Origin of the sequence: Mycoplana dimorpha (assembly GCF_003046475.1) — a bacterium.
Taxonomy (GTDB): Bacteria; Pseudomonadota; Alphaproteobacteria; order Rhizobiales; family Rhizobiaceae; genus Mycoplana; species Mycoplana dimorpha.
Window position 1 is genome coordinate 54,917 of the sequence record NZ_PZZZ01000005.1, and the last position, 113,542, is coordinate 168,458.

General features: G+C 65.8%; 104 protein-coding genes (2 of these 104 cut by a window edge). 47 read left to right on the forward strand and 57 right to left on the reverse strand.

Annotated features, from left to right (window positions below):
- The 8 genes from ugpC to C7449_RS22350 form a co-directional block, all read right to left on the reverse strand.
- Positions 1-236: the 5' end (the start) of a sn-glycerol-3-phosphate ABC transporter ATP-binding protein UgpC gene (gene ugpC, locus C7449_RS13175; protein WP_108003276.1), read on the reverse strand. The gene continues 817 nt to the left of window position 1, outside the view; only the first 236 of its 1,053 coding nucleotides appear in the window; its start codon is at positions 234-236; the stop codon falls past the left edge of the window.
- The gene (ugpE, locus tag C7449_RS13180; RefSeq protein WP_108003639.1) at positions 236-1,084 is read right to left on the reverse strand and encodes a sn-glycerol-3-phosphate ABC transporter permease UgpE; all 849 of its coding nucleotides are present in this window, start codon (positions 1,082-1,084) and stop codon (positions 236-238) included. Before ugpE ends, ugpC begins: the two co-directional genes overlap by 1 nt.
- A 40-nt stretch (positions 1,085-1,124) precedes the next feature.
- Complete coding sequence (gene ugpA / locus C7449_RS13185; protein WP_108003277.1) at positions 1,125-2,009, reverse strand: sn-glycerol-3-phosphate ABC transporter permease UgpA; 885 nt, start codon at positions 2,007-2,009, stop codon at positions 1,125-1,127.
- Positions 2,010-2,207: 198 nt separating this feature from the next.
- Complete coding sequence (ugpB, locus tag C7449_RS13190) at positions 2,208-3,506, reverse strand: sn-glycerol-3-phosphate ABC transporter substrate-binding protein UgpB (RefSeq protein ID WP_108003278.1); 1,299 nt, start codon at positions 3,504-3,506, stop codon at positions 2,208-2,210.
- A 161-nt stretch (positions 3,507-3,667) separates the two neighbouring features.
- Positions 3,668-4,123 carry a DUF421 domain-containing protein gene (locus tag C7449_RS13195; protein WP_108003279.1) on the reverse strand — a complete coding sequence of 152 codons (456 nt, stop codon included), beginning with the start codon at positions 4,121-4,123 and terminating at the stop codon, positions 3,668-3,670.
- Between the two features lie 9 nt (positions 4,124-4,132).
- On the reverse strand, positions 4,133-4,633 hold the full coding sequence (locus tag C7449_RS13200; protein WP_108003280.1) for a Rieske (2Fe-2S) protein: 501 nt from the start codon (positions 4,631-4,633) through the stop codon (positions 4,133-4,135).
- 80 nt (positions 4,634-4,713) lie between these two features.
- The gene (gene katE, locus C7449_RS13205; RefSeq protein WP_108003281.1) at positions 4,714-6,825 is read right to left on the reverse strand and encodes a catalase; all 2,112 of its coding nucleotides are present in this window, start codon (positions 6,823-6,825) and stop codon (positions 4,714-4,716) included.
- Between the two features lie 157 nt (positions 6,826-6,982).
- On the reverse strand, positions 6,983-7,186 hold the full coding sequence (locus tag C7449_RS22350) for a DUF2934 domain-containing protein (RefSeq protein WP_108003282.1): 204 nt from the start codon (positions 7,184-7,186) through the stop codon (positions 6,983-6,985).
- Between the two features lie 261 nt (positions 7,187-7,447).
- Here C7449_RS22350 and C7449_RS13215 point away from each other — a divergent pair, with 261 nt between their 5' ends.
- Positions 7,448-7,663 (forward strand): hypothetical protein, encoded by a 216-nt coding sequence (locus C7449_RS13215; RefSeq protein WP_108003283.1) that lies wholly within the window; start codon positions 7,448-7,450, stop codon positions 7,661-7,663.
- Between the two features lie 9 nt (positions 7,664-7,672).
- Here the strand turns inward: C7449_RS13215 and C7449_RS13220 are convergent, their stop codons facing one another.
- From C7449_RS13220 to treZ, 4 genes are all read right to left on the reverse strand, one after another.
- The gene (locus C7449_RS13220; protein ID WP_108003284.1) at positions 7,673-8,269 is read right to left on the reverse strand and encodes a cysteine hydrolase family protein; all 597 of its coding nucleotides are present in this window, start codon (positions 8,267-8,269) and stop codon (positions 7,673-7,675) included.
- A gap of 84 nt (positions 8,270-8,353) precedes the next feature.
- Positions 8,354-8,572 carry a hypothetical protein gene (locus C7449_RS13225; RefSeq protein WP_108003285.1) on the reverse strand — a complete coding sequence of 73 codons (219 nt, stop codon included), beginning with the start codon at positions 8,570-8,572 and terminating at the stop codon, positions 8,354-8,356.
- Positions 8,573-8,649: 77 nt separating this feature from the next.
- Entirely contained in the window at positions 8,650-9,294 is a 645-nt protein-coding gene (locus C7449_RS13230) for a UdgX family uracil-DNA binding protein (RefSeq protein ID WP_108003286.1), read from the reverse strand.
- A 28-nt stretch (positions 9,295-9,322) separates the two neighbouring features.
- Positions 9,323-11,149, reverse strand: coding sequence for a malto-oligosyltrehalose trehalohydrolase (treZ, locus tag C7449_RS13235; RefSeq protein ID WP_108003287.1), 1,827 nt, complete (start codon positions 11,147-11,149; stop codon positions 9,323-9,325).
- A 229-nt stretch (positions 11,150-11,378) separates the two neighbouring features.
- Between treZ and glgX the strand changes: the two genes are divergently transcribed.
- Together glgX and C7449_RS13245 are read left to right on the forward strand one after the other, a co-directional pair.
- Positions 11,379-13,487 (forward strand): glycogen debranching protein GlgX, encoded by a 2,109-nt coding sequence (glgX, locus tag C7449_RS13240; protein ID WP_108003288.1) that lies wholly within the window; start codon positions 11,379-11,381, stop codon positions 13,485-13,487.
- The gene (locus tag C7449_RS13245) at positions 13,480-14,523 is read left to right on the forward strand and encodes a DNA topoisomerase IB (protein WP_170115885.1); all 1,044 of its coding nucleotides are present in this window, start codon (positions 13,480-13,482) and stop codon (positions 14,521-14,523) included. The genes glgX and C7449_RS13245 overlap by 8 nt, the downstream gene beginning before the upstream one ends.
- 139 nt (positions 14,524-14,662) lie before the next feature.
- On the opposite strand, the gene C7449_RS13250 is transcribed toward C7449_RS13245, so the two are convergent.
- Positions 14,663-15,370 carry a CBS domain-containing protein gene (locus C7449_RS13250; protein ID WP_108003290.1) on the reverse strand — a complete coding sequence of 236 codons (708 nt, stop codon included), beginning with the start codon at positions 15,368-15,370 and terminating at the stop codon, positions 14,663-14,665.
- 102 nt (positions 15,371-15,472) lie between these two features.
- Between C7449_RS13250 and C7449_RS13255 the strand changes: the two genes are divergently transcribed.
- Positions 15,473-16,255, forward strand: coding sequence for an SDR family oxidoreductase (locus C7449_RS13255; RefSeq protein ID WP_108003291.1), 783 nt, complete (start codon positions 15,473-15,475; stop codon positions 16,253-16,255).
- Positions 16,256-16,294: 39 nt separating this feature from the next.
- On the opposite strand, the gene C7449_RS13260 is transcribed toward C7449_RS13255, so the two are convergent.
- A complete protein-coding gene (locus C7449_RS13260) occupies positions 16,295-16,690 on the reverse strand; it encodes a hypothetical protein (RefSeq protein ID WP_108003292.1) in 396 nt (131 codons plus the stop codon).
- 326 nt (positions 16,691-17,016) lie between these two features.
- Here C7449_RS13260 and C7449_RS13265 point away from each other — a divergent pair, with 326 nt between their 5' ends.
- Positions 17,017-17,922, forward strand: a complete 906-nt coding sequence (locus C7449_RS13265; RefSeq protein WP_108003293.1) for a hypothetical protein — start codon at positions 17,017-17,019, stop codon at positions 17,920-17,922.
- Between the two features lie 86 nt (positions 17,923-18,008).
- On the opposite strand, the gene C7449_RS13270 is transcribed toward C7449_RS13265, so the two are convergent.
- Positions 18,009-18,245, reverse strand: coding sequence for a hypothetical protein (locus tag C7449_RS13270; RefSeq protein ID WP_108003294.1), 237 nt, complete (start codon positions 18,243-18,245; stop codon positions 18,009-18,011).
- 234 nt (positions 18,246-18,479) lie between these two features.
- Here C7449_RS13270 and C7449_RS13275 point away from each other — a divergent pair, with 234 nt between their 5' ends.
- A complete protein-coding gene (locus tag C7449_RS13275) occupies positions 18,480-18,791 on the forward strand; it encodes a DUF982 domain-containing protein (protein WP_374828200.1) in 312 nt (103 codons plus the stop codon).
- Positions 18,792-18,927: 136 nt separating this feature from the next.
- Here the strand turns inward: C7449_RS13275 and C7449_RS13280 are convergent, their stop codons facing one another.
- A complete protein-coding gene (locus C7449_RS13280; RefSeq protein ID WP_170115886.1) occupies positions 18,928-19,395 on the reverse strand; it encodes an NUDIX hydrolase in 468 nt (155 codons plus the stop codon).
- A 241-nt stretch (positions 19,396-19,636) separates the two neighbouring features.
- Here C7449_RS13280 and pcaD point away from each other — a divergent pair, with 241 nt between their 5' ends.
- The 8 genes from pcaD (at position 19,637) to C7449_RS13320 (ending at position 30,636) form a co-directional block, all read left to right on the forward strand.
- Entirely contained in the window at positions 19,637-20,449 is an 813-nt protein-coding gene (gene pcaD, locus C7449_RS13285) for a 3-oxoadipate enol-lactonase (RefSeq protein ID WP_108003296.1), read from the forward strand.
- Positions 20,450-20,695: 246 nt separating this feature from the next.
- On the forward strand, positions 20,696-22,459 hold the full coding sequence (locus tag C7449_RS13290) for an ABC transporter ATP-binding protein (RefSeq protein WP_108003297.1): 1,764 nt from the start codon (positions 20,696-20,698) through the stop codon (positions 22,457-22,459).
- A 186-nt stretch (positions 22,460-22,645) separates the two neighbouring features.
- Positions 22,646-23,314, forward strand: coding sequence for a CBS domain-containing protein (locus tag C7449_RS13295; protein ID WP_108003298.1), 669 nt, complete (start codon positions 22,646-22,648; stop codon positions 23,312-23,314).
- A gap of 55 nt (positions 23,315-23,369) precedes the next feature.
- Entirely contained in the window at positions 23,370-24,398 is a 1,029-nt protein-coding gene (gene adhP / locus C7449_RS13300; RefSeq protein ID WP_108003299.1) for an alcohol dehydrogenase AdhP, read from the forward strand.
- Between the two features lie 68 nt (positions 24,399-24,466).
- On the forward strand, positions 24,467-26,929 hold the full coding sequence (locus C7449_RS13305) for a phosphoketolase family protein (RefSeq protein WP_170115887.1): 2,463 nt from the start codon (positions 24,467-24,469) through the stop codon (positions 26,927-26,929).
- A 190-nt stretch (positions 26,930-27,119) separates the two neighbouring features.
- Positions 27,120-28,445 (forward strand): glucoamylase family protein, encoded by a 1,326-nt coding sequence (locus C7449_RS13310; protein WP_108003300.1) that lies wholly within the window; start codon positions 27,120-27,122, stop codon positions 28,443-28,445.
- 46 nt (positions 28,446-28,491) lie between these two features.
- Complete coding sequence (locus C7449_RS13315) at positions 28,492-29,454, forward strand: phosphate acetyltransferase (protein WP_108003301.1); 963 nt, start codon at positions 28,492-28,494, stop codon at positions 29,452-29,454.
- Between the two features lie 6 nt (positions 29,455-29,460).
- Positions 29,461-30,636, forward strand: coding sequence for an acetate/propionate family kinase (locus tag C7449_RS13320; RefSeq protein ID WP_108003302.1), 1,176 nt, complete (start codon positions 29,461-29,463; stop codon positions 30,634-30,636).
- A gap of 179 nt (positions 30,637-30,815) precedes the next feature.
- Here C7449_RS13320 and C7449_RS13325 read toward each other — a convergent pair whose 3' ends face one another.
- From C7449_RS13325 to C7449_RS13355, 7 genes are all read right to left on the reverse strand, one after another.
- Positions 30,816-31,175, reverse strand: coding sequence for a cupin domain-containing protein (locus C7449_RS13325; protein WP_108003303.1), 360 nt, complete (start codon positions 31,173-31,175; stop codon positions 30,816-30,818).
- Positions 31,176-31,203: 28 nt separating this feature from the next.
- On the reverse strand, positions 31,204-32,589 hold the full coding sequence (locus C7449_RS13330) for an NAD(P)/FAD-dependent oxidoreductase (RefSeq protein ID WP_108003304.1): 1,386 nt from the start codon (positions 32,587-32,589) through the stop codon (positions 31,204-31,206).
- Between the two features lie 26 nt (positions 32,590-32,615).
- Positions 32,616-33,731: an ABC transporter ATP-binding protein gene (locus C7449_RS13335; protein WP_108003305.1), complete on the reverse strand. Its 1,116-nt coding sequence runs from the start codon at positions 33,729-33,731 to the stop codon at positions 32,616-32,618.
- Positions 33,732-33,733: 2 nt separating this feature from the next.
- Positions 33,734-34,519: an ABC transporter permease gene (locus C7449_RS13340; protein WP_108003306.1), complete on the reverse strand. Its 786-nt coding sequence runs from the start codon at positions 34,517-34,519 to the stop codon at positions 33,734-33,736.
- Between the two features lie 4 nt (positions 34,520-34,523).
- Positions 34,524-35,423, reverse strand: coding sequence for an ABC transporter permease (locus C7449_RS13345; RefSeq protein ID WP_108003307.1), 900 nt, complete (start codon positions 35,421-35,423; stop codon positions 34,524-34,526).
- A 62-nt stretch (positions 35,424-35,485) separates the two neighbouring features.
- Positions 35,486-36,556 carry an extracellular solute-binding protein gene (locus C7449_RS13350; protein ID WP_108003308.1) on the reverse strand — a complete coding sequence of 357 codons (1,071 nt, stop codon included), beginning with the start codon at positions 36,554-36,556 and terminating at the stop codon, positions 35,486-35,488.
- A 44-nt stretch (positions 36,557-36,600) separates the two neighbouring features.
- A complete protein-coding gene (locus tag C7449_RS13355) occupies positions 36,601-37,215 on the reverse strand; it encodes a helix-turn-helix domain-containing protein (RefSeq protein ID WP_108003309.1) in 615 nt (204 codons plus the stop codon).
- Positions 37,216-37,912: 697 nt separating this feature from the next.
- On the opposite strand from C7449_RS13355, the gene C7449_RS13360 reads away from it, so the two are divergent.
- Positions 37,913-39,592 (forward strand): FMN-binding glutamate synthase family protein, encoded by a 1,680-nt coding sequence (locus C7449_RS13360; protein ID WP_108003310.1) that lies wholly within the window; start codon positions 37,913-37,915, stop codon positions 39,590-39,592.
- Positions 39,593-39,702: 110 nt separating this feature from the next.
- On the opposite strand, the gene C7449_RS13365 is transcribed toward C7449_RS13360, so the two are convergent.
- The 3 genes from C7449_RS13365 to hemN all read right to left on the reverse strand — a co-directional run bounded on the left by C7449_RS13365 (position 39,703) and on the right by hemN (position 43,320).
- Positions 39,703-40,494, reverse strand: coding sequence for a hypothetical protein (locus C7449_RS13365; protein WP_108003642.1), 792 nt, complete (start codon positions 40,492-40,494; stop codon positions 39,703-39,705).
- Between the two features lie 226 nt (positions 40,495-40,720).
- Positions 40,721-41,692 carry a formylglycine-generating enzyme family protein gene (locus C7449_RS13370; RefSeq protein WP_108003311.1) on the reverse strand — a complete coding sequence of 324 codons (972 nt, stop codon included), beginning with the start codon at positions 41,690-41,692 and terminating at the stop codon, positions 40,721-40,723.
- A gap of 275 nt (positions 41,693-41,967) precedes the next feature.
- The gene (gene hemN / locus C7449_RS13375) at positions 41,968-43,320 is read right to left on the reverse strand and encodes an oxygen-independent coproporphyrinogen III oxidase (protein WP_108003312.1); all 1,353 of its coding nucleotides are present in this window, start codon (positions 43,318-43,320) and stop codon (positions 41,968-41,970) included.
- Positions 43,321-43,520: 200 nt separating this feature from the next.
- On the opposite strand from hemN, the gene C7449_RS13380 reads away from it, so the two are divergent.
- The 15 genes from C7449_RS13380 (at position 43,521) to C7449_RS13450 (ending at position 57,643) form a co-directional block, all read left to right on the forward strand.
- Positions 43,521-43,964 carry a pseudoazurin gene (locus C7449_RS13380; protein WP_108003313.1) on the forward strand — a complete coding sequence of 148 codons (444 nt, stop codon included), beginning with the start codon at positions 43,521-43,523 and terminating at the stop codon, positions 43,962-43,964.
- A 261-nt stretch (positions 43,965-44,225) separates the two neighbouring features.
- The gene (fixL, locus tag C7449_RS13385; RefSeq protein WP_108003314.1) at positions 44,226-45,743 is read left to right on the forward strand and encodes a PAS domain S-box protein; all 1,518 of its coding nucleotides are present in this window, start codon (positions 44,226-44,228) and stop codon (positions 45,741-45,743) included.
- On the forward strand, positions 45,736-46,344 hold the full coding sequence (gene fixJ, locus C7449_RS13390) for a response regulator FixJ (protein WP_108003643.1): 609 nt from the start codon (positions 45,736-45,738) through the stop codon (positions 46,342-46,344). Before fixL ends, fixJ begins: the two co-directional genes overlap by 8 nt.
- Before the next feature lie 104 nt (positions 46,345-46,448).
- Positions 46,449-46,844: a transcriptional regulator gene (locus C7449_RS13395; protein ID WP_280952477.1), complete on the forward strand. Its 396-nt coding sequence runs from the start codon at positions 46,449-46,451 to the stop codon at positions 46,842-46,844.
- Positions 46,845-46,924: 80 nt separating this feature from the next.
- Positions 46,925-47,563 carry a helix-turn-helix domain-containing protein gene (locus C7449_RS13400; RefSeq protein WP_108003316.1) on the forward strand — a complete coding sequence of 213 codons (639 nt, stop codon included), beginning with the start codon at positions 46,925-46,927 and terminating at the stop codon, positions 47,561-47,563.
- 346 nt (positions 47,564-47,909) lie between these two features.
- Positions 47,910-48,365 carry a pyridoxamine 5'-phosphate oxidase family protein gene (locus C7449_RS13405; RefSeq protein WP_108003317.1) on the forward strand — a complete coding sequence of 152 codons (456 nt, stop codon included), beginning with the start codon at positions 47,910-47,912 and terminating at the stop codon, positions 48,363-48,365.
- A 332-nt stretch (positions 48,366-48,697) separates the two neighbouring features.
- Entirely contained in the window at positions 48,698-50,320 is a 1,623-nt protein-coding gene (gene ccoN, locus C7449_RS13410) for a cytochrome-c oxidase, cbb3-type subunit I (protein ID WP_108003318.1), read from the forward strand.
- 13 nt (positions 50,321-50,333) lie between these two features.
- The gene (gene ccoO, locus C7449_RS13415) at positions 50,334-51,065 is read left to right on the forward strand and encodes a cytochrome-c oxidase, cbb3-type subunit II (protein WP_108003319.1); all 732 of its coding nucleotides are present in this window, start codon (positions 50,334-50,336) and stop codon (positions 51,063-51,065) included.
- Positions 51,066-51,078: 13 nt separating this feature from the next.
- On the forward strand, positions 51,079-51,231 hold the full coding sequence (locus tag C7449_RS13420; RefSeq protein ID WP_108003320.1) for a cbb3-type cytochrome c oxidase subunit 3: 153 nt from the start codon (positions 51,079-51,081) through the stop codon (positions 51,229-51,231).
- Positions 51,232-51,234: 3 nt separating this feature from the next.
- The gene (ccoP, locus tag C7449_RS13425; RefSeq protein WP_108003321.1) at positions 51,235-52,104 is read left to right on the forward strand and encodes a cytochrome-c oxidase, cbb3-type subunit III; all 870 of its coding nucleotides are present in this window, start codon (positions 51,235-51,237) and stop codon (positions 52,102-52,104) included.
- Positions 52,105-52,319: 215 nt separating this feature from the next.
- On the forward strand, positions 52,320-53,894 hold the full coding sequence (gene ccoG / locus C7449_RS13430) for a cytochrome c oxidase accessory protein CcoG (protein WP_108003644.1): 1,575 nt from the start codon (positions 52,320-52,322) through the stop codon (positions 53,892-53,894).
- Positions 53,891-54,388, forward strand: coding sequence for a FixH family protein (locus C7449_RS13435; RefSeq protein WP_108003322.1), 498 nt, complete (start codon positions 53,891-53,893; stop codon positions 54,386-54,388). The genes ccoG and C7449_RS13435 overlap by 4 nt, the downstream gene beginning before the upstream one ends.
- Entirely contained in the window at positions 54,385-56,673 is a 2,289-nt protein-coding gene (locus tag C7449_RS13440; protein ID WP_108003323.1) for a cation-translocating P-type ATPase, read from the forward strand. The genes C7449_RS13435 and C7449_RS13440 overlap by 4 nt, the downstream gene beginning before the upstream one ends.
- On the forward strand, positions 56,670-56,834 hold the full coding sequence (ccoS, locus tag C7449_RS13445; RefSeq protein ID WP_108003324.1) for a cbb3-type cytochrome oxidase assembly protein CcoS: 165 nt from the start codon (positions 56,670-56,672) through the stop codon (positions 56,832-56,834). Before C7449_RS13440 ends, ccoS begins: the two co-directional genes overlap by 4 nt.
- 128 nt (positions 56,835-56,962) lie before the next feature.
- Positions 56,963-57,643, forward strand: a complete 681-nt coding sequence (locus tag C7449_RS13450; protein ID WP_108003325.1) for a Crp/Fnr family transcriptional regulator — start codon at positions 56,963-56,965, stop codon at positions 57,641-57,643.
- 118 nt (positions 57,644-57,761) lie between these two features.
- On the opposite strand, the gene C7449_RS13455 is transcribed toward C7449_RS13450, so the two are convergent.
- Complete coding sequence (locus C7449_RS13455) at positions 57,762-60,737, reverse strand: NAD(P)-dependent oxidoreductase (protein WP_108003326.1); 2,976 nt, start codon at positions 60,735-60,737, stop codon at positions 57,762-57,764.
- Positions 60,738-61,166: 429 nt separating this feature from the next.
- Here C7449_RS13455 and glgA point away from each other — a divergent pair, with 429 nt between their 5' ends.
- The 5 genes from glgA (at position 61,167) to C7449_RS13480 (ending at position 65,007) form a co-directional block, all read left to right on the forward strand.
- Positions 61,167-62,639: a glycogen synthase GlgA gene (glgA, locus tag C7449_RS13460; RefSeq protein WP_108003645.1), complete on the forward strand. Its 1,473-nt coding sequence runs from the start codon at positions 61,167-61,169 to the stop codon at positions 62,637-62,639.
- 116 nt (positions 62,640-62,755) lie between these two features.
- Complete coding sequence (locus tag C7449_RS13465; RefSeq protein ID WP_108003327.1) at positions 62,756-62,947, forward strand: DUF3008 family protein; 192 nt, start codon at positions 62,756-62,758, stop codon at positions 62,945-62,947.
- A 31-nt stretch (positions 62,948-62,978) separates the two neighbouring features.
- Positions 62,979-63,404, forward strand: a complete 426-nt coding sequence (locus C7449_RS13470; protein WP_108003328.1) for a CBS domain-containing protein — start codon at positions 62,979-62,981, stop codon at positions 63,402-63,404.
- Positions 63,405-63,422: 18 nt separating this feature from the next.
- Positions 63,423-63,944, forward strand: coding sequence for a hypothetical protein (locus C7449_RS13475; protein WP_146165083.1), 522 nt, complete (start codon positions 63,423-63,425; stop codon positions 63,942-63,944).
- A 103-nt stretch (positions 63,945-64,047) separates the two neighbouring features.
- Entirely contained in the window at positions 64,048-65,007 is a 960-nt protein-coding gene (locus tag C7449_RS13480) for an SDR family oxidoreductase (protein WP_108003330.1), read from the forward strand.
- Positions 65,008-65,067: 60 nt separating this feature from the next.
- On the opposite strand, the gene C7449_RS13485 is transcribed toward C7449_RS13480, so the two are convergent.
- The 18 genes from C7449_RS13485 to C7449_RS13570 all read right to left on the reverse strand — a co-directional run bounded on the left by C7449_RS13485 (position 65,068) and on the right by C7449_RS13570 (position 85,021).
- Positions 65,068-65,331 (reverse strand): hypothetical protein, encoded by a 264-nt coding sequence (locus tag C7449_RS13485; RefSeq protein ID WP_108003331.1) that lies wholly within the window; start codon positions 65,329-65,331, stop codon positions 65,068-65,070.
- Positions 65,332-65,516: 185 nt separating this feature from the next.
- The gene (locus tag C7449_RS13490; RefSeq protein WP_108003332.1) at positions 65,517-66,755 is read right to left on the reverse strand and encodes a saccharopine dehydrogenase family protein; all 1,239 of its coding nucleotides are present in this window, start codon (positions 66,753-66,755) and stop codon (positions 65,517-65,519) included.
- Between the two features lie 34 nt (positions 66,756-66,789).
- A complete protein-coding gene (nspC, locus tag C7449_RS13495; protein ID WP_108003646.1) occupies positions 66,790-67,884 on the reverse strand; it encodes a carboxynorspermidine decarboxylase in 1,095 nt (364 codons plus the stop codon).
- 361 nt (positions 67,885-68,245) lie between these two features.
- Entirely contained in the window at positions 68,246-68,653 is a 408-nt protein-coding gene (gene rnk, locus C7449_RS13500) for a nucleoside diphosphate kinase regulator (RefSeq protein WP_108003333.1), read from the reverse strand.
- A gap of 254 nt (positions 68,654-68,907) precedes the next feature.
- On the reverse strand, positions 68,908-70,176 hold the full coding sequence (locus C7449_RS13505) for a glycerate kinase type-2 family protein (RefSeq protein ID WP_108003334.1): 1,269 nt from the start codon (positions 70,174-70,176) through the stop codon (positions 68,908-68,910).
- A gap of 6 nt (positions 70,177-70,182) precedes the next feature.
- Positions 70,183-70,500: a Dabb family protein gene (locus C7449_RS13510; protein WP_108003335.1), complete on the reverse strand. Its 318-nt coding sequence runs from the start codon at positions 70,498-70,500 to the stop codon at positions 70,183-70,185.
- Between the two features lie 9 nt (positions 70,501-70,509).
- On the reverse strand, positions 70,510-72,165 hold the full coding sequence (locus C7449_RS13515; protein WP_108003336.1) for a GMC family oxidoreductase: 1,656 nt from the start codon (positions 72,163-72,165) through the stop codon (positions 70,510-70,512).
- 157 nt (positions 72,166-72,322) lie between these two features.
- On the reverse strand, positions 72,323-73,099 hold the full coding sequence (locus tag C7449_RS13520) for a 3-ketoacyl-ACP reductase (protein ID WP_108003337.1): 777 nt from the start codon (positions 73,097-73,099) through the stop codon (positions 72,323-72,325).
- On the reverse strand, positions 73,096-74,604 hold the full coding sequence (locus C7449_RS13525) for a GMC oxidoreductase (protein WP_108003338.1): 1,509 nt from the start codon (positions 74,602-74,604) through the stop codon (positions 73,096-73,098). The genes C7449_RS13520 and C7449_RS13525 overlap by 4 nt, the downstream gene beginning before the upstream one ends.
- 9 nt (positions 74,605-74,613) lie before the next feature.
- Positions 74,614-75,729 (reverse strand): ABC transporter ATP-binding protein, encoded by a 1,116-nt coding sequence (locus C7449_RS13530; protein ID WP_108003647.1) that lies wholly within the window; start codon positions 75,727-75,729, stop codon positions 74,614-74,616.
- A gap of 5 nt (positions 75,730-75,734) precedes the next feature.
- Complete coding sequence (locus C7449_RS13535; RefSeq protein WP_108003339.1) at positions 75,735-76,616, reverse strand: carbohydrate ABC transporter permease; 882 nt, start codon at positions 76,614-76,616, stop codon at positions 75,735-75,737.
- Positions 76,613-77,494, reverse strand: a complete 882-nt coding sequence (locus tag C7449_RS13540) for a carbohydrate ABC transporter permease (RefSeq protein ID WP_108003340.1) — start codon at positions 77,492-77,494, stop codon at positions 76,613-76,615. Before C7449_RS13540 ends, C7449_RS13535 begins: the two co-directional genes overlap by 4 nt.
- Before the next feature lie 173 nt (positions 77,495-77,667).
- The gene (locus tag C7449_RS13545; protein ID WP_245414394.1) at positions 77,668-78,882 is read right to left on the reverse strand and encodes an ABC transporter substrate-binding protein; all 1,215 of its coding nucleotides are present in this window, start codon (positions 78,880-78,882) and stop codon (positions 77,668-77,670) included.
- A gap of 192 nt (positions 78,883-79,074) precedes the next feature.
- Positions 79,075-80,583 (reverse strand): aldehyde dehydrogenase family protein, encoded by a 1,509-nt coding sequence (locus tag C7449_RS13550; protein ID WP_108003648.1) that lies wholly within the window; start codon positions 80,581-80,583, stop codon positions 79,075-79,077.
- On the reverse strand, positions 80,583-81,362 hold the full coding sequence (locus tag C7449_RS13555) for an enoyl-CoA hydratase/isomerase family protein (RefSeq protein WP_108003342.1): 780 nt from the start codon (positions 81,360-81,362) through the stop codon (positions 80,583-80,585). The genes C7449_RS13550 and C7449_RS13555 overlap by 1 nt, the downstream gene beginning before the upstream one ends.
- Complete coding sequence (locus tag C7449_RS13560; RefSeq protein ID WP_108003343.1) at positions 81,355-82,968, reverse strand: acyl CoA:acetate/3-ketoacid CoA transferase; 1,614 nt, start codon at positions 82,966-82,968, stop codon at positions 81,355-81,357. The genes C7449_RS13555 and C7449_RS13560 overlap by 8 nt, the downstream gene beginning before the upstream one ends.
- Positions 82,969-82,976: 8 nt before the next feature.
- On the reverse strand, positions 82,977-83,978 hold the full coding sequence (locus tag C7449_RS13565) for a Gfo/Idh/MocA family protein (RefSeq protein ID WP_108003344.1): 1,002 nt from the start codon (positions 83,976-83,978) through the stop codon (positions 82,977-82,979).
- A complete protein-coding gene (locus tag C7449_RS13570; protein ID WP_108003345.1) occupies positions 83,975-85,021 on the reverse strand; it encodes a LacI family DNA-binding transcriptional regulator in 1,047 nt (348 codons plus the stop codon). Before C7449_RS13570 ends, C7449_RS13565 begins: the two co-directional genes overlap by 4 nt.
- 495 nt (positions 85,022-85,516) lie before the next feature.
- Here C7449_RS13570 and C7449_RS13575 point away from each other — a divergent pair, with 495 nt between their 5' ends.
- From C7449_RS13575 to C7449_RS13585, 3 genes are all read left to right on the forward strand, one after another.
- Positions 85,517-86,683 (forward strand): dihydrodipicolinate synthase family protein, encoded by a 1,167-nt coding sequence (locus C7449_RS13575; RefSeq protein ID WP_108003346.1) that lies wholly within the window; start codon positions 85,517-85,519, stop codon positions 86,681-86,683.
- A 160-nt stretch (positions 86,684-86,843) separates the two neighbouring features.
- Positions 86,844-87,539, forward strand: a complete 696-nt coding sequence (gene ung, locus C7449_RS13580) for a uracil-DNA glycosylase (RefSeq protein WP_108003347.1) — start codon at positions 86,844-86,846, stop codon at positions 87,537-87,539.
- 96 nt (positions 87,540-87,635) lie between these two features.
- Positions 87,636-88,604, forward strand: coding sequence for a squalene cyclase (locus C7449_RS13585; RefSeq protein ID WP_108003348.1), 969 nt, complete (start codon positions 87,636-87,638; stop codon positions 88,602-88,604).
- Between the two features lie 30 nt (positions 88,605-88,634).
- Here the strand turns inward: C7449_RS13585 and C7449_RS13590 are convergent, their stop codons facing one another.
- From C7449_RS13590 to C7449_RS13615, 6 genes are all read right to left on the reverse strand, one after another.
- Positions 88,635-89,591: a nucleoside hydrolase gene (locus tag C7449_RS13590; RefSeq protein ID WP_108003349.1), complete on the reverse strand. Its 957-nt coding sequence runs from the start codon at positions 89,589-89,591 to the stop codon at positions 88,635-88,637.
- A gap of 28 nt (positions 89,592-89,619) precedes the next feature.
- Positions 89,620-90,858: an NAD(P)/FAD-dependent oxidoreductase gene (locus C7449_RS13595; RefSeq protein WP_108003350.1), complete on the reverse strand. Its 1,239-nt coding sequence runs from the start codon at positions 90,856-90,858 to the stop codon at positions 89,620-89,622.
- Positions 90,859-91,011: 153 nt separating this feature from the next.
- Positions 91,012-91,875, reverse strand: coding sequence for a metal ABC transporter permease (locus C7449_RS13600; protein WP_108003351.1), 864 nt, complete (start codon positions 91,873-91,875; stop codon positions 91,012-91,014).
- The gene (locus C7449_RS13605; RefSeq protein ID WP_108003649.1) at positions 91,872-92,699 is read right to left on the reverse strand and encodes a metal ABC transporter permease; all 828 of its coding nucleotides are present in this window, start codon (positions 92,697-92,699) and stop codon (positions 91,872-91,874) included. Before C7449_RS13605 ends, C7449_RS13600 begins: the two co-directional genes overlap by 4 nt.
- 32 nt (positions 92,700-92,731) lie before the next feature.
- Entirely contained in the window at positions 92,732-93,616 is an 885-nt protein-coding gene (locus C7449_RS13610) for a manganese/iron ABC transporter ATP-binding protein (protein ID WP_374828201.1), read from the reverse strand.
- Entirely contained in the window at positions 93,616-94,449 is an 834-nt protein-coding gene (locus C7449_RS13615; RefSeq protein ID WP_374828192.1) for a metal ABC transporter substrate-binding protein, read from the reverse strand. Before C7449_RS13615 ends, C7449_RS13610 begins: the two co-directional genes overlap by 1 nt.
- A 297-nt stretch (positions 94,450-94,746) precedes the next feature.
- Here C7449_RS13615 and C7449_RS13620 point away from each other — a divergent pair, with 297 nt between their 5' ends.
- Complete coding sequence (locus C7449_RS13620) at positions 94,747-95,445, forward strand: hypothetical protein (RefSeq protein WP_245414387.1); 699 nt, start codon at positions 94,747-94,749, stop codon at positions 95,443-95,445.
- Between the two features lie 329 nt (positions 95,446-95,774).
- Here the strand turns inward: C7449_RS13620 and lysS are convergent, their stop codons facing one another.
- The 5 genes from lysS to C7449_RS13645 form a co-directional block, all read right to left on the reverse strand.
- Positions 95,775-97,271 (reverse strand): lysine--tRNA ligase, encoded by a 1,497-nt coding sequence (lysS, locus tag C7449_RS13625; RefSeq protein ID WP_108003353.1) that lies wholly within the window; start codon positions 97,269-97,271, stop codon positions 95,775-95,777.
- Between the two features lie 159 nt (positions 97,272-97,430).
- Positions 97,431-98,894 carry a glutamate--tRNA ligase gene (gltX, locus tag C7449_RS13630; RefSeq protein WP_108003354.1) on the reverse strand — a complete coding sequence of 488 codons (1,464 nt, stop codon included), beginning with the start codon at positions 98,892-98,894 and terminating at the stop codon, positions 97,431-97,433.
- Positions 98,895-99,088: 194 nt separating this feature from the next.
- On the reverse strand, positions 99,089-100,861 hold the full coding sequence (locus tag C7449_RS13635) for an SLC13 family permease (RefSeq protein WP_108003355.1): 1,773 nt from the start codon (positions 100,859-100,861) through the stop codon (positions 99,089-99,091).
- 173 nt (positions 100,862-101,034) lie between these two features.
- Positions 101,035-101,793, reverse strand: a complete 759-nt coding sequence (locus C7449_RS13640) for a TerC family protein (RefSeq protein WP_108003356.1) — start codon at positions 101,791-101,793, stop codon at positions 101,035-101,037.
- Positions 101,794-101,919: 126 nt separating this feature from the next.
- Positions 101,920-102,597 (reverse strand): TetR/AcrR family transcriptional regulator, encoded by a 678-nt coding sequence (locus tag C7449_RS13645; RefSeq protein WP_108003357.1) that lies wholly within the window; start codon positions 102,595-102,597, stop codon positions 101,920-101,922.
- Positions 102,598-102,745: 148 nt separating this feature from the next.
- Here C7449_RS13645 and C7449_RS13650 point away from each other — a divergent pair, with 148 nt between their 5' ends.
- From C7449_RS13650 to dmeF, 8 genes are all read left to right on the forward strand, one after another.
- Positions 102,746-103,957, forward strand: coding sequence for an HlyD family secretion protein (locus C7449_RS13650; RefSeq protein WP_108003358.1), 1,212 nt, complete (start codon positions 102,746-102,748; stop codon positions 103,955-103,957).
- Positions 103,958-104,062: 105 nt separating this feature from the next.
- Positions 104,063-105,658, forward strand: a complete 1,596-nt coding sequence (locus tag C7449_RS13655) for a DHA2 family efflux MFS transporter permease subunit (protein WP_108003359.1) — start codon at positions 104,063-104,065, stop codon at positions 105,656-105,658.
- Between the two features lie 154 nt (positions 105,659-105,812).
- Positions 105,813-106,868, forward strand: coding sequence for a metallophosphoesterase (locus C7449_RS13660; protein WP_342588258.1), 1,056 nt, complete (start codon positions 105,813-105,815; stop codon positions 106,866-106,868).
- Between the two features lie 309 nt (positions 106,869-107,177).
- Entirely contained in the window at positions 107,178-108,245 is a 1,068-nt protein-coding gene (locus tag C7449_RS13665; protein WP_108003652.1) for a LacI family DNA-binding transcriptional regulator, read from the forward strand.
- A gap of 9 nt (positions 108,246-108,254) precedes the next feature.
- Positions 108,255-109,709 (forward strand): xylulokinase, encoded by a 1,455-nt coding sequence (xylB, locus tag C7449_RS13670; protein WP_108003360.1) that lies wholly within the window; start codon positions 108,255-108,257, stop codon positions 109,707-109,709.
- A 180-nt stretch (positions 109,710-109,889) separates the two neighbouring features.
- Positions 109,890-111,200 carry a xylose isomerase gene (gene xylA, locus C7449_RS13675; protein ID WP_108003361.1) on the forward strand — a complete coding sequence of 437 codons (1,311 nt, stop codon included), beginning with the start codon at positions 109,890-109,892 and terminating at the stop codon, positions 111,198-111,200.
- Between the two features lie 169 nt (positions 111,201-111,369).
- Positions 111,370-111,648 carry a metal/formaldehyde-sensitive transcriptional repressor gene (locus C7449_RS13680; protein WP_108003362.1) on the forward strand — a complete coding sequence of 93 codons (279 nt, stop codon included), beginning with the start codon at positions 111,370-111,372 and terminating at the stop codon, positions 111,646-111,648.
- The gene (gene dmeF, locus C7449_RS13685) at positions 111,645-112,676 is read left to right on the forward strand and encodes a CDF family Co(II)/Ni(II) efflux transporter DmeF (RefSeq protein ID WP_108003363.1); all 1,032 of its coding nucleotides are present in this window, start codon (positions 111,645-111,647) and stop codon (positions 112,674-112,676) included. The genes C7449_RS13680 and dmeF overlap by 4 nt, the downstream gene beginning before the upstream one ends.
- 53 nt (positions 112,677-112,729) lie before the next feature.
- Here the strand turns inward: dmeF and C7449_RS13690 are convergent, their stop codons facing one another.
- Positions 112,730-113,542, reverse strand: the final stretch of a protein-coding gene (locus C7449_RS13690) for an adenylate/guanylate cyclase domain-containing protein (protein ID WP_108003364.1). It continues 990 nt past the right edge of the window; only the last 813 of its 1,803 coding nucleotides appear in the window; its start codon lies off the right edge, out of view; its stop codon occupies positions 112,730-112,732.

The window sequence follows — 113,542 nt, forward strand, 5'->3', positions numbered from 1 at the left end:
GCGATGTCGCGCTCGGTCGGGCCGATGGCGTTGACCACCTTCCCGTCGATGGCGCAACTGCCGGCCGAGATGGTTTCCAGGCCCGCGATCATGCGCAGAAGCGTGGACTTGCCGCAGCCCGACGGGCCGACCAGCACGCAGAGCGCCTTGTCGGGAATGGCGATGGAGACGCCCTTCACGGCTTCGACGCCGCCGGGGTAGACCTTGCGGACGTCCTTGAGATCGACGGTTGCCATTATTTCTCCGTTTCGACGAGGCCGCGGACGAACCAGCGCTGCATCAGCACCACCACCAGGATGGGGGGCACGATCGCAAGCATGGAAGTGACCATCACCAGATGCCATTCGGTGTCGGCATCGGCAAACGAGATCATCTTCTTCAGCGCAATGACGATGGTGTTCATGTCGTTGCGGTTGGTGACGAGCAGCGGCCAGAGATATTGCGTCCAGCCATAGATGAACAGGATGACGAACAGGGCCGCGATGTTGGTGCGCGACAGCGGCAGCAGGATATCCTTGAAGAAACGCCAGGGGCCGGCGCCGTCCACGCGGGCCGCCTCGACCAGTTCGCCGGGGATGGTGAGGAAGAACTGGCGGAACAGCAGCGTCGCCGTGGCAGACGCGATCAGCGGCACGATCAGCCCGGTATAGGTGTCGATCAGGCCGAGATCGACCATCACCTTGTAGGTGGGCAGGATGCGCACCTCGACCGGCAGCATCAGCGTGATGAAGATCAGCCAGAAGAAGAACATCCGGCCGCGAAAGCGGAAGAAGACGATCGCGTAGGCGGACAGGATCGAGATGATGATCTTGCCGACGGCGATGCCGAGCGCGACGATGGTGGTGTTGAGGAGCAGCGTTCCGACCGGGACGCCGCCGATGCGGCCGACGCCGCCGAACAGCGCCTCCCAGTAGTTCTCGACGAAGCGGTCGCCGGGGAGAAGCGGTAGCGGCGGCCGCAGGATGGTCTGCAGCGAATGGGTCGAGGCGACGAAGGTGTAGTAGATCGGGAACGCCACGATCAGGATGCCGAGGATCAGGACGGCGTGCGCCAGCCAGATGCCGGCGGCCGACTGGCCGATCATCAGCTTGTCGTGGCCGCTTGCGGGCGGACGCGTCGACGGCTCAGCCATAATGCACCTTCCTCTCGACGTAGCGGAACTGGATCGCGGTGAGCGCGATGACGATGGCCATCAGGATCACCGACTGGGCGGCCGAATCGCCGAGGATGAGATTGACGAAGCCGTCGTTGTAGACCTTGTAGACCAGCGTCTCCGTGGCCTTGCCCGGCCCGCCGCCGGTGACGGCGTGGATGATGCCGAAGGTGTCGAAGAAGGCGTAGACGGTATTGACCACCAGCAGGAAGAAGGTGGTCGGCGCGAGCAGGGGGAACACGATCGTCCAGAACCGCTTATGCTCGCCGGCGCCATCGATCGCCGCAGCCTCGATCAGCGTCTTCGGGATCGCCTGCAGGCCGGCGACGAAGAACAGGAAATTGTAGCTGATCTGCTTCCAGGAGGCGGCGGCGACGACCAGGACCATGGCCTGGCTGCCGTTGAGCAGCGGGTCCCAGCTTATGCCGAGCCAGCGCAGGCCATAGGCGAGCGAGCCGATCGACGGGTTAAACAAAAACAGCCACAGCATGCCGGCAATGGCCGGCGCCACCGCATAGGGCCAGATCATCAGCGTGCGGTAGAGGCCGCGGCTGCGCACGACCTTGTCGGCCATGACGGCGAGCAGCAGCGCCACGCTCATGGCAACGGCCGCAGTGGCGACCGAAAAGACGATCGTGACGTGAACCGAATTGAGATAGTTCGGGTCCGACAGCACCTTCCTGAAATTGGCGAACCAGACGAATTTCGACGACAGCCCAAAGGGATCCTCCCTCAGCATCGACTGGTAGAGCGCCTGGCTGGCCGGCCAGTAGAAGAACACCAGCGTGATCGCCAGTTGCGGCGCGAGCAGGAGATAGGGAAGGATCTTGTTGGGGAAGACGACGCGTGGGGACAAATGAGAGCCTTCTTCGCGGCAGGAATCATCGGCTTGTCGGAGGACGCCCGCGTCGCAGCACGCCGCGTGCGCCACCTTCGCCGGGCCCGATGGACGGACTAAGGCCGGCGTCACGCCAGCCTAGCGATGCCTCGCTCCGTAGGGAGAGGCGGCGGGCGCGGCGAACCCGGGGAGGGAGCCGCGCCCACAGCGTTGGTATCAGTTGTCGAGCGCGTCCTGGATCGCCTTGTTGCCACGCTCCACGGCGTTGTCGAGCGCCTGCTGGGCGGTCTGCTGGCCGGCGAGCATCTTCTCGTATTCCTCGTTCATGATGTCGCGGACCTGCGGCAGGTTGGGCAGGCGCACGCCCTTGGAGTTCTCGGTGGGCGCCTTGCCAAGCATCTGCTTGATCGGAATCTCGCGCGCCGGGTTCTTGTCATAGAAGCCGTCCGCCTTGGTCTTCTCATAGGCGGCTAGCGTCACCGGAAGGTAGCCGGACACCTGATGCAGGCGGGCCTGGATATCGGTCTGCGACAGGAAGTTGAAGAAGGCGGCGACGCCCTTGTACTCCTCGTCGGACTTGCCGGCGAAGACCCAGAGCGAGGCGCCGCCCGGGATCGTGTTCTGCGGCTCGCTGTCATAGGGCAGCATGCCGGTGCCGTAGTTCATGCCCGACTTCACGACGTCGCCGAGGCCGCCCGACGATTCGGTGAAGATGCCGCATTCGCCGGCGAGGAAGATCTGCTTGGCCTCCGAGGTGCGGCCGCCGTACTTGAACGTGCCGTCCTTGGCGAGATCCGCCAGCGCCTGGAAGTGCTTGACGAACGGCTCGGCATTGATCTTGAGTTCGACGTTCGGGCCGGCGATGCCGTTCTCCTCGGTGCCCCACTGGTAGTTGTTCCAGGCGGCGAAGTTCTCGGTGTGGATCCAGGTCAGCCAGGTCGAGGTGAAGCCGCAGGGGGCGGCGCCGCTCGACTTGATCTTCTTCGCCGCATCCCAGACCTCGGACCAGGTCTTCGGCGGGTTGTCGGCGTCGAGGCCGGCCTTCTGGAAGATGTCCTTGTTGTAGTAGAGGATCGGCGAGGACGAGTTGTACGGGAACGACAGCATGGTGCCGTCGGGCTTGGAGTAGTAGGCGACGATGCCCGGCAGGTACTGGCTCTTGTCAAAGGCCTGGCCGCCCATCGACAGGATCTCGGCGACCGGCTTGATGGCGCCCTCGGCGGCCATCATCGTGCCCGTGCCCGCATCGAAGACCTGCATGATCGCCGGCGGCTGCTTGGCGCGGAAAGCGGCGATACCGGCATTCAGCGTCTCGGGATAGGTGCCCTTGAACACCGGAACGACCTTGTACTCGCTCTGGCTCTCGTTGAATTCCTTGGAAAGCTGCTCGACCACCTCGTTGTTGGCTCCGGTCATGGCGTGCCACCAGGAAATCTCGGTGACGGCAAAAGCGGAGGTGCTGGATAGCAACGTGAATGTGGCGGCAACTCCGGCCGCGAAGCCTACGGTCTTCATATATCGCTCCCGTTTTGGTTGGCGAAAGGTTTAGTTTCGCGCAGAGCAGTATTGTCGGATTGTGACAGCCATACAACAGTTTTATTACGGCATATGACGATCGCAGTGGATTCGCATGACTTCCGTCGGCGCTGCGACCGGCGTTCCTGATTGCGCGCTACCTAGCCGGCGGCGCTGCTATTCTTCACGATGCTAATATTGCCGTCGACTTCCAGTATCGCGAACTTGATGTCCTTGACGGTGTCGATGCCCTGCTGGCTTCGCGCGGCCTCCAGAACGTCTCTGCGTTCCAGCCGGCATCCGCGCATGGCTTCCTCTTCAAACTTCCCGTTGACGACCAGCACCGTCGCGACTCCGTCGATCAGCCTGGCAGAATACGGCCACCAGCGCTTGACGTATGAGAGGGCGATGTCGGCGGTGAACAGGGTGAGGATCAGCAGGACGGAAGCGGTGATGGAGAAATCCTCGCCCACCATGGCCTGCTGGGTCGTCTCGGAGATCACCAGGATGATGACGAGGTCGAACGGCGTCATCTGGGCCAAGGTTCGACGGCCGGACAGACGAACGATGACGAGCAGCGAGAAGTAGATTGCCAGACCCCGAATGACCGTTTCCATGCGTGCTCCTCACGGGAATAGAACGACGGTGCGTTCCAAGACATCCTCACCTATGCCGAGCAGGTACGAGCGGATGCCGGGCCGCTGCGTCTTCAGCCGGAACGCCACCGTGACCGCATGGGCCGGAGAGGCGGGGAACACATACAGGGTGCGCCCACCCCGGCTGAGGACACTGCCGGCGGCCGGATCCACGCTGTCGATGGCAAAGGTTTCGTGGAACCGCGCGTCGACCAGAAAGGTACGGTCGTCCGCAGACGGTGAAAACGTGACCTTCAATTCCTCGGGTGCAGGCCAGCGCGCCGTGACCGGGACGTCGACCGAGCCTCCGGGGAACGCCACCGTCTGGCGGGAAAAATATCCGCCGCTGCCGAACACCCCCAGCAGCGACAGGAACAGGAGAAGCGCAAAGATCAGCCAGGAAAGCCTCTGGACGGCCCATACCTTTCGTTGAAGCTTTCGATCGTCCTCGACGCCTTCCGGCAGAGCGACGGAATACTTCGTTCTTGTCATCTTTCCGGTTTTCCCCATGGGCAACAACACGCGCGGCCGCGACGGTCCGACCGTCGCGACCGCCGAGCCTGAGCGATCGTCTACTGCAATTTCGTGGACGGTTCCCTGGCCCAGACCCGAAGCTCGCCGAGCTTGCCGACGAAAGCCTGGACGGCCTCCTCGCCGCCGAGTTCGACCACGCCCTCATCCATGTCCTCGACGCCGGCCTTGGCGAACAAGGGCAAGGCGGCTGTGGCATAGCCGATGAACTTGCAGTGGGCGAAGGCGTCGGCGACGAAGTCCCGCGCCGTGGCCTCGGCCAACAGATCGGGGACGAAATCCGCGCCGGCGAGCACGGCGACCGCGTCATAGAGTACCGATGGCCCGCCATCGATCATCTGATGGGCCGCCAGCATGGTCCCGTCCGAGAGTGTCACGCCGCCCACCTTCGGAGCGATGTATTCCACCACGCCCTTCTCAGCCTCGACCGCCGACGTGAGCGCCTTCACCAGCGCTGCTTCGCTTCCATCGGTGACGAGCACGCCGAGCTTCCTGCCTTCGAAGCGCTTCGGCCCGTTTTCGATGATGCTGAGCGCCGGCGATGGTTCGAGATCCTGCCGCGGCGCGACGGCCGCGTCTGCAGGCTGCGGAAGCTCGCCAATCCCGAGGCCGCTCGCGACCTTGTTCGCAAGGCTCTCGTCGATGTTCAGCAGATGGGCGACCATCCGCTCGCGGATCGCCGGCGTCGCCACCTTGCTCAACTCGAAGGTCAGCGCCATGGCAATGTGGCGCCGTTCCGGAGGGGTTTGGCTGATGTAGAACTGCCGGGCCTGGCTATAATGGTCGGCGAAGCTTTCCGGACGCAGCCGCACCTTCTGCCCGGCCTCCTCTGATGGGAAATGGCGGTATCCCGACACCGGCGATTCACGCGGCCCTTCGCCCCAGGAATTCGGCTGGTAATTGGCCCGGCCGGTCGGGTTTCGCATCGCCATATGGCCGTCCTGCTGGAAGTTGTGGAACGGACACTTCGGCGCATTGATGGGCAGGTGGGTGAAGTTGGTGCTGCCCAGGCGCTTCAGTTGCGTGTCGAGGTAGGAAAAATTCCGGCCCTGCAGCAGCGGATCGTTGCTGAAGCCGATGCCTGGAGGGACGTTCTGCGTCATGAACGCCACCTGCTCGGTGTCGGCGAAGAAGTTGTCCGGCATGCGGTCGAGAACCAGCCGGCCGATGGGCTGGACCGGGATCACTTCTTCCGGAATGATCTTGGTCGGGTCGAGCACGTCGAAATCGAAGCTGTCGGCGAAGGTCTGGTCGAACAGTTGGACGCAAAGCTCCCACTCCGGAAAGTTGCCGGACTGGATTGCTTCCCAGAGGTCGCGGCGGTGGAAGTCGGGATCGGCCCCGTTGATCTTGACGGCCTCGTTCCAGACGACCGACTGCAGGCCGAGCTTCGGCTTCCAGTGGAACTTCACGAACGTCGACTCGTCGTTGGCATTGACGAAGCGGAACGTGTGGACGCCGAAACCCTCCATGAAACGGAACGACCGAGGGATGGCGCGGTCCGACATCACCCACATGATCATGTGCATGCTCTCGGGCGTCAGGCTGATGAAGTCCCAGAAATTGTCGTGCGCCGATTGCGCCTGCGGGAATTCACGGTCGGGCTCCGGCTTGACCGCGTGGATGACGTCCGGGAACTTGATAGCGTCCTGGATGAAGAACACCGGGATGTTGTTTCCGACCAGGTCCCAGTTGCCCTCCCTGGTGTAGAGCTTGACGGCGAAGCCGCGCACGTCGCGGGCAAGGTCGAACGATCCCTTGCTGCCGGCAACGGTCGAAAACCGGACGAACGCCGGCGTCTTTTCGCCGGCCCTCTGGAGAAAGTCGGCCCTGGTGTACTGCGAAAGGGACTCGTAGGTCTCGAAGAAGCCGTGGGCCCCGTATCCACGCGCGTGCACGACCCGCTCGGGAATGCGCTCGTGATCGAAGTGGAAGATCTTCTCGCGGAAGTGGAAGTCTTCGATCAGCGCCGGTCCGCGCGCGCCGACCCGCAGGGTGTTCTGGTCATCGTCGATCGGCGCGCCCTGGGCGGTCGTCAGGACGTCACGGCCCTCCTCGGCGAACTGGTGAAGCTCGCCGCCCTTGCCGCGGTGAAGCTTCTGGTCGTGGATCGTGGCAAGATCGTTCGCTGCCTTCGAGCTCTTGCGTGGCATGTCCACCTCCTCTGTCCGGAATGACCGATTAATCTCCGGGGCGGCGAGATGTTCCCGCCGGGGCAAACGATACCGGCGGAAAGTCGCTGGCGATCGCGATGCCTTGCGGATAGGCGCCGTACCCGGCGGGCGGCAGCCCGTGCGGTGCCGCTCGTCCCTATCGTCCCGCGGCAGGTCGTGTCGAAGCTGTTCGCGACCGGCTGGCGGGCGCCACCTTTGCGCGCTCCTCCGCTTCGAGCTCGTGCTCGGCCTGCTGCCAGTGGCGTTCCTGGCTTCCCTCCGGCCGGCCCTGGCTCTCCCACAGACCGTAAGCCCTGCGCCTGATTTCCTCGTCGCGGTCCGTCCCGTTCCGTGATGGCATGACACATCTCCCGCCCGAGCAGCCCCAAAGCCCCGCTGCGAACGACGCTGGCGGCCGGATGTTCCGCCGCGTACGAATTCCCGGAGGGCTGTCGGGGCGAGGCCACCGCCGGTTCGCTGCTGGGTCGGGAAATTCCGGGCCAGGTCCCTGGCTGCTTGGGCCGGCGGCTTGCGATGGAACAAGCCGGATTCCCGCCCGTTTGGTCGAACGAGGAGGCGCAGATGGTGCTGCGGCAGGACAGATGAACGGAAGGATGCGAGCATGACGAACACGCCCAAGCCCGGTGCACCCGGCACCACCGACCAGTCCCCGCGCTGGGAAGGACCGCCCGAAACGCGCCCGAGAGGCTATATGCCGGCCAAGGACGAGCCGGCGAAGGATCGCGACGCGCATGGTGAAAATCTTGCCGATCCCTCGCGCGAAAAGCTTTCGGATGCCGGCAAGACCAAGGACGACGGCAAGACCACGGACGAGTGAGGCAGTCGCTCAATCTACCTGGCGCGCGGCACGCGCCAGGAACTCGTCCGACGACATCAGTTGCAGTTGCGTCGAGAAGCGGCGCTCGAACAGCTCGAGCGCGGCGTCGTATGATTCATCGTCGCCGCTGCAGACGGCGTCGCGAAGGACGATGACGCGGTAGCCGAGATCGATCGCGCCCGTCACCGTCGCCAGAACGCAGACGTCCGTCTCCCCGCCGGTGACGGCAATGGTCGAGACCCCTTCGCTGCTAAGAACGGCATGCAGTCCGCCTGTGAGCCAGGGCGAATAGATGCGCTTGTCGAAAACCCGTGCCGGCGGCACCATCGCCGCCAGCTCCGCAACGAGGTGCAGGCGTTCGCGGGGAAGGTGCTCGCCCGTCATCATCCACCACTTGCGATAATAATCCTTCCAGGCGCCGACGGCCTGCTCGGCGCTGTCGGGCGGCAGGAAACGGGTGAAGATGGTTCGCTCGGGGCGAAAGTCGGCGACCGCGGCCACCTGCGGCAGCGCCCGTCGCATCCAGGGCACGTGCCAAGGCGTGTCCTCATGGAACAGACGCTGCATGTCGACGCAGATATGTATCCAGATCCCCAGTTCATCCATTACCGACTGCTCCCGCCGTCGACCTGTAGCTTGCCGGAACTGCGAACCGCACCGGGCGTTCCGTTGCGGCCGATGCGGCGGGCGTCAGCCGTGCGAAGTGAACGGATCGTCACGAGGCCTATTCCGCTCGTGCGCGCCATCGAAATACCCCCAGTTCGTTATGGCGAACCGCCTGGCAGCAGCCTCGGCGGCCTCGCGGGTCGGAAGGTCCCGCAACACCGTGCTGCGGCTCCCGTATTGCAGCAGCGCGGTCCGGCTGGCGGGGTCGTATTGCACGTTTAACTGATCGTGTGCGGCAGTCATCCCGGGTTCTCCGTGCTCCTTGCGCTGCAATCGCCACGGAGGCCGAAGGTTCCTCCGGCAGCCCGCATGCAGCGGTACTATGGCGCCGCCCCGAAGCGCCTGATCTGGGCGAGGTCGCGGACGAACCCGACGCGGTCGTTCCCGGCGCCGGGGCGATCGATCGTGCGGAGAAGGAACGACGGGTGGATGGTGACCAGGACGGGATAGGCGCCGGTCTCGATGATGCGCCCCCGGTCCTTCGTCACGCCCGCGCCGCGGCCGAGCAGCGAATAAAGCGCGGTCGCACCGAGCGCGACCACGAGCTGCGGCCTGAGCACGTCGAGCTCGGCGCCGAGCCACCACGCACAACGCTGGATCTCGCCGGCATTCGGCTTGGCATGGATGCGGCGCTTGCCGCGCGGCTCGAACTTGAAATGCTTGACGGCGTTCGTCACGTAGCACTGGCCGCGGTCCACGCCGGCCTCCTCGAGGCAGGCGTCGAGCAGGCGGCCGGCGGGGCCGACGAAGGGATGGCCGCTGAGATCCTCGCGGTCGCCGGGCTGTTCGCCGACGAGGACGATGCGCGCCGAGGGGTGGCCCTCGCCGAAGACCAGCTGGGTGGCGTGGCGGTAGAGATCGCAGCGCTGGCAGGCGACCGCCTGTTCGCGCAACGCCTCGATGGTGGCGCCCGGCGCGTGCTCGGGCGCCAGCGCCGGACCGGATCGTGCAGCAGTGGCAATCATGGGACTTTCCTCCGGTCCGCCTGCGGCGTCAGGGCTTTCTTTCTTCGCGCTGTCGCGAGAGCCGGCCAGGGTTCGGGAAGGTTCCTGCGCCCGCGTCGATCGTCACCAGGACGGCGAAGGGCGGCAGCGTCACCGTGGCCGGCAGGACACCGGCCGTGGCGAAGATCGTCTGTCCCGGCGCCGGCGGCGCTGGTTCTTCGGTATCGAGAAGGTTCGCCCGCAGGCGCAGGGCGGCCTCTCCCGCCGACCAGTCGATCGCGAGCACGCCCGGTGCGGTCTCCAGCGCCGTTGCGGCGATCGTCTCCGGCCGGCTGAGAAACGGGACGACGTGTTTGCGGCGCAGGGCGACGAGGTCTCGGACGAAGCCGGCATGCGCGCTGGCGGCGGGATCGGCTGCAAGCGGCCAGTCGAGTTTCGAGCGCTCGAAGGTCTCCAGGGCGCGCGGGTCGGGCAGGTCGAACCTGCTCACGTCGGCGGCGATCTTGCTGAAGTTCTGCGCCTCCTGCCATCGGCTCCGGCGCATCGCCTCCGGCTCGGCCGCGTCGTGATCCAGGAAGAAATGGAACGACCCGCCTTCACCGAACTCCTCGCCCATGAACAGCATCGGCACCTGCGGCGACAGCAACAGCATCGCCATCAGGGCAGCAAGCAGCCGGTCATCGGCGAGCGAAGCCAGCCGTTCGCCGAACGCCCGGTTGCCGACCTGGTCGTGGTTCTGCAGGAACGTAACCTGCAGCCGCGGCGGAACCGGTCCGGCATAGGAGATGTCGCCGGATGTGGACAGCCGGAGAATGCGGCCGGTGATCGCCTCGCGCAGCGATGCCCAGCGGTCCACGGCAAACGGCGCGTAGTGGCCGACCTGCTCGTCCGTCGCGATCACGTGCAGCACATGGTGCAGATCGTGGTTCCAGACTGCGGTGTAGGGGGGCCGTCCGGTCTCGTCGGGCTGCAGCAGTTCGAGATGGGCGGGGTCCTCGCAAATCAAGTGAACCTCCCGGTCGGGAAAGGCGGAACGGACCTCGCCGGCGAGTTCCTCAAGGATATGCCGGTCGCTGCTGTCCTCCATGTGCTCGGTCGCGTCGAGCCGCAGGCCGTCGAAATGGAAGTCGCCGATCCAGTAGAGCGCGTTGTCGATGAAGTAGCGCCGTACCGCCGGCTCGTCGAAGGCAATCGCCCCGCCCCAGGGGGTGTGTCGCTCGGGATGGAAGAACGACGGGGCGTAGCTGCCGAGATAATTGCCCTGTGGACCGAAGTGATTATAGACGACATCGAGCAGGACCATGATGCCGAGCGCATGGGCGGCGTCGACCAGGGCCTTGAGGTCGTCGGCGGTTCCGTAGGCATTGTGCGGCGCATAGTGCAGCACGCCGTCATAGCCCCAGCCGCGGCGGCCGGGAAACTGCGCGACCGGCATGAGCTCGATGGCCGTCACGCCCAGGCCGCTGAGGAACTCCAGCTTGTCGATGGCGGCGCGGAAGCTCCCCTCGGGCGTGAAGGTGCCGACATGCAACTCGTAGAGCACCGTTTCGCACCACGGCCGTCCCCGCCAGCCGCCGTCGTGCCACCGGTAGCGCTCCTGGTCGACGACGAGGGAAGGGCCGTCGACCTCGTTCAGCTGCGCGCAGGAGGCGGGATCGGGAACGAGCATGCCGTCGGCGAGCCGGAACAGGTAGGGCGTGCCATGGGGGACGTTGTCCACCGTGGTTTCGAACCAGCCGCCCGGGACCGCTTCCATCAAAAGTTCGCGACCGTTGAGCGCGAGCGCCACCGCGGACTGCGAAGGAGCCCACAGGCGGAACTGCACGCGGTCGTCGCCGAGGCAGTTCGCCCCCCAGTGTCTGTGCCGTGGCCGCATGGTCGCCTCTCGTCGGTGGTCCGGCAGAACCGCCGGCCGGCGCCAAGGTTCCCGCCGTCCAAACAGGCTCGCGTGGAACTTTCCGTTCAAGATTGCGTTGCTCGCGAACCGTCAGGACAGCCGTAAGCTCGTCAGTCGCGCGCCGCCGCATTCAGCCGCACCGCCGCCGGACAGCTCTCCTGTTCCTCCGGCAGCCGCGAAGGGCACTCAGATTGCCGAGGGAACGCCCATGACCTTCTCCTTCTCCGAACTCGATTTCCTCGTGCCGGAGCTCGGGGCCGAATACACCGGCGACGGGGTGCATTTCGCCGTGTTTTCCGCCCATGCCGAGCGGATCGAGCTCTGCCTCTTCTCGCCCGACGGCAAGGAGGAAACCGCCCGTCTGCCGCTGCCGAAGCGGGAGGGTGACGTCTGGTCGGGCTATGTCGCCGGCCTGCAGCCCGGAACGCTCTATGGCTATCGCGCCCACGGCCCTTACGACCCGGCCCGCGGCCACCGCTTCAATCACAACAAGCTGCTGCTCGATCCATACGCCAAGCAGATCGCCGGCGAACTCGTGTGGGACGACGCGCTCTACGGCTATACGATCGGTGCGGCGGACGAAGACCTCTCCTTCGACGAGCGCGACAGTGCCCCGTTCATGGTCAAGGGCGTGGTGCAGGACCCGGCTTTCGACTGGGACGGCGACCAGGCGATCCGCCGGCCGTGGACGGAAACGATCATCTACGAGGCGCATGTCCGCGGCATGACGATGCTGCATCCGCACGTCCCGGACGAGCTGCGCGGCACCTTTCTTGGCATGTGCAGCGATCCGATCATCGACCACCTGACGAAGCTCGGCGTCACCGCGGTGGAGGTATTGCCCGTCCAGTATTTTCTCGACGACCGGTACCTGGTGGAGAAAGGGCTCCGCAACTATTGGGGCTATCAGAGCCTCGGCTTCTTCGCGCCGCAGCGGCGCTACATGTCGGGCGAACGGATCACCGAGTTCAAGACGATGGTCAGGCGGTTCCATGCCGCCGGCATCGAGGTCATCATGGACGTGGTCTACAACCACACGGCCGAGGGCTCCGAACGCGGCCCGACGCTGAGCTTCCGAGGCCTCGACAATCTCAGCTACTACCGGCTTTCGCCCGACGATCCGCGCCACACCTACGACACGACCGGGACCGGCAACACCTTGAACGTCGCCCATTCGATGGTGCTGCGCATGGTGCTCGACAGCCTGCGCTACTGGGTCGGGGTGATGCATGTCGACGGCTTCCGCTTCGACCTGGCGAGCACGCTCGGCCGCACCCGGCATGTCGAGTTCGACCGCGATGGCGGGTTTTTCGACGCGATCCGGCAGGATCCTGTGCTGGGCGGCGTGAAGCTGATCGCCGAGCCCTGGGACGTCGGAGACGGCGGCTACCAGGTCGGCGGCTTTCCGCATCCGTTCCGCGAGTGGAACGACAAGTATCGCGACGACGTGCGCAGCTTCTGGAAGGGCGACGGCGGGCTGGTGCCCCGGCTCGCCGAGCGCCTGACCGGCTCGGGCCGGCAGTTCAACCATTCCGACCGCGGCGCCACCGCCTCGATCAACCTCTTGAGCGCCCATGACGGCTTCACGCTCGCCGACACGGTCTCCTATAGCGACAAGCACAACGAGGCGAATGGCGAGGACAATCGCGACGGCCATTCCGACAATCATTCCGACAACATGGGCTGGGAAGGAGACACGCAGGAACCTGAAATCGTCGCCGCCCGGATGCGCCGTCGCCGCAACATGATGGCCACCCTGCTTCTCAGCCAGGGCGTGCCGATGATCCTTGGCGGCGACGAGCTCGGCAACGGCCAGGCTGGCAACAACAACGCCTATTGCCAGGACAATGAGATCGGCTGGATCGACTGGCGCGGCGTGGACGAGCCGTTTGTCGAGTTTTGCCGCGCCATGGTGGCGCTGCGCAAGGCGCATCCCTGTCTTCGGCCGGAGCGCTTCCCCAACGGCGAGGGGCCGGACGACATTGCCTGGTTCAAGCCGGACGGCGCCGGGATGGACGAGGCGGCCTGGAACGATCCGGAACTGCGCGTCCTCGGCGTCTGCCTGACGCGGGTGACGGCGGGCGGGCCGCAGCAGGCGCCGACGACGGATCGCCTGCTGATGGTGTTCAACGCCGGCGGCGAGTGTGGCTTTGTGCTTCCGGCCATCGACGGGATCGCCCGATGGCGGCGCGTGCTCGACACCGGCGCCGATGAGGCCTTTGCGACGGCCGAGGCGGTGGAGGGCGGGATCACGGTGCCGCCGGCGAGCGTGCTCGCCTTCGTGCCGGCCGATGAACCGGGGGCGGAGCATGCTTGACGGTCCGCTGAAGCAGACCGGGCTCGTCTATGTCAGCGACAGCGAGCCCGGCATCCGGCGTCTGCCGCAGGGGCGCGGGTTCTGCTACCGGCTGCCCGGCGGCGAGCTTGTCACCGACCCGGCGGTCAAGGCCCGCATCGCCGCCCTCGGCCTGCCGCCGGCCTATCGTGACGTCTGGATCTGCATGGACGAAAACGGCCATCTGCAGGCGACCGGATACGATGCCCGCGGCCGCAAGCAGTACCGCTACCATCGCCAATGGCAGGCCCTGCGCAGCGCCGACAAGTTCGAACAGCTGATATCCTTCGGGCAGGCGTTGCCGGGGCTGCGCCGCACGGTGCGTCGTCACCTGGAAGGGCCGGTCAGCTGCGCCGATACGGTGCTGGCCGGCCTGGTGATGCTGCTCGACGAGGAGCACCTGCGCGTCGGCAATCGGACCTATGCCGCGGAAAACCGCACCTATGGGGCGACGACACTGCTGAAGCGCCATGTCCGGGTTCGCGATGACGGCATCGAGCTTCGCTTCACCGCCAAGGGCGGCAAGCGGGTGCGGCGCATCCTCAGAAATCCGCGCCTGCACCGGATACTGGAAGTGGTGGCCGACCTGCCGGGGCGGCAGCTGTTTGTCTGGCAGGGCGAGGACGGCGTTGTCCGTCCAATCGATTCTGGCCGGCTGAACGCCTACCTGAACCGATATGCGGGCGAGGGGGTATCGGCAAAGACGTTCCGCACCTGGGCTGGCAGCCTTGCCGCCTTCGCCGCGGCACGCGCGTCGATCGAAGATGGCGGACGCCCCACCGTGCGCGGCATGACCGAGGCGGCCGCGGAAGTCCTGCACAACACGCCGGCGATCTGCCGGTCCAGTTACGTCCATCCGGACGTCCTGTCCTTGTCCGACCGCCAGCTCGTCCTGCCGCGCAACGGCCTCGGCATGCCCAGCCGGACCCTCGCAGGCCTGCGCGCGGAGGAGAACCGGATGCTGGGCTTCCTGCTGTGGGCACGCCGGCGCAGGCGGCACGGGGCGCAGCGGGCCTAGGCACTGGATCTTCACACGGGGCCGATCTGTCCGGCCGGGTCGGATCGTCGCTCGAGCGGATGCGCGGACCGTTGGGCGTGGGGCCGGTTGAACCACTTGCCCGGTCGCCCGGTCTGTTGCGCAGGTCCATCAAAGCTGTTCAAGCATCCGCCGCTCCAGCGACGGTGTGCGTGTCGGTCCATGTCCGGGGCTGGAACCCCGCTTCGCTGGCCGCGTCGATGAAGGCGGCCTTGGCCAGTTGGGGATCATCATTTCCCCGCAGCACCTGCTCGCACATGGCGATGGCGTGCCGGCGGGATTGCCCGGATCGGGCGGACCAGTGGCTTCGCAGGCACAGCATGGCGTCGCGGGTGCTGATCACTCGCAGCACGCGGCCGGGGGCCTCGACGATCACCGCCTCGTCCCAGAGCCGATCCATCGTGAACAGGGGATCCATCTCGCATCCCGCTGCGCCTGTCCGCTCCACGTCCGAGCGCGTGATCACGCCGACGACGCGAAGGTCGCTGTCGACCACGACCAGGCGCCTGAGGTCGAGCTCGCACATCTTCTCGATGACGGTGTCGACGTCATCGTCCGGATGGCAGACCTCCGCCGACACCGTCATAAACTCGTAAAGCGCGGCCGAGCCCGACAGCCCGTCCGCAAACACCGAGAGGACGAGGTCGCGATCGGTGACGATGCCGACGACCCGGCCGGTGCCGGGCACCTCGACGGGCAGGATGCCGATGTTCATCGCGTTCATCAGGCGCGCGGCCGACTGGGCCGAATCGTTCGGCGAGATCGTCACCACCTGCCTCGTCATCGCATCACGCACGCGCACCGTTTTCTCGTCCGTTTCGCTGCCCATGAACTCCAACACTATCAACTTACCATGGCGTTAGGAGTTCCAGAAGATCGGGAGGGAACCCCAGGCGGTCCATGGCGTTTCAGTCCCGGCGGAGGCGAGGCGATGGACTTTTCCGGAAAAGTGGCGCTGGTGACGGGTGCAGGCTCGGGCATCGGTCGGGCGACGGCGATCGAACTCGCGCGGCAGGGCGCATCGGTCGGGGCGCTCAGCCGTGAAATCGACGAACTCGAAACGCTGCAAACCGAAATCCACAGCTTTGGCGGCAAGTGCCAGACGCTGGCGGCGGACATTTCGCACGAGGACGAGTTGCGCGACGCGGTCGACCGGCTGGTGTCGGCGAAAGGCCGGCTCGACGTCGTCATAGCCAATGCCGGCATCAACGGCGTCTGGGCGCCCATCGACGACCTGCAGCCGTCCGAATGGGATCAGACGATCGCCGTCAACCTGCGCGGGACGTACCTGACCCTGCACCTGTGCGTGCCGCATCTGAAGCGGGCGGGCGGCGGCGCGATCGTCGTCGTCGGCTCGATCAACGGAACCCGTACCTTCACCTCGGCCGGCGCGACGGCCTATGCCGCCACCAAGGCGGCCCAGCTGGCAATGGTGCAGCAGCTGGCGCTCGAACTCGGCAAGGCGCACATCCGGATCAACGCGGTCTGCCCCGGGGCGATCGAGACCAACATCGACGACAACACCGAGCGGCGGGACACGGACGAGGCGGAAATCCCCGTCATCTGGCCGGAGGGGGAAATTCCCGTGACCGACGGCCGGCCGGGCCTTCCGCGCGACGTCGCCGCGGCCATCCTCTTTCTGGCCTCGCCGGCGGCGCGGCACATCACCGGCACGCCGCTGTGGATCGATGGGGGGCAAGGTCTTCTGCGGTGAGTCTGCGATCTGCCGCGGCAACAAGAGGCGCACGCCTCGTCAGCGCTGGGTGCCGTTTGGAGTCGTGACCGGTGACTGGCCGCCGGTCCCCGTTTGATAGGTCGGATCGTGTTCCGTCGGAGCCTTGCCGGCCTTCTGTTCGGATGACGGGGCGGTCTCGGCCGTGCTGCCGTTCGATGGCTGCGTATTTGGTTGCGTCTTCGGCTGTGAGTTGTGCACGGCCGGTTCGCTGCGCGTCGCCTCGGCGGCGTCATCCTGTGCCTCCGCCCAATACTCCACAGCGCCCCAGCCGATCAGCGCCAGCAGCAGAGCGCCGCCGAGCACGAGTGCCACGGGGCGGCCGAACGAGCCTTGCCTGGCCTGCGTGGCGCTCAACTCCACGGGCGGCTCCTGCGGCTGCCTGCGCGGCTCGCGTCCGTCGGTCGAATTGCTCAAAGGTCCTGCCTCCTGGTGAATGTGCCAACCCTCGGGAAACCGCGGGGTGGACGGAAAGTTCCAAACCGTGGGGCGACATAGCGGCATCGACGATCCGGACGCCGCAACCGTCCAACCACGACAGGATGTAATGCAGTTCCGGAACAAACCTTCCGCTGCATTGTTGAAGCAGGGCGACCGTCCTTGCCGCGGCCGCCCAGAAAAAAGGGCAAGGTGAATGGAAGACGAATGGAGGTTAAAATGGGACGTGGCATTCTTCTTTGGCTTCTCGGCGTTCCGATCCCGATCATCATCCTTCTGCTGTTGTTCTGGCGATAGGAGCGGCCATGTCTATGGATATCGTGACAACTGCGCCGGCCAACGAATCGGCCCGCTCGGCGATCAGCTGGGCGGCGATCATCGCCGGGGCGCTCGCCGCCGCGGCGTTGACGCTGGTGCTGCTGCTGGTCGGATCGGGCCTCGGCCTGACGATGGTATCGCCCTGGGCGGGCCAGAACAGTTCGCTGACCACGATCGGCGCCTCGGCAGCCGCCTGGCTCGTCGTCGTCTCCTGGCTCTCCTCGCTGATCGGCGGCTATATCACCGGGCGGCTGCGGACCAAATGGGTGGGCATCCACACCGACGAGACCTTCTTTCGCGACACGGCGCACGGCTTCCTCTCCTGGAGCCTCGCAACGCTCTTCGTCGCCTGGCTGATGAGCTCGACGCTGGCGTCGATCCTTGGGGCTGGCACCCAGGCGGCGGCGGCTGCAGTCGGAGCGACCGGAGCGGCGGCCACGACGGCGGCCACCTCGGCGGCCACCGCCGGCGGCGGTCCGGATCTGTCGATACGCTACTTCACCGATACGCTGCTGCGGCCGGGTTCAACGCCCACGCCGCCGCCCAACAGCGGTGACAACGAGGCGGTGGCGGCGGAAGTCGGGCGCATCCTGCTGCAGAGTGCTGCCGCCGGCGAGGTCAGCGCGGATGACCGGGCCTACCTGAACCGCGTGGTCGCGGCGCGGACCGGCCTGTCCGAGGCCGACGCAACCGCCCGCGTCGACCAGGTGCTGACCCGGATGAACGAGGCCAAGGTCAAGACGCAGCAGGCAGCCGATACCGCCCGTAAGACGGCGGCGACGGCGGCCCTGCTCGGGGCGCTCGCCCTCGTCGTCGGCGCTTTCATCGCCAGCGCCGCGGCAGCCTTCGGCGGCCGGCTGCGCGACGACGAACAGACGGTGACGGTCAAGTGATCCGCCTGGCGGGCGTTTCGCCCGCCAGGCGCCCGGCGGCCCGTTGCGTGTACGAGGCAACCATGCAACGGGCCGCCCGGGACTGATCAGCGCTGCCGGGTCGGCTCGGTCTCGTCGAAATTGATGTCCCAGTCCTCCTCCGGCTGCGCTCCGGGGGGTCTTTTGTTTGCGGTCGCGTCGTCGCTGCCGGTGATCACCCGCGGCTTGGCGCTCGAGACGCCGTCGTTGGTCGCACCCTTCCGGGTCTTCCTGAACTGACCTTGTGCGTCCTTTTCCGCAGGCGGCTTTTGCCGCGGCGCCCGCGGATCCGATTTATCGTTCATTCCGGTTCTCCCGTCGGGTTGGGGCCGCCGACCACCGGCGCCTCTCGGCGGCTCAACCGGCGTTCGGCTGAAATGTTCCGGCATCCGGCGGTCGGACGCGTGGAACAAAGATCCGCGGATGGAAGTTCTATGGCCGCATACCCCCAACAGTCTGCTCGCAAATGGAGCCAGGCGCATCGTCGCCGGCGGGCTGAAGCGAGCGGCAAAGGAGAGCCAACCGTGTACACCCTGGAAATGCCCTGGTCAGTCCCCGTCAGTATCCGGCTGCAGAGTGGCGTCGAGCGCTCGTTCGCGAGCGTCTATGACGCACTGGACTTCCTGCAGAACGAATGGCCGACCCGCCACGGATACCGCTACGAGCGGGCGATCCAGCAATGCGGCGAAGCGCTGCGGCGGACCCTGCCTTCCGCGGTCGCCCGCGAGGCCTTCATCGCCGCCTGCCTCGAGGCCGGCATGTCGGCGGCAGGGCGGCCGCAGACCGCTGCGGTGAAGCAGATCGCCTCGGCTGCGCAAGTCAAGTTCCAGCCCACCGGGTTCGGGGCTTAGCCCTTCGGTTACCATTTGCCGGCCCCGGAAAACGTTGCGGGGCCGGCGCTGTCCGGACGCGGTCCTCGCGTCGCCACCGCCTCAAGTTCGGATTGTTCAGATGTCCACGGGATGGCTTGCTGCCAGTGGGCGCGAACTAGCTCTGCAGCCCGTCCTCACCAGCCTGGCGCAGCAGTGAAACGAGTTCCGGTTCGTCGACGAGCAGGGCGGCCTCGGCAGGGCGCAGCCATTTGCGCAATCGCGCGCGCCGCTCCTTCCAGCGGGACAGCGTCCGCCGGGTTTCGAGCAGATAGACCGTGACGCGGATCGGGAGGAAGCAGCGCTCCGTCCGCTTCCAGTAGAAGTAGCTGCCGACCGCCTTGCCGGCGATCGTACCCTCGACGCCCGCTTCTTCCTTCGCCTCGATGCGGGCCGCCTTGCGGTCGCTCTTGCCCTTCATGCTCCAGCCCTTGGGAAGGGTGAAGCGACGCGTCTGCCGCGTCGTGATGAGCATGATCTCGATATTGCCTTCCTTGTCGCGCCGGAAGGGCAGCGCGCCGACCTGGTTGAGCACGCTGCCGCCTTCGGCTTCCTGCTCCCTTCGACGATCTTTCCTTGCGCCCATGGCGGTGCTCCTGCCTAGGTCTGATGCCGGGCTGCGATGTGCGGCGATGACAGGTATAACGAAGATCCCGAAGGCAACGTTCCCGGCGACCTGTCCTGTCGTGCGCGTTCGCCAACCCCTTGGAGCCCGAAGCGGCCGCCGAGAGCATGTGGCAGAGGCGAGGCTCGGAGTGCTGGGATGGACTCATTCTACCTGACCGGCTCGAGGGATCAATTTGCTAAAAAGAGGGAAGGAGACGCCCGTGCAATTCGCAACCGTCAACAACGTGATCCTGCATCATCAGCTGATCGGCGGTCCGGCCGGGCGGCCGGTGATCGTCTTTGCCAACGCACTCGGCACCGATTTCCGCATCTGGCGCGATGTCGTGGTGCGGCTTGCCGGCGATTTCCCGATCGTCACCTATGACAAGCGCGGCCACGGCCTATCGGATCTCGGCCAGGTGCCCTATTCGATCGACGACCACGTGCTCGACCTTGCCGCGCTGCTCGACCGGCTCGACGTGAAGGGGGCGGTGATCTGCGGGCTTTCCGTCGGCGGCATGATTGCACAGGGCCTTGCCACAAAGCGCCCGGACCTCGTCAAAGCGCTGGTTCTCTGCGATACGGCGCACCGGATCGGAACCGCCGAGATGTGGGACGCCCGCATCGAAAGCGTCGAGACGAAGGGCATCGAGAGCCTTGCCGACGCCGTGCTGGAGCGCTGGTTCACGCCCGCCTTCCGGCGTCCGGAGAATGCCGCCTATCACGGCTACCGCAACATGCTGACGCGCCAGTCGGCGGTCGGCTACGCCGCCACCTGCGCGGCGCTGCGCGATGCCGACCTTACCGAAACGGCGAAGCGCATTTCCGTGCCGACCCTGTGCGTGGTCGGCGACCAGGATGGCTCGACGCCGCCGGATGTGGTGCTCTCGATGGCGAGACTCATTCCCGGCGCCCGCTACGAGGTGATCAAGGATGCCGGGCACATTCCTTCAATCGAGCAGCCGGAGATCATGACCGAGATGGTCCGGGCCTTCATCGCCACCCTGCCTGAGGTAGGCGATTCGCATCGGTGACGTCCATGCTTGTTCCGACCACGCAGGCATCGCGGCTGTGGGTCGGCGTGGTGGTGGCGGCGACGCGCGGGCAAATCGCCCTGGTTTCCCGCCCAGGCCCCGGGGGAACGGCACTCGCAGGCAAATCCACGCCGGGCCGCGCCACCGATACCGGCCTTGTGGTCCGGTCCGGGTCGGCTAAATTGCTTGCCGCTCTTGGCCGTTTCCGATAGAGACTGCCCGAAAATTGATCAGGGCCGTCCGAACTTGGCGAACAAAAAACCTACATCTGCTCTGTCGCGCAACGAAACATTCCAACTAACCAAGCGCCTGATCGTCGAGTACGGCCTCGAACATCGGAAAAAGTTCTTTCTCGCGATCTTTTGCATGGTGCTCGTCGGGCTGGCCACCAGTTCGGTCGCGTGGCTGAGCAAGTCGATGGTCAACAGCATCTTCGTGGACGGGGACCGCGCAGCCGTGTGGGCCGTCGGTGGCGCCATCATGCTGGCCTTCATCGTCAAGGGCATTGCCGGCTACGGCCAGACCGTCCTGATGGGCACGATCGGCTGCGCGTTGATCGCCAGGCTGCAGCAGGCCCAGTTTCACAAGCTGATACGGCTGCGTCTGATGGACTACACCGCGCATCCGGGCGGCGCGGTGTCCCGCGTCATTCACTCCGCCCGCAACGCCCGTAATGCCATCGTCCTTGTTACGACCAATCTCGCGCGCGACCTGATGACGGTGATCGCGCTGCTCGCCGTGATGATCGTCCAGGATCCGGTCATGAGCCTGTTCGCGTTCGCGATTGCGCCCGTCATCGTGTGGGGGGTGTCGCGAATCATCCGCGAAACGAAGAACCTGTCGCAGGCCGAAGCCGACATGGTTGCCGGGCTGAACGTCGTCGGCGTCGAAGCGCTTCAGGGTGTCCGCGTGGTCAAGGCCTTCAACCTTGAACCGGTAATGGACAAGCGCATCACCGGCGCGATCGTGAAGATGGAGCGGCGACAGGGCAAGCTCATCCGGGTTTCGTCCCTGACCAGCCCGCTGTTCGATATCCTGGCCGGCCTGACCATCGGTTTCTTCATCTTTTACGCCGGCTGGCAAACCATCAATAACGGCAAGACACCCGGCGAATTCATGGCCTTCATCACGGCCTTCCTGCTTGCCTATGACCCGGCCAAGCGGCTTGGAAACCTGAACGTGCAGCTTCAGCGGGAGCTTGTCGGGGTCAAGCGCGCCTTCAATCTGATCGATCATGGCAAACTGGAGGTCTCAGAGGGCACCGGGCAATTGGTGGCCAACGCCGGCGCGCTGGAGTTTCAGGACGTCAGCTTCTCCTACAAGGCCGGCGTCCCGACGATCAGCAACGTGTCATTCTCGGTGACGCCGGGCGAGCGCATTGCCATCGTCGGCCGATCCGGAGCTGGCAAGTCCACGATCATCAATCTGATCATGGGCATGTATCACCCCTCTCACGGCAGCATCCTGATCGATGGCACGGACATCAGCACCGTGACGCTGCAGTCGTTGCGCGATTCGGTTTCCTATGTGGCGCAGGACACGTTCCTCTTTTCAGGGTCGATCCGGGAAAACGTCGCCTTCGGGCAGGCGTCGGCGACCGAGGAGGACATATTGGCGGCGCTCGAAGCGGCCCAGGCGCTGGATTTCGTCCTCAAGCTGCCCCACGGGCTGGAGACCGACGTTGGCAACAACGGCGCCAATCTTTCCGGCGGCCAGCGCCAGCGGATCTCCATTGCCCGTGCTTTCCTGAAGAATGCCCCGATCCTGTTGCTGGACGAAGCGACTTCCGCCCTGGACGGCGATACCGAGAAGCAACTGCAGGCCGCGCTCGAGAAACTGAGCGCAAACAAGACGACGATAACGGTCGCTCACCGGCTCTCCACCATCCTCAGTGCCAAGAAGGTCATCGTCGTGGAAGCCGGGCGGATCGTGGCGGTCGGAACGCATGAGACGTTGCAGCGCGAAAGCGACGTCTACAGAAGCCTGTTTGCCGCACACGAAATCGTCTGAGCAAGGATAGCCCGGCACCGGCGGGTGAAGGGTCGCCACCCCGGCGAGCTTGTGATTGCGCCGATCGGCCGACCGCAGCGTTCCGCTTCGCTGGATGTCTCCGCAGGGGCGATGAGCGGTTGTCGAACCCGGCCGCTCGGGTTACTCTAGCGCCGCTCGTCACGGTATCAGGCCGGAGTAGCGCGCATGCACGTCAAGGACGTAATGACGACACGGGTCGTGCGCATATCGCCTGACAACAGCGTCAGACAGGCAGCCCGTATGATGTTCGACAATAATGTCAGCGGCGTTCCGGTCGTCGACGACCAGGGGCAGCTGGTCGGCATTATCAGCGAGGGCGACCTGATCCGGCGGACGGAACTGTGCAGCGGGACCCCGTCGCCAGCCGACACCGGGCTCGCTCCTGACGAAATCGCGGCAGCCTATGTGAAGCGGTGCTCCTGGCGGGTGGGCGACGCGATGACGCCCGACCCCGTCAGCATCGATGAGGATGCGTCGGTGACGCGGGCTGCGCGGATCATGCACGAGCGCGGCATCAAGCGCCTTCCCGTTTTGCGCAACGGCGAACTGGTCGGCATCATCAGTCGCTGGGATCTTCTCCAGGCCGTCCTCTCGGCACGACAGGACGACCTGCCGGCCGGCGACGACGCGATCCGCCGCAGCGTTCTTGCCCGGCTCGGCGACAACACCGGGCTGGAAGGCCTCAATGTCACGGCCACCGTCAGCGACGGGATCGTGCACCTTTGGGGAAATGTCGAGACGGCCGGTTGCCGGAGGGCCGCGCGCCTGCTGGCCGAGAACGTGCGCGGCGTCAGGGGCGTGGTCGAGCACTTCCCCGATCCCTATCCGCGATAGCCGCCCCATGGGGGCGCGACCGCATGAGGTCGCCGATCATGGGAGGAGGATCAAGATGGCACAGACGATGAAGGCGGCGGTCGTTCGACGGTTCCGCACGCCGCTCGTGATCGAGGAGATGCCGGTTCCGACCCCCGCGGCCGGCGAGATACTCGTAAAATATGAAGCGACCGGTGTGTGCCACACCGATCTGCACGCGGCAAACGGCGATTGGCCGGTAAAGCCGAGCCCGCCGTTCATCCCGGGCCACGAGGGCGTCGGGTTCGTCGCCGCCGTCGGCGCGGGCGTGAAGCGCGTCAAGGAAGGGGACCGGGTCGGCGTGCCATGGCTGCACACCGCCTGCGGCTACTGCCCTTACTGCCGCACCGGCTGGGAGACGCTGTGCGCGTCGCAATCCAATACCGGATATTCGGTGAACGGCACGTTCGCCGAATACGGCCTGGCCGATCCCGATTTCGTCGGCATGCTTCCCGACCAGCTGGAATTCGGACCTGCCGCTCCGGTTCTCTGCGCCGGCGTCACCGTGTACAAGGGCCTGAAGGAGACGGAAGTCCGCCCCGGCGAATGGGTTGCGATCTCGGGCGTCGGCGGGCTGGGGCACATGGCGGTGCAGTATGCCAAGGCCATGGGCATGAACGTCGTCGCCGCCGACATATTCGACGACAAGCTGGCGCTGGCAAAACAACTCGGCGCTGACGTCACGGTCAATGGCACGGCAGACGATGCCGTAGCCCAGGTCCAGAAGGCCACGAGCGGCGGCGTCCATGGCGCGCTGGTGACGGCGGTTTCTCCCGCAGCCATGGAGCAGGCCTACGGGTTCATGCGGTCGAAGGGCACGATGGTGCTTGTCGGCCTGCCTCCCGGAAGGATTGCCCTGCCGGTGTTCGAAACGGTCCTGAAACGCCTGACGGTGCGCGGGTCGATCGTGGGAACCCGCCAGGACCTCGAGGAATCCCTGCAGTTCGCTGCGGAAGGCAAGGTCGCCTCGCATTTTTCCTGGGAAGCCCTCGAGAGCATCAACGATATCTTCCGCCGCATGGAAGAGGGAAAGATCGACGGCCGCATCGTCATGCGGCTGCACTGATGCACGGCTGCCGAGCAGTTGGCGGCCTGGAGCGGATTTTAAAAATTCATCGTGTTCGGGAGGCTGAGATGGTTTCACTCAAGACGGCAGCAGTGGCCGGAGCGGTGGCGGACGAAGCGGGGGCGGCAACCGGGCCGTCGCCGGACGAGCTTCGGCTGCTGGACGCCTATTGGCGGGCCTCCAACTATCTCTCCGTCGGGCAGATCTACCTGCTCGACAACCCGCTCCTGCGCGAGCCGTTGAAGCGGGAGCACATCAAGCCGCGCCTGCTCGGCCACTGGGGAACGTCGCCGGGGCTCAACATGCTCTACGTCCACCTCAACCGGGTGATCAAGCGCGACGACCTGAACATGATCTACGTGATCGGCCCCGGCCACGGCGGGCCGTCATTGGTCGCCCATGCCTATCTGGAGGGCACCTACAGCGAGTTCTATCCGAACATCAGCCAGGACGCCGAGGGCATGCAGCGGCTGTTCAAGCAGTTCAGCTTTCCCGGCGGCATTCCAAGCCATGTCGCGCCGGAGACGCCCGGCAGCATCCACGAGGGCGGCGAGCTCGGATATGCGCTGAGCCACGCCTATGGCGCGGCGTTCGACAATCCGGACCTGATCGTCGCCTGCGTCGTCGGCGACGGCGAGGCGGAGACCGGGCCGCTTGCGACCGGCTGGCATGGCAACAAGTTCCTGAACCCGGCCCGCGACGGCTGCGTGCTGCCGATCCTGCACCTGAACGGCTACAAGATCGCCAACCCGTGCTACCTCGCCCGCATTCCGAGGGACGAGCTGCAGAAGTACCTCGAAGGCATGGGTTACAAGCCCTACTTCGTCGAAGGCCATGAGCCCGAAGAGGTGCACCGGGAACTGGCCGAGGCGCTGGACACCATCGTCGCCGAAATCAAGGACATCTGGGCCGAGGCCCGCCAGAACGGCAACCTCAAGCGCCCGGCATGGCCGATGATCGTCTTCCGCACGCCGAAGGGCTGGACATGCCCTGCGGAGATCGACGGCAAGAAATGCGAGGACTACTGGCGCTCCCACCAGGTGCCGATGGGCGACATGGACAAGCCCGAACACATCCACATCCTCGAACAGTGGATGAAGAGCTATCGCCCCGAGGAACTCTTCGACGAAAACGGCAGGCTCAGGCCGGAACTGGCGGCGCTGGCGCCGACCGGGCGCCGCCGCATGAGCGACAATCCCCATGCAAATGGCGGGGTGCTGCTGCGCGACCTCAAGATGCCGGACTTTCGCGACTACGGGGTGGAGGTCCCAAGCCCCGGCGCGACGACGGCGGAGTCTGCCCGGGTGATGGGAAAATTCCTGCGCGACGTGATGAAGGAAAACCTCGGCGACAAGAACTTCCGGCTGTTCAGCCCCGACGAGAACAACTCCAACCGCTGGCAGGACGTGCTCGAGGTGACGAACCGCTGCTACATGGCGGAGATCTATCCCGAGGACGATCACCTCTCGCCGGATGGCCGCATCATGGAGGTGCTCAGCGAGCATCAATGCCAGGGCTGGCTGGAGGGATACCTGCTGACCGGACGCCACGGCTTCTTCTCCTGCTACGAAGCCTTCATCCACATCATCGATTCGATGTTCAACCAGCACGCCAAGTGGCTGAAGGTGTGCAACGAGATCCACTGGCGCCGGCCGATCGCCTCGCTGAACTACTTCCTCAGCTCGCATGTCTGGCGGCAGGACCACAACGGCTTCAGCCACCAGGACCCAGGCTTCATCGACCACGTCGTCAACAAGAAGGCCGAGGTGGTTCGCGTCTACCTGCCGCCGGACGCAAACACGCTGCTGTCGGTCACCGACCACTGCCTGCGCAGCCGCAACTACGTCAACGTCGTCGTCGCCGGCAAGCAGCCGGCGCCGCAGTGGCTGACGATGTCCGAGGCTGTCCGGCACTGCGCCATGGGGCTCGGCATCTGGGAGTGGGCCAGCAGCGACCGGGGCAGCGAGCCGGATGTGGTGATGGCCTGCTGCGGCGACGTTCCCACGCTCGAGACGCTGGCGGCGGTGCAGCTTTTGCGCGAACACCTGCCGGACCTCAAGGTGCGGGTAATCAACGTGGTGAACCTGATGAAGCTGCAGCCGGCGAGCGAACACCCGCACGGCCTGTCGGACCGCGACTTCGATGCGCTGTTTACCCGGGACAAGCCGATCATCTTCGCCTTCCATGGCTATCCCTGGCTTATCCACCGGCTGACCTATCGCCGGACCAACCACAAGAACCTGCATGTCCGGGGCTACAAGGAGGAGGGCACGACCACGACGCCGTTCGACATGGTGGTGTTGAACGACCTAGACCGGTTCCACCTGGTCGGCGACGTCATCGATCGCCTGCCGCAGCTCGGAGCCCGCGCCGCCTACTTCAAGCAGGCGATCCAGGCCAAGCTGATCGAGCATCGCCAGTACATCGAGGAGCATGGCGACGACATGCCATCGATCAGCGGCTGGAAATGGGGCGTCAGGGGTACCGACGCAGGGAAGGGGGCGACGTCGACGGAAGGCGACAATGCCTAGGCGCTGAGCCCAAGCCTGCAAACCGTGTACGCACCGATCGAGGGATCCATCGGATGGTCCGAACGAATGGCAGAGTTGCAGGCGCCATGCACCGCGACGCCATTGCACCGACAGCGGCGCAACGGCGTTGCGGAACGCCGCTTGCGGGCGGCGCTCGCAACCAGGCTGTCAAACTGATGGTCGGCCGGCCATGACGGAACTGCTGTCGACGGACCCCGAACTGAAGCGGATGCCGACCGACCTGGATTTCGCCCGCCTCCAGTTCACGACGGTGCTGTACTACCTGAATTGCACCAATCCGGACAACGGGCTGGTTCGCGACAAGACCGATCCGGAGGCGCCCGCCAGCATCGCCGCGATCGGCATGGCTCTGGCGACGATCCCGGTGCTGGTGGAACGCGGCGTCATCATCCGCAAGTTCGCGGGGAAGATCGCACGTCGGCGGCTGGAGTCTCTGCTGGAGTACCCGCAGGGACCTGAACCGGACGCCTCCGGCTACAAGGGCTTCTTCTATCATTTCCTCGACATCGAAACCGGCCGCCGCGTCTGGGACTGCGAACTGTCGACGATCGACTCGGCGTTTCTTTTCGCCGGCGCGCTGACGGTTGCGGCCTACTTTGACGGCGATACCCTGGAAGAGGTCGAGATCCGCCGTCTCGCCAACGCCCTTTACGAACGGGCGGACTGGAACTGGGCCTGTGACTACGGGCCGACGCTGACCCATGGGTGGCGGCCGGAAAGCGGCTTCATCCCCTACCGCTGGCGGGGCTATGACGAGGGGCTGCTGCTCTACATCCTCGGCCTCGGATCGCCGACGCATCCGCTGCCGCCGGAGGCCTATGCCGCCTACACCGAGAGCTATGAATGGCGAAACCTCTACGGTCGCGAACTGCTCTACTCGGGCCCGCTGTTCACGCATCAGCTGTCGCACTTGTGGATCGACTTTCGCGGCATCCGCGACGCGTTCATGCGGGAACATGACAGCGACTATTTCCGCAACAGCCGGCACGCGACGTTCGTGCAGCAGGAATACGCGATCCGCAATCCGCTCAACTTCGTCGGCTACGGCGAACACTGCTGGGGGTTCACCGCCAGCGACGGGCCGGGCTGGACAACGCGACGCATCGGCGGCGTCGACCGGCAATTCTTCGACTACATCGCCCGCGGCGCCCCGTTCGGGCCCGACGACGGAACGGTCTCGCCCTGGGCGGTCATCGCCTCGCTGCCGTTCGCGCCGGAGATCGTCATCCCGACCGTCTGGAACTTCGCGCGCATGAAGCTCGGCATGACCCGGCTCTACGGCTTCAAGCCGTCGTTCAACCAGACCTACGCCGTGGAAGGCAATCCGACCGGCTGGTGGGTCAGTCCGTATCACTTCGGCATTGACCAGGGTCCGGTTGTGCTGATGATCGAAAACTACAGGAGCGGCCTGCTGTGGAACATTATGCGGCGCTGCAAGCCGATCGTCGTCGGTTTGACACGCGCCGGGTTCTCGGGTGGATGGCTGGGCGCATGACGGCGCCGCCGGTCAGGGCGCGCGGGCAGACGGGAAGGACTTGCGCATGACCGATTCAACGGGCGGGGCGACCGGCGCTCACGAGAAGTACGACCGGCTCATCGCCCGCGCCAAGCAGGTGCCCGCCGGCCGGACGATCGTCGTGCATCCCTGCGACGAGAGCTCGTTGCGCGGCGCGCTCGAGGCGGCCGAAGCGGGCCTGATCGTGCCGACGCTCGTCGGTCCGGCCCACAAGATCGAAGGCGTGGCGCGCAGACACGACCTCGACATCTCGGGCTGCGAGATCGTCGACGTGCCGCACAGCGACGCGGCCGCCGCCAGGGCGGTCGAGCTCATCCGCGAAGCGAAGGCAGACCTGTTGATGAAGGGCAGCCTCCACACCGACGAGCTGATGCACGCGGTCACGTCGTCGGCGACCGGATTGCGCACCGAACGACGCATCAGCCACGTGTTCATCATGGACGTCCCGACCTATCCGGAACCGCTGTTCATCACCGATGCCGCGATCAACATCGCACCGGACCTCGACACCAAGCGGGACATCATCCAGAACGCCATCGATCTCTTTACACAGGTCGGGCTCGGCACGCCGCGGGTGGCGATCCTCTCGGCCGTCGAAACCGTCAACTCGAAGATCCCTTCGACCATCGATGCCGCCGCCCTGTGCAAGATGGCCGAGCGCGGACAGATCACCGGAGGGCTCCTGGAGGGCCCGCTCGCCTTCGACATCGCCATCGATCCCGAGGCGGCCCGGATCAAGGGGATCACCTCGCCGGTTGCGGGCCGCGCACAAATCCTCGGGGTGCCCAACCTGGAGGCCGGCAACATGCTCGCCAAGAACCTGACCTTCCTGGCCAGGGCCGATGCGGCCGGCATCGTGCTCGGCGCCCGCGTCCCGATTATCCTGACGTCGCGGGCGGATTCGGTCCGCACCCGGCTTGCCTCCTGCGCGGTGGCCGTGCTCTTCGCCGACGCGCGCCGCCGTCTTTCAAGCATTCCAAAGGTGTGATTGCCGATGGATACCATCCTTGTCGTCAATGCAGGGTCGTCGAGCCTGAAATTCGAGGTCTTCTCCGTTACGGATGACCTGAACAGCCTGCTTGAAGGGCAGATGGAGGGCATCGGCTCGGCGCCGCACCTGCGCATCAAGGACCGTGACGGCCGGGTGCTTGCGGAACACACCCATGCGTCGGCGGACGTCCCCGACCTCCCCTCGGCCATTCTTCGGGTGGGAGCATGGCTGCGGGACCAGCACGAGGGCGACCTGGTCGCCGTCGGCCACCGCGTCGTCCATGGCGGTCCGGACTATGACCGGCCGGTGCTCGTCAATGAGCAGATCGTCAGCGACCTGGAGCGCTACGTGCCGCTCGCTCCGCTGCACCAGCCGCACAACCTGACGGCGATCCGGGCGGTCATCGACCGCCGCCCCGACCTTCCGCAGGTCGCCTGCTTCGACACGTCCTTCCACCGGAACCACAGCCCGGTGACAAGCCATTACGCGATACCCGAGCACTTCTTTGCCGAAGGCGTGCGCCGCTACGGGTTTCACGGTCTTTCCTATGAGTATGTGGCGGGCCGGCTCCGCGAGGTTGCGCCTTCAGTCGCCGGCGGAAAGCTGATCGTGGCGCATCTCGGCAACGGCGCCTCGCTGTGCGCGATCTCCGGCGGCAGGAGCATCGAGAGCACGTTCGGCTTTACCGCGCTCGACGGCATACCGATGGGCGCGCGGTGCGGGCAGATCGATCCCGGCGTCCTCCTTTACCTGCTGCAGCAGAAGGGAATGTCGGCGGATGAGGTGCAGGATCTGCTTTACAAGGAGTCCGGCCTGAAGGGTCTCTCCGGGGTGAGCAACGACGTCCGTGCGCTGCTTTCAAGCGAGGACCCGCGCGCCGCCTTCGCGCTGGAGCATTTCGTCCATCGCATCGGGCTGCATGCCGGGATGCTCGCGGCCGCACTGGGCGGTCTGGACGCGTTCGTGTTTACGGCCGGGATCGGCGAAAACTCGCCCGACATGCGGGCCCGTGTTGCCGCAAGGCTGGAGTGGCTGGGAGCGAGGATCGACCCGGTGCGCAATGCCGCCGGCGCGCTCGACGTGGCCGCATCGGACAGCGCGGTGCGGCTCTACGTGGTTCCGACCGACGAGGAGCTGATGATCGCGCGCCACACAATGGCGCTGCTGCGCGGCGGCTGAGCGCCTCTGGCGGTTCGAGCGAAAGCGGGCAGAGCCAGTGTCGGTGGAAAAAGGGCTGGTCGCCGGCAATGCCGACGACCAGTCTAACTCCTGGGCAATTCCAGGTATTTTGCGCTCGGGCGGGTCGCTGAAGGCTCCCTTGGTGGGGCAGCGCCGATGCGGCGAGCGTGGCGGTCGTCTTAGACGCCGGCCTCGACCATGGTGTAGATCTTGCGCGTCTTTTCGTGGATGGTCCATTCACCGCGCCAGCCGAGCGGCAGGACGAACATTTCGCCCGCGCCGATGTCGCGGCTCGTGCCGTCGCCGTTGTGCAGCGTCACGCGGCCGGTGAGGATATGGCAGATCTCCGACTGCTGACTGCGGTCGGCCGTGAAGCGGCCGGGCGTGCATTCCCAGACGCCGGTCTGCATCTTGCCGTCCGGGCTCTTCCACAACGAGACGGATGCCTCCTGCGGATCGCCGCCGATGGCGGTCGGCTTCGGTGCCGGGGCGCCGAGGTTCAAGCCGAGGAGGTCGCCGAAATTCTCAAAACTGATCATGGATATATCCTGTCATTCAAAGTTTGGCTCAGTGGCCGGTGATGCTGTCGGCAAGCGCCGCGAGCTTCGAGGTCTTGGGCAGGCCGGCGAACTCGCGTTCGTCGGCTATGCGATAGAGCTGGTACATGGAGTGCACGCCGAGCCAGCGGAACGGCTCCGGCTCCCATTTGCGCACCGTGCGGTTGACCCAGGGCAGGCCCGTCAGCTCCGTGTTGCGGTTGAGGACGAGGTCGGCCAGGGTGCGGCCGGCGAGGTTGGAGCTGGAAACACCGAGGCCGACATAGCCGCCGGCCCAGCCGATGCCGGTCGTGCGGTCGAAGCCGGCCGTCGTGCACCAGTCACGCGGAACGCCAAGCACGCCGCACCAGGCGTGGTCGATCCTGAGCGACTTCGTCTGCGGCAGCAGGCGGGTCAGGATGGCATGCAGCGCGTCGATGGTCGCCTGCTGCGTCTGGCCGTTGACGTCGGTCTTGGAGCCGAAGCGGTAGGGCACGCCACGCCCGCCCATGGTGATGCGGCCCTCGCGGGTGCGCTGGGCGTAGCAGTAGGCATGCGCTGCGTCGCCGAGCAGTTCGTGACCTTCCCAGCCGATCTCCTTCCACAGGGAATCCGGCACCGGCTCGGTGACGATCTGGGCGCTGTTGAGGGGCAGCCAGGTGCGCTCGTGGCCGGGCAGGCCGGCGGAAAAGCCCTCGGTGGCGCGGATGATCGCCGGCGCGCGCACCGTGCCGCGATCGGTCGTGACGCGGCCCTTCTCGAAGCTCGTCACCGACGTGCCCTCGAAGATCGAGACGCCGAGGCTCTCCACCACCTTGGCAAGGCCGCGCACCAGCTTGGCCGGCTGCACGCGCGCCATGTCGCGGATCACGAAGGCGCCCTGGATATTGGCGATGCGGATGCGCTTCGCCGCCGCTTCGGCCGAGAGCAGCTCGATCCGTTCTTCCGGCATCTGCCAGTCGCGGTAGAACTTGTATTCGGCGCGGGCGCGCTCGAGCTGCGGCGCGTTGGTGGCGACGGTGAGGTTGTCGGCGCGCAGGATGTCGGCATCGATGCCCTCGGCCTCGGTGACGCGGATCACCTCGTCCACCGTGCCGGCCATGGCGCGCTGCATGTCGATGACGGCGCCGCGGCTGGAGGTCTTGAGGTATTTCTCCCGCGACCAGCCGAAGCCGCCCGACAGCCAGCCGCCGTTGCGCCCGGAGGCGCCGAAGCCGGCGAACTCGCGCTCGACGATGACGATGTTGAGGCTGGGATTGGCCTTCTTCAGGTAGTAGGCGGTCCACAGGCCGGTGAAGCCGGCGCCGATGATGCAGACATCGGCGCCGCGGTCGCCGGGAAGGGCGGGGCGTTTTTGCGGTATGCCGCCGATGTCGGCATACCAGAAGGAGATGTTGCCGTTGGTCTTGACGTCCATGGGAGGTGCTTTCGGTTCGGTTCGGTTTACGTCAGTGTCACGTCGGCGCTGGCGTCGTCGGGAAGAAGGGTGAGATCGGCGGGCATGAAGGCGACATCGACGGCGTCGCCGATGGCGAAATCGGCCGCGCCGAGCGGGCTGCGCACGATGGCGATGGTGCTGTCCTTGAGCCGAACCTCGTATTTGGAGCCGGAACCAAGGTAGATCGCCTCGGCGACGGTGCCGGAGAGGCGGTTTTCGCCGCTGACGGGCTCGGCGCCGGGACGCTTCAGCGCCACCCGCTCGGGCCGCAGCAGGATGACCGGCCGGGCACCGCCGGCGAGCCGGCCATGCGCCACGACTTTTTCGTCGGCGATCGTCATCACCGTCTTGTCGCCGGAGACCTCGACCGCCCCGCGCAGCACCGTCGATTCGCCGATGAAGCGGCCGACGAACAGCGTTGCCGGATTGTCGTAGAGTTCGCGGCCGGTGCCGATCTGCTCGATGCGGCCGCCGTTGAAGACGGCGATCCGGTCGGAGAGCACCAGCGCCTCTTCCTGGTCATGGGTGACGTAGACGAAGGTGGTGCCGAGCTCGCGGTGGATGCGCTTGATCTCGAGCTGCAGCCATTCGCGCAGCTTCTTGTCGAGCGCGCCGAGCGGCTCGTCCATCAGGAGCAGCGGCGGGTCGAACACCAGGGCGCGGGCGAGCGCGACGCGCTGCTGCTGGCCGCCGGACAGCTCGTTCGGGTAGCGGTGGGCGAAGTCGGCCATCTTCACCATGTCGAGCGCCCGCTTGACCCTCTTCTCACGGTCATCGCCGTTGATGCCGCGCAGCGTCAGCGGATAGGCGACGTTCTTGCCGACGGTCATGTGCGGGAACAGCGCGTAGTGCTGGAAGACCACGCCGATGTTGCGCTTGTGCGAGGGCAGCCCGGTGACGCTCTTGCCGCCGATCTCGAGGGTGCCGGAGCTGATGTCGGTGAAGCCGGCGATCAGGTTCAGCGTCGTCGTCTTGCCGGAGCCGGAGGGGCCGAGCAGCGTCATGAACTCGCCGGGACGGATGCTCAGGTCGATGTCGTTCAGGGCCACGAAGGCGCCGTAGCGTTTGGAGGCCTTGCGGATTTCGATCGCCGCGCCGGCGGATCGTAGGGGTGCATTCATGGTCATGTCCTTCCGCGGCGCGTGCCGATGAGCAGGCCGGCAATGATGATGAGCGACGTCGCCAGGAACAGCAGCGTGCCGACGGCCGCGACGGTCGGGTCGGCGTCGCGGGTGATCGACGTGTAGATCTGCACCGGCAGGGTTTTCAGGTACGGGCTGGTGATGAACAGCGCGACGATGATCTCGTCGAACGAGGTGATGAAGGCAAACAGCGCGCCGGAGAGGACGCCCGGCAGGATCAGCGGCAGCGTCACGGTGCGAAACACCGTCAGCCGGCCGGCGCCGAGGCTCGCCGCGGCTGTCTCCAGGCGGCGGTCGAAGACCTCCAGGTTCGCCTGGACCGCGATCAGCACGAAGGGGATCGCCAGCATCGTGTGCGCCAGCACGAAGCCCGTGACCGTGCCGACCAGATGCGTATCGAGATAGACCGCATAGATGCCGATCGCCAGCACCACGCCCGGCACGACCATCGGCGTGATCAGGAGGGCACGAAGCAGGCCGCCGGTGCGAGCCGCGGCGCGGGTGACGCCGAAGGCGGCGAGCGTGCCGACTACCGTTGCCACCACCGCGACGATGAGGGCGATGATCAGCGAGTTGGTGAAGCTCGTCGTCCAGTCGGGATTGGTGAAGAAGTTATCGTACCACTGCCACGAGAAGCCGACCGGGGGGAAGGCCAGCGACTTGTTGCCGTTGAACGACATCGGGATCACCACCAGCGTCGGCGCGAGCAGCAGCAACGCGACGAGCAGGCAGAACAGACCGAGGAGAATGCGCGAGAAGGATGGCATCGGTTCAGGCCTCCCTGCGCGTGGCGCTGTGCTTCTGGCGCATCAGCGGGGCGGCGATGGCGAGCAGCACGAAGGTCGCGACCAGCAGCACCACGCCCATGGCGCCGCCGCGGCCCCAGTTAAGCAGGCTCAGCACCTGGTTCTGCACCAGCGACGACAGCAGGATGCTGCGCGGGCCGCCGAGCAGGGCCGGCGTGATGTAGAAGCCGAGCGACAGGATGAAGACGATGATGCAGCCGGCATAGACGCCGGGCAGCGACAGCGGCATGTAGATCTGCACGAAGGCGCGCCACGGCTTGGCGCCGAGGCTGCGGGCCGCCTGCAGCAGCCGGGTATCGATGCCCTTCATCACCGTATAGATCGGTAGGATCATGAACGGCAGCAGCACCTGGGTCATGCCGATGACGACGCCGGGAAGCGTGCGGATCAGCTTGACCGGCGGCAGGCCGACGCCGCGCAGGAACGAATTGATGACGCCGGAATCCTGCAGCAGTATCACCCAGGCCAGCGTCCGCACCACGCCGCTCAGCCAGAAGGGCACGAGCACGCAGAGGATCAGCGCCAGCCGCAGGTTCTTGCCGACGATGGTCATGGCATAGGCGTAGGGGTAGGCGCAGATCAGCGAGACGACCGTCACCCAGGCGGCGACGACGAAGGTGCGCTGCAGGACGGCCCGGTTCACCGCCGACTGGAAGAACCAGACGTAGTTGTCGAGGCCGGGCGCCGGGTCGGTGAAGCTGCGCAGCACGACGATTGCGAGCGGATAGGCGAGCGCGACGAGAAGCACCAGCACGGCGGGGACTGCGAGCCACACCGCACCGCGCAGGCGAAATCGTGAAAGGAAAGCGGGTTGTCCGGCGCCGGCAAGGCCGGTCGGCAAGCCCTGGTCGGGCGTGGCGGTCAAGGGGATCTCCAGTGCTTCAGGAGGCAAGTCCGGCCGGGGCCGGACTTGCAAGGATCAAGGGCTCAGTTGCCGGAGAGAAGGGCGGACCACTGCTCGGCGGCGAGGTCGAAGTTCTTCACCCAGAACGGAATGTTCTGCTGATAGCCCTGGGCGATGCGCTCCGGCGTGCTGGTCAGGAAGGAGGTGGTGACCTCGTCAACCTGCGGCTTGGCGTCGGTGTTGATCGGCGTGTAGGAGGTCTTCTCGGTGAGGATCTCCTGCGAGCGCTTGCCGAGATAGGCGTTGATCAGCGCGTAGGACGCATCGGTATCCTTGACGCCGACCGGAATGGTGATCTGGTCCATGACGACCAGCCAGTCCTGCCAGACCGGCGTGTACTGGGCGCCGTTCTTCACGGCGGTCATGGCGCGGCCGGTCCACATCATGATCATGTCAGCTTCGCCAGATTCGGCGAGCTGCTGGGATTCAGCGCCGGTCTTCCAGTAGATCGTGTCGGGACCGAGATCGCGCAGCTTCTGGATGGCCTTTTCGATGTCGTCCGTCGTCATCGCCTTCGGATCGCCGCCGGCCGCCTTGAACGCCTGCTCGAGCAGGCTGCCGGTCGGATCGCCGCTGCCGTCGATGGCACGCACGCCGGGGAACTTCTCGGTGTCGAAGAAGTCCTGCCAGTTCTTCGGCGGGTTGTCCTTGTAGGTGTCGTTCTTGTACATCAGCACGACGCCGTAGTTCATGGCCGGAACCGAGCACTCGCCGACCTGGCCGGGCGGGATCTTGGATACGTCCAGCTTGGAGAAGTCGAGCTTCTGGAACAGCGTGCCGCAATGGACGTAGGGCGGCAGGTCGGCGGTGTCGACGACGTCCCAGGTGACGTTGCCGGAGTCGACCTGTGCCTTCAGCTTGGCGATTTCGGTCGGGCCGTCATTGAGCAGCGTCGCGCCGGACTTCTCGACGAACTCCTGCAGTGCCGCGGCCTGGCCGTCCTGATAGATGCCGCCGTAGGAGACGAAGGTCAGGGTCTTGCCCTTCAGCGAGCCTTCCTTCACTTCGCCGGCGACCGGCTTGTCCTGTGCGAACGCCGGCAACGCCAGGGCGCACGTCATAGTCAGGGCGAAAGCCCTCGCAAGTTTCTTCATTCCAGATACTCCCAGTTACGCTCGCTTGTTGGCTGTTGCCGCGGCTACGAGCCGGGCCGCGGAAGGTATTGGTCGAGGTCTTCGGCGACGCTGGTCGGCGGCGCGATGATCCAGAGGACCTCGGCCGGTTCCGTGCCGATATTGACGGCCTTGTGCGGAATCGAACTTCGATATTCGATGCTGTCGCCGGCCGACAGCAGGTGTCGCTCGTCGCTCAGGGTGAGTTCCATCTCGCCCCGGACCACAAAGAAAAGCTCGTGCGAATCCCCATGGCTGTAGGGCTCGGCGCCGGTCGAGCCGCCGGGATCGAACTCGCCGATATAGACTTCCAGATCGCGGATGGGGCGGCGCGACAGAAGCATCTTGCGATAGCCCTCGGCGGGGGGAAGCGCCGGACGTTCGCGCTTGCGCAGGACACGGCCGACCGTGGAGACCTCGTCGTCGAACAGGTCCGTGAGGCTTATGCCAAGCGCAGCGACGATCCGCCTCAGCGTGCTGACGTTGACGCCGCTCAGACCCCGTTCAAGCTGGCTGAGAAAGCTCGCGGTGGTCCCCGTCGCTTCGCCGAGCGTGCGCAGCGACATGCGACGCGCCGTGCGGAAAGCCTTGACTTTCTCGCCGATGACGGCCTGATTAGAGACTATCGCTTTGCTGTCCATATCCTCACTCCCACTTAACAGCGTATTAAGTGAAGAGCGGCTTGGCAAGCCCGGAAACTCACCGACAACGCATTTTTGTGCGCGCCGCGGGCAGTTTCATCTGATTTGTGACTACATTATTGATTTCACAGGAGCTCGGCGCCGTGTCAGGCTGGCCAGCGGTGGTGAAAGGCGCAAATCGGCCGTCACATCTTCGGCTGGATGCACCAGTATCCCATCCCCTGCGAAGCGGGTCCGACGCCATGGCGGCGGGAGGACTCAGTGTTTCCAATCGTGTTTGTTTACCTGTGATCCAAACCGTATATAAGCCTGCCAGACGACGAGGAGAGCGGCATTGTGTGGTTCGGGGGAGCGTCGAACTCTTCCGAGACCAGACAGCGGGTTGTTCCATCGTCGGCGAACCGGCGTTGGACGCAATTCGAGCCGCATCACGTCTTTGGTGCGGGGCGGACAGCGGACTATGTCCGGCCCAATCGTCATGAAGGAAGAGGCATGCGATGAAAGGCCTGATCCCACCATGCGTGCCGTCGACTGCACAATGAAGATCCGAGTGATGGCTGACGCGACGGGCCTCGCCCTTGCCAATGTGGCGAAGGCGCCGGCTTCCTTCGGCAAAACTGCGTCAAGGCGGCGCCTTGATGTTTGTCCTTCCACTGTTGTCTGTCCCACAATCTAAGAAGACCGCGGCAATCAAGTCATGATCAAATATCAGCGCTATTGCGTTTTTCTTCTCGTAACGCTTGCCGCCGTCGCGGCTTCGATCGCGGCTGTGGTCCACAGCCCCTGGTGGCTGGTGGCGGCCGCGGTGTTCCTCCCGCTCACTCTGCTGGGCATCTTCGACCTGGTGCAGCGCAAGCACGCCATCCTGCGGAACTACCCGGTGATCGGCCATGTCCGCTTCCTCATGGAAAGCATCCGGCCCGAAATCCGGCAGTACATGATCGAGGGCGACCAGGACGAGGTTCCCTTCAGCCGCCAGGCACGCGGACTGGTCTATCAGCGCGCCAAGGGCGTCGAGGACAAGCGGCCCTTCGGCACGATCGAGAACGTCTATGGGGCCGGCTACGCATGGCTGACCCATTCCGCCAACCCGACGCATCTGACGGACTTCGACTTCCGGGTGCGGATCGGCGGCAGCGCCTGCCGGCAGCCCTATGACGCCAGCCTCTACAACATCTCGGCGATGAGCTTCGGCGCGCTTTCGGGCAATGCGATTTCGGCCCTGAACCGCGGCGCCAAGAAGGGCGGCTTCGCGCATGACACCGGCGAAGGCGGCATCAGCCGCTATCACCGGGAAGGCGGCGGCGATCTCATCTACCAGGTCGCCTCCGGATATTTCGGCTGCCGCAACGACGACGGCAGTTTCTCGGAAGAGAAGTTCGCCGAGATTTCAGCCGACCCGCAGATCAAGATGATCGAGATCAAGCTCAGCCAGGGCGCCAAGCCGGGCCACGGCGGCATGCTGCCGGCCTCGAAGATCTCGCCGGAGATCGCCGAGGCGCGCGGCATCCCGATGGGCGTCGACTGCATATCGCCGCCAGCCCACAGCACCTTTTCCACGCCGATCGGCCTGATGCAGTTCATCGCCAAGCTGCGGGAGCTTTCCGGCGGCAAACCCGTCGGTTTCAAGCTCTGCATCGGCCATCGGCGCGAGTTCCTCGGCATGGTCAAGGCGATGCTGGCAACCGGGATCAAGCCGGACTTCATCGTGATCGACGGCGCCGAAGGCGGAACGGGTGCTGCGCCGGTCGAGTTCGCCAACCGCGTCGGCATGCCGATGCTGGAAGGCCTGACCTTCGTGCACAACGCGCTGCGCGGCGCCGGGATTCGCAACGAGATCCGGCTGGGGGCGGCCGGCAAGATCGTCTCCGCCTTCGACATCGCCCGCGCGCTGGCGCTCGGGGCGGACTGGTGCAATTCGGGCCGCGGCTTCATGTTCGCGGTCGGCTGCATCCAGGCGCAGGCCTGCCACACCAATAAATGCCCGGTCGGCATCGCCACCCAGGATCCGGCTCGCCAGCGGGCCATCGACGTCGGCGACAAGAGCGACCGGGTGGCGCGGTTCCACCGCAACACGATGCGCGCCCTGAGCGAGATCGCCGGATCGGCCGGCCTCACCGATCCCAGGGATTTCATGCCCTACCACTTCATGTTCCGTCAGTCGGGCAACGACTTCCTCGACGGAAACGAGGCCTATCCGTACCTGCCGGAGGGCTTCCTCCTTTCCGGCGAGGAGATCCCCGAGCTCAGCGACTGGTACGATCGCTGGGATCGCGCCAGCGCGGAGACGTTCGCACCGCCGGAAATTCCCTTCGGTCCGTTCGCGTCGCGCCGTCGGCAGAATCCCGTCCTCAAGACCGTCCAGTCGGGCAGATGAGGGCGTGCCCATCAAGCAGTCCCGGGCGGTCGTGCGCATCGGGGCTGCCAAGCTCGTTGATCGCGGTCAGGGGCGCCGCGCGGTTCGGATGAGCGTGAAGCGGCCGCGTTCTAGAACTTGATGGCGAGGCCGAGGATCGGTCCCTGCTGGACGACGTCGAAGACGAAGTCATTCCTGCTGTAGTCCACGCCCAGGGCACGATAACCGGCGGTGACCGAAACGCTGTCGTTGAAGCGGTAGCCGGCCGCGGCGGCGACGTCCCAGTCGATGTCGGCACCGCCGGCGCCGACGAAACCCCACCCCGTCAGATAGATCTGGGGCGTGAGCGAATAGGTGCCACGAACGCCGGCCAAACCGTCCACCCACGTCGCGTTGTCCGTTCTGGATCGTCCATCGAAGAAGCCGCCGCTGACGGAAATCTCGTTCCTCACCGACCAGACACGCAAGCCGGCGGCGAGGTCGAGCCGGGCGGCGCTGTCTTCGTAGACCGCGTACCCGGCTCCCAGCAGTCCGGCGAACAGCTCGGACGAGAGTTCGATTCGATCGGCCAGAATGCCCCGGCGCGTCGCTCTCTCACCCGAAATCTTGGTGTACATCAGATCGGTGAATATGCTGTACCGGTCGTAGCGGGCCTCCCCCATCGCCATCGCTGCGAAGTCGAGGTGTTTGAGGATGTCGCTGAAGCTCGCATCGACATGAACCTGGGGCAGACGGGATACCTTGACGTCGCCCGACAGGTCGGCTGCCCAGAAATAGGGCGCGACGGTGAACGTCCAGCCGCTCTCGGTGGTGGCCTGTTGAACCTGCGGGGTCATTGGCGAGTAGATGTCTGCAGCCATGGCATGGCTGGCCAGAAGAAAGCTTCCGGCGGCCGCCAGAGTTCGAAGAAGGCAAGCTTGCATCATTTCCCCCATGTATTCGGTGCTGCGGCGAGTCGCGATCATCACCCGCCGGATCATCGTTGAAGGAAATGACTTCGCCAATAGGTTTTTTTACAGGGGCCGAATTAATGGCAGGATTGCAAATTCGGCGTACAGGCGGCCGCAGGTATCGAGAGTCCCGCCCCCGGTTGGCCAATATCCCCTTCCTGGCCCCGGTGTTTGCCCCTTGGGCCTGCCGGCGGCGAGGTCATGGCCGGCGGATGCAGCGAAAGCCGATATGGGTCGTTGCCGAATTCTCCTCCTGGGCGTGGCGCGCCGCCGGCCGGTAGCGGCGGCAGTAGCTGGGCGCGCAAAGGTGCGAGCCGCCCTTCACGACCCGTCTTGCGATCTTCAGGCCGGGCTGCGCCGGATCGCGGCTGGCCTCGGCGGAGCCGCCGCGCGGATTGACCGGAACGCAGCAGGTCTTTTCAGCCGGCGCCGGATGCTTCGACGCCCAGTAGTCGGTCGTCCATTCCCAGACATTGCCGATCATGTCGTAGAGGCCGTAGCCGTTCGGCGGGAAACTGCCGACCGGCGAAGTCCGTTCGAAGCCGTCGGGCTTGAGATTTTCGGTCGGGAACGTGCCGTGCCAGGTATTGGCCATGAAGCGGCCGTTCGGGATGAGTTCGTCCCCCCAGGCGAACTCCTTGCCCTCGAGGCCGCCCTTGGCGGCGAATTCCCACTCCGCCTCGGTCGGCAACTCCTTGCCCGCCCAGGCCGCGTAGGCCATGGCATCCGCGTAGGCGATCTGCACGACCGGGTGGTCGAGCTTGCCACGCAGATTGCTGAGGCCGCCATAGGGCCTGCGCCAATTGGCCCCGAACTTGAATTTCCACCATTGCGACGGATCGCGGCCGGAGACCCGCTTCGGCGGGTCGAAGATCGGCGAGCCGGGCCTGAGCATCTCGGGCGCAGCACCGGGGTAATCCGCCGGGTCGGACGGTTTCTCCGCCAGCGTCACGTATCCGGTGGCCTCGACGAATTCGGCGAACTGCCGGTTGGTGACCGGCGTCACGTCGATCCAGAAGTCGTCGACCTTCACCGGGTGAGCGGGGGCCTCTTCCGGATAATGGCGATCCGAGCCCATCATGAAGCTGCCGCCTTCGATCCAGATCTGATCACCGGGGGCAGTCGGCACCGGCGGCCGGCCCGTCGCCGGTCGGTTGGACGGGATGTTCATGCGTCACCTCACCCTGGCTTCTCAATCCTGCGGGTCGTGGCACGGCATCTTGCAGTTCCTGCCGACGGGCCCTGGAGGTCCGACGGCTTGCGGGCGGCATGATAACATGGCTCGCACCACCGAGATCAAGCCGGGCCTGCGTACGCTCAAAGTCGAGGAACTGCGGGTCGAACGCAGGTGCCGACCTGTCGCAGGGATTGCAAAGCAGCACTTAGCAGGGGACCGAGAGCGGGACGGCCCGGTGGGCTTGCATGGCGGGACCCGTCTGTGAAGCGTCAGGCGGCCTTGCTGTGCGCCCGCCCGGCCTGGTCGATATAGGCGTCGAAGGCGGCGGCGGCCGCGCGGATGAGGAAGCGTCCGCCTTCGCGCAGCCGGATGACGCCATGCTGATCGTCGAGGATGCCGTCGCCTGCGAGCATTTCAAGCGGAGTGTTGTCGCGCAGCAGCATTTGCGGATCGAATCCGTGGGCAGCGGCGATCGCCGGGACGTCGACAGCGAAGTCGCACATCAGCCGTTCGATGATGCTGGCGCGCAGCCGGTCCTCGGCCGTCAGCCGATAGCCCTTCACCGTAGCCAGCCGGCCCGAGGCGATCCGCTTCGCGTAGAGGCTGGGCGGCACCTCGTTCTGCACATAGCCGTTCTCCATCCGCCCGATCGCCGAGGCGCCGAGGCCGACGAGGGTTTCGCAGGCATCGGTGGTGTAGCCCTGGAAATTGCGGTGCAGGCGGCCCTCCGACTGGGCGATCGCCAGGGAATCGTCCGGACGGGCGAAATGATCGAGGCCGATGCGGCGGTAGCCGGCGGCGACGAGCGTCTCGGCGATCGCCTCGGCCTGGGCGACGCGGCCTTCCGCATCGGCGAGCGTAGTCTCGTCGATCAGCTTCTGGTGCTTCTTGAAGGTCGGGACATGCGCGTAGCCGAACACCGCGAAACGCTCCGGCGCCATGCGGACGGCCGCTTCCGCAGTCGCGATGCAGGAATCGACCGTCTGGTGCGGCAGGCCGTAGATCAGGTCGAAATTGATGCTTTCGACGCCGGCGCCGCGCAGGCGCATCACGGCATCCATGGTCTGCTCCTCGCTCTGGATCCGGTTGATCGCCTTCTGCACGACGGGATCGAAGCTCTGGACGCCAAGGCTGGCGCGCCGCACACCGGCTTCGCCGAGCGCGCTCGCCATTTCCGGCGCGAGGGTTGTCGGGTCGATCTCCACCGCGATCTCGGCGGTGCCGGCGAAAGCGAAGCGCTCGCGCAGCAGCCCGACCAGCGCCAGAAATTGCTCCGGCTGCATGATCGTCGGTGTGCCGCCGCCGAAATGCACATGGTCGATAGTGAGCGGCGCTGTCGTCCTGGCCGCGACGAGGCGGATCTCCTGGCGAAGCGTGTCGAGGTAGTCGAGGATCGGCTGGTCGCGCCGGGTGATCGTCGTATGGCAGCCGCAATACCAGCACATCGCGCGGCAGAAGGGGATGTGCAGGTAGAGCGAGGCCGGCTTCTCCGGCGCGGCGGCGGCGAGCCAGTCGCCATAGACGTCGGCGTCGACGGCAGGCGAGAAGCGGGGCGCGGTCGGATAGCTCGTATAGCGCGGCAGGCGTGCGTCACCATATTTTGCGACAATAGCCGGTTGCATGAAAGCGTCCTTCTGATGGAACAGGATGGGACATCCTTAGAGAGGCGCCGCGCCTTTATCTTTGAGCAATGTCAAGGAATGGACGTCAGAAAGCGCCCTGTCGCGGGTGTTTGACCGGTATCAACGATTGTTGTCTGCTTTTGTCCTATTTACCGGGCGCAAGAACCGAACCGGGTTCTGAAACGATGGAGAATTCAAAAGTGCGTACACTCGCAAAGGGCGTTGCAGCCGCCGCAATTCTTGCCGCCTTCACCGGTAGCGCATTTTCAGCCGATTTCGAGGTGAAGATGCTGAACAAGGGTGCCGAAGGCGCGATGGTGTTCGAGCCCGCCTTCGTCAAGGTCAATCCGGGCGATACCGTCACCTTCGTTCCGACCGACAAGGGCCACAATGTCGAGACGATCAAGGACATGATCCCCGACGGTGCGACGCCCTTCAAGAGCAAGATGAACGAGGAGTTCAAGGTGACGTTCGACGTCCCCGGCGTCTACGCCGTCAAGTGCGCTCCGCATGTCGGCATGGGGATGGTCGGCGCGGTCGTCGTGGGCGATCCGTCCGCCAATATCGACAAGGTGAAGGAGGTCAAGCTGCCGAAGAAGGCCAAGGAGCGCCTCGACGCCGCCCTTGCCGCCGCGCTCCAGTAGCGACAAACCGCCGCTGCAGCGAAGAAGGCCAGGCCCGGTGCGCCGTAATCAGCGCGCCGGGCTTCGCCGTTTTGCGGCGCAAATCCCGGGAAAACCCGTCAAACACCGCGCTGGTCGCCATTTGGCCGTTCGCCGTCCGGGGAGCGACGTTTTCGCATTTGGCCGGGTCCGCCGAAATGGTCTATGGAGATCATGAGGTACCCGGTTGCCGTGTACCAGCACCTTATCGGCAAGAGCTTCACTCCTGTGGCAGTTAACGGAATGCATTCGCAAGGCAGTCGTGAGAGGGCCCCGGTCGGACACTGGCTTGTCCAGTGGAGAGACCATGGCATCATTGGTTACGGGCTCGCGGCGGCCGCCGTCGCAGGCGTTGCGCTGATCCAGTTGGCGCTCTCGACTGCTTCGGCAGAGAGCGTCATGCTGCTGTCGTTCGTCCCGGCAATTCTCGTCGCTGCACTGTTCGGCGGCGCTCCTGCAGTCGTCTTCGCCGCCGGCCTGTCCGTTGTTGCCGCGCTGATCTTGCCGCGCATCGGCAACGGTTTCGATCCCGGAATGGTCGAGCTGGCGGTGTTTGGCTGTGCGGTGGTGCTGATTGCCGTTCTCGCCGAAGTGCTCCGGCGCGCGAGACGGGCGCTGGCGCAGAGCAAAGCCATCGCCCTGACGCGCGAAGCGCACCTGCGTTCCATTCTGGACACGGTGCCGGATGCGACGGTGGTCAGCGCCGCGGACGGGACGATCATCTCGTTCAATGCCGCCGCCGTCCGGCAGTTCGGCTACGCCGAGGAGGAAGTGATCGGCGAGAACCTGCGCATCCTGATGCCGGAACCCTACCGCGGCGAACACGACGGCTACATGCAGCGCTACCAGAAGACCGGCGAACGGCGCATCATCGGCATCGACCGGGTGGTGGTCGGGCGCAGAAAGGATGGCTCGACCTTCCCGATGAAGCTCGCCGTGGGGGAGATGAAATCCGGCGGAGAACGGTTCTTCACCGGCTTCATCAGGGACCTGACGGAGCGCGAGGAATCGGCCGCAAGGCTGGAGCAGATCCAGGCCGAACTGGCACGGCTGGCCCGCCTCGACGAACTGGGCGAAATGGCCTCGACGCTCGCGCATGAACTGAACCAGCCGCTCTCGGCGATCGCCAACTATGCGCATGGCTGCACGCGGCTGCTGCGTGACATGGACGACACCGTTGCCACGCGAATGCGCGGCGCCCTTGAGGAGGTGGCGAGCCAATCGCTGCGCGCCGGCCAGATCATCCGCCATCTGCGGGAGTTCGTCACCAAGGGCGAGACGGAAAAGACGCCCCAGAACATCCGCAACCTCGTTGAGGAGGCAGGCGCGCTGGCGCTGGTCGGGTCCCGGGAGATCGGCGTCCGCACGGTATTCGAATACGTGCCCGGCGCCGAGACGGTGATGGTCGACCGCATCCAGGTGCAGCAGGTGCTCATCAACCTCATGCGCAACGCGGTCGAGGCGATGCGCCAGGTCGAGCGACGGGAGCTGACGGTGCGGACGATGCCGGTCGAGGCGGACCAGATCGCTGTCGTCGTGGAGGACACCGGCTGTGGTATTCCCGAGGAAATCGTCGGCCGGCTTTTCAAGCCTTTCGTCACGACCAAGGCCAATGGAATGGGGGTCGGCCTCTCCATTTCGAAGCGGATCGTCGAGGCGCATGGCGGCGAGATGACGGTCTCGAAGAATGCGGCGGGGGGAGCCACCTTCCGGTTCACGCTCCCTGCCCATACGGAACAACGGAGCAATGTGGATGACTGACTACACCGTTCATATCGTCGACGACGAAGAACCGGTCCGCAAATCGCTTGCCTTCATGCTGACGATGAACGGCTATGCCGTGAAGGTTCACCAGTCGGCGGCGGCGTTCCTCTCGTTCGCCCCCGACGTCCAGAGCGGCATCCTCATCACCGACCTGAGAATGCCGGAGATGACCGGTGTCGACCTGATCCGCCGGCTCAGGGACCAGAACCTGCGGATTCCGGCCATCGTGATCACCGGGCATGGCGACGTGCCGATGGCGGTCGAGGCGATGAAGGCCGGCGCCGTCGACTTCATCGAAAAGCCGTTCGGGGACGCGGTCATCATGGAAGCCATCGAACGGGCGGCAGGGCATCTGGGCGAGAACAACGCCGAACAGGGCGCCGACGTCGAAGCCCGTCTGAAGACCCTCAGCGAGCGAGAGCGCCAGGTGCTCTCCGCAGTGGTCGCCGGCCTGCCCAACAAGTCGATCGCCTATGATCTGGACATCAGCCCCCGCACGGTCGAGGTGCATCGCGCCAACGTAATGGCCAAGATGCAGGCAAAGAGCCTGCCGCATCTCGTCCGCATGGCTCTCGCGGCCGGGCTCGGATCCTCATAATTTTTCGGGGTTGATCTCGCGCAATGCGTCGCAGTGTCGCAAGCGATTAGCTGGCGGCGGACCGGCGGGGAGTTGCCTGCCGGATTGCGCGGGAATTCGAGTTGTTGGCTGCCGAAAACATCGTCGTCGTTGCACCGGATCAGGGGCTGCGCCAGTCGCTGGCATTCGCACTCGAAGTGGAAGGCTATTCGACCGAAGCGTATGACGCCTTGTGGAAGGCGGAACCGGCCTCCCGCAAGTCGCTCTGCACCATCGTCGACGACGAGATACTGGAAACCGAGGCGCAGCTGGCAAAAGTCCTGCACGGTTCGGGGTGCCGGGTCGTTCTCCTCGTCAACGGGGTGACCGCGCGCGCGGCGGCCGAGGACGACGCGATCGTCCTCACCAAGCCGATCAGCGGCGCCGATCTCGTCCACGTGATCGACGGCCTGGCCGAGACGGCAAGGGTACTGGAGGTGGGCGGAGCGGTGCGGCAACCCTCGCGTCCCGGGCCTACGTAGTTTCCCTTAGTGAGATAACCGGATTTTGCGACCGGGCGTTGATTGGCAATGTCTCCCAGGATGATCAGGGGATTAAAGACATGTTCGCCGCAACCAGACCCGCCGACCGCAGCCTCGCAGAGCTCGACACCGTAGCCGACATTCGGATTCCGGGACCGCACCTTGTTGCAACCTACAAGGCCGGCAAGGAGATCTATGCCGAAGGCGACAACGTCGACAAATGCTACCAGGTCGTCGTCGGAGCCGTCCGCGTGTGCCGCCTGCTCGCCGACGGGCGGCGGCAGGTCGTGTCCTTCCATCTCGCCGGCGAAATGTTCGGTTTCGAGGCCGGCAACAAGCATCGCTTCTTCGCCGAGGCCATTACCGAGACGCGACTGGGTGTTTTCGGGCGGCGCCCGATGCAGGAGCATTCACGCGAACTGCTCGACCTTGCGCTCCTCGGCATGGCGCGGGCCCAGGAGCACCTGCTGGTGATCGGCCGGCAGTGCGCGGTGGAACGCATGGCCGCCTTCCTGATGGATCTCTCCGGCCGGCTGGGAGGACTGCGGCAGGTGAAGCTGCCGATGTCCCGGCAGGACATTGCCGATTATCTGGGGCTGACCATCGAGACGGTGTCGCGGGTGATGACCAAGCTCAGGGAACGCAGCGTCATCGCCTTGCATGACGCAAGGACGATCGAAATCAGGAAGCCCGACGCGCTCCGCCAGCTGTGCAACTAAGGTAGCAATCGGCGTCTGACGGCGCCGTTGCCCTGGTTTGAGCCGCCCGGTTTCCTACGCGAGGCGTGGCGAAGAACGCTAGCGGCAGCGGGTTGGCAGGCCGGCCGGCTTGCACCCGATGCTGCTGATCGAACTCTGGCCGGTGCCTTTCGGCACTCCGGCCAAAAAGTCCATTCAAGCGCCCAGTTCACATTTCGCGGACCGAAAGGCGACGCACCCTCAGTGCAATCCGGTTGCCGAGATTGGTCTGCGGGTTCATCCTTGCATAGCGCCTCGCAGCCCGGTGTATTCGGTCCGCGCGACCGGCGGCGGCATTGGTCCGGGGCGCCTTGAAGGAGACGGCGCCATGTACGTCAGGGAGATGTCCTATCCGGAATGCCATAGCCTCGTCGCCGGCGGCGACCTGGCGCGGCTGGCCTGCTGCAAGGACGGCCAGCCCTACATCGTTCCCATCACCTATGCGCTTGAGGGCCAGTGCGTCTACTGCTTCTCGATGCCGGGCCAGAAGGTCGAGTGGATGCGGGACAATCCGAAGGTCTGCCTTCAGGTCGACACGTTCTACAGCGGACGGCAGTGGAAAAGCGTGGTGGTGAGCGGCCGGTTCCGCGAACTTTCGCACGAGCAGACCCCGCGCAGCGAATGGATCCACGCCTGGTCGCTTCTCGAAAGGAAGACCAACTGGTGGGAGCCGGGCGGGCTGAAGCCCGAACCGCAGGAGATCTCGCCGGAATCCCCGCACATCTTCTTCTGCGTCGACGTCGAGGGAATGACCGGGCGGGCCGCGTTCGACGAAAAATCGTAGATGCGCGTTGCCGCGCGGCATGCGTGTCGATGCGAGGTGGTCCGCCTTGCGGTCATGCGGACAGCCTCCAGGTCCCAGAACCTGGCTCTGCAGCGGCATTGTGGAGATCGTCACGCCGCGCCGCTTTCCCTGAATCTCCATCACGCGCTCCGGCGCTCCCATCCCGCTTGCCTTCATCCGCCTTGATGAAGGTGCGGCGGAACTGCCGCAGGCGGTCTTGATCTGGATCAAGGTGCCCGGAACCCGGCTCTGACAATCGTCGGTAGATTGCGCAAGCCCCGCGTGCGGCGGCGTTGCTGGTCAGCGGTTTGAGAAGAGTTGGGGACCCAACCATGAAATATACACTCGAGATGGTCGTGCTCGCCGTCGGCGCCTTTCTGGCGCTGGTCGGGGCCGGCTTTGCCCAGGATCGCGCCTTTGGCGCACATATGTGGGTCCTGTTCTTCGTGCTGCTCGGCAGCACCCTGGTGTTGATGCGCCGCATCAACTTCCAACCGGTGGCCGCCGGATCCGCCGCGCCGCAGTCGGAATATTTCGACGAGGTGGTGCGGTACGGCGTCATCGCGACGATGTTCTGGGGCGTGGTCGGGTTCCTGGTCGGCGTCTTCGTGGCGCTGCAACTGGCCTTTCCCGATCTCAACTTCGAGCCCTGGTTCAATTTCGGCCGGGTCCGGCCGCTGCACACCTCCGCCGTCATCTTCGCCTTCGGCGGCAACGCGCTGATCGCCACCTCCTTCTATGTCGTCCAGCGCACCAGCCGGGCACGGCTTTTCGGCGGCGACAGGCTCGGCTGGTTCGTCTTCTGGGGCTACCAGCTCTTCATCGTGCTTGCGGCCACCGGCTATCTGCTCGGCATCACCCAGAGCCGTGAATATGCGGAGCCGGAATGGTACGTCGACCTGTGGCTGACGATCGTCTGGGTGGCCTATCTGGTCGCCTTTCTCGGCACCATCATGGTCCGCAAGGAACCGCACATCTACGTGGCGAACTGGTTCTACCTGGCCTTCATCATCACGATCGCGATGCTGCACGTCGTCAACAACCTCGCGGTCCCGGTCTCGTTCCTTGGATCGAAGAGCTATTCGGCGTTCTCGGGCGTCCAGGACGCGCTGACGCAATGGTGGTACGGCCACAACGCCGTCGGCTTCCTGCTCACCGCCGGCTTCCTGGGCATGATGTACTACTTCATCCCCAAGCAGGCGAACCGTCCCGTCTATTCCTACCGGCTGTCGATCATCCACTTCTGGGCGCTGATCTTCATGTACATCTGGGCCGGTCCCCACCACCTGCACTACACGGCGCTGCCCGACTGGGCGCAGACGCTCGGCATGGTCTTCTCCATCATGCTCCTGATGCCCTCGTGGGGCGGCATGATCAACGGCCTGATGACGCTGTCGGGCGCCTGGGACAAGATCCGTACCGATCCGATCGTGCGCATGATGGTGATGGCCGTCGCCTTCTACGGCATGGCGACCTTCGAGGGGCCGATGATGTCGATCAAGACGGTCAACTCGCTCAGCCACTACACCGACTGGACCATCGGCCACGTGCATTCCGGCGCGCTCGGCTGGAACGGCATGATCACCTTCGGCGCCATCTACCACCTCGTGCCGAAGCTGTGGAACCGCGAGCGGCTCTATAGCGTGCGCATGGTCAACTGGCACTTCTGGCTCGCCACCCTCGGCATCGTCATCTACGCCGCCGTCATGTGGGTCGCCGGGATCCAGCAGGGCCTGATGTGGCGCGAATACGACGACCAGGGCTTCCTCGTCTATTCCTTCGCCGAAACGGTTGCGGCCATGTTCCCCTACTACGTCATGCGTGCCATCGGCGGCAGCCTGTTTTTGGCCGGCGGCGTGCTCATGGCCTTCAACGTAACGATGACGATCCTCGGACGCGTCCGCGACGAAGCCCCGATCCTCGGTGCTGCGCCGCTGCCGGCGGCCGCAGAATAGGAGGGCATAGACAATGTCCATTCTCGACAAACACGTGCTCATCGAGCGCAACGCCACGCTCCTGCTGCTCGGCTCGCTCTTCGTCGTTTCCATCGGCGGTATCGTGGAAATCGTGCCGCTCTTCTATCTCGAGAACACCATCGAGAAGGTGGAAGGGATGCGCCCGTACTCGCCGCTGGAGCTCGCCGGCCGTGACATCTACGTCCGCGAGGGCTGCTACACCTGCCACAGCCAGATGATCCGGCCGTTCCGCGACGAGGTGGAACGTTACGGGCACTACTCGCTGGCGGCCGAATCCATGTACGACCACCCGTTCCAGTGGGGCTCGAAGCGAACCGGGCCGGATCTCGCCCGTGTCGGCGACCGCTATTCGAACGAGTGGCACGTGCAGCACCTGATCGAGCCGCGCTCCGTCGTGCCGGAGTCGGTGATGCCGAGCTACGCTTTCCTCAAGGAGACGCCGCTCGAGGTGAAGAACGTCGCGATGAACCTCAAGGCCAACAAGGCCGTCGGCGTGCCCTACACCGACGAGATGATCGACAACGCCGCCGCCGACATCAAGGCGCAGGCTGATCCGAATGCCGACACGTCCGGCGTCCTGGCGCGCTATCCCAAGGCCAAGGTCGGCGATTTCGACGGCGACCCGCAGAAGCTGACGGAGATGGACGCGCTCGTCGCCTATCTCCAGATGCTCGGCACGCTCGTCGACTTCTCCACCTATGACAACACCTCCGGCTACCGGTGAGAAGGAGGCATCGATGGAAACCTACACGGCCCTGCGCCAATTCGCCGACAGCTGGGCGCTCCTCGGAATGGTGCTGTTCTTCGTCGGCGTCATCGCCTTCACCCTGCGTCCCGGCGGCAAGAACGCCGCCCAAAACGCCGCCTCGATCCCGCTGAAGGAGGACTGACCCATGGCGGACAAAAACAAGCATGTCGACGAGATCAGCGGCGTCGAAACCACCGGACACGAGTGGGACGGCATCCGCGAGCTCAACAACCCGATGCCGCGCTGGTGGGTCTATACCTTCTACGCGACGATCATCTGGGCGATCGGCTATGCGATCGCCTACCCGTCGATCCCGCTCGTGCGGGAAGCGACCAAGGGCGTGCTTGGGTTCTCCAGCCGCGCCGAGGTCGCCGTCGAACTGGCGAACGCCAAGGCAGCCCAGGCCGGCCAGCTCGAGAAGATCGCCTCGAGCTCGCTGCAGGAGATCATCGCAGATCCGCAGCTGCAGCAATTCGCCGTCGCCGCCGGTGAATCGGCCTTCAAGGTCAACTGTGCGCAGTGCCACGGCTCGGGCGCCGCCGGCTCGAAGGGCTTCCCGAACCTCAACGACGACGACTGGATCTGGGGCGGCAGTCCCGACGAGATCTATCAGACGATCGCGCACGGCATCCGCTATGCCGGCGATGACGAAACGCGCGTTTCGGAAATGCCGGCCTTCGGCGACATGCTGACGACCGACGAGATGCGCCAGACGGCAGCATATGTCGTCAGCCTGACCGGGACACCGTCGGCACCGGAGCTCGTCGACAAGGGCAAGCAGCTGTTTGCGGACAATTGCGCCTCCTGTCACGGCGTGGACGCCAAGGGCAACCGCGAGATGGGCGCACCGAACCTTGCCGATGCTATCTGGCTGACGGGTGAGGGCGAGCAGGCGGTGATCAACCAGATGAAGGCTCCCAAGCATGGCGTCATGCCGGCCTGGCTGCCGCGTCTCGGCGACGAGACCGTCAAGCAGCTCACGGTCTTCGTCCACTCGCTCGGGGGCGGCGAGTAGTCGCACCCGTGGTCACCAAGTCGATGCGTCGTCCGGAAATCTGCGGACGACGGCCCGGGAACGCCGCCTTTCCAACGTTTTTGCGGGAAGGCGGCGTCTTGCTGTTCAGGTCCCGGCACAAGCGCCCCGCGGCGCAGACTTGACGCAGATCAAGGTGCGCGGGGGGCGGGTCGGGCAAACCTCGCGGCATACGCGAATGATCCCGGAAGGCCATGATGCTTGACCAGTCCCAGACCAAAGCTGCCGCCGAACGGCTCGATGTCGAACCGGTCAATGCCGCGCGCATGCGCAAGCCGCTCTACGAAAAGCGCCGGAAGATCTTTCCGAAGCGGGCTGAAGGGCGCTTCCGCCAGTTCAAATGGCTGGTGATGCTGGTAACGCTCGGCATCTACTATTTCACGCCGTGGATCCGCTGGGATCGCGGGCCGCATGCGCCGGATCAGGCGGTGCTGCTCGATCTCGCCTCGCGCCGCTTCTACTTCTTCTTCATCGAGATCTGGCCGCAGGAATTCTTCTTCGTCGCCGGCCTGCTGGTCATGGCCGGCTTCGGCCTGTTCCTGGTCACCGCGGCGGTCGGGCGCGCCTGGTGCGGCTATGCCTGTCCGCAGACGGTCTGGGTCGACCTGTTCCTGGTGGTGGAGCGCTTCATCGAAGGTGACCGCAACGCGCGCATACGTCTCGATGCCGGTCCCTGTACCCTCGAAAAGATCACCAAGCGGGTTGCCAAGCACACGATCTGGCTCGCGATCGCCGTTGCGACCGGCGGAGCGTGGATCTTCTACTTCGCCGACGCGCCCGGGCTTCTGAAGAACCTGGTGACACTCGAGGCGCCGGCCGTCGCCTACACCACCGTCGCCATCCTGACGGCGACCACCTATGTGCTGGGCGGGCTGATGCGCGAGCAGGTGTGCACCTACATGTGTCCCTGGCCGCGCATCCAGGCGGCCATGCTGGACGAGAACTCGCTCGTCGTCACGTACAACGACTGGCGCGGCGAGCCGCGCTCGCGGCACGCCAAGAAGGCGGCGGCGGCGGGCGAGGTCGTCGGCGATTGCGTCGATTGCAACGCCTGCGTGGCGGTCTGCCCGATGGGCATCGACATCCGCGACGGCCAGCAGCTCGAGTGCATTACCTGTGCGCTCTGCATCGATGCCTGCGACGGGGTGATGGACAAGCTCGGCCGCGAGCGCGGGCTGATCTCCTATGCGACGCTCAGCGACTATGCCGAGAATATGGCGCTCGCAACCGACAGCGGCGCCAAGCGGATCGATCCGCGAAAGGTCCGCAACGCCGACGGCGGGTTTGCCGACCGGGTGCGGCATTTCGACTGGCGCATCATCTTCAGGCCCCGCATCCTCCTCTATTTCGGCGTCTGGTCGCTGGTCGGCCTGGCGCTGCTCTATGCCCTGCTCACCCGTGAGCGGCTCGACCTTAACGTGCTGCACGACCGCAACCCGCAGTTCGTGATCGAATCGGACGGTTCGGTGCGCAACGGATATATGGTCAAGGTGCTCAACATGATCCCCCAGCAGCGCACCATCCTCCTGACGATCGAAGGCATGCCTTCCGCCGTCATGCGCGTCTCCGGACACGATCCCGAACAGGGCCGCAGCTTTGCGGTCTCCGTCGAGCCGGACAGGGTCACCTCGCTCAAGGTGTTCGTCACCCTGCCGAAGGGCAGGCTGGCTGAGGCCGAGCACGGCTTCACGCTGGTCGCCGAGGATCTGTCCGGCGAGGAGCGGGATGTTTATGAAGCCAGTTTCAACCTGCCCGGAGGATCAACCAGATGAGCAGCCTCGCCACCAAACGTTCGCGCAGGTTCACCGGCTGGCACATGATGGCCGTGCTGTTGCTGTTCTTCGGCACGATCTTCACGGCCAACGCGCTGATGGCATGGAACGCCAGCCGCAGCTGGAGCGGCCTGGTCGTGCAGAACACCTATATCGCCAGCCAGGAATTCAACACGAAGGTCGCCGAAGCCGAGCGTCTGGCCGCGAGCGGCATCGAGGGCAGGATCGAGACGGCGTCCGGCCAGTTCCGTTATGTGCTGGTGCAGGACGGCAAGCCGCTGCCCACCGCCGACCGCGTGCTTGCCTCGTTCAAGCGGCCGGTCGAGGAGCATGAGGACTTCGAGATCGAGCTCGACCGGAAGGCCGACGGCGTCTTCGTCGCGGGCCGCAGCCTGAAGAAGGGCCAGTGGATCGCCGATCTCAGGGTTCTGGCCGGCGGGGAGACCATCTATCGCCAGGCCGTCCGGTTCATCGCTACGGGAGATGGAAAATGAGTTGCTGTGCCGTGGGCGCAGAGGCGGCGCCGAATCTCGCCACCGGCGGTAGCGCGCTGCCCTCCGCCGAGGAGCTCTGGCTGGTCAGCCGTTCGCTCGGCGACGGGTCGCGGCAGACCGAGCTCAGCGTTCCCGGCGTGCATTGCGGCGCCTGCATCACGACCATCGAGGACGCGCTGCGCGCCCGGCCGGAGGTCGAGCGGGCGCGCGTCAACCTGTCCTCGCGGCGGGTGACGGTGGTCTGGAAGGAGAACACAGACGGCAGGCGCACCGATCCGGGCACCTTCGCCCAGGCCATCCGCGACCGCGGCTACGACATCCATCTCTTTACCGCCGGCGAAGATGAAGACGACAACACCCTCAAGCAGCTGATCCTGGCCGTGGCCGTCTCCGGATTTGCCGCCACCAACATCATGCTGCTGTCGGTGTCGGTCTGGTCGGGGGCGGATGCGGCGACGCGCGACCTCTTCCACTGGATCTCGGCACTGATCGCCGCCCCGGCGCTGGTCTATGCCGGACGTTTCTTCTACCAGTCCGCCTGGAACGCGCTTCGTCATGGCCGCACCAACATGGACGTGCCGATCGCGCTGGCGATCACGCTCTCCTACGCCATGTCGCTCTACGAGACGATCGGGCACGGCGAGCATGCCTGGTTCGATGCCACGGTGACCTTGCTCTTCTTCCTGCTGATCGGGCGCACGCTCGATCACATGATGCGCGGAAGGGCGCGCTCGGCGATCAGCGGCCTTGCCCGCCTGTCGCCGCGCGGCGCCACCGTCGTCAATCCCGACGGATCGCGCGAGTACCGGGCCGTCGAGGCGATCCGGCCCGGCGAACGGCTGCTGATCGCGGCCGGCGAACGGATTCCGGTCGACGCGCGCGTGCTTGCCGGCACGAGCGACCTCGACCGCTCCGTCGTCAACGGCGAAAGCGAGCCGGCTCCGATCGGTGTCGGCGACGTCGTGCAGGCGGGAACGCTGAACCTGACTGGCCCGCTGACGCTGGAGGCGACCGCCGCGGCGCGCGATTCCTTCCTTGCGGAAATCATGGGCCTGATGGAGGCGGCCGAAGGCGGCCGGGCCCGCTACAGGCGCCTTGCCGACCGCGCCGCCCGCTACTACTCGCCGGCGGTCCACCTGCTGGCGCTGTTCACCTTCGCCGGCTGGATGATCGTCGGGGGCTCTGCCCACCAGGCGATGCTTGCCGCCGTCGCGGTGCTCATCATCACCTGCCCGTGCGCGCTTGGCCTTGCCGTGCCGGTCGTGCAGGTCGTAGCCGCCGGGCGGCTCTTCCAGAACGGCGTGATGGTCAAGGACGGATCGGCGATGGAGCGGCTTGCCGAGATCGACACGGTGCTGCTGGACAAGACCGGCACGCTGACGATCGGCCGGCCGCGGCTTGTCAACCGGGACGAGATCGCGCCGGGGACGATGGCGATCGCCGCAGCGCTGGCCGGCAATTCGCGCCACCCGATCTCTATGGCGCTCTACGAGGCGGCGGGGGAGGCGGTTGCGCCACTCGCCGGCGAGATCCGCGAGATTCCGGGCGCCGGCGTCGAGGCGATGACCGAAGCGGGAACCTACCGGCTCGGCAACCGCGCCTTCGCCGGCGGCAAGCCGGAAGCGGCCGGTGCGCAATCGGAAACCATCCTGTCGCTCGATGGCCGGGAGCTGGCCTGCTTCCGCTTCGACGACCAGCTGAGGCCGGCGGCCCGCGAGAGCATCGAAGCGCTCGGCCGGCTCGGCCTTGCGACCGGCATCCTCTCGGGTGACCGCGCCCCCGTGGTCGCCGCCCTCGCCGACAGGCTCGGTATTGCCAGCTGGCGGGCCGGCCTTTCGCCGCGCGACAAGGTGGAGGCGTGCAGCGCCGCCGCCGAGGGCAGCCACCGGGTGCTGATGGTCGGCGACGGCATCAACGACGCGCCGGCCCTGCGTGCCGCGCATGTTTCGATGGCGCCGGCGACGGCCGCCGACGTCGGGCGGCAGGCTGCCGATTTCGTCTTCATGCATCAGGAGCTCTCCGCCGTGCCATTCGCGATCGAGACGTCGCGGCGCGCTGGCCGGCTGATCCGCCAGAACTTCGGGCTGGCTATCGGCTACAACATCATCGCCGTGCCGATCGCCATGCTCGGCTACGCGACACCGTTGGTCGCCGCCATCGCCATGTCGACGTCGTCGCTGGTGGTCGTCGCCAACGCCCTGCGGCTGAGGGGATCGGCCGTCGCGGCCTCACGCCGGCCGAGCGGCGCCGCGCCGGCATTGCGCTCGAGTGGAGCAACCGCATGACCATGCTCGTCTATCTCATCCCGATCGCCCTCTTTCTCGGAGGGCTCGGGCTCGTCGCCTTTCTCTGGGCTCTGAAGAGCGGTCAGTACGAAGACCTCAACGGCGCCGCCTGGCGGGTGCTCGACGACGGCGACGACAGGCCGGACACGAGCAGGCGGTGACGACCGACGTCGTTCGCCGGCAGGACATCCCGCATCGAGCGTGACTGCAGGTGCTTTTTGACCAGGGTCAAACAGCTTGCCGCGACGAGCGGCTACAATGATTGCAATCCTTTTTTGGCGTGTGCGTTATGAAGACATTGCGATTGACTTCAAATGACAGGGCGATCCTGCTGAAATCCTCCTTCCTGGGCCGGCTGCCGCGTTCGACGAGCGAAGCCGTCATCGAGGACGCGACGGTTTCCACCCACGAGGAGGACGACGTGCTGTTTCGCCAGGGCGACGGCATCGATGAAGTCTTCGTCGTACTGTCCGGTCTGGTCCGCCTCTATCGGGTCGGCAAGGACGGGCGCGAAGCCGATCTCGCGGTGCTCCAGGCCGGCGAGGTGTTCGCCGAAAGCGCGATCTTCCTGGGCCACCACGCAACGGCGAGCGCACGGGCCGCCGAAGCATCGATCATCGCACGGCTGGACGGCCGCAGGCTCCGCCAGCTGGCCGTGTCCAACCCGGATGTGGCGCAGGCGTTCATCGAACTCCTCTGTCATCGCAGCAAGATGGTGGAAGACCTTCTCGCGCAGGATCGTTTGCACACCGCGCCGGAACGGGTCGCCAACTACATCCTCAGCAATTGCCCGAGCGGATCGACCAGCTTCTCCTTCCGGCTTCCGTTCCAGAAGAACGTGCTGGCGGGCAAGCTCGGACTTGCGCCGGAAGCGCTGTCGCGGGCCTTTTCGAAGCTGCGCCAGTCCGGCGTCGTCGTGCGCGGCCGCATGATCGAGATCCGCGACCGCCACGCGCTCGAGCGATTCTGAGCGGCCGCTCGAGCCGGCCGGACGAGCTGGCGGCAAACCGCCGATCACGGCCAGCCCACGACTGGGGGTGGGCAAGCCGTTGCGGCATTGCGCCGGCTGGCCTGCTCCGCCGCCGCCCTTACTCCGCCGCCGCCCCGTACAGGCCCAGCTGCTCCAGCAGCGCCCGCTGCCGGTCGGCGCTTTCGACCAGCAGGCCGGTGTAGCGCGTCACGATCCGGTCGCGATGGCCGGGATCGGAGATGGCGGAAAGCGCGCCAAGGATCGCCGCGACCTTTTCCGAGGTCTGTCGCAGTTCGGCCAGGAGTGCCGCCTGGTTGCCGGCCTCCGCGACCGCCTGCTTCGTCACCTGGCCGATGCCGGCGGGGGTGCGGCTGCCGGCATCCACGTAGCCCTCCGGCAGGTCGCCCTTCAGATTGGTGACCGACTTGAAGCGGATGACGTCGAAGATCTGGTCGACCGCCTGCTTCGCCCCGCTCACCCGCGAGGGATGGTCGGTGTCGGCGGCGGCATGCGGCAGCAGTTCCAGCCTACCCTTGTGGCGCGCCTCGAGCGGCAGGTAGGGCAGCATCGGGCCGCTGAGCTTGCCGGTCGCCACGTCCTTGAAGAGGTCGGCGTCGATCGCCGCGTGCGCGATCTTGCCGGACGTCAGCGCCGCGTCGAGGGCTGCGGCATCGACGACCTCGCCGCGGTCGTAGTTGACCAGCACCGCGCCGTCGTTCATCGCGCCGAGCACCTTCGCGTCGACGGTGCCGGCGTTGGAGTAGATGCCGGTCGTCGCATCGAGGCGGCCGAGGCCGATGTGGACCGAGAGCACGTCGGCGCCGGTCGCCGCGGCAACCGGGCTTGCGGCATATTCGAAACCTTCCGCCTCGATCCAGCGCTTGTGACGCTCTCGGGCGTAGATCGCCACCTTCATGCCGAAGGCCTTGGCGAGCCTGGCGACCTCGCGGCCGATATTGCCGTAGCCGAGGACGGCGATCTTCCTGCCCTCGAGCTTGGAGGTCGGAAAGTCCTTCAGCTGGCGGCCGGTGTCGAAGTCGCCGCCGGCCACCATCTGGTGCAGCCTGTCGACCGGCAGGTCGGGCAGGACCCGCAGGATCGCCTTCATCGCCATCTGGGCGGTGGCCCGGCTGTTGATGCCGGGCGTGTTCATCAGCGGCGCCTCGCCGCCTTCGCCGTTGCCGCCGCCCCAGGAGGCCGAGCCCATGTTGCCGGTGCCGGCGCCGATGCGAACGCCGCCGAGCGGGAAGACGGAGGCCTTCGGAATGAACGTCGCCGCCGCAATCAGCGCGTCATACTGGCCCTTGTCGGTCTGCGGCAGGATCTCCGCCTCGGTGCTGAGCTCCGGCTGGTAGAAGAAGTGGATACGGCCCTTCTCCAGCGCCGAACGGTCGCCGAGCGGGCCGAGATGGAAGACGCCGCCCTTCTCCTCGACATAGGCCTTGACCTCGCTGTGATCCGGCTTTCCGTCGGGGCCGAAGCGCAGGCCGACGAGATCGGCGATCAGCACCGTATAGGCGCGCGCCGGATCGTCCTTGCGGATGGGGCCGGCGCTGCTGGCGGGGGCCTCGAAGGTGGCGCCGTGCTTCGCCAGTTCCTCTTCGAGAACGACGATTTTGGCGCGAAGATAGGCGTATTGCAGGTTCTCCAGCAGCGCCACCACGTCCTCAGGCTCGCGGATGCCGCCGACCCAGGCGCGGTAGTCGCCGGGCGTGCCCGGGAAGGCGTTGACGTAGCGGGCCGCGTCGAGGCCGGGCTCGTATTCGCCGTTCGGATGGGTGATGCCTTCATAGCCGAGCAGCTGCTTGGAGCGAGCGATGATGCGGGCGTGGATATCCGGATCGGTGATGCCGTCGTCCTCGACCTTCAGCAGCGTGACTGCCGCGCCCCGCCGCTCGGCATCGGAAACGGTCAGCGACAGCAACGGATGGGTGGCGACCCAATCGTCGATCACCCTGCGGTTCTCGGCCGAACGGCGGTTGAGCCCGACGACGGAGCCGACGCGGGCCTCCGACTGCAGCAGGTTGAACGTCGTCTCGGCGAAGGCGAGCGCGCTGTAGGTGTTGATGACGCCGCCGAGCATGCGGTCTTCGGCCGCGTCGTAGAACGGCCCTGCGTCGACAGAGCGTTTGGCCGACAGCGGCTGCTTCGGATCGACGGGCGGCGCGATCTTCAGCTGGCGCGGGATGGCCCAGGCGGGATCCTGCTGGTTCTTTTCGATCAAGGCCAGGGCGTGCGGCGTGAACGAGGCGACGAAATAGCCGGAGATGCCGCCGATCGCCTTCTGGAAGGGCATGAACAGGCAGCACTTCGCCATCACGGCGCGGACCAGTTCCGGTTCCCACGGCATGGCGCCGAGCATCGAGGTGGCGTCGAACACCGCATGGCGGTTGGCGGGGTCGCCGTCGAGCCATTCCAGAAGTTCGCGGATCTCGCCGCTGGTATAGGCGTTGGCGCCGGTCGTCTCGTGGCCGACGCCGACGAAGATCGAAATGCCCAGCGCCGACAGCTCGGCAGCCGTCGGGATCACCCCTTCGGCGGCGGCGAAATGGATGCGGCTCTCGCAGCCTTTTTCGGCAAAGCGCTGCATCTCGATCAGCTGGGTGGCCCAGGACTGGCGGAAGAAGCCGGCGGCGCGGGCCGGGTCGGACTCGGGGCGCGGCGTGTCGACATAGACGTGCTGGCCGGCGTCGTTGGCGTTCATCAGGTGCTGGACGCAGACGGTGTAGCCGCTGTGGCCGCCGCCGAGGCCGACGGCCATCCGGTTCGTCTTCGGGAACTCGAAGTAGCGATGGATCGCCCGCATCATGTCGGTGAGAATCTTGTCGGCCGGGTAGCCGCGGTGCATGCTGCGGGAGATCTCGGCGGTGGTGAAGCCGCCGATGTCGTTGCCCCGGTCGTCGAACTTCCGATAGGTCTTCTCGATCCACGCGTCGAAGGCGAGGCGCCGCAGCCGGCTGTCCACCTCGTCGGTGGCCGCGTCGGTTATCGGACCGACGCCGAAGAACGGGTTGGACGGCAGCCTCGGCGGGCCCGACCGCGTCAGCTCCAGTGCTTTCAGTCGCTGTTCCTGCATGTGCGCGATGTTCGTCATGATCGACCTGCCTCTGTCGGGACCCTACGGACATAGTGACGCGATCATGCGGGAAGAAAGACATCATAAGCGTCGAACAGCACACGGAATGCGCCATCTGCTTCCATGCGGCGCGTCAGGCGGTTTCGGATCGCACCGAGAACCTGGCCCCACCCAAGTCGACAGAGGAACAAGGGGCGGGCGCGATGGCCGGTGTCTGGCACGGGCGGGACCTGTCCGGCAGCAGCCTCTGCGGCAGGCACGCGCCTTGCGTCCGACCTTGAAACGCCCGCATTGCGAGACCGTCGGCGTCTCCGCCGCCACCGCCTGTCAAGGGAAATATATCGTTTGCGGCGATGCCGGCTCCCCGAACAACGGTCGGCAAGGGCTGGTTTGAATGATACCATACACCATCCACCCATCGCCGCCGGAATGGGAGACCGCGTTGCCGTGAAGGTCCTGTCCGTCGCCTCGGAATTCTATCCGCTCATCAAGACAGGGGGCCTTGCCGACGTCACGGGCTCGCTTCCGAAGGCGCTCACAGCTCACGGGATCGAGACGCGGACCCTGCTGCCAGGCTACCCGGCCGTCATCAGCGCGATCGGCAAGCGTCGCCGCGCCGCCGAGCTCGACCTGCTCGGCCACAGCGCAAGCCTCATATCGACGCAGGTAGATGCCAACGCGCTCTACGTCCTCGAGCTGCCGGAGCTCTACGATCGGCCGGGCGGACCCTATCTGGACGAGACCGGCGCAGATTTTCCGGACAACAGCGCCCGGTTCGCGGTGCTTTCGCTGGCCGGGGCGAGAATCGTCGGCGGCGCCGTGCCGGGCTGGCGGCCCGACCTCGTCCATACCCACGACTGGCAGAGCGCGCTCACCTCCGTCTATATGCGTCACGGCATGGACAGCGCGGTGCCGTCGGTGCTGACGATCCATAACCTCGCCTTCCAGGGCCAGTTTCCCCTCCAGGGGCTGCCCGAACTCGGGCTGCCTCCCGAGGCCTACACGATCGACTGCCTCGAATACTACGGTGACGTCAGTTTCCTGAAGGGCGGCATCCAGACGGCCGATATGCTCACCACCGTCAGCCCCACATATGCGCGGGAAATCTTGTCCGAGGGGCTGGGAATGGGGATGGAGGGCGTGTTGCGGGCGCGGCGGCGGTCGTTGCGTGGCATTGTCAACGGGATCGACACCGACGTCTGGAGCCCGGAGCAGGACCCCCACCTGATCTGCGGCTTCTGTCCCGAGACGCTCGCCCGGCGCGGCCTCAACCGCAGGTACCTCACCAACCGGCTCGGCCTGCCCGATGGCGACGGACCGATCTTCTCGGTGGTCAGCCGGCTGACGTGGCAGAAGGGCATCGACCTGGTCATCGCTTGCGTTCCGCATATCGTCGACGGGGAAGGGCGGCTGATCGTCTGCGGACAGGGCGACCACGATTACGAGGAGCGGCTGCACGAGATGGCGCGGCTCTATCCAAACCACGTCGCCGTCTCGATCGGCTACGACGAGGCACTTGCGCACCGCATTCACGGCGGCACGGATTTCATCGTGCAGCCGTCCCGCTTCGAGCCCTGCGGACTGACGCAACTCTACGCGCTGCGCTACGGCGCCGTTCCGATCGTGGCGCGCACCGGCGGCCTGTCGGAGACCATCATCGACGCCAACGATGCGGCTATGGCCGCCGGGGCCGCGACCGGCATCCAGTTCCACCCGACGACGGCCGATGAACTTTGCCACGCGATCGACCGGGCGATGGCATTGTTCCGGCAACCGGATCGGATGACCCGATTGCAGGTGCAGGGCATGAAGACCAACTTCTCCTGGGAGACCAGCGCGCTGCAATATGCCTCCCTTTACGAGGAACTGACCGGGAGCCTCTGTCCGGCCCGCCCCTGGCACGGCCAGAAGGCGGGCTGAACCGCGGCGCCTGCCGGACTGTCCGTCCGGGGCGGGATCACGTCCTCGGCAACGCCCAAAGCCGGAACTTTACCTGACCATGGCTGTTAACGGCCCATGGAACAGGAGGTAGAACCATGCCGGCAAAATCGAAGGCACAGCAGATGGCCGCAGGTGCTGCGCTCGCAGCCAAGCGTGGCGAGAAGAAGAAGGGCGAATTGAAGGGCGCCTCGAAGGAAATGGAGAAATCCATGAGCGAGAAGGAGCTCGAGAAGATGGCGTCCACGAGCCAGAAGGGCAAGCCGGACCACGTCAAGTCGAAGCATTGACCCAGGCGCACACCACAGCAGGAGCATCGCCATGAAGGTTTCCGAGATCATGTCGCGCGATGTCCGCATCGCAAGTCCGGACCAGAGCATCGCCGACGTCGCCAGAAGCATGAGCGATGCGGAGATCGGCTTCATGCCGGTGGGCGAACACGGCCGCCTGGTCGGCACGATCACCGACCGCGACCTGGTTGTGCGGGCGCTCGCCGACGGGCTGGGCGGCGACACGGCCGTCCGACAGATCATGTCGCAGGACGTCAAGTATTGCTTCGAGGACGAGGAGGTCGAGGCGGTGGCTCGCAACATGGGCCAGCTGCAGGTTCGCCGGCTTCCCGTCGTCAACCGCGACAAGCGCCTGACCGGCGTCGTCTCGATCGGCGACGCCGCAGTTGCCGAAGCGGGTTCGGCCGGTGCGGCCCTGAACAAGGTTGCCCGTCCCGGCGGCCAGCACGCGCAATAAGGGCCGGCTGAAACGGCAATGGAACGTTCCGCCGCCGGAGCGGTTTGGTTTTCTCCGGCATGCAGCGCACGAAGGCTGCACAATGTGGAGGCCACGATGGAATATCAAACGGCGGAACAACTGCGTTCGGTCGCAGGAATCGGGTCCTTTCCAAGCCAGGCCCTGTCACGAACCGACCGGCTGCGGATTTGGGCCGAGGCACTGGAGCGCACACCGGAGCATCGGGTCGCGACGTTGCCGCAAACGGAGTATCGACCGTTCGACGTGCGCAACAGCATGCGGGCGGATGAATCCGCGCTCTCAGTGGCCTTCAGCGACCCGCTCCTCAAGGCCGCCGGCTTGACCGGCGATACCTACGGGGAGGCAAAACGCTTCTTCGAACTGACCGACGGTCAATTGCACGATATCGTCTGCGGCTGCCATGTCGGATCGTCGGCGAGCGCCGATTATACCGCCGCCCGCATCCGCGAGATGATCGCCCCGCGAAGGCCGGGCATCATCGCAACCGTGCTGCGCTGGCTGACGGGACAGCTGTCCTGATCGCGGCGCCCACACCGGAGAGTAGTGCCTTGCGTGCCGCCGGTGCGGCCGGCGGCGAGCCACGCAACCCATCTACGAGGAGCAGACAACGAGGAGACGAGCCATGCCGGATCGATCGACCGCCGACAAGCAGCGGCATATCCAGGAGCAGGTCGGCCAGTCCGATCGCAGCCAGAAGGACAGCGGCAAAGCCGCTGCGATGCAGGCAGGGGCACGCAAGTACCCCGAGCCGCCATTCCCGCCGCAGCATCAGCCCAAGCCCGGCCACGAGGGCGCGCTGACACCGGAGACGATGTATGACGCGCCCTATTATATCGGCTCGCGCAAGCTGGAGGGCAAGGCGGCGCTGATCACCGGCGGCGATTCCGGCATCGGGCGGTCGGTGGCGGTGCTGTTTGCCCGCGAGGGCGCCGACGTGGCCATCACCCATCTCGCCGAGGAGGAGGACGCCAAGACCACGGCGGCCGCCGTCGAGAAGGAGGGGCGGAAATGCCTGGTGCTCAAGGGCGACGTCAAGGATGCCGCCTTCTGCCAGTCGGCGGTGGAACAGGCGGTAAAGGCCTTCGGCCGCCTCGATGTTCTCGTCAACAACGCCGCGTTCCAGGTACACAGCAAGGACATCGAGGACCTCACCGAAGAGCATTTCGACGAGACCGTGAAGACGAACCTCTACGGCTATTTCCACATGGCCAAGGCGGCGGTGCCACACCTGAAGAGCGGCTCGGCGATCATCAACACCGGCTCGGTGACCGGGCTCGAGGGCAGCAAGGCGCTGCTCGACTACTCGATGACCAAGGGCGGCATCCACGCCTTCACCCGCTCGCTGGCCTCGCAACTGGTGCCGAAGGGCATCCGCGTCAACGCCGTGGCGCCCGGCCCGGTCTGGACGCCGCTCAATCCCTCCGACAAGGAGGCCGAGGACGTCAGCAAGTTCGGTTCGCAGACGCCGATGAAGCGCCCGGCGCAGCCGGAGGAAATCGCGCCGGCCTACGTCTTCCTCGCCTCGCCGCACTGCTCGAGCTACATCACCGGCGAAATCCTGCCGATCATCGGCGGATACTGAGCGTCATCCAAATCCGCGCGCTTGTGGTTGCAGCGCGCGGGAGCCTCCCGGGACAAGTTCTCAGGACGAGGAGCGGGCGCGTTCCAGTGCCGCCGAGAGGATGGATTTCATCTCGTCGTCCGTCTTGGTCTGGATCATGAAGGCCAGCGACGGATCGACGCCGGGGTCTTCCTCCTGATCCTGGACCGCCTCGATCTCTTCCAGAAGCTGTTCGAGTTGCGCCCGACCACGCTGCTCGCCGGCGATGATCGCCAGCACGCTGGTCATGAGACGGCGTAGCGCGTTCAGACGGGCGACGACTTCAAGCCTGTCCTGCTCGTTCATGGCCGGCAGATCCTCCAGGGATGAGTTGGCTGGCCGCTATGGACACCGCGCGTTCTGCGGCAGCGGGTGTGCAGCGAACAGCAAGGGGCGCCGAATGTTCCAGGAGTGCCTGCCTGCGGCCGCATGCAAAAGACCCGCGGGGGTGCCGCGGGTCTTCGATGTCACAAGGGATGTCTTGAAATCGCTCAGGCGAACAGGGCGCGTTCCTGGCCGTTCTCGCGGATCCAGGTCGACAGGCCGATGCGGCCGAGGGTTTCCAGGAACGGCTTGGGCGGCAGTTCCTCGACGTTGGCCATCTGCTTGACGTCCCATTCGCCGTTCGCGACCATCATGGCGGCAGCGACCGCCGGGACGCCGGCGGTGTAGGAGATGCCCTGCGAGCCGACCTCCTCATAGGCCTCCTTGTGGTCGGCGACGTTGTAGATGAAGACCTCGTGCTCCTTGCCGTCCTTGATGCCCTTGACGAAGTCGCCGATGCAGGTCTTGCCTTCGTAGTTCGGGGCCAGCGAGGCGGGATCGGGCAGGCAGGCCTTGACGACCTTCAGAGGCACCACTTCCAGCCCCTCGGCCGTCTTGACCGGCTTTTCGGAAAGCAGGCCGATGTTCTTCAGAACGGTGAAGACGTTGATGTAGTGATCGCCAAATCCCATCCAGAAGCGCACGTCGGCGCCCTCCATGTTCTTCGCCAGCGAGTGCACCTCGTCGTGGCCGCAGAGATAGGCCTTGCGCTTGCCGACCACCGGCAGGTCGTATTCCTTGCCGATCTCGAACATCTGGTTGGTCTGCCACTGGCCCTTCTGCCAGGAATAGACGACGCCGGTGAATTCGCGGAAGTTGATCTCCGGGTCGAAGTTCGTGGCGAAGTACTTGCCGTGGCTACCGGCGTTGATGTCGACGATGTCGATCTCGGTGACCTTGTCGAGGTACTCGTCCTTGGCGAGCCGCGCATACGCGTTGACCACACCCGGGTCGAAACCGGCGCCGAGAATGGCGGTGATGCCCTTCTCCTTGCACTCGTCGGCGTGCTTCCACTCGTAGTTGGCGTACCACGGCGGCGTCTCGCAGATCTTGCCGGGTTCTTCGTGGATCGCCGTGTCGATATAGGCGACGCCGGTGTCCATGCAGGCGCGCAGCACCGACATGTTGAGGAAGGCGGTGCCGACGTTGATGACGATCTGCACGCCGGTCTTCTCGATCAGCGCCTTGGTCGCCTCGATGTCGAGGGCGTCGAGCGCGTGGGCCTCGAAAACGCCCGGCTGCTTCAACGCCTTCTTTTCATGCACGGATTCGATGATCGCGTCGCACTTCGATTTCGTGCGCGAGGCGATATGAAGGTCTCCCAATACATCGTTGTTCTGGGCGCACTTGTGCGCCACGACCTGTGCCACGCCACCGGCGCCGATGATGAGAACGTTCTTCTTCATTTCGGGGGATATCTCCTTCTACCCGTGCTGAGCCTCAGGAGAGGCTCTGTTCGTAGTCCGCGTAGGTGAATTCGCGGACAGTCCTGATGGAGCCATCGAGTTCCCTGATGGCGATTGCCGGCATTTTCACGCCATTGAACCAGTTCTTCTTGACCATTGTGTATCCGGCCGCGTCCTGGATCGAAATCCGGTCGCCGACCTTCAGCTCGTGCTCGAAATCGAACTCGCCGAAGATGTCGCCGGCCAGGCACGACTTGCCGCACACCATATAGCGATGCGGGCCCTTGTTGGGCGCGAGCTTGGCGCTCTCGCGGTAGATCAAAAGGTCGAGCATGTGGGCTTCGATCGAGCTGTCGACGATGGCGAGGTTCTTGCCGTTGTAGAGCGTGTCGAGGACGCTGACCTCGAGCGTCGTCGATTTGGTGATCGAGGCCTCGCCGGGCTCGAGATAGACCTGCACGCCGTACTCGCCGGAAAACCGCTTCAGCCGCTCGGCGAAGCGGTCGATCGGGTAGTCTTCGCCGGTGAAGTGGATGCCGCCGCCGAGGCTGACCCATTCGGCCTTTCTCAGGAGCGGGGCGAAACGCTCCTCGATCGTGCCGAGCATGCGGTCGAACAGGTCGAAGTCGGCGTTCTCGCAGTTGTTGTGGATCATGAAGCCGGAAATCCGGTCCATGACCTTCTCGACGCGAGCGACATCCCATTCGCCAAGCCGCGAGAAGGGCCGGGCCGGGTCGGCGAGGTCGAAGCTCGAGGAACTGACCTGCGGGTTGAGCCGCAGGCCGCGGACGATGCCGGAGGCCTTCTCGGAGAAGCGGTCGAGCTGGCCGATCGAGTTGAAGATGATCTTGTCGGCGTGGGAGACGACCTCGTCGATCTCGTAGTCCGCATAGGCGACCGAATAGGCATGGGTCTCCTTGCCGAACCGCTCGTGGCCGAGCCGCACCTCGTTCAGCGACGACGAGGTGGTGCCGTCCATGTACTCGCGCATCAGGTCGAAGATCGACCAGGTCGCGAAGCATTTCAACGCCAGCAGCGCCTTGGCACCGGACTTCTCCCGCACATGCGCGATCTTCTCCATGTTCTGGAGCAGTTTCGACTTGTCGATCAGGTAATAGGGCGTCTGCATGGACATTCGGGTCTTTCGTCTAATGGAAGGCCGCATCCGGAGACTGCGGCAGCGCCGACGGTCTCCAATTCTGTCGGACGGACGTTCAACCGCCGCGTCTCGGTTATCCGCTCGTTTCCAGTCCGGAAGAAATCCGCCGCCCCACGGGCATTTTGCGGCGGCAAGTGGTCGTTCTCGGTGCCAGCCCCGGCACCTGCGGCAGGGACTTCAACCCGGCCGTGCGCAAAGCGCGCGACGACCGGGCAGATGCGGCGCTTTGAGCCGCAGCACATCCTGCCCGAAAAGAGACGACAACATCAGCATGGTGCCTATCTAACCATGCGCACCCCAAAGTCAAGGCACGGCGCCGGTGGCCGCAAGCTCAGGCCTCTGCGAGATGGTCCTTGACCGCGGTGACCTTCAACTGATGGCTCTGGCCGCCCCTGGCGCGCCAGTCGATCGACTGTCCCGGCGACAGTCCGAGAAGGGCCACGCCGATCGGCGTCAGGATCGACACCTTGCCCTGCTCGATATCGGCGTCGGCGGGGTAGACGAGCGTCACGGTCCTGGCCTGGCCGTCATCCGTCTCGTAGGTCACCGTCGAGCCCATCTGCACGACGTTCGAGGCGACCTGGTCGTCGAGTACGACCGAAGCGCGCTCCAGTTCGTTGAGCAGCTCGTCCGCCACCTCGTAGTTCCGGTCAAGCGATGCCTGCGCCAGATCGTTCAGCCGGGCGTAGTCGGACTCCCGGACGGTGATCATCGGTTTGTTCTTGGGGTTGGAGCTCATGATTAAATACCTCTCTGTCGCCGCCGGGATGCACCCGTGCGCTGCGAAATGCTGTTGTGTCGATTTGGTGTCGCGCGCCTTGGAAAGCAATCAGCAAGGTCCCCGAAATCCGGGGCGCGACTGCGACCGGACTCGGGCTAATGTCCTGCGATGGGACAAACTTGGTTTCGGCAACCGGTCTGAACAGCGTACGAAGTCATGCGATATGATCGCTGTCCGGATCGCCGGTGTCAACGGGGGCGATTGGTCGCGCGTCAGCGGATCAGGATGGCACGGAAATCGTTGACGTTCGTGCCGGTTGGCCCGGTCGTGAAGATGTCGCCGATCGCGTCGAAGGCGCTGTAGGCGTCGTGGCCGAGCAGGCGTGCGCGCGGATTTTCGCCGGCGGCGCGCATGCGCGCGACCGAATCGCCGTCCGCGAACGCTCCGGCGTTGTGCTCCGAGCCATCCCGGCCATCGGTGTCGGCGGCAAGCGCATGGATGTCGGCGAGCCCGTCGATGGCGATGGCGAAGGACAGCAGGAACTCGCTGTTGCGGCCGCCTCTGCCATGGCTTCCCTCGCCGATCGTTACCGTCGTCTCGCCGCCGGACAGGATGAGGACCGGCGTGGGGAAGGGACGGTTGCGGCTGCGCACCTCGCGGGCGATCGCCGCATGCATCAGGCCGATGTCGCGCGCTTCGCCCTCGATGCAATCGGAGAGGATGACGGTCTCGATCCCCGCGGCGCGGGCGCGGTCGGCCGCCGCTTCCAGCGAGACGCGGGCAGACGCGATGACGTGATGCTCATGATTGCCGAAGGCCGGGTCGGCCGGGCCGGCGGCGGCCGCGGCGTCCGATGCCAGGTGCGCCATCACGCATTCGGGCAGGGACATGCGGTATTGGCGGACGATCTCCAGTGCATCCTCGGGCGTCGAACCGTCCGGCACGGTCGGGCCGGAGGCAACATGGGCCGGGTTGTCGCCGGGGATGTCGGAAACGATCAGGCTGACCACCCTGGCCGGCGCGGCGGCATGCGCCAGGCGGCCGCCCTTGATGCGGGAAACGTGCTTGCGCACCACGTTCATCGCCGAGATCGGCGCGCCGGAGGCGAGCAGCGCCCGGTTGACGGCGATCTCGTCCTCGAGCGTCAGGTTGCCCGCCGGCGCCGGCAGCAGCGAGGAGCCGCCGCCGGAGACCAGCGCGATGACGAGATCGTCCGAAGTGAGGCCCTGCACCGCCTGCAGCAGTCTTTGCGAGGCCGCGAGCCCCGCCGCGTCCGGCACCGGATGGGCGGCCTGCAGGACCTCGATCTGCCGGCAGGCAGCGACAGGACCATGCTGGGCGACGACGGCACCCTCGAGCGGCCCGTCCCACAGGCTCTCCAGCGCCGCTGCCATCTGGCTTGCCGCCTTGCCGGCGCCGACGACGACGGTGCGGCCCTTCGGCTTCTCGGGAAGGTGCGCGCGGATTGCGATGAGCGGGTCGGCAGCCTTGACGGCTTCGTCAAACAAGGAGGCCAGGAAGGCGCGGGGATCGTCGATCATGCGCGATCAATCCTCGGTTTCGAGGTCATAGACGAGGATGCCCTTGGCACCGTCGAGCGCGGCGGCGACGATCTTTACTCCGGTCTTGCGGTGTTCCTCGTCGGCGAGATAGGCGTCGCGGGCGAAGCTGTCGTCGAAATCGACGATGAAGCCGTCGGAAAAGCCCTTGTCCATCCCCGCTTCCGGGCTGACGTTCGTCCCCGCGTGCACGGCCAGCAGGCCGGGCAGCCGGCCCTTCAGCGCCGCGATCTCGTCGAAGATCTCCGCCTTCTGGGCCTTTGAAATAGTGGGCTTGAAGCGGATGAAGACGCAGTGCCGGATCAAGGCGGGCTCCTATCGGACCTCGGCACGGGCGCGCGGCCGCGTGTCGTTTCGTTCATGGGCGAAAATCTGCGGCGAAAGCGGCGGAAAGTCACGGATTAAGTCAGCCGCCTTTTCGCCGACCATGATCGTCGGTGCATTGGTGTTGCAGGATGGCACCCGCGGCATCACGGAGGAGTCGCAGACCCGCAGGCCCTCCAGCCCCCGCACCTTCAGGTCGAGACCGACGACCGCATCGTGGCCGGTGCCCATCTTGCAGGTGCCGACGGGATGGTGGTCGGTCTTGGCGTTGGCGCAGCCATAGTCGAACAGGTCCTCGTCGGTGAGGCATTTCGGGCCGGGCAGCCGCTCGGCGAGCACAAAGGGCTTCAGCGCCGCCTGCTGCATGATCTCGCGGGCGATCTTCAGCCCCTCGATCGACATCTTCCGGTCGTGCGGGTCGGCCCAGTAGTTCGGGTCTATCAGCGGCGCGGCCGACGGGTCGGCCGAGGACAGCCGGACGGTGCCGCGCGAGCGGGGGTGCAGATAGGCCGAGTTCAGCGTGACGCCGGCGTTCTTCAGCTTTTCCACACCGGCCTCGATTCCGGAGCCGAGGCCGAGATGGAATTGGATGTCGGGCGAGCGGGCATTGGGATCGGCATACCAGAAACCGCCGGTCTCAAAAAGCGACGAGGCGACCGGGCCGGAGCGGAACAGCACGTATTGCAGCCCGGCCCACAGCGTGCGGTGGGGCTTGGCGACGTTGTCGTAGGTGTGGTCGCCGGTGCATTCGGCGATGACGAACAGGTCGAGGTGGTCCTGCAGGTTGGAGCCGACGCCGGGCAGGTCGTGCTTGACGTCGACATCGACCGCTTTCAGGTGGTCGGCCGGGCCGATGCCGGATTGCAGGAGCAGCTTCGGCGAGCCGATCGCGCCGGAGGTGACGAGCACCTCGCGCTCCGCCCGGATCGTCTCGATGCCGCGCGCGGTGACGACCTCGACGCCGACGGCGCGGGTGCCCTCCAGCACGATGCGGGCGACGCGGGCGCCGGTGCGGATCGTCAGGTTCTTGCGGTTCTTGATCGGCGAGAGGTAGGCGAGCGAGGCCGAGGAACGCCGGCGGTTGCGCTGGGTCAGCTGGTAGAAGCCGACGCCGGCCTGCTGGCGGCCGTTGAAATCGTGGTTGTAGGGAATGCCGAGCTCCTGGCCGGCGCGGATGTAGGCGTCGCAGATCGGCAGGCCGGAGACCGGCATCGAGACGCCGAGCGGGCCGCCATAGGAATGGTAGTCGTCGGCAAAACGCTGGTTGTCCTCGGCGCGCTTGAAATAGGGCAGCACCGAGCGGTAGTCCCAGCCCTCGCAGCCGTCCTCGCTCGCCCACAGGTCATAGTCGGCGGCGTTGCCGCGGGTATAGAGCTGGGCGTTGATCGAGGAGCCGCCGCCGATCACCTTGGCCTGGGTATAGCGCAGCACGCGGCCCTTCATGTGCTTCTGCGGCACGGTCTCCCAGCCCCAGCTGGCGACGCCCTTGGTCATCTTGGCAAAGCCCGCCGGCATGTGGAACAGCGGGTTCCAGTCGCCGCCGCCGGCCTCCAGCAGCAGCACCCGTACGTCCTTATCCTCGCTGAGGCGGTTGGCGAGCACGCAGCCGGCCGGTCCGGCGCCGGTGATGATGTAGTCGTAAGCCATGCACGTTTTCCTCAAATTCTTGCCAGCGTCCCGGTGCGGCACCACCCAGACCTCCCGATTGTGGGAAGGTCGAGCGGAGCGACGGGAGGGGTTCGTTTGCGGTGACTGTGCTCCCCTCCCCAATCCCTTCCCACCAGGGGAGGGGCTTCATGCAGCCTCACAGCCGCCCGATCGACAGTCCTCCGTCCAGGTCGATCACCGAGCCGGTGGCGAAGGCGAAGCGGCCGGAGGCGAGGGCTGAGACGGCAGCGCCGATGTCGTCCGGCTCGCCCCAGCGCTTCATCGGCACCAGACCGCCGTCGATCAGCGCGTCGTATTTCGCCGAGACGCCCGCGGTCATGTCCGAGCGGATGATGCCGGGGCGAATCTCGAACACTGATATTCCGGTCTCGGCCAGCCGCAGCGCCAGGCCCTTGCTGAACGCCGCGAGCCCCGCCTTGGTCATGCAGTAGTCGAGCCGTTCCGGGGAGCTCAGGGTTACCGAGACGGAGGTGATGTTGACGATCGCGCGCGGCCCGGCAGTGGGCGCGGCCAGCATGGCGCGCACCACGGCCTGGGTGAAGAACACGGTGCCGCGCAGGTTGGTGGCGACGATCGTGTCGAAGTTTTCCGGCTCAAGATCAAGGAAGTCGCCGCGCACCACCGAGGCGATGCCGGCATTGTTGACGAGGCAATCGATGCGGCCGAAGGCGTCGAGAACCGCCTCGACCGTTGCGGCATGACCCGACACTTCGGCAAGGTCTGCCTTGAAATAGGCCGCCTTGGCGCCGGTTTGGGCCAGGTCGGCGAGCATCCGGTCGGTGCTGGCGTCCGTTTCGCCGATGCCGGTGATGGCGATGTCGAAGCCGTCGGCGGCAAGGGCGCGCGCGATGCCGAGGCCGATGCCGCGGCGGCCGCCGGTGACGATGGCGAGCGGTCGAGACGGGCCGGTCATGCGGCAAACTCCCTTGTCCGGATGTGGTCTGCAACGCGCAGCGCCTGGGCGGCCACGGTCAGCGCCGGGTTGACGGCGGCCGAGGTCGGCAGGAACGCGGCGTCGACGACGAAGAGGTTCGGGTGATCGTACGAGCGGCAATAGACGTCGAGTGGCGCCGTCGCCGGGTCGTTGCCAATGCGGATGGTGCCGCACTGGTGCGAAGGCGTGCGCTTGTCGAAGGCGCGCGACAGCACGATCGGGAAGCCGGCCTTCCTCAGCACGGCCTTCAGCTTCGCCACCAGTTCCAGATGGGCGTCCCAGTTGGTGCGGGTCCATTTCAGCACGATCCGGTCGCCGTCGACGGTGATGCGGCTTTCCGGATGCGGCAGGTCCTCGCTCATCGCGTAGAAGTCGATCGCGTGTTGAGAGACGCGATCGAGCAGCCATTCGGGCACCTGAGGCATGTTCGCCTTGAGGATTTTTCCCGAGATGCGTCCGAGCAGCTGGACGTTGCCGAGCGGCGGCCCGCCGGCGCCGTCCGAGAGGTAGAAATCGTTGAAACCGAAAGTCTTCTGGTAGACCGAATCGTTGCGATAGCGCGGCGAGATGGCGATCACCGCGCTGGAATTGTGGTTCATGAAGTTGCGGCCGACCTGGTCGGAGGAATTGGCGAGCCCGCGCGGGAAGGCCTCGCTCGCCGAGCGCAGCAGCAGGGCGGCGGACTGAACGGCGCCGGCGGCAAGGATGACAAGCTTCGGCGAGACGCTGTGTTCTTCGCCGTCTCGCATGTAGCGCACCGTCGTGATCGCCCGGCCGTGCGGGGCGGTGTAGAGGCGCGTGACGCGGCTGCCGGTCTGGAGCCTGACGTTCGGATGCTTCAGCGCCTCGACAAGGGCGGCGGTCTCGGCGTCCATCTTGCCGTCGTCGCTGTTGGGATGGGCGTCCCACGGCGTCTTCGCCTTCTTCAGCCAGCGCTCGATGTCGACGCCGAGCGGCAGGGCATAGGGGTGCATGCCGGCGGATTTCAGCCGCTTGCGCACCGTCGCGATCGCCGGCTCGTCGGGCACGGGCGGGAAGGGGTAGGGGGCGGAATGCGCAGGTTCGGTCGGGTCTTCGCCAAGCGTGCCGCGCACCTGGTAGAGCCGCTCGGCCTGCGTGTACCACGGCTCCAGTTCCTCGTAAGGAAAAGGCCAGGCCGGCGAGAGGCCGTCGCGGTGGCGCATCTCCAGAAAATCCTCGCGGCGGTAGCGCACCAGCACCGCCCCATAGAATTTCGAGTTGCCGCCGACATTGTAGTAGTTGCCGGGGTTGAAACCCTCGCCGCCGGCCTCGTACCAGGTCTCCTTCGGGCGGAAGTGGCCGCGCTGGAAGATCGCGCGCTGGTCGCGGTTTTCCGGCCGGTCCTCGATCCGCTCGCCGGCCTCGAGGATGAGGATGCCGGCTCCGGTCGGGGCCAGGCCGGCGGCGATCGTGGCGCCGCCGATGCCGGAGCCGATGATGACGATGTCGGGCTGCGTGGTCATGCTGTCGTCTCAGGCAATGCGGCGCTGGCTGTCGGGGTCGAAGAACACGGCCTTGTCGAGATTGAAGGCGAGCCGGGCCTTCTGCCCGGCGGCGATGCGCGCATCGGCGCGCAGGCGCGCGACGATCTCCTTGCCGCCGAGGTGTGTCACGGCGAAGGTGTCGGCGCCGGCGGGCTCGACCACCTCGATCAGGCAATCGCCCTGCGCGATCGTGCGGGCGTTGTGGTCGGCGCCTTCGGGATCGGTGAGCGCCTCGGGGCGGATGCCGAAGATCACCTCCCTGCCGCGATAGGCGCCGAGCCCCTGCGGCGCGTTGTCGACGACGAGCCTGAGCGGCTCGGCTTCGGGGCGGGCGAGCGAGACGGCAAGCGCGCCGCCGTCGCCCTCGATCCTCGCCTTCAAAAGGTTCATCGCCGGCGAGCCCATGAAATCGGCGACGAACATGTTGGCCGGGTTGTTGTAGATCTCCGACGGCGTGCCGAACTGCTGCAGCACGCCATCCTTCAGCACGGCGATCTTCGTTGCCAGCGTCATCGCCTCGATCTGGTCATGGGTGACGTAGACGATCGTCGTCTTCATGCGCTGGTGCAGACGCTTGATCTCGGTGCGCATGTCGACGCGCAGCTTGGCGTCGAGGTTCGACAGCGGCTCGTCGAACAGGAACAGCTTCGGATCGCGCACCAATGCCCGGCCCATGGCGACGCGCTGGCGCTGGCCGCCGGAAAGCTGGCCCGGCTTGCGGTCGAGCAGGTGGCCGATCTGCAGCATGTCGGCGACCTGCTTGATCGCCTTGTCGCGCTCGACCTTCGGCACGCCGCGGATTTCCATGCCGAAGGCGATGTTGCCGGCGACCGTCATGTTCGGGTAGAGCGCGTAGGACTGGAACACCATGGCAATGTCGCGCTTGGAGGGGTGCAAGCCCGCCACCGAGCGGCCGTCGATGGCGATGTCGCCGGAGGTGATCGGCTCGAGCCCGGCGATGGTGTTGAGCAGCGTGGACTTGCCGCAGCCGGACGGGCCGACCAGCACCAGGAACCCGCCCTGCTCGATCTCGAGATTGATGTCCTTCAGGATTTCCAGCGAGCCGAACGACTTGCGAAGGTTGGCGATCTTCAGAAACGACATTGCGGTCATCCTTTCACGGCGCCGGACATCAGGCCGCGGACGAAGTAGCGGCCGGAGACGATGTAGACGATGAGGGTGGGGAGGGCTGCGAGGATCGCGCCCGCGAAGTGGACGTTGTATTCCTTCACGCCGGTCGACGACGAGACGAGGTTGTTGAGCGCCACCGTCATCGGCGTCGAGTAGGGGCCGGAGAAGGAGGCGCCGAACAGGAAGTCGTTCCAGATGTTGGTGAACTGCCAGATAACCGAGACGACGATGATCGGCCCGGAGGACGGCAGCAGGATGCGGCGGAAGATCTGGAAGAAGCTTGCGCCGTCGATCTGGGCGGCGCGCACCAGTTCGGTCGGAAACGCCTCGTAGTAGTTGCGGAAATAGAGCGTCGTGAAGCCGATGCCGTAGACGACGTGCACCAGGATCAGCCCCCAGATCGTGCCGGCCAGGCCGAACAGGCCGAGGATGCGGGCCATCGGGATCAGCACGATCTGGAACGGGATGAAGCAGGACAGAAGCAGCATGCCGAAGAAGATATTGGAGCCGCGGAACTGCCACTTCGTCAGCACGTAGCCGTTCAGCGCCCCGACAATGGTGGAGATCGCCACCGCGGGGACCACCATCAGGATCGAGTTGATGAAGAACGGGCGCAGGCCGGTCGGCTGCACGCCGATCTGCGCGGTCGACCAGGCCGACAGCCAGGGTTCGATCGTCCAGGTCTGCGGCAGGTTCAGCATGCCGCCCTGGCGGATTTCCTCGAGCGGCTTCAGCGAGTTGACCACCATCACGTAAAGCGGCAGCAGGTAGTAGAAGGCAAAGACCAGCAGCGCAGCATAGAGCAACGCGCGCGTCAGGCGGCCATGGCTGATGACGTTGTCGGAGCTTGCAGCACTCATCGGCCTTTGCCTCCCCGGATTTCGGCATAGAGATAGGGAACGATGATCGAAAAGATCATGATCAGCATGATGATCGCCGACGAGGCGCCGATCCCCATCTGGTTGCGGGTGAAGGTGTAGGAATACATGAAGGTCGCCGGCAGTTCGGTCGCCTGTCCCGGGCCGCCGCCGGTCAGGGCGATGATCAGGTCGTAGGCCTTGATCGCCAGGTGCGCGAGCACGACAAAGGCGGACAGGAAGACCGGGCGCATCAGCGGGATGATGATGCGGCGATAGACGGTCATCGTCGTGGCGCCGTCGATCTGGGCGGCCTTGATGATCTCGTTGTCGACGCCACGGAGCCCCGCCAGGAACATCGCCATGACGAAGCCGGAGGATTGCCAGACGGCGGCGATGACGACGCAGTAGATCGCGTAGTTGCGGTCCTTGATCCAGTTGAAGGAAAAACTCTCCCAGCCCCAGAGATGCATGGTGTTCTCGAGGCCAATGCCGGGATCGAGGAACCATTTCCAGGCGGTGCCGGTGACGATGAAGGAGAGCGCCATCGGGTAGAGATAGATCGGCCGCAGCACGCCTTCGATGCGGATGCGCTGGTCGAGCAGGATCGCCAGACCCAGGCCGAGCACGCTGCAGATGACGATGTAGAGCGAGGCGAAGATCGCGAGGTTGGAGATCGCCCGCCACCAGTGCGGCAACGACCAGAGCCGGACGTAGTTCTGCAGGCCCACGAAATTGTAGGACGGCAGCATCTTGCTGTCGGTCAGCGACAGGAGGCCCGTATAGGCGATGAAGCCGTAGACGAACACCAGGACTATGAGGAAGCTGGGGGCGAGCACGAGCTTCGGCAGAAGCTCCTGCAGCCGGGCGCGGCTATCCATGGTCGTTACCACCGTGTTTGTGCGGTTTGCGGTTCAGAGGCGGACGCCCCTCACCCTGACCCTCTCCCCGCAAGCGGGGAAAGGGGACCGGGCAGTGCGGCCGGATCTCCTGCTCCCCGGTTGAGGGGAGAGGCGCCGGCAGGCGGATGAGGGGCTGGCCCCTCAATCCCCGCTTACTTCGCGCCTTCGACGGCTGCGACCAGTTCCTTCGTGGCTTCCTCGGAGGAGAGCTCGCCGTTGAACTGGCGCGTCACGACGTCGTAGATCGCGTTCTTGACGGCGGCCGGGTTGGCGTGGCCATGCGCCATCGAGCCGTAGAGCGTGCCGTTGGCGTTGGCTTCGGCGAGGTCCTTGATGCCCTTCTTGCCGCAATCGTCGAAGGCGGTGTCCGGCACGTCGGTGCGGGCCGGGACCGAGCCCTTGACGACGTTGAACGCCGACTGGAAGGCCGGGCTCTCGATCGCGGACGCCATCTCGAGCTGGGCGGGGACCTTGTCCTCGGAGACCTTGAACATCGCGAACTGGTCGGAGTTGAAGGTGACCGAGCCTTGCGTGCCGGGGAAGCGCATGCAGACGAAGTCGGTACCCGGCTTCTTGCCGGCCTTCAGGAACTCGCCCTTCGCCCAGTCGCCCATGAACTGCAGGCCGGCCTTGTCCTCGATGACCATGGCCGAGGCCAGGTTCCAGTCGCGGCCGGAGAAGTTGTCGTCGACGTAGGAGCGCAGCTTCGTCATGCGGTCGAAGGCTTCCTTCATCTGGTCACCGCCGAGCGCTTCGGAATCGAGATCGATGAAGGCCTTCTTGTAGAAGTCGTTGCCGAGCGAGAGCACGACGGCGTCGAAGATCGTCGCATCCTGCCAGGGCTGGCCGCCATGGGCGATCGGGGTGATGCCCTGGGCCTTGAAGTTGTCGAGCAGCGCGACGAGCTCGTCCCAGTTCTGCGGCTCCTTGCCGCCGGCCTTGTCGAGAGCGGCCTTGTTGATCCACACCCAGTTGGTGGAGTGGACGTTGACGGGGGCGGCGATCCAGTGGCCGTCATACTTGGAGAACTGCTGCAGCGCGCCGGGGATGACCTTGTCCCAGCCCTCCTTGGCGGCGACCTCGTCGAGGTTGCCGAGCGCGCCTTCCTTGGCCCAGTCGAGGATGTCGAAGCCGAGCATCTGCACGGCGGTCGGTGCGTTGCCGGCGGTAACGCGGGCGCGCAGCACGGTCATGGCCTCGGTGCCGCCGCCGCCTGCGACCGGCATGTCGGTCCAGCTGATGCCCTTGGACTCGAGGTCCTTCTTGAGCACGTCGAGCGCCGCAGCCTCGCCGCCGGACGTCCACCAGTGCAGCACTTCGACGTTCTCCGCAGCGCGCGCCGAAACGCCGCCGCCGAGCGTCATCATCACCGCGGCAATCGCGGTCGTCGTTACAAACTTGCGCATCGTTTTCCTCCCGTTTGCAAGTTGCTCCCGCGGGGCTTCTTGCTCCCGCGGTCTCCAGCCTCCGCCGCCCTGGGCAGCGTCGGGTTGATTTAGATGGGAGCGCTGTCGTTACGTCAAGCGGCTCCCACCGGTATTCTAAATCGATTGAAGCTCTTACCTCGGCATCCACCAGTTGGTGCGGGCGCCGATGTGCATGTTGAGCGTCTTGGTCTCGGTGTAGTCCTCCACCGCATGCCGTCCGAGCTCGCGTCCGAGGCCCGACTGCTTGTAGCCGCCGAAGGGCAGTTCGGAGGCGCCGTCCATGAAGGTGTTCATCCAGATGGTGCCGGCGCGCACCCGACGGCCGATCGTCAGGCAGGTGTCGAAATCGCGGCTCCAGACGCCGGCCGAAAGGCCGTAGTCGATGGAATTGGCGATGCGGATCGCTTCCTCGGTCGTCTCGAAGGTCAGGACGGAGAGAACCGGGCCGAACACTTCCTCGCGCGCCACGGCCATGTCCGGCTTGACGCCGGAGAGGATCGTCGGCGCCATGAACTGGCCGAGGCCGAGATCAAGGGCTTCGCCGCCAAGCGCAATGCCAGCGCCGGATTCCCGGGCGCCGGATACGTAGCCGGCGATCTTTTCCAGGTGCTGCGGGGTGATTATCGCGCCGACCTGCGTCGTCGGGTCGAGCGGGTCGCCGACCTTCACCTTCTTCGACAGCTCGGCGATGCGGGCGGTCACCTCGTCGGCGATGTCGCGGTGCAGGATCAGCCGCGAGCCGGCGTTGCAGCATTCGCCGGCGTTGAAGTAGGCGCCGAACACGGCGGCGTCGACGAATTCGTCGAGGTTGGCGTCGGGGAAGACGATCTGCGGATTCTTGCCGCCGAGCTCCAGCGAGACCTTCTTCAGCGTCTGCGCGGCGTTCGCCATCGTCAGGCGGCCGACGCCGGTCGAGCCGGTGAAGGAGACCATGTCGACGCCCGGATGCGTCGCCATCATGCTGCCGACCTCGGGGCCGGTGCCGGTGACGATGTTGACGACGCCCGCGGGTACGCCGGCCTCAAGGAGGATCTCGCCGAGCACCAGCGTCGAGCCGGAGGTCAGTTCCGACGGCTTGACGACGGTCGTGCAGCCGGCGGCGAGCGCAAAGGGCAGCTTCTGGCTGACGATCAGGAAGGGGAAGTTCCACGGCGTGATGATCGAGACGACGCCGATCGCCTCGCGCAGCACGACGCCGAGCGTGCCCTGGCCAAGCGTGTTGTAGCTTTCGCCGTGCAGGTCGCGGGCAAGGGCCGCGGCATAGCGCCAGATGTCGACGGCGCCGCCGAGTTCGGCCTTGGCCTGGCTGATCGGTTTGCCGGATTCGATGGCGTCGAGATAGGCGAGTTCATCGGCGCGCGCGGCGATCAGGTCGGCGGCCTTGAGCAGGAGGTTGGAGCGTTCCGCGCCGGTCATGTTCGGCCAGCGACCGTCGTCGAAGGCGCGGCGGGCGGCGGCGATGGCGCGTTCGGCATCGCGCCTGGTGCCGGCCTGGTAGCGGCTGACGGTGACGCCGTGGCCGGGGGCGACGCGCTCCAGCGTGCTGCCGCCTTCGCTCTCGACCCAGCTGCCATCGACCAGCATGCGGAAGTCGCGCGTCTTGTAGTCCGTAAGTGCCCTGGGCTGCACCGTGACCGTCATCACCATTCTCCCTTGAATTCGGCGGGGCGTTTTCCGGTGAAGGCGGCGACGCCTTCCTTCAGGTCCCCGGTCTTGGCGACGAGGATGGAGCCGAGGGCTTCCACCGCGCTGCCGTTGTCCTCGCCGTTGGCGACGGCGATCATCAGTTTCGAGATTTCGGTCGCGGCCGGACCGCGCGCGGCGATGCGGGCGGCGTAGTCCTGCGCCGCCTGAACCGACGTGCCGGTCTCCACGATCTGGTCGACGACGCCGAGGCTCGCTGCCTCCGCGGCCGTCAGCACCTCGCCGCCGAGCAGCATGCGGCGCACGGCCTGCGCGCCAAAACGTTTCACCAGCCGCTGCGTGCCGGACCAGCCGGGCACCATGCCCAGCCCCGCTTCCGGCAGGCCGATCTTTACCTGGCTTTCGGCGATGCGGATGTCGGCGGCGGCGGCAAGCTCCAGCCCGCCGCCGAGTGCATGGCCGTTGATCGCGGCGACCAGCGGCATGCGGAGCGTCGCCAGCCGTTCGAAGACGCGGTGGCCGAAGCGGACCCAGGCGTGGCCGAACTCGTTCGGCTCCATGCCGGCCCAGGCGCGGATATCGCCGCCGGCGGAGAAGGCCTTGCCCTCGCCGGTGAGGATGGCGACGCGGACGGCGGTATTCGCCTCGATCGCGTCGCAGGCGGCGGCCAGTTCCTTCAGCATGTCGATGTCGAAGGCGTTCAGCTTTTCCGGCCGCGCCACGGTCAGCGTGGCGATCGGGCCGTCGATCGTGATGCGGATGCGCTCGTCAGCCACGTTCGCCTCCTGCAATCCGTCGCGTGGCCCTGGCCGGCAGTTGCAGCCCCAGCGGCGCCTCGTGGAACAGGGCGGCATCCATCGTCTTCAGTTCGTCGGAAACGATCAGCGGGAATTCCGACTGGTCGAGGATATGGGTCTGGAGGTCGACGCCGGGGGCGATCTCGGTCAGCACGATGCCCCTGGGCGTCAGCTTCATCACGCAGCGCTCGGTGACATAGGTGATGTCCTGGCCCTGCTCGATGGCGCGGCGGCCGGAGAAGGTGACGTGCTCGACCTCGTTCACCAGCTTCTTCAGCTTGCCCTCCTTCTCGATAACGAGCTTGCTGTCCGCGATGCCGAGCTTGGCACCCGCATTGAACATGCCGGAGAAGACGATCTTTTTCGCCCTCGCCGTGATGTCGACGAAGCCGCCGGCGCCGGCCGTCACATGCGGGCGGAACGACAGCTTGGAGACGTTGACGGAACCGTCGCGGCCGATCTCGAGGAAGGAGAGCAGCGAGGCGTCGAAGCCGGCGCCCTGGAAATAGGTGAACTGGTAGGGCGACGGCATGAAGGCGTCGGCATTCGAGGCGCAGCCGAAGGCGAAATCCAAGAGCGGCACGCCGCCGACGGCACCCTGTTCGATCACCCAGGTGACGGCGCCATGCAGGCCTTCTTCGAGCAGGATGCGCGGCACGTTGGCCGAAATGCCGAAGCCGAGATTGACGCAGCTTCCGGCCTCGAGTTCCTGCGCGACGCGGCGTGCGATGACCTTCTGGATATTGAACTCAGGGACGCGGAACGTATCGAGCGGACGGATGATCTCGCCGGAGATCGCCGGGTCGTAGAGGGTCTGGGTCGTCTGCTTCTGGTCGGGGTCGACAATCACGTAGTCGACCAGCATGCCCGGCACGCGCACGTCGTGGGGGCGCAGCGAGCCGGCCTTGGTGATGCGCTTGACCTGGGCGATGACGATGCCGCCGTTGTTGCGGGCGGCGAGCGCCTGGTCGAGGCCGCCGAGATAGGCGCCCTCGTGCTCATAGGTGAGGTTGCCGCGCTCGTCGGCGGTGGTGGCGCGGATGATCGCCACCTGCGGCCGGATCGCCGGGAAGTAGAGCCACTCCTCGCCCTCGAACTCGATCTTCTTGACGACCGGCTCGGCGGCGGCCTTGTCGTTCATCGCGCAGCCTTGCCGGGCCGGATCGACAAAGGTGTCGAGGCCGACCTTGGTGAGGACGCCGGGGCGCTTGGCGGCCGCCTCGCGATGCATGTCGAACAGGATGCCGGAGGGGATGTTGTAGGCCGGGATCTCGTTGCCGGTGATCATCTGCCAGATCAGCGGCGGCTCGGCGGAGGAGGGGCCGGACGGATAGGAGCCGCCGATGATCTTTGCCAGCAACCCCTTCCGGGCAATGTAATCGACGCCCTTGATGCCGCTCATGTCGCCGGCAGCGATCGGGTGCAGGGTGGTGATGTTCTTCGGGTGTCCCGTCGTCTCGAAGCGCTCGCCGATCGCCTTCAGCATCAGGTCCGGGCAGCCGAGGCCGGACGACGACGAGACCGAGACGATGGCGCCGTCGGGGATCAGGTTGGCCGCTTCGGCCGCGGAAATGTGCTTCCTCATCATATTGCTCAAAGTCCGGGTTCGATTTTGACGGTCCTGCCAGTCTGCGCCGCCTCGACGACGGCAAGGCCGGTCGCCAGCGACCAGATCCCGTCCTCGCCGGTGGCGGACGGCCTGCCCTTGCCGGCGATGGCCGCATGGAAGGCAGAAAGCGCCGTCTCGTAGAGATTGCGATGGTCGAGCGGCAGGTCGTGCTCGCCTTCGGCATCGCGCAGCGTCACGGTGCCGACCGCGCGCTGGGTCATGACGTTGCGGCCGATCAGCGAACCCTCGGTGCCGTGCACCTCGAGGCCGGTCTCGGCAAATCTGGTGGTGAAGCCGTCATGGAACTGGGCGATGACGCCGGACTTGAAGCGCAGCACGCCCATCACCGCGTCCTCCAGCCCCGCCTTGCCCATGCCGCCCATCTGCGAGAAGGCGATCGCCTCGACCGGGTCGTCGCCGAGGATGAAGCGCAGCGTGTCGGTGTCGTGCACGGTGATGTCGAGGATGACGCCGCCGCCGGCGTCCGGCCGCTCCAGACGCCAGCCCTGCAGGTGCGGCGGCAGGTAGACGGCGTGGAAGACGCGAGCCGAGAGCGGCTTGCCGATGCGGCCCGCCGCGATCGCATCACGCATGGCGCGGTGGGTCGCGGCGTTGCGCAGGTGGTGGTTCGTCGCCATGACGACGCCGGCGTCTTCTGCCGCCTTGACCATCGCCCGCGCATCGCTCAGCGAGGTGGCCAGCGGCTTTTCGCACAGGATGTGCTTGCCGGCACGGGCGGCGGCGATCGCCTGGTCGCGGTGCATTTCGTTGGTCGTGGAGATGTAGACGGCGTCGACCTGCGGATCGCCGACGAGATCGGCGGTAGTCGTGACGGATTTGCCGATGCCGTGGTCGGCGGCGTATTTCTGGCCGCGCTCGGCACTCGTGCTCATGACCGAGACGATCTCGCCGCCGGTGGCGCGGATCGCATCGATCACCCATTCATGCGCGATCGTGCTCGCACCGATCAGTCCCCATCGCGTCATGCCGTATTCCTCCGTCCCATGTCCTTCATCGCCGCGCCGCAGCTCTGGCGCACCGCCAGCCGCACCGAGGTCACCATCGCCTCGGCCTCCACCCGGCCGGAATTGATCTGCTTCAGCAGCATCTGCGCCGCCCGCCGGCCCATGCCCTGCGGATCGACGGAGACCGTCGTCAGCGCCGGCACCGCGGCCTGCGCCTCGATCACGCCGTCGAAGCCGACCACGCCGAAATCACGGCCGGGCTCGACGCCGCGGGCGCGCAGGCCGTCGCAGACGCCGAAGGCGACCGCATCGTTGAAGCACAGCGCCGCGGTCGGCGGCTCGGCAAGCAGCATGGCGCGCTCGACGGCCGCGACGCCGCCGGCGCGCGAGGGGGCCGAATTGACGATCAGCGCGTCGTCGGCTGCGATGCCCGCCTGCACGAGCGCATCCCGGTAACCGTGGACGCGTTCGAGAGCGACGGTGGTGTCGGAGAAGCCGCCGAGAAAGGCGATGCGGCGGTGGCCGAGCGACAGAAGGTGCTCCGTCGCCTCGCGCGCACCGGCATAGTTGTCGGACAGCAGCGATGATACCTTGGCACCGGCGATGTTGCGCACGACGATGACGACCGGAATGCCAGCCGCCGTCAGCGGCTTGAAGTCGGCGGCCTCGGTGCCGCGGGCCGGCGAGATGATCAGCCCGGAGATGCCGTGCTCGTGCATCGAGGCGATCACCTCGCGCTGGCGGTCGAGGCTCTCGCCGGTGTTGGCCAGGAACTGCACGAAGCCAGCCGACTGCATGACCATGTCCATGCCGACGGCAAGTTCGGCGAAGAAGGAGTTGGTGAGGTCGTTGACGACGATGCCGACGATCTTCGATGACGCCGTCTGGCGCAGGTTGGCGGCACCGCGGTTATAGACATAGCCGAGCTCGCGGATGGCGGCGTTGACCTTGGCGCGGGTCTGCTCGTTGACGAGCGGGCTTGCCTGCAGGACGAGCGAGACGGTCGACTTCGACACGCCGGCGGCGCGCGCAATGTCGATGACGGTTACCCGGCTCCTGGTCACGAGTTCCTCCTCGCGGCGCTCTCCAGCCGCTTTCTACAGGAAGATTTATTGGATCGTTCCAAACGAGTCAAGCGGCGCTGATGGGGAATCTGATGGGGGAATGCTTTGGCCCACTATGGGCGCCGATCGTCAACATCGTGGTAGCGCCGAGATTGCGGCGGATTTGTCGGCCATGGCTTCTTGGCGACCACCGCCTGCGCGGCTGCGCCTTCTTTTGTGACCCGTGCTGCTCTCACTCTCTATCCTTGCGCGTTTGCAAGGCCTTATGGTGTGGCCTTCCAAAGGGCAGAGATAGCCGGGAGCGTGGGGCAGAAGAGGCGGGAGGCTTCGGCGGCAGGCCGCAGCGGTGAGCGGATGAGGGCTTCGGATGGCCGTAGCCGCCCGGGGTGGCTGTGGCGGATGGTCCTGGCCGCTGGCGATCGTCGTCTGAAAACCAGGCTTGAAATTTGGAACGATCTAAATTACTGACGATCAAAATCAGTGGAGGAGGGTCTCATGCCGACAGTCATGCTTCCGAAGGCGGATGGTACGCTCGAACATTATGCGCTTACCGGCGCGCCGGTCGCGCGACCCGCAAGCCCGCCGGCCTTCAACCGCATCGCCTATGCGGCCGCCCATGTGGTGTCTGATCCGTGGCGGGAGACGCGCCCGTGGGACGAGCCGGCGATCGACTGGGACGCGACGATGGCGTTCCGCCATCACCTCTGGTCGCTCGGCTTCCGCATCGCCGAGGCGATGGACACGGCCCAGCGCGGCATGGGGCTGAACTGGGCCGGCGCGCAGGAGCTGATCCGCCGCTCGCTTGCCGAGGCGCGCACGGTGCCGGGCGCCGATCTCGCCTGCGGGGCGGGCACCGACCATCTTTCGCCGGCCGATGCGCGCTCGCTCGACGACGTGATCGCCGCCTATGAGGAGCAGGTCGACTTCGTCGAAAAGCACGGCGGCCGGGCGATCATGATGGCGAGCCGGGCGCTGGCGCGGGTGGCGACCTCGCCGGACGACTATCGCAAGGTCTATGGCCGCATCCTCGGCCAGGCGAAGGACAAGGTCGTGCTGCACTGGCTCGGCGACATGTTCGATGCGCAGCTTGCGGGCTACTGGGGATCGGGCGATTTCGAGAGGGCGCTGGAAACGGTGCTGTCGATCATCGAGGAAAACCGGGGCAAGGTCGAGGGCATCAAGATCTCGCTGCTCGACAACGCCAAGGAGGTGGCGCTGCGGGAGCGGCTGCCGGAGGGCGTGCTCTGCTTCACCGGCGACGATTTCAATTATGCCGAACTGATCGAGGGCGACGGGCGAAAATACAGCCACGCGCTGCTCGGCATCTTCGACGCGGTGGCGCCGCAGGCCTCAAAGGCGCTTGCCGCGCTAGCCTCCGGCGACGTTTCGACCTTCCGCACCGTGATCGCGCCGACGGTGCCGCTGTCGCGAAAGATCTTCGAGGCGCCGACGCAGTATTACAAGGCCGGCGTCGTGTTCCTTGCCTGGCTGAACGGCCACCAGTCTCACTTCACCATGCCGGCCGGCCTGCAGTCGGCGCGCGGCCTGCTGCACTACGCCGACATCTTCCGCCTCGCTGACCGCGCCAACGTGCTGGACAAGCCGGAGCTTGCAGCAACGCGGATGAAGAGCTTTCTGGCGGTGCAGGGGATCGGCGACTGACGGCGCAGGTTGTCGCGCCCCGCAGCGGCAATCACTGCAGGGTCGGGAGGCCCCAATCCGGCACCCGCCTGTGCACAGCGGCGGAAACCGGTGCTGGCCGCTTCCCGGCGTCGCGCCCATGCGCTATCCAGACGGAAAAGTATCAGGCAAGGAGCGCGGCATGACGGCCTCGGACGTCCGCATCGGGGATAGCTGGAAGCAGCCGTTGTCGGCAGAGTTCGACAGTCCCTACATGGCGGCGTTGAGGTCCTTCCTGCTGCGCGAGAAGGAGCAGGGCAAGCGCATATTTCCGCGCGGGGCTGAGTATTTTCGCGCGCTCGACCTGACGCCGCTCGACGGGGTCAAGGTGGTCATCCTCGGGCAGGATCCCTATCACGGCGAGGGGCAGGCGCATGGGCTGTGCTTCAGCGTGCGGCCCGGCGTGCGCATCCCGCCGTCGCTCGTCAACATCTACAAGGAGATCGAGAGCGATCTCGGCATTCCGCCGGCCCGCCACGGCTTCCTCGAGCACTGGGCGCGCCAGGGCGTGCTGCTGCTCAACAGCGTGCTGACGGTCGAGATGGGCCGCGCCGCGTCCCACCAGGGGCAGGGCTGGGAACGCTTCACCGATGCGGTGATCCGCACCGTGAACGAGAGCGACCAGCCGGTCGTCTTCATGCTCTGGGGTGCCTATGCACAGCGGAAGGCGGCCTTCGTCGACCAGAACAGGCATCTGGTGCTGCGGGCGCCCCACCCGTCGCCCTTGTCCGCGCATGCTGGTTTCCTCGGGTGCCGGCACTTCTCCAAGGCGAATGCCTTCCTCGAAAGCAAAGGGCGGCAGGCGATCGACTGGCGGCTGCCGGAACGGCCGGAATAGTTTTCGCGGCAACCTTGCCGTCCTGTACGTCGGACACCTGCAGAAGGGGATTGAGGGAAATTGGCGGCAATAGGCGTCAACTGTTAGACTTGGCGCATGACTGCTCCTGTCCCGGTGATCGAATGGCTGCTCGCATCCGATCCGGCGATCCGCTGGCAGGTGATGCGCGATCTTCTCGATGCTCCCCAAGCGGTCTGGAAGGCCGAGCGGGCCAGGGTCGAGACCCAAGGCTGGGGCGCACGGCTTCTCTCCCATCAGGACGAGGACGGGCGATGGGCAGGGGGCACCTTCCTCCCGTCGGGGTTCACGGCGCGCGATTGGGAGGAACAGGGGCAGCCCTGGACGGCCACGTTCTTTTCGCTCTCCCAGCTTCGCGAATTCGGCCTCGATCCTCAGAGTGAGAGTGCTCGGCGAACCGTCGCGCTGGTTGGCGCCAACTGCCGCTGGGACGAGGGCGGGCAGCCGTACTGGGAAGGCGAGGTCGAGGAATGCGTCAACGGCCGCACGGTTGCCGATGGCGCCTATTTCTGCGTCGACGTCTCGCCCATCGTCGAGCGGCTGCTGGGCGAGCGACAGGCGGATGGCGGGTGGAACTGCGAGCGGTGCAACGGCTCGATCCGTTCGTCCTACCACACGACGATCAACGTCCTGGAGGGGCTGCTGGAATACGAGCGCGCCACCGGCGGCACGCCGCAAACCCGCGAGGCGCGCCGGGCCGGCGAAGAATATCTCCTCGAGCGCCATCTCTTCCGCCGCCTCAGCACCGGCGAGCCGGCGGACGCGCGGTTCCTGGCGTTCCTGCATCCGAACCGTTGGCGCTACGACGTCCTTCGCGCGCTCGACTACTTTCGGTACGCATCGATCTTGACCGGCACCGATCCTGATCCCCGGCTCGGCGAGGCGATCGAACACGTCCGTTCCAGGCGAGCGCCGGACGGCGCGTGGCCGCTCGACTGGACGGCGAAAGGACGCACCTGGTTCGACCTCGACGACGGTCCCGGCCAGCCGTCGCGATGGGTGACGCTGCGGGCGATGCGGGTGCTCAAATGGTGGGATGGGTGGTAGCGGCGGACACTCGTTCGCCGCTAGCCGATCTCAGGCGGGAGACCGCGACAGCGTCTCGGCGATCAGCTTCAGCACGGCGTCGGCGTTGATGCCGGTGCAGGCGTGCTGGCTCGGCAAGTCGTCCCAGTTGCCCGGCGGGAAGGCGCGGCCGTCCGGCTTCTGGATCGTCTGGCCGTCGGCGATGCCACCCGCGACGACGCGGATCGCGCCGCTGCGGGTGGTGAACAGCTCCGGGGCGACGAGGTAGGCGCAGGCGCAGCTGTCGTGCACGACCATGGCGTCCTCGACATGGCGGCCGTAGAAATCGATGTAGAGCTGCGAGATGTCGGAGAGCAGCTTCGCCCGCGCCCCGCCCGCTTCGACGATCTCGTCGAGCAGCGTTCGGGTCATCACCGTCTGCATCGTCACGTCGAGGCCGACAACGACCACCTTCCAGGGCGCCGTCATCACCACGTCGGCCGCTTCCGGATCGCCGTGAATGTTGGCTTCCGCAGCCGGCGTGATGTTGCCGGGCACGTCGAAGGCGCCGCCCATGATGATCACCTGCTTGACCAGGCCAGCGATCTCCGGCGCCTCCTTCAGCGCGAAGGCCAGGTTGGACATGCGGCCGACGGCGACCAGCGTCACCTCGCCGGGGTTAGCCCGCACGGTGTCGATGATGAAGCGGTGGGCGGGCCGAGGATCGAGCGGCAGGTCGATCTTCTCCGGCACGTCGATGTTGCCGAGCCCGTCATGGCCGTGGATCATCACCGGCCAGTCGGTCGGGTTGCGCATCGGATTGAAGGCCTTGCCGTCGCCCTTGGCGACGGGCGCGGCAATGTTCCATTCGCGCTTGAGGAACAGCGCATTGCGCGTCGTCGTCTCGACCGAGGCGTTGCCGAACACCGTGGTGATGCCGATCAGGTCGACGTCCGGGTGCTGGTGCAGGAACAGGAGCGCCATGGCATCGTCGATGCCGGGATCGGTGTCGAATATGACCTTGTGCATGGGCAGGCTTTCCGGTTCCAGGTGCCGCCTACTGGAAGCGGCGGATCGAGAAGGCGTCGAGTTCGGGGTCGCCCTTGCCTCCGAAGAGATCGGCGACGTGGCGGCCGGTCGTGGCCGAAAGCGTCAGCCCGAGATGGCCGTGGCCGAAGGCGAATGCGATGCGCGGATCGCCAGGATGCAGGCCGATGACGGGGAGGGAATCCGGCGTCGAGGGGCGGCGGCCCATCCATTCGGTGCCGCCGTGCTCGGGAAGGTCGGGCACGTAGCGGCGCATCTTCTTGCGCATCGCGGCGGCGCGGGCATAGTTCGCGGCGGCATCGGGACGAGCCAGCTCGACGGCGCCGCCGACGCGCAGCATGTTTTCGAATGGGGTGGCGACGAAGCCGTGCTCGCCGAAGTACACCGGCATTTCCAAGGTCACCGAGGGGTTGACGAAGGTGGTGTTGTAGCCGCGCTCGGTCTCGAGCTGGACATGCAGGCCGAGGCGCTCGACGAGGGTCTTGGACCAGATGCCGGCAGCGATCACGACCTTGTCGAAGAGATGGGTGTTCTGCGCCTCGGTGCGCACCGAGATGCCCTCGGCGGTCCAGGCGACCGACGAGACGGCCGCGTCGATGAAGGTGGCCCGTTCGCGGATCGACGCCTGCAGCCGTCGCAGGAAGGTAAGGGGGTACTCGAAGGTCTGGTAGCCCTCGTTGAAGAAGGCGCCGGCAAACGTGCCCTGCAGGGCCGGGACGCGGCGCCGTGCCTCGTCCGCGTCGAGCTTCTCGACCTCATAGCCGCCGAGGAGACGGGCGTTCTCCAGTTCGCCGGCGAAGGCCCGGTCGCGGGCCGCCAGCGTGTCGAAGATCTTCAGGGCGCCGGTCTTGCGGATGTGGCCGCTGATGCCGGCCAGCTTCGCCATTGCCGCGTGGTCGGCGGCAGCGGTGTTCATCAGGAAGGTCAGTGCCAGGCGTGCCCGCGCCACCTCGGCCGGCCGGGACGCCAGCACCAGGCGCGTCAGCCACGGCAGCAGCGAGGGCAGGTCCTTCCAGCGGATGGTGAGCGGGCCCAGCGGATCGAGCAGCCAGCGCGGTGCGGCGAGCAGCATGCCGGGGCGAGCGATCGGATCGATACCGGGAATGGCCAGAAGGCCGGCATTGCCGACAGACGCCGGCAGGCCGCCTGCGTCGCGCTCGACGATCGTTACCTGGTGGCCGCGGTCGAGGAGGTGAAGCGCTGTGGCGCAGCCGATGATGCCGCCGCCAACGATGCCGATATGTGCCATGATTTCCCTGCTTTAGTCCGCCGCACCGAACCCCTTGAAGCGGCTCGTCCCTGATCGCGGCGGACGATAGACGGAAAAGAATAGCCTGTCGACCGCGACCGGCCCGACCGTGCACAACCGAGCGGCGCACCGCCGGATCCGTTCTGCTGGTCGTCAGGGCCGGGCGGCCGGCTCCGAAGCCTCCGGCGCCGCCGGGTGATCGCGCAGCGTTTGCCACAGGAAGGCGCAGACGAAGAGACAGGTCAACAGCACGACGATGGTCGGGGCCGGGGCGCTGTCGAGGAAGAAGCTGAGATAGATGCCGCAGAGGGAGGCGCCGACCGCAATGGCGACGGCGGTGGCGAGCATCGTGCCGAAGCGCCGCGTCAGGAGCGCGGCGATGGCGCCCGGTGCCACCAGCATCGCCACCGACAGGATGATACCGACCGCCTTCAGCGCACCGACGACAACGAGCGAGAGCACCGCCAGCAGCCCGTAGTGCAGCAGCTTGACGGGCAGGCCGATCGCGGCGGCGTGCTGCCGGTCGAAGGCCTGCACCAGCAGGTCCTTGCGGAAGAACAGGATGAAGGCGCCGCAGGCGAGCGCGATCAGCCCGGTCTCGATCAGGTCGGACGGAACGATGCCGAGCATGTCGCCGAACAGGATATGGTCGAGGTGCACGTCGGATTCGATCGCTACATAGAGCACGACACCGAGCCCGAACATGCCGGAAAAGACGATGCCAAGCACCGTATCCTCCTTCACCCGGCTATGGTTGCGCAGGAAGCCGGCGGCCAGCGCACAGAACAGGCCGGCGACGAACGCACCCAACGCGAGCGGCAGGCCGACGACATAGGCGAGAACGACGCCCGGCAGCACGGCATGCGAGACGGCGTCGCCCATCAGCGACCAGCCCTTCAGCACGAGGTAGCAGGACAGAAGCGCCATCGGCACGGCGATCATCAGCGTCACGGCGAAGGCATACTGCATGAAACCGAGGCGGAAGGGCATCAGGGCCAGCTCGAGAAAATCGCTCATGCCGGTGCCCTCTGCTGCAGCGCCAGGCGTCCCCGGCGGCGGGCCGCCAGAAGGCCGTGCTTCGGGGCGAAAACGAAGGCGATTAGAAACAGCAGCGTCTGCAGGACGACGATGATGCCGCCGGTGGCGCCGTCGAGGAAGTAGGAGGCGTAGGCGCCGATAAGGCTGGTGCCGGCGCCGAGCAGGGCGGCGATCACGATCAGCCGCTGGAAGCGGTCGGTCAGAAGGTAGGCGGTGGCGCCGGGGGTGACGACCATGGCGACGACGAGGAATGCGCCGACTGTCTGCATGGCAGCGACGGTGGAGGCGGCGAGCAGCGTGAAGAACAGGAGTTTCAAGGCCAGCGGCTTCAGCCCGATCGAACGGGCGTGGTTCTCGTCGAAGAAGGTGACCATCAGGTCCTTCCACTTCAGAAGCAGGATCACGAGCGTGACGCCGCCGATAATGGCGAGCTGCAGCGTGTCGGACGGCGTGATCGCCAGGATATTGCCGAGCACGATCGTCTGGATGTTCACAGACGTCGGCGACAGCGAGACCATGAACAGGCCGACCCCGAAGAAGGAGGTGAAGATCATGCCGATGATGGCGTCCTCCTTCAGCTTCGTGCGGTGATTCAGGAAGAGCATCGCGCCGGCGGCGAGGCCGCCGGAGAGGAACGCGCCGAGCGAGAAAGGCAGGCCGAGCATGTAGGCGCCGGCAACGCCGGGCACGATCGAGTGGGAGAGCGCGTCGCCGATCAGCGACCAGCCTTTCAGCATCAGGTAGGCCGACAGGAAACCGCAGATGCAGCCGACCAGCGCGCTGACCCACATGGCGTTGACCATGTAGCCGTAGCCGAAGGGTTCGAGGAGCACGTTCACCGTTCGGCCTCCTCGGTCCGGGCCTTGGGGTCCTTCCTGTCGCCGTAGATGACGAAGGGGCGCTCGTCGTCGCTGATGACCTTGACCTGGCGCGGATCGGCGTCCTCGTGCAGGTCGTGGCCGGAGAGGATGAAGTGGCGCAGCACGCCGCCGAAGGCGCGTTCCAGATTGGCCTCGGTGAAGGTCTCGGCGGTCGGGCCGGAGGCCAGCACCGTACCCTTGACGAAGACGGTGCGGTCGCAGAAATCCGGCACGCTGCCGAGGTTGTGGGTGGAGACGAGCATGACCCGCCCCTCGTCGCGGAGCGTGCCGAGCAGATGGACGATCTGCTCCTCGGTGGTGACGTCGACGCCGGTGAAGGGCTCGTCGAGCAGGATCACCTGGCCCTCCTGGGCAAGGGCGCGGGCGAGGAAGACGCGCTTGCGCTGGCCGCCGGAAAGCTCGCCGATCTGGCGCTTGCGGTAATCGCTCATGTTGACGCGAGCGAGTGCGGCGGCAACCATCTCATGGTCGTGCTTGGTCGGAATGCGCAGCCAGTTCATATGGCCGTAGCGGCCCATCATCACCACGTCTTCGACGAGGACGGGAAAGGTCCAGTCGACCTCCTCGGCCTGCGGCACATAGGCGACGAGATTCTTGCGCAGCGCCTCGCGCACCGGCATGCCGAGGATCGTCACCTTGCCGCCGGCGAGCGGCACGAAGCCCATGATCGCCTTGAAGAGGGTGGACTTGCCGCTGCCGTTGACCCCGACAAGGGCGGTGATCGTGCCCCGCGGCACCGAGAAGCTGGCATGCTTCAGCGCGGTGACGCCGGTGCGGTAGGTGACGGTGACGTCCTCCGCGACGATGCCGTCGGCTTGTTTCCTGCGGTTGCCCATCATCATTGCGAGAGGCCTTTCACGATCGTCTCCGAAGTGACGCGCAGGAGGTCGAGATAGGTCGGGACGGGGCCGTCGGCCTCGCTGAGGCTGTCGACATAGAGAACGCCGCCATAGGCCGCCCCGGTCTCCGCCGCCACCTGCCGGGCCGGCTTGTCGGAGACGGTGCTTTCGGAGAAGACGACATGGATGTTGTGCTCGCGCACCGCGTCGATCACCGCCTTGACCTGCTTGGGCGTGCCCTGCTGATCGGCGTTGATCGGCCAGAGGAACAGTTCCTTCAGGCCGAAATCGCGGGCGAGATAGCTGAACGCGCCCTCGCTGGTGACGAGCCAGCGCTTGTCCTCGGGAAGCTTGCCGAGCTCAGCCTTGATGTCGACGGAGAGCGCCTTGATCTTCTCGCCATAGGCCTTCGCATTGGCCTCGTAGACGACGGTGTTGCCGGGATCGATCGAGGTGAGCGCCTTCCTGATGTTCTCGACATAGATCAGCGCATTGTCCGGCGACATCCAGGCATGCGGGTTCGGCTTGCCCTCGTACGGGCCCTCGACGATGCTCATCGGCGTGATGCGATCGCTGACAACGACGCTCGGCACGTCGTTGAGATTGGTCAGGAACTTTTCGAACCAGCGCTCCAGGTTGAGGCCGTTCCACAGCACCAGCGAGGCGTCCTGCGCCTTGAGGATGTCGCGCGGCGTCGGCTGGTAGTTGTGGATCTCGGCGCCGGGCTTGGTGATCGATTCCACCACCGCAGCGTCGCCGGCGACGTTCTGGGCAATGTCGGCGATGACGGTGAAGGTGGTGACGACCTTCGGCCTTTCCTGCGCGGCGGTCATTGTGACCCCGCCGAATGAAACAACCATGGCGAGGAGGGCGGGCTTGAAAAGGCGATTAAACATAAGAGATCCCAGAGTGCTTTTGCAAATTAGTTGCAAGAAAATATACGCGGCGAAATGGGCCTGTCAATGCAATTGCAAATCATTCGCAAGAATCGGACTGCCGGCGGCGCCACCGCAACCAGCGACAAGGCCCCCCGGTCTTGATAATCCGCCTTTAAGCTTTCGGAAACGACGGCGGACTAGGATGCGAAGGCCCTTGCGTTTCGAGGGCTCACACACCCGAAATACAGAGTAGTGCGTTCGGTGAAGTTCATCCCCTCGAAGTTGCGCCTGCCGAAAAAGGTGCTGATCCTTGTTGTCGGCGTCGGCGTCCTGACAGGAGCGTCCGGAGCCGTTGCGGCCTTTGTCGGGCGTGACGCGATCCTCGGGCCGCGCCGCGAAACCGTTTCCGGCGTCGCCTGCACGTCGGTGCTGACCACGCGGCAGGAGCAGGACGGCCAGCAGTGGATCCGCCATTACATCCGGGCGAAGGCCGCGGACGGCGAGGTGCGGGTCAAGACCGCGCTGCGGGTGGCGGGCGCGCTTTCCAACCGGACGGAGGCCGACCTCTATCACGTCGTGCTGCTCGACGAGGCGGGCCCGGCGCAACGGGCCGAGATGCGCGGCCGGGCGATCGGCGCCGAAGTCCTGTTCTCGCGCAACCCAGGCAGTATCCCGGGCATGTCGGCGCCATTCGCGGCAAGCTATGTCGAAGGGGCGGCTGCGGAGAACGGCGAATTCTACGGCGAGCGGCGGACGCTGGAGGTTGACGAGATCAAGGCGATCGTCACGGCGATGCCCGAGCGGACCGACTGCCTCGACCCGGCCCCCACAGGCGACGAAGGCGGGCATGGTGCGACGGCGGCTAGCGATCACGCCGCCCCGGCTCCTGTTGAACAGCACGCTTCGTCGGAAGCCGGCGCCGAGCAACACGTCGCGGCGGCCGGCCATTAAGGCAGGTCGCGTGAAAGGGTTCACGCGACCTGCAATTTTCGTTCTGATGCGATTGTCCTGAAACCGCTACCCCCTTCGGGGAGACTTGCGGCAAGTACCGCGGTTGGCTGGACGACAACTTCAAACCGATCCGTCATGCCGGGCTTGATCCGGCATCCAGCGCCGCGCTCAAGTCTCTGAGCGCAAGGGGCGCATTTGCGCCGCGATGCGGCGGTGCCCCGGACTAGGTCTGGAGCGCGGAGGTCGCTTCCACGATGATTATGCGTTTGCAGCCACCGGAGCAGCCCCGCACGTCCGGCGCGGGGCTCCGCTGGTATCGGCCGTGATGGTCAGTCGTTCTTGGCGCGGCGGGCCGGGAACAGGATGACGTCGCGGATCGACGGCGCGTTGGTCAAGAGCATGATCAGGCGGTCGACGCCGATGCCGAGGCCACCGGCCGGCGGCATGCCCTGGTCGATCGCGTCGAGGAACTCCTCGTCGAGCTGCTTGGCCTTCTCGCCGCGCGCATGCGCCTGCTCGAGCTGCTCGACCATGCGGGCGCGCTGCTCTTCCGGATCGTTCAACTCAGAGAAGGCGTTGCCGAGTTCCCAGGTGTTGCAATAGGTCTCGAAACGTTCGACGAGGCGCGGCTCGCCCGGCACTTCCTTGGCGAACGGCGAGATGTCCTTCGGGAAATGGGTGACGTGCGCGGGCTGGATCAGCGTCGGCTCGACCTTCTCCTCGAAGATGAAGGCCAGGCACTCGCCCCAGGTCCAGTCCTTCTCGACCTCGAAGCCGGCCGCCTTGGCGGCGGCGCGGGCCTCTTCGTCCGACTTGATGGCGAGGAAATCGATACCGGTGACCTCCTTGACGGCGTCGGGCATCGGCACGCGGCGGAACGGGCCCTTGAAGGAGATTTCCTTGTCACCGTAGGTGAATTCGGTCGAGCCATGCACCTTGATCGCAAGCTCGGCGAACAGCCGCTCGACGAGGTCCATCACGTCCTCGTAGTCGGCATAGGCCCAGTAGCACTCCATCATCGTGAATTCGGGGTTGTGCCGGGTCGACACGCCCTCATTGCGGAAGTTGCGGTTGATCTCGAACACCTTGTCGGTCAGACCCGAAACCAGCGTGCGCTTCAGGTACAATTCCGGCGCGATGCGCAGGAACATGTCGAGCTTCAACGTATTGTGGTGCGTCTTGAACGGCTCGGCGGTGGCGCCGCCATAGACGGAGTGCAGCATCGGCGTCTCGACTTCCATGAAGCCGTCGTTCTCCATGAAGCGGCGGATGCCGGAGACGATCTTCGAGCGCTGCTGGAAGCGCAGCTTCGATTCCTCGTTGGTCATGATGTCGAGGTGGCGCTTGCGGTAGCGGATCTCGACGTCGGAGACGCCGTGCCACTTCTCCGGCATCGGCAGCAGCGACTTCGTCAGCATGGTGATCTGCTGGGCGTTGATGGTCAGCTCGCCGCGCTTGGTGCGGCGGACGACGCCGGTGACGCCGATGATGTCGCCGAGGTCGATCATCGGCAGCAGCGCACGCGCCTCTTCGCCGGTGACGTCCTTGTGCGAGAAGATCTGGATCTTGCCGGAGGCGTCATGGAGATCCATGAACATGCCGGAATTGCGCGAGGAGTAGACGCGGCCGGCAACGGTGACGACGTCGCCGCTCTCGGTGTCCGGCTCCAGATCGGCGTATTTCTCCGCCAGTTCCGCATTGGTGATCGTGCGGTGGAAATGGGCCGGATAGACGTCGCCGATCTGCTCGCGCAGAAGGTCGAGCTTCTGGCGGCGCACTTCGGTGGCGTCGGAGGAGAGGGCGGTTTCGGTCTTGGTGTCGGTCATTGTCTATCTGGCCTTTTCGGGCTTTTGATCTGGGTCGCCGGAGCGGCGGGCTCTGCAATCCCTCCCCCTTGTGGGGAGGGTGGCCCGAAGGGCCGGGAGGGTTTCATCTGGAAAATGCCCCTCCCCAACCCCTCCCCGCGAGGGGGAGGGGCCTTACCCTCATTTTCCGCTTCCGGCCATCGAGGCCACCACCTGGGCGGCCACCTTCAGCCGCTGGCGCACGACCGAGCGGCCGAGGATCGCCATGGAATCGAACAGCGGCAGCGAGCGCGACGAGCCGGAGACGGCGACGAACAGCGGCGCCAGTACGACCTTCAGCTTCTTGCCCATGCGGTCGGCAATCGCGCGCAGCTCCGCCTCAATGCTCTCGACGTTCCACTCGAAGATGCGCTCCAGCTCCGGCTGCACCGTGTTGAAAATCTCCAGGATCTCTTCGGGCGTCGACTTCACCTTGGCGAAGGCGTCCGGGGTCAGGCCGAGGTCGGACTTCAGCAGGAAGCCGGCGAGGTCCGGCAGTTCGCCGAGCTTGGTGATGCGCGACTGCGACAGCTTCAGGCCTTCCTTCAGCCGGTCGTTCTCCATCGCCCAGGCGAGCACGCGGGCGGCGAACTCCTCTTCCGAGAATTTTTCGCGCAGCCAGCGGCCGTTCAGCCAGTCGAGCTTCTGGATGTCGAAGATCGCACCGGACTTGGAGAGGTTGTCTGGATCGAACTTCTCCGACAGCTCGGCCATCGTCATCAGTTCCTCGCCCTCGGCGATCTGGATGAAGAACAGGCCGAGGAAGTTCATCAGCGCTTCCGGCGCATAGCCGAGCGCCGAGTAGTAGGAGATCGAGGTCGGGTTCTTGCGCTTCGACAGCTTCGACTTGTCGGCATTGCGCATCAGCGACAGGTGCATGAAGGTGGGCTCGTCCCAGCCGAAATAGCGGTAGAGCAGGATGTGCTTCGGCACCGAGGCCAGCCATTCCTCGCCGCGCGCCACGTGGGTGATCTTCATCAGGTGGTCGTCGATGACGTTCGCCATATGGTAGGTCGGCATGCCGTCGGCCTTGATCAGCACCTGCATGTCGACCGAATCCCACGGGATCGAAACGTCGCCGTAGACGCCGTCGTGGAAGTCGCAGGAGCCTTCGGCCGGGATCTTCATGCGCACGACGGAGGGTTCGCCGGCAGCCATGCGGGCGGTCACTTCCTCGGCCTTCAGGTTGAGGCAAAGGCCGTCATACTTCGGCTGCTTGCCCTCGGCGCGCTGGGCATTGCGCATCTGCTCGAGCCGCTCGGGCGTGCAGAAGCAGCGGAAGGCATGGCCCTTGTCGAGCAGTTCCTGCGCGTAGGGCTGGTAGAGATCCTTGCGGTCGGACTGGCGGTAGGGACCGTAGGGGCCGCCGATGTCGGGGCCTTCCGCCCATTCCAGCCCGCACCACTTCAGCGCGTCGAGCACCTTCGTCTCGAATTCCGGCGTCGAGCGGGTGGCGTCGGTGTCCTCGATCCGCAGGATGAAGGTGCCGTTGTGCTTCCTGGCAAAGAGGTAGTTGAACAGCGCGATGTAGGCGGTGCCGACATGCGGCTCGCCGGTCGGCGAGGGGGCGATGCGGACGCGTACGTTCGTGGCGGAGGTGGTCATGGCTTGCTCGGTCCGGTCGAATGCTCTGAGGCCGTTCGCCGGAGGAATTCCCGCGTGATCGGCTCATGCTTTATGGGAGGGAAAGCCCGATTTGCCGCCGAAATTGCGGCGGGGACGGAGTTTTCCGTTTGGGCAGGGGTGAGACCATATTCGACCCGGCGCGTCAAGGGAAAGTGCGGCGGATCGCAATGGCTTCAGTGCACCGGCCAGACGTAGAGCAGGGCCGGCACGCTGACGAGGACGACGAGCAGCGACAGCGGCAGGCCGAGGCGCGGATAGTCGCTGAACCGGTAGCCACCGGGACCCATGACGAGCGTGTTGCACTGGTGGCCGATCGGGGTGAGGAAATCGCTGCCGGCGCCGATCGCGACCGCCATCAGGAAGGCCTCCGGCCGGTAGCCAAGTGCCGTGGCGAAGCTGACGGCGATCGGCGCCATGACGAGCACGGTGGCGGCGTTGTTGAGGAACGGCGTGACCGCCATCGCGGTGACCAGGATCATCGCCAGTGCGCCGTAGGCCGGCATGCCCGAGGCGATCGTGCCGAGCCAGCCGGCGATCAGTTCGCTGCCGCCGGTGGTGCGCAGCGTGTCGGCGACAGGGATGAGGGCTGCGAGCATGACGAGGATCGGGCCGTCGACGGCCCTGTAGGCTTCGGCGAGGGGGACCACCCTGAACAGCAGCATGGCGACGGCGGCAGTGAAGAAGGCGATCGCCACCGGCACCGCTCCGGTGGCGCTCGAGGCCATCGCCGCCGCGAGGATGATGAGCGGCACGATCGCCCGCCGTTTCGTGCCGAGCAGGATCTCGCGCTGGGCGAGCGGCAGCAGGCCGAGCTCCTGCAGGATCGCCGGCAGCGTCTTTCTTCCCCCTTGCACCATCAGCACGTCGCCGGCGGAGAGGGTCACCTCGCTCAGCCGCTCCGTCAGCCGCTTTCCCTGCCGGCTGACGGCAAGCAGATTGATGCCGTAGCTGTGGAACAGCGCCATGCGGCGGGCGGACAGCCCGGCGAGACGGGAATCGGCCGTGACCACCACCTCGATGGCGACGACCTCCTCGCCGGCCGCCGGTGTCTCGCGGATCGGCTTGCCCGAGAGTTCGAGGTCCGCTGCCGACGTCACGCGATCGAGAGCCGCCGGCGTTCCCTCCATCAGGATCGTATCGCCGGCGCGGATGGTCACGTCGGGCAGCGGCGCGATGTGGCGGCCGTCGCGGATCACCGCGGTGGCGGCGATGTCGCCCTCGCCGGGCTTGAGCATGGCGTTCAGCGTCTTGCCGACGGCGCCCGATTTCGCCGGCACCGTGGCATCGGACGAGTAGACGGCGAGATCGAGCGCCTCGTCGAGCGACGGGTTCTGGTTGACGCGGGCAGGCACCAGCCGGTTGAAGGCGATCAGGAACAGCACGCCCGCAACGGTCAGGATCCCACCGACGGGCGTGAAGTCGAACATGGTGAAGCTGTCGCCGGTGATCTCCTGGCGCATGCGCGAGACGACGATGTTCGGCGAGGTGCCGATCTGGGTCATGAGGCCGCCGAGAAGGGCGGCGAATGCCATCGGCATCAGGTAGCGCGATACCGGCACGCCGGAGCGGCGCGAGAACTGGAACGCCATCGGCATCATGATGGCGAGCGCGCCGATGTTCTTGATGAAGGCGGACATCACCGCGACGCTGACCAGAAGCAGCGTCACCTGCGCCGTGAAGCCGGTGAGGCTCGGAAAGAACCGCTGCACGGCGGTGTTGATGATGCCGGAGCGGGCAACGCCGGCGCTGACCATCAGCGCGCTGCCGACGATGATGACGATGTCGTCGCTGAAGCCGCTGAAGGCCTTGTCATAGGGGACGATGCCGACAGCGACGGAGAGAAGCAGTGCCAGACAAGCGACGATGTCGTACCGAACCCGATCCCAGACGAAGCCGGCCATCATCGCCAGGATGACCGAGAACGCCAGGATTTGTGGTGTCGTCATGGGCTGCCCCGCTCGTCCGTTCGCGCCAGCCTTACAGAGGTCGAGGGAAAATTCCAACCGGGGGGAAAGGTTCCTCGTGCCTGCGCTGCATGCTTTTTTCGACGATCATGGAGGACGGCCGCGTGCCGGTCGGTTGCGCCGCCGGCATTGGCAGTCCGTCAGGCGAAGGCGCTTCAGTGCAGCGTCTGCGCGTCGGCCTTCTTCTTCCGCCTCGCATTGCGGGCCAACATGTTGAGCGCCTCGACCAGTGCCGAGAACGCCATGGCGGCGTAGACGTAGCCCTTCGGCACATGGAAGCCCATGCCTTCGGCGATCAGCGTCATGCCGATCATCAGCAGGAAGGCGAGCGCCAGCATGACGATGGTCGGGTTCTTCTCGATGAAGTTGGCAAGCGGCGTTGCGGCTACCAGCATCACCGTAACGGCGACGACGACGGCTGCGACCATGATCGGCAGGTGCGGGGTCATGCCGACGGCGGTGATGATGCTGTCGACGGAGAAGACGAGATCGAGCAGCAAAATCTGGCCGATTGCGGCAGTAAAAGAGGCGACCGCGGCGGTGCCGATGAAATCCTCGCCGTGGTCGGCCGGATCGACGCTGTGATGGATTTCCTTCGTCGCCTTCCAGACCAGGAACAGGCCGCCGGCGATCAGGATCACATCCTTCCACGAAAAGCCCTGGCCGAAGAGCTCGAACACCGGCGTCGTCAGCTTGACGATCCAGGCGATCGTGCCCAGCAGCGCCAGGCGCATGACCAGTGCCAGCCCGATGCCGATGCGGCGAGCCGGAACACGGTGCTGCTCGGGCAGTTTGTTGGTGAGAATTGAGATGAAGATCAGATTGTCGATGCCGAGAACCACCTCCATGACGATCAGCGTCACAAGCGCGACCCACGCTTCAGGGCTTTGCATCAGGGCAAGGATGCCGTCCATCCGATCTTCCTCTTGGTTCGGAACTCAATGAGGTCGGTATGTATGACGAAACGGAAGGGTTGCAAGACGCAACCAGCAGCGGCAGCGTGGAAAATTACCGATGTAACGGCGCGGTGCGACGTGCTGTCAGGACTGCGACGTGCCGTAGGCTGCCAGGAACATCCGGACTCCGCTGGCGACCACCCGCTCGATTTCGGAGGCCGGCGGCGGTGTCGGCATCGAGCCGAACAGGCGGTGCTTGAAGATGCCGACGGTCGCCAGTTCCAGGAATTGACGCGCGCCGAGCTCGGTGTCGTCGAGCGTCAGCCGTCCCTCGGCCACCTGGCGGTCGAGATAGGTCTTCAGCACCGAGACCGGATTCATCGGGCTTGCCGACAGAAAGCCGCAGGAGAGCGCCGGCATGCGCTGGTTGACGGCGATCACCATGCGCATCGCCTTGATCGTATATTCCGCCGAAAGATGCGAAGCGAAGAGGACGCCGAAATCGTGCAGCGCCTCGGAGACCGAGAGGTTGTCGAGCAGCGCGCTGCGCGCCGATTCGGTGATGCGCAGGCGCTCGCGCTGGATCAGCTCGGCAAACAGGTCTTCCTTGTTGGCGAAATAGACGTAGATCGTGCCCTTGGAAACGCCGGCGGCCCGGGTGATGTCGTTCATGCTCGCCGCGTCGAAGCCCTGTTCCATGAAGACGCGTTTGGCGCCGTCGAGAATCTGCTCGCGTTTTGCCGGATCCTCGCCGGCTGCCCGCCGCCCGGTCGGGACGACCGCGCAAACCGAGCCACCGTTTTCCGTTACCTTGGTCTCCATCGCGTCAGCAGAAAATCCTCTCGACGATTAATTCGAACCGCGTGGTTCGATTTCGCCTTGATATGGACCAGAAAGGAGACTATGTCAAATCGAACTGAACGGTTCGGTTCGACGAAGTGCCGTTTTGATATCTTTCCCGGGTGAACCCATGGTGTCCAAGACCACGAGCAATGCCAAGGTGCGGCCGGTCGATGACGATTTCGTTGTCGAGCCCGCCAACGAGCAGCCCGCCGCCGAAGCGCCGCCGGCGCCTCAACCGAAGACACCGGCCGAAGTCGAGCCGGCTCCTGGCGCCGCCCCGACCAAGACCGGGGCGCGGCGCCGGGTTCTGCCGATCCTGCTCCTGGCGCTGCTCGCCGCCGGCGGATGGTACGGCTATCACTGGTGGACGACGGGCCGCTTCATGGTGTCGACCGACGACGCCTACATCGAGGGCGACATCGCAACGATATCGCCGAAGGTGACCGGCTATGTCGCCGAGGTCCGCGTCGTCGCCAACCAGGCCGTCAAGGCGGGCGACGTGCTGGTGACGCTGGACGATGGCGACTACAGAAATGCGCTGGAGCAGGCGAAGGCGCAGATCACCACGGCCGAGCTGTCGCTGCACCGCATCGACGCGCAGATCGATGGCGCCAAGGCGTCGCTTGCCCAGGCCGAGGCATCGCGAGCGGCGCTTCAGGCGGCGGTTCGCGGCGCCGAGATCACCCAGAAGCGCGCCAGCGAACTGCAGTCGAAGTCGGTCGGCACCACCGCCGAACTCGACACCGCCAATGTCGCGCTCGACCAGGCCCGCGCCAATCTGGCCGGCGGCGAGGCGGCCATCGTTTCGGCCAAGGCCAACATCGCCCTGCTCGAGGCCCAGCGCAAGGAGGCCGAGGGCACGATCCGCACGTTAGAGCTGCAGCGGGACAAGGCGGCGCGCGATCTCGGCTTCACGGTCCTGAAGGCGCCGTATGACGGCGTCGTCGGCAATCGCGCCGTCCAGATCGGCGACCTCGTCTCGCCGGGCCAGCGGCTGATGGCGCTGGTGCCGACCCGCGAGCTCTATGTCGATGCCAATTTCAAGGAAACGCAGATCCAGCATCTCGTCCCCGGCTCGAAGGTGAACGTCCATGTCGACGCCTTCGCGGATCACCCGATCGAGGCGACGGTAGAGTCGATCGCGCCGGCCTCCGGCTCGGTCTTCTCGCTGCTGCCGCCGGAAAACGCCACCGGCAACTTCACCAAGGTGATCCAGCGCGTGCCGGTTCGCATCGCGCTGCCGAAGGAGGCGCTCGACAGCGGCCGCCTTAGGGCCGGGCTGAGCGTTGTCGTCGACGTCGATACCCGCACGGCACCCGAGGCAGGCACCGCGCGGTAAACGGATGCTGCGCGCCTGGCGGGCGTGCAGCATCCAGCTTTTCCCGATCTTTCATGAGCCGGAGGCCGGACGCGCCCCGGCCAGTGTTTCTCGCCGGAGTCGGCCATGGCTGCCACCACCGCTGTTCAGGGCAGGGCCGCAGGGCCCGTCGCCCCCGCATCCGACACCATCGAACCGAGGCGGATGATCGCCTTCTTCGCGATGGTGGTGGGCATGTTCATGGCGATCCTCGACATCCAGGTGGTGTCGGCCTCGCTGTCCGAGATCCAGGCCGGCCTGAGCGCCGGCACGGACGAGATCGCCTGGGTGCAGACCTCCTACCTGATCGCCGAAGTGATCATGATCCCGCTGTCGGGCACGCTGGCCCGCATCATCTCGACCCGCTACCTGTTCACCATCTCCGCCGCCGGCTTCACCGCCGCCAGCGTGCTTTGCGCCACGGCGACGAACATCGAGCAGATGATCGTCTACCGCGCCCTGCAGGGCTTCATCGGCGGCGGCATGATCCCGTCGGTCTTCGCGGCTGCCTTCACCATCTTCCCGCCGTCGAAGCGCAACATCGTCTCCCCGATCATCGGCCTGATCGCGACGCTGGCGCCGACCATCGGGCCGACCGTCGGCGGCTATCTCAGCCATGCCTTCTCCTGGCACTGGCTGTTCCTGATCAACGTCATTCCGGGCATCGTCGTCACCATCCTCGTCTGGAACTTCATCGATTTCGACAGGCCGCAAGTCTCGCTGATGAAGAAGTTCGACTGGTGGGGTCTGCTCGCCATGGCCGTGTTCCTGGGATCGCTCGAATACGTGCTCGAAGAGGGAACCGCGAATGACTGGTTCAACGACGAGCATATCGTCATGGCTGCCGTCGCCTCGGCCATCGGCGCGGCCTTCTTCTTCTACCGCGCCTTCAAGGTCGAGTTCCCGGTCGTGGACCTCAGGGCCTTCTCCAACCGGAATTTCGCCTTCGGTTCGATGTTCTCGTTCATCATGGGGGTGGGGCTTTATGGCCTGACCTATCTGTATCCGGTGTATCTCAGCCACATCCGCGGCTACGATTCGCTGATGATCGGCGAGACGATGTTCGTTTCCGGCCTTGCGATGTTCTGCACCGCGCCGGTCGCCGGCATGCTGTCGAGCCGGCTCGATCCGCGGGTGATGATGGCAATCGGCTTCGTCTCCTTCGGTTCCGGCACCTACATCATGAGCGGACTGACAACCGATTGGGATTTCTACGAGCTGTTCCTCCCGCAGATCCTGCGCGGCGTCGGGCTGATGCTGTGCATGGTGCCGATCAACAACATCGCGCTCGGCACCCTGCCGCCGGCCCGGATGGCCAATGCCTCCGGCCTCTACAACCTGACCCGCAATCTCGGCGGCGCCGTCGGCCTGGCGGTCATCAACTCGATGCTGACCACCCGCCAGGACGTGCACTACATGCAGCTTCGCGAGCATGTCAGCTGGAGCAATCCGGCGGCGATCGAGCAGATGAACAACATGGCGGCCAAGTTTACCGCGCATGGTCTCGATGGCACCGGTGCTGCAATCAAGCAGATGGTCGGCATGGTCGAGCGACAGGCCATGGTGATGTCGTTCAGCGACGTGTTCATGTTCCTGACCGTGCTGTTTGCCGGCATGCTCGCCTGCGTGGTGATGATCAGGAAGCCGGAGGCCCGCGCCGGCGGCGGAGGCGGCGGCCACTGAGCCTGGCTCGAGGGGCTTGCCGGCCGGCGGCATTTTCGGTCAGGATGCCGCACGGGACCTGACCGGTGCGGCGCGCGAAATGGCTTATGATCGATCGAGCGGACTCACCCGGCGTGCACTCCTGAAGGGTGCCGCAGGCCTGGGTGCGGCAAGCATGCTGCCCGGGCTTCCGGTTCGCGCACAAGACCCCTGGCCGGCGATCGACGCGACATTCGTCTTCGCCGCCGACGTGCATGCCTGCCTGGTCACCGCGGACACCCTGAGCCCGCATTGCGAGGAAGAAGGCAAGACCGACGCCAATCTCGTGCGCCACGTCCGGGCGATCAATCAGATCGCCCGCAAGGACTGGCCGCATTACATCGGCGGCATCGACACCGGCCTTCGCAATGCGGGCACGCCGATCGGGCGTCCGCACGGCGTGATCATCGGCGGCGACATGACCGACGATGGCGGCGGTCAACTGAGGATCCCGGGGGTGGGATGGCAGCTGCAGCAATTCGCCAGCCGCTACCGCCAGGGCAACGGCCTCGGCCAGGTGAACTATCCCGTCTATGCCGGCCTCGGAAATCACGACCTCGACCAGAACGGGGTGCCGCCCCACGTCGACTTCTACCGCCGGGAACTGCGCGACTATGTGGAACTGAACCATCGCATGTCGGTGTTCTACAAGCCGCCGGTGCCGGTGACGAACTTTCACGTGCCGTCCGACAGCTATTCCTGGGACTGGGGCGGGCTGCACCTCGTCCAGCTCCACCGCTTTGGCGGCGACGAACTGAAAGGGGCGATCAGCGGCTTGCCCTGGTTGCGGGAGGATCTCGCTGCCTACGCCGCCGACGGACGGCCGGTCGTGGTGTTTCAGCATTATGGCTGGGATCCGTTTTCGATCGAGCGCTGGGATCCGATCGAGAGGCGTTTCGACGGCCAGGGGACCGGCGGCGCCCATTGGTGGACGGAGGACCAGCGACAAGCTTTTCTGTCTGTGCTGAAGGGCTACAATGTGATCGGCCTCTTCCATGGCCACGAGCACGAGACACCGATGATCTACCGCCGCGACGGCCTGGACCTGTTCAAGCCGATCGCCGCCTACATGGGCGGGCTGGCCGTCGCCCGGGTCACGAACGACCAGTTCGAGGTCGTGCTGGCGAAAGCCTATGGCGAGCGCGGCGACGTCGTCTTCACGCATGCCTTCAGCAAGCCGCTGAGGGGGTGAGGGGCTGTCGGCATTCTTGGACGGCTGGTGCTGAGTTGGTTGGCTCGGCAATCATCAAGGCTCCGTCATGCCGGGCTCGACCCGGCATCCAGCGCGCGCTTGCGCGCAAAAGAGCCATCTCGCGACGCAGACGCGACGCTGCTGGATGCCGGCTCAAGGCCGGGATGACGACGGATGCGGTTAAACGGCAACAAAGAATATGCCATGGACCGACCCTCCCAGGGCAACCACCGGGCCGAAGCCAGTCGCTGCCAATTTCTGATTTACGTACATCAGAAACTCCGCTACAGCTCCGTGCCGGAGGAAATCATGCGCCCGACCGTTCACGATATCGCGGCAAATGCCGGCGTCAGCCTGGCCACCGTCGATCGCGTCCTCAACGGCCGGCCCGGCGTGCGCGCGGTGACGCGGGCCAGGGTCGAGGCGGCGATCCGCAGCCTCGGCTATGTCCGCGACATGGCGGCGGCCAATCTCGCCAAGGGGCGGATCTATCCGCTGGTGTTCATCGTGCCGGCCGGGGAAAACCCTTTCATGCGCGGGCTGGAGGCGGAGGTGCGGGCGGCCGTCGATCGCTCCGCCTTCGAGCGGACGCGGATCTCGATCGTCAACGTTCCGCCGTTCGACCCGGCCGCGCTCGTGGCAGCGATCGATGCGGCCATCGCCGCCGGCGTGGCGGGGATCGCCGCGGTCGCGGTCGACGCGCCGGAGGTGGCCGCGGCGATCTGCCGGGCGCGCACAGCCGGGATCGCCTTCGTCACGCTGGTCTCCGATCTGGCGAACTCCGGACGCGATCATTTCTGCGGCGTGGACAATGTGGCCGCCGGCCGGACCGCCGGCAGCCTGATGGCGCGGTTCCTCGGCGCGCGCCCGGGGCCGGTCGCCGTGCTCGCCGGCTCGATGCGGGTGCGCGACCACCGCGAGCGCCTGGAAGGGTTTCGGATTATGATGGCGGAAGCCGGCGGCGGGCGGCCGGTGCTCGACGTGCTGGAGGGGCAGGACGATCCGGAACTGGCGGAAGCGCTGATCGCCAAGTGCCTCGAAAACAATCCGGACCTCGCCGGCATCTACAGCCTCGGCGCCGGCAATGGCGGCCTGGTCGCCGCGCTCGCCGCGGCCGGCCGGGACGATCTCTGCGTGATCGCCCACGAGCTGACCGCGCCGACGCGCGCCGGGCTGGAAAGCGGACTGATCGATGCGGTGCTCAACCAGGACGCCGGGCATGAGGTGCGCAGCGCCATCCGCACCCTGCGCGCCAAGGCCGACGGCCTGCCGGTGATCGAGGCGCAGGAGCGGATCCGCATCGACATCTTCATCAAGGAAAACCTGCCGCCGGAAAGCGGTGTGGCGCCGCCACCGGCCGTGCCGGACGAGCATTAGGAGAGGATCATGTATCTCGGAATCGACCTCGGAACGTCCGGCGTCAAGGCCATGCTGATCGACGCCGACCAGCGGATCGTCGGTTCGGCCAGCGGCGCACTCGAGGTCTCGCGCCCGCATCCGGGCTGGTCGGAGCAGGATCCGGCCGACTGGATCGCCGCCACCGAGCAGGCGCTCGACGCCCTGATGGCGGCCCATCCGGCCGCGCTTGCCGCCGTGCGCGGCATCGGCCTGTCCGGCCAGATGCACGGCGCCACGCTGCTCGACGACGGGGACAAGGTGCTGCGCCCCTGCATCCTGTGGAACGACACCCGCAGCCATCGCGAGGCGGCCGCGCTCGATGCCGATCCGCGCTTCCGGGCCATCACCGGCAACATCGTCTTCCCCGGCTTCACCGCGCCAAAACTCGTTTGGGTGAAGAACAACGAACCGGAAATCTTCGCCAAGGTCCGCCGGGTCCTGCTGCCGAAGGATTACCTGCGCCTGTGGCTGACCGGCGAGCACCTGTCGGACATGTCCGATTCCGCCGGCACGGCCTGGCTGGATACCGGCGCGCGACAATGGTCGCCGGAACTGCTTGCCGCCACCGGCCTGGAGGAGCGGCACATGCCGGGTCTGGTCGAGGGCACCGATGCGGCCGGAATGCTGCGCGCCGAACTCGCCGCCCGGTGGGGACTTCCCGGCGGTGTTGTCGTCGCCGGCGGGGCCGGGGACAACGCGGCTTCGGCCTGCGGCATGGGAACGGTCAGCGAAGGGACGGCTTTCGTCTCGCTCGGCACCTCAGGTGTGCTGTTTGCCGCCAACGGCCGCTACCTGCCGAACCCGGCAAGCGCCGTTCACGCCTTCTGCCACGCGCTGCCCAACACCTGGCACCAGATGGGGGTGATCCTGTCGGCCACCGACGCGCTGAACTGGCATGCCCGCGTCACCGGCGCTTCGCCGGCCGATCTCACCGGCGAACTCGGCGAAACGCTGAAGCCGCCGGCCGGGGTCGTCTTCCTGCCCTACCTGTCCGGTGAACGCACGCCGCACAACGACGCCACGATGCGCGGTGCCTTTGCCGGCCTTGGTCACGAGAGCGGCCGGGCGGCGCTGACGCAGGCGGTTCTGGAAGGCGTTTCCTTTGCGGTCCGCGACAGCCTCGAGGCGCTGCGTCTCGCCGGCACGACGCTGTCGCGGGTCACCGCGATCGGCGGCGGCTCGCGCTCGCGCTACTGGCTGAGGTCGATCGCCACCGCGCTGTCGCTGCCGGTCGACGTGCCGGCCGATGGCGATTTCGGCGCGGCCTTCGGGGCGGCGCGGCTCGGCCTGATCGCGGCGACCGGCAGCGATCCGCTCACCGTCTGCACGCCACCGCGGACGGCCGAAACGATCGAGCCGGACACGGCGCTGAGCGGGGCGTACGGGGCGGCCTACGAACGCTATCGCCGGCTTTATCCGGCGATCCGCGACGCGATGATTTGAGGGCGCCCCTCATCCCAACCTCTCACCGCAGGCGGCGAGAGGGACGTGGCGCCCAACGCCGCGAAGGTGAGCGATCGGCATTTCCCTTCGCCCCGCTCGCGGGGGGGGGGGAAGGTCAAGGCAGCGGCATGAGGGGGCGTCTGCTGCAATCAGGTTCGGTTATTAAAGGAGGAGACACCCATGAGCACCGGCTTTTTCGGCGATATCGCCAAGGTGAAATACGAGGGCCCGGAGAGCACCAACCCGCTCGCCTTCCGCCATTACGACAAGGATGAGGTGGTGCTCGGCAAGCGCATGGAGGACCACCTGCGCTTCGCCGTCGCCTACTGGCACAGCTTCGTCTGGCCGGGCGGCGATCCGTTCGGCGGCCAGACCTTCGAACGGCCGTGGTTCAAGGATTCGATGGACGCGGCGAAGCTGAAGGCCGATGTCGCCTTCGAATTCTTCCAGCTGCTTGGCGTGCCCTTCTACTGCTTCCATGACGCCGACGTGCGCCCGGAGGGCAGGAACTTCGCCGAAAACACGAAAAATCTGAACGAGATCGTCGACTACTTCGCCGAGAAGCAGGCCGCGACCGGCGTCAAGCTGCTGTGGGGCACGGCGAACCTGTTTTCCAACCGCCGCTACATGGCGGGTGCGGCCACGAACCCGGATCCGGACGTGTTCGCCTTCGCCGCGGCGACGGTGAAGACCTGCATCGACGCCACAAAGCGACTCGGCGGCCAGAACTACGTGTTGTGGGGCGGCCGGGAGGGCTACGAGACGCTGCTCAACACTGACATGAAGCGCGAACTCGACCAGCTTGGCCGCTTCGTCAACCTGGTCGTCGAGTACAAGCACAAGATAGGCTTCAAGGGCACGATCCTGATCGAGCCCAAGCCGCAGGAGCCGACCAAGCACCAGTATGATTTCGACGTCGCCACCGTCTACGGCTTCCTGAAGAAATACGGGCTGGAGAACGAGGTGAAGGTCAACATCGAGCAGGGCCACGCCATCCTCGCCAACCACTCCTTCGAGCATGAGCTGGCGCTCGCCAATGCACTCGGCATCTTCGGCTCGATCGACATGAACCGCAACGACTACCAGTCCGGCTGGGACACCGACCAGTTCCCCAACAACGTGCCGGAGATGGCGCTCGCCTATTACCAGGTACTGGCCGGCGGCGGCTTCAAGACGGGTGGCACCAATTTCGACGCCAAGCTGCGCCGCCAGTCGATCGACCCCGAGGACCTGCTGATTGCCCATATCGGCGGCATGGACTGCTGCGCCCGCGGCCTGAAGGCGGCGGCAAGGATGATCGAAGACGAGGCGCTGTCGCAGCCGCTCGAGGAGCGCTATGCCGGCTGGAGCGCTCCGGAGGCGAAGAAGATGCTCGATGGCGGCCTCAGTCTCGAGGAGATCGCCCACTACGTCGAAAGCAAGGACATCAACCCGCAGCCGCGCTCCGGCCGGCAGGAACTGCTGGAGAACGTCGTCAACCGCTACGTCTGATGCGCCCTTCGATTTCGAGGAAGCAGGGGAGCGAGAGCTTCCCTGCTTTTTCTTGCGGTGGGAGGTCGCCGGCACCGTAAGCCGGTGATCCAACGGCCACAGCTTTGCGCTTCAAAGATGCTGCGGCAAACATTGCGGTTGCCGAAAATATACGGTATCCCCCTATGCTATGACACACACGATCAGGAACAAGCCGAAGCTGTTGGCGCGCGTTCGGCGCCTGAAAGGGCAGATCGAGGCGATCGAGCGGTCCCTCGAAGCGGATGTCCCGTGCGGAGAACTTCTCAACCTGGTTGCCTCCGTCCGCGGCGCCGTCACCGGTCTGACGGCCGAAATGATCGAGGATCATATTCGCGAGCATGTCTCCAACCCCGACAAGGACGAAGATGCGGCACGGGCGAAGGGGGCGGCCGAGCTGATCGAGGTCATCAGGATGTACCTAAAATGACGGATCTGACGAGCCCACCCATTGGCGCGCATGAGCATGTGTTCCTGGGCGACGACCATGAGCGGAACGAGCGCCGGACCTGGCTGGTGATCGCAATCACCGCGACGATGATGGTCCTGGAGATCGCGGCGGGCACGATCTACGGGTCGATGGCGCTGGTGGCGGATGGCTGGCACATGTCCACCCACGCGGCCGCCATGCTCATTGCCGCAACGGCCTATCTCTATGCCCGCAGGAACGCGCGCAACCCGCGCTTCACTTTCGGGACAGGCAAGCTTGGCGACCTGGCCGCCTTCGCCAGCGCCGTTGTACTGGCGCTCGTTGCGGTGCTGATCGGCTGGGAGAGCCTCGTGCGCCTCTACAGCCCGGTGGCAATCAACTTCTCTCAGGCGATCACTGTCGCCGTGCTGGGGCTTGCGGTCAACCTGCTCTGCGCCTGGCTGTTGCGCCATGATCACGCGCATCACGGGCACCACCACCATCATCATCACGACCATGATCACGAGCACCGCCATCAGGATGATGATCATCACCATGCCCATCACGATCACGGCGGCCAACATATGGCCCGGCATGACCACCCCTCCGGGCACCGCAATCATTCGGCGGACAACAACCTTCGGGCAGCCTACCTGCACGTTCTGGCCGACGCGTTGACCTCGGTCCTGGCCATCGCCGCCCTGACGCTTGGAGGCCTGTACGGCTGGAACTGGATGGACCCCGCCATGGGGATCGTCGGCGGGATCGTGATCGCCCACTGGTCATGGAGCCTCATTCGGGACGCCGGTAGGGTTCTTCTCGACTACGTCCCGGAAGACGAGGAGCTTCCCGACGAAATACGCTGCGTCATCGAGGGTGATGGCGATCGGATCACCGACCTGCATGTTTGGCAGCTTGGACCGGGTCACCGCGGGGCCATCGTCGCGATCCGTTCGGCTGCGCCGCAGGATCCCTCCTGCTATCGGAAGAAGCTGGCGCATCTCCACAGCCTTTCGCATGTGACAATCGAGGTCGAGAAGGCTGCTTGAGTTTGAGGCATCAGGCGGTGCCGTGGCATCCGGGTCCTTGCGCCTGCTCGATCCTATCGCTGGTCGATGGCCCCGCGCAGCGCGTCGGCGGTCGCGGTGCCACTGGCCGCCGGGGGAACCTCAGGCAGACCCGCCTTGACGAGCCCGTCGCGGACGTGCTGCACGTCGGCTTCCTGGACGTAGTGCAACGTGGCCAGAAAGGCATCCATGCCGAAGTCAGGGGCGATCGCCTTGAGCTTGTCGAGATGGGCGGATGCCGCGATGCGGTCGCCCAGCCAGCCGTAGCAGGCGGCAATGAAGGCGTGCTGGACGTGGTCCATCGCCGACAGGTGCATGAAGGCCTCGATCGCCTCGCCATATTGGCGCGCCGCGAAATGCGCCTTGCCGAGGTGGCTCCAGAAGCGCTCGGGGTGGTGGGGATTGAGCCGCATCGCCTTGCGGATCCAATCGATTCCCTCTTCCGGCCGTCCGAGCCAGGTCAGAAGCTCGCCCTGCTGCACCACCACCAGGTCATAGTTGGGGTTCAGGAACAGGGCGCGTTCCTGGTGATAGCGCGCCGTCATCAACTCGTTGTTGTTGACGTTCACCGCGGCGAGGATGCGATGGACGTCGGCGTCGTTGTCGTCGAGCGCCAGTGCCCGATCGAGCTCCGCCACGACTTCGGTCCAGACCGCATCCTTGTCGTCACACCAGCCGTGCACCCAGGCCTGCCCGAGGATGCAGGCCCGCCACGCATGCGCATGGGCATAGCCGGGGTCGAGCGCGATGGCCCTTCCGATCAGCGACTGGGCCTCCACGTTGTCGGCGACCGTGCCGCGGTGGTGCAGAACCTTGGCGGCCAGGGCGCATTCGTAGGCCGCCATGTT

What these genes read in the sequence shown, in the direction of transcription:
- C7449_RS13520 (WP_108003337.1), bottom strand. Translation starts at nt 73,099, where the DNA reads ATGACCGGCCCGTCTCGACCGCTCGCCATCGTCACCGGCGGCCGCCGC.
- C7449_RS13535 (WP_108003339.1), bottom strand. Translation starts at nt 76,616, where the DNA reads ATGAGTGCTGCAAGCTCCGACAACGTCATCAGCCATGGCCGCCTGACG.
- C7449_RS13680 (WP_108003362.1), top strand. Translation starts at nt 111,370, where the DNA reads ATGACACACACGATCAGGAACAAGCCGAAGCTGTTGGCGCGCGTTCGG.
- C7449_RS13515 (WP_108003336.1), bottom strand. Translation starts at nt 72,165, where the DNA reads ATGGCTTACGACTACATCATCACCGGCGCCGGACCGGCCGGCTGCGTG.
- ccoP (WP_108003321.1), top strand. Translation starts at nt 51,235, where the DNA reads ATGGCGGACAAAAACAAGCATGTCGACGAGATCAGCGGCGTCGAAACC.
- C7449_RS13450 (WP_108003325.1), top strand. Translation starts at nt 56,963, where the DNA reads ATGAAGACATTGCGATTGACTTCAAATGACAGGGCGATCCTGCTGAAA.
- C7449_RS13505 (WP_108003334.1), bottom strand. Translation starts at nt 70,176, where the DNA reads ATGATCGACGATCCCCGCGCCTTCCTGGCCTCCTTGTTTGACGAAGCC.
- C7449_RS13355 (WP_108003309.1), bottom strand. Translation starts at nt 37,215, where the DNA reads ATGGACAGCAAAGCGATAGTCTCTAATCAGGCCGTCATCGGCGAGAAA.
- C7449_RS13250 (WP_108003290.1), bottom strand. Translation starts at nt 15,370, where the DNA reads ATGGGCAGCGAAACGGACGAGAAAACGGTGCGCGTGCGTGATGCGATG.
- C7449_RS13350 (WP_108003308.1), bottom strand. Translation starts at nt 36,556, where the DNA reads ATGAAGAAACTTGCGAGGGCTTTCGCCCTGACTATGACGTGCGCCCTG.
- C7449_RS13635 (WP_108003355.1), bottom strand. Translation starts at nt 100,861, where the DNA reads ATGACGACACCACAAATCCTGGCGTTCTCGGTCATCCTGGCGATGATG.
- C7449_RS13195 (WP_108003279.1), bottom strand. Translation starts at nt 4,123, where the DNA reads ATGGAAACGGTCATTCGGGGTCTGGCAATCTACTTCTCGCTGCTCGTC.
- C7449_RS13200 (WP_108003280.1), bottom strand. Translation starts at nt 4,633, where the DNA reads ATGACAAGAACGAAGTATTCCGTCGCTCTGCCGGAAGGCGTCGAGGAC.
- C7449_RS13295 (WP_108003298.1), top strand. Translation starts at nt 22,646, where the DNA reads ATGCACGTCAAGGACGTAATGACGACACGGGTCGTGCGCATATCGCCT.
- gltX (WP_108003354.1), bottom strand. Translation starts at nt 98,894, where the DNA reads ATGACCACCTCCGCCACGAACGTACGCGTCCGCATCGCCCCCTCGCCG.
- C7449_RS13650 (WP_108003358.1), top strand. Translation starts at nt 102,746, where the DNA reads ATGGTGTCCAAGACCACGAGCAATGCCAAGGTGCGGCCGGTCGATGAC.
- ccoS (WP_108003324.1), top strand. Translation starts at nt 56,670, where the DNA reads ATGACCATGCTCGTCTATCTCATCCCGATCGCCCTCTTTCTCGGAGGG.
- C7449_RS13485 (WP_108003331.1), bottom strand. Translation starts at nt 65,331, where the DNA reads ATGAACGAGCAGGACAGGCTTGAAGTCGTCGCCCGTCTGAACGCGCTA.
- C7449_RS13465 (WP_108003327.1), top strand. Translation starts at nt 62,756, where the DNA reads ATGCCGGCAAAATCGAAGGCACAGCAGATGGCCGCAGGTGCTGCGCTC.
- C7449_RS13325 (WP_108003303.1), bottom strand. Translation starts at nt 31,175, where the DNA reads ATGATCAGTTTTGAGAATTTCGGCGACCTCCTCGGCTTGAACCTCGGC.
- C7449_RS13265 (WP_108003293.1), top strand. Translation starts at nt 17,017, where the DNA reads ATGTCTATGGATATCGTGACAACTGCGCCGGCCAACGAATCGGCCCGC.
- C7449_RS13490 (WP_108003332.1), bottom strand. Translation starts at nt 66,755, where the DNA reads ATGAAGAAGAACGTTCTCATCATCGGCGCCGGTGGCGTGGCACAGGTC.
- glgX (WP_108003288.1), top strand. Translation starts at nt 11,379, where the DNA reads ATGACCTTCTCCTTCTCCGAACTCGATTTCCTCGTGCCGGAGCTCGGG.
- C7449_RS13455 (WP_108003326.1), bottom strand. Translation starts at nt 60,737, where the DNA reads ATGACGAACATCGCGCACATGCAGGAACAGCGACTGAAAGCACTGGAG.
- C7449_RS13525 (WP_108003338.1), bottom strand. Translation starts at nt 74,604, where the DNA reads ATGACCACGCAGCCCGACATCGTCATCATCGGCTCCGGCATCGGCGGC.
- C7449_RS13220 (WP_108003284.1), bottom strand. Translation starts at nt 8,269, where the DNA reads ATGGATGAACTGGGGATCTGGATACATATCTGCGTCGACATGCAGCGT.
- xylB (WP_108003360.1), top strand. Translation starts at nt 108,255, where the DNA reads ATGTATCTCGGAATCGACCTCGGAACGTCCGGCGTCAAGGCCATGCTG.
- C7449_RS13215 (WP_108003283.1), top strand. Translation starts at nt 7,448, where the DNA reads ATGACGAACACGCCCAAGCCCGGTGCACCCGGCACCACCGACCAGTCC.
- ugpB (WP_108003278.1), bottom strand. Translation starts at nt 3,506, where the DNA reads ATGAAGACCGTAGGCTTCGCGGCCGGAGTTGCCGCCACATTCACGTTG.
- C7449_RS13340 (WP_108003306.1), bottom strand. Translation starts at nt 34,519, where the DNA reads ATGCCATCCTTCTCGCGCATTCTCCTCGGTCTGTTCTGCCTGCTCGTC.
- C7449_RS13365 (WP_108003642.1), bottom strand. Translation starts at nt 40,494, where the DNA reads ATGCAAGCTTGCCTTCTTCGAACTCTGGCGGCCGCCGGAAGCTTTCTT.
- rnk (WP_108003333.1), bottom strand. Translation starts at nt 68,653, where the DNA reads ATGAGCTCCAACCCCAAGAACAAACCGATGATCACCGTCCGGGAGTCC.
- C7449_RS13600 (WP_108003351.1), bottom strand. Translation starts at nt 91,875, where the DNA reads ATGAGCGATTTTCTCGAGCTGGCCCTGATGCCCTTCCGCCTCGGTTTC.
- C7449_RS13225 (WP_108003285.1), bottom strand. Translation starts at nt 8,572, where the DNA reads ATGACTGCCGCACACGATCAGTTAAACGTGCAATACGACCCCGCCAGC.
- C7449_RS13480 (WP_108003330.1), top strand. Translation starts at nt 64,048, where the DNA reads ATGCCGGATCGATCGACCGCCGACAAGCAGCGGCATATCCAGGAGCAG.
- C7449_RS13280 (WP_170115886.1), bottom strand. Translation starts at nt 19,395, where the DNA reads ATGGGCGCAAGGAAAGATCGTCGAAGGGAGCAGGAAGCCGAAGGCGGC.
- C7449_RS13660 (WP_342588258.1), top strand. Translation starts at nt 105,813, where the DNA reads ATGCTGCCCGGGCTTCCGGTTCGCGCACAAGACCCCTGGCCGGCGATC.
- C7449_RS13550 (WP_108003648.1), bottom strand. Translation starts at nt 80,583, where the DNA reads ATGACGGTCACGGTGCAGCCCAGGGCACTTACGGACTACAAGACGCGC.
- fixJ (WP_108003643.1), top strand. Translation starts at nt 45,736, where the DNA reads ATGACTGACTACACCGTTCATATCGTCGACGACGAAGAACCGGTCCGC.
- katE (WP_108003281.1), bottom strand. Translation starts at nt 6,825, where the DNA reads ATGCCACGCAAGAGCTCGAAGGCAGCGAACGATCTTGCCACGATCCAC.
- fixL (WP_108003314.1), top strand. Translation starts at nt 44,226, where the DNA reads ATGCATTCGCAAGGCAGTCGTGAGAGGGCCCCGGTCGGACACTGGCTT.
- C7449_RS13640 (WP_108003356.1), bottom strand. Translation starts at nt 101,793, where the DNA reads ATGGACGGCATCCTTGCCCTGATGCAAAGCCCTGAAGCGTGGGTCGCG.
- C7449_RS13595 (WP_108003350.1), bottom strand. Translation starts at nt 90,858, where the DNA reads ATGGCACATATCGGCATCGTTGGCGGCGGCATCATCGGCTGCGCCACA.
- C7449_RS13275 (WP_374828200.1), top strand. Translation starts at nt 18,480, where the DNA reads ATGCCCTGGTCAGTCCCCGTCAGTATCCGGCTGCAGAGTGGCGTCGAG.
- C7449_RS13585 (WP_108003348.1), top strand. Translation starts at nt 87,636, where the DNA reads ATGACTGCTCCTGTCCCGGTGATCGAATGGCTGCTCGCATCCGATCCG.
- C7449_RS13330 (WP_108003304.1), bottom strand. Translation starts at nt 32,589, where the DNA reads ATGGACGTCAAGACCAACGGCAACATCTCCTTCTGGTATGCCGACATC.
- ccoG (WP_108003644.1), top strand. Translation starts at nt 52,320, where the DNA reads ATGCTTGACCAGTCCCAGACCAAAGCTGCCGCCGAACGGCTCGATGTC.
- C7449_RS13435 (WP_108003322.1), top strand. Translation starts at nt 53,891, where the DNA reads ATGAGCAGCCTCGCCACCAAACGTTCGCGCAGGTTCACCGGCTGGCAC.
- ugpE (WP_108003639.1), bottom strand. Translation starts at nt 1,084, where the DNA reads ATGATCGGCCAGTCGGCCGCCGGCATCTGGCTGGCGCACGCCGTCCTG.
- C7449_RS13645 (WP_108003357.1), bottom strand. Translation starts at nt 102,597, where the DNA reads ATGGAGACCAAGGTAACGGAAAACGGTGGCTCGGTTTGCGCGGTCGTC.
- C7449_RS13420 (WP_108003320.1), top strand. Translation starts at nt 51,079, where the DNA reads ATGGAAACCTACACGGCCCTGCGCCAATTCGCCGACAGCTGGGCGCTC.
- C7449_RS13610 (WP_374828201.1), bottom strand. Translation starts at nt 93,616, where the DNA reads ATGATGGGCAACCGCAGGAAACAAGCCGACGGCATCGTCGCGGAGGAC.
- C7449_RS22350 (WP_108003282.1), bottom strand. Translation starts at nt 7,186, where the DNA reads ATGCCATCACGGAACGGGACGGACCGCGACGAGGAAATCAGGCGCAGG.
- C7449_RS13590 (WP_108003349.1), bottom strand. Translation starts at nt 89,591, where the DNA reads ATGCACAAGGTCATATTCGACACCGATCCCGGCATCGACGATGCCATG.
- C7449_RS13545 (WP_245414394.1), bottom strand. Translation starts at nt 78,882, where the DNA reads ATGATGACGCTCGGCGGCGGCGTTTCGGCGCGCGCTGCGGAGAACGTC.
- C7449_RS13310 (WP_108003300.1), top strand. Translation starts at nt 27,120, where the DNA reads ATGACGGAACTGCTGTCGACGGACCCCGAACTGAAGCGGATGCCGACC.
- ccoN (WP_108003318.1), top strand. Translation starts at nt 48,698, where the DNA reads ATGAAATATACACTCGAGATGGTCGTGCTCGCCGTCGGCGCCTTTCTG.
- C7449_RS13540 (WP_108003340.1), bottom strand. Translation starts at nt 77,494, where the DNA reads ATGGATAGCCGCGCCCGGCTGCAGGAGCTTCTGCCGAAGCTCGTGCTC.
- C7449_RS13305 (WP_170115887.1), top strand. Translation starts at nt 24,467, where the DNA reads ATGGTTTCACTCAAGACGGCAGCAGTGGCCGGAGCGGTGGCGGACGAA.
- C7449_RS13370 (WP_108003311.1), bottom strand. Translation starts at nt 41,692, where the DNA reads ATGAACATCCCGTCCAACCGACCGGCGACGGGCCGGCCGCCGGTGCCG.
- C7449_RS13530 (WP_108003647.1), bottom strand. Translation starts at nt 75,729, where the DNA reads ATGTCGTTTCTGAAGATCGCCAACCTTCGCAAGTCGTTCGGCTCGCTG.
- C7449_RS13255 (WP_108003291.1), top strand. Translation starts at nt 15,473, where the DNA reads ATGGACTTTTCCGGAAAAGTGGCGCTGGTGACGGGTGCAGGCTCGGGC.
- treZ (WP_108003287.1), bottom strand. Translation starts at nt 11,149, where the DNA reads ATGCGGCCACGGCACAGACACTGGGGGGCGAACTGCCTCGGCGACGAC.
- C7449_RS13360 (WP_108003310.1), top strand. Translation starts at nt 37,913, where the DNA reads ATGATCAAATATCAGCGCTATTGCGTTTTTCTTCTCGTAACGCTTGCC.
- hemN (WP_108003312.1), bottom strand. Translation starts at nt 43,320, where the DNA reads ATGCAACCGGCTATTGTCGCAAAATATGGTGACGCACGCCTGCCGCGC.
- C7449_RS13615 (WP_374828192.1), bottom strand. Translation starts at nt 94,449, where the DNA reads ATGACCGCCGCGCAGGAAAGGCCGAAGGTCGTCACCACCTTCACCGTC.
- C7449_RS13470 (WP_108003328.1), top strand. Translation starts at nt 62,979, where the DNA reads ATGAAGGTTTCCGAGATCATGTCGCGCGATGTCCGCATCGCAAGTCCG.
- C7449_RS13560 (WP_108003343.1), bottom strand. Translation starts at nt 82,968, where the DNA reads ATGAGGAAGCACATTTCCGCGGCCGAAGCGGCCAACCTGATCCCCGAC.
- C7449_RS13565 (WP_108003344.1), bottom strand. Translation starts at nt 83,978, where the DNA reads ATGACGCGATGGGGACTGATCGGTGCGAGCACGATCGCGCATGAATGG.
- C7449_RS13335 (WP_108003305.1), bottom strand. Translation starts at nt 33,731, where the DNA reads ATGAATGCACCCCTACGATCCGCCGGCGCGGCGATCGAAATCCGCAAG.
- C7449_RS13475 (WP_146165083.1), top strand. Translation starts at nt 63,423, where the DNA reads ATGGAACGTTCCGCCGCCGGAGCGGTTTGGTTTTCTCCGGCATGCAGC.
- C7449_RS13665 (WP_108003652.1), top strand. Translation starts at nt 107,178, where the DNA reads ATGCGCCCGACCGTTCACGATATCGCGGCAAATGCCGGCGTCAGCCTG.
- C7449_RS13320 (WP_108003302.1), top strand. Translation starts at nt 29,461, where the DNA reads ATGGATACCATCCTTGTCGTCAATGCAGGGTCGTCGAGCCTGAAATTC.
- ccoO (WP_108003319.1), top strand. Translation starts at nt 50,334, where the DNA reads ATGTCCATTCTCGACAAACACGTGCTCATCGAGCGCAACGCCACGCTC.
- lysS (WP_108003353.1), bottom strand. Translation starts at nt 97,271, where the DNA reads ATGACCGACACCAAGACCGAAACCGCCCTCTCCTCCGACGCCACCGAA.
- C7449_RS13655 (WP_108003359.1), top strand. Translation starts at nt 104,063, where the DNA reads ATGGCTGCCACCACCGCTGTTCAGGGCAGGGCCGCAGGGCCCGTCGCC.
- ung (WP_108003347.1), top strand. Translation starts at nt 86,844, where the DNA reads ATGACGGCCTCGGACGTCCGCATCGGGGATAGCTGGAAGCAGCCGTTG.
- C7449_RS13605 (WP_108003649.1), bottom strand. Translation starts at nt 92,699, where the DNA reads ATGGTCAACGCCATGTGGGTCAGCGCGCTGGTCGGCTGCATCTGCGGT.
- C7449_RS13575 (WP_108003346.1), top strand. Translation starts at nt 85,517, where the DNA reads ATGCCGACAGTCATGCTTCCGAAGGCGGATGGTACGCTCGAACATTAT.
- C7449_RS13440 (WP_108003323.1), top strand. Translation starts at nt 54,385, where the DNA reads ATGAGTTGCTGTGCCGTGGGCGCAGAGGCGGCGCCGAATCTCGCCACC.
- C7449_RS13270 (WP_108003294.1), bottom strand. Translation starts at nt 18,245, where the DNA reads ATGAACGATAAATCGGATCCGCGGGCGCCGCGGCAAAAGCCGCCTGCG.
- adhP (WP_108003299.1), top strand. Translation starts at nt 23,370, where the DNA reads ATGGCACAGACGATGAAGGCGGCGGTCGTTCGACGGTTCCGCACGCCG.
- C7449_RS13405 (WP_108003317.1), top strand. Translation starts at nt 47,910, where the DNA reads ATGTACGTCAGGGAGATGTCCTATCCGGAATGCCATAGCCTCGTCGCC.
- nspC (WP_108003646.1), bottom strand. Translation starts at nt 67,884, where the DNA reads ATGCAGACGCCCTATTACCTGATCGACAAGTCGAAACTGCTCCAGAAC.
- xylA (WP_108003361.1), top strand. Translation starts at nt 109,890, where the DNA reads ATGAGCACCGGCTTTTTCGGCGATATCGCCAAGGTGAAATACGAGGGC.
- C7449_RS13400 (WP_108003316.1), top strand. Translation starts at nt 46,925, where the DNA reads ATGTTCGCCGCAACCAGACCCGCCGACCGCAGCCTCGCAGAGCTCGAC.
- dmeF (WP_108003363.1), top strand. Translation starts at nt 111,645, where the DNA reads ATGACGGATCTGACGAGCCCACCCATTGGCGCGCATGAGCATGTGTTC.
- C7449_RS13315 (WP_108003301.1), top strand. Translation starts at nt 28,492, where the DNA reads ATGACCGATTCAACGGGCGGGGCGACCGGCGCTCACGAGAAGTACGAC.
- C7449_RS13245 (WP_170115885.1), top strand. Translation starts at nt 13,480, where the DNA reads ATGCTTGACGGTCCGCTGAAGCAGACCGGGCTCGTCTATGTCAGCGAC.
- C7449_RS13230 (WP_108003286.1), bottom strand. Translation starts at nt 9,294, where the DNA reads ATGATTGCCACTGCTGCACGATCCGGTCCGGCGCTGGCGCCCGAGCAC.